The organism is Candidatus Clostridium radicumherbarum, assembly GCF_045310525.1.
Lineage (GTDB): Bacteria > Bacillota > Clostridia > Clostridiales > Clostridiaceae > Clostridium_AT > Clostridium_AT radicumherbarum.
On the sequence record NZ_JBJHZY010000001.1, the window covers coordinates 634,385 to 749,727 of the forward strand.

Annotated in this window: 100 protein-coding genes and 2 other annotated features (2 of these 102 running past the window's edge); of the genes, 79 read left to right on the forward strand and 21 right to left on the reverse strand. The window is 32.7% G+C overall.

Annotation, left to right across the window (positions count from 1 at the left end; all coding sequences use genetic code 11):
• The 9 genes from cobU to ACJDUH_RS03100 form a co-directional block, all read left to right on the forward strand.
• Positions 1 to 35 carry the 3' portion of a bifunctional adenosylcobinamide kinase/adenosylcobinamide-phosphate guanylyltransferase gene (gene cobU, locus ACJDUH_RS03060; RefSeq protein ID WP_406763679.1) on the forward strand. It extends 556 nt beyond the left edge of the window, so only the last 35 of its 591 coding nucleotides appear in the window; its start codon lies off the left edge, out of view; it ends in the stop codon at positions 33 to 35.
• Positions 36 to 161: 126 nt separating this feature from the next.
• Positions 162 to 1,106 (forward strand): ABC transporter substrate-binding protein, encoded by a 945-nt coding sequence (locus tag ACJDUH_RS03065; protein ID WP_406763680.1) that lies wholly within the window; start codon positions 162 to 164, stop codon positions 1,104 to 1,106.
• 26 nt (positions 1,107 to 1,132) lie between these two features.
• On the forward strand, positions 1,133 to 2,185 hold the full coding sequence (locus ACJDUH_RS03070) for a FecCD family ABC transporter permease (RefSeq protein WP_406763681.1): 1,053 nt from the start codon (positions 1,133 to 1,135) through the stop codon (positions 2,183 to 2,185).
• Between the two features lie 3 nt (positions 2,186 to 2,188).
• A complete protein-coding gene (locus tag ACJDUH_RS03075; protein WP_406763682.1) occupies positions 2,189 to 2,965 on the forward strand; it encodes a heme ABC transporter ATP-binding protein in 777 nt (258 codons plus the stop codon).
• Between the two features lie 157 nt (positions 2,966 to 3,122).
• Positions 3,123 to 3,782 (forward strand): ABC transporter ATP-binding protein, encoded by a 660-nt coding sequence (locus ACJDUH_RS03080; protein WP_406763683.1) that lies wholly within the window; start codon positions 3,123 to 3,125, stop codon positions 3,780 to 3,782.
• Between the two features lie 371 nt (positions 3,783 to 4,153).
• Entirely contained in the window at positions 4,154 to 6,445 is a 2,292-nt protein-coding gene (xdhA, locus tag ACJDUH_RS03085) for a xanthine dehydrogenase molybdenum-binding subunit XdhA (RefSeq protein WP_406763684.1), read from the forward strand.
• A gap of 15 nt (positions 6,446 to 6,460) precedes the next feature.
• Complete coding sequence (xdhB, locus tag ACJDUH_RS03090) at positions 6,461 to 7,342, forward strand: xanthine dehydrogenase FAD-binding subunit XdhB (protein ID WP_406763685.1); 882 nt, start codon at positions 6,461 to 6,463, stop codon at positions 7,340 to 7,342.
• Positions 7,335 to 7,814: a xanthine dehydrogenase subunit XdhC gene (xdhC, locus tag ACJDUH_RS03095; RefSeq protein ID WP_406763686.1), complete on the forward strand. Its 480-nt coding sequence runs from the start codon at positions 7,335 to 7,337 to the stop codon at positions 7,812 to 7,814. Before xdhB ends, xdhC begins: the two co-directional genes overlap by 8 nt.
• 159 nt (positions 7,815 to 7,973) lie before the next feature.
• A complete protein-coding gene (locus tag ACJDUH_RS03100; RefSeq protein ID WP_406763687.1) occupies positions 7,974 to 9,362 on the forward strand; it encodes an aldehyde dehydrogenase in 1,389 nt (462 codons plus the stop codon).
• Between the two features lie 97 nt (positions 9,363 to 9,459).
• On the opposite strand, the gene ACJDUH_RS03105 is transcribed toward ACJDUH_RS03100, so the two are convergent.
• Entirely contained in the window at positions 9,460 to 10,818 is a 1,359-nt protein-coding gene (locus ACJDUH_RS03105) for a nucleobase:cation symporter-2 family protein (protein WP_406763688.1), read from the reverse strand.
• Positions 10,819 to 11,322: 504 nt separating this feature from the next.
• Between ACJDUH_RS03105 and ygeW the strand changes: the two genes are divergently transcribed.
• The 28 genes from ygeW to ACJDUH_RS03245 all read left to right on the forward strand — a co-directional run bounded on the left by ygeW (position 11,323) and on the right by ACJDUH_RS03245 (position 45,250).
• Positions 11,323 to 12,519: a knotted carbamoyltransferase YgeW gene (gene ygeW, locus ACJDUH_RS03110; RefSeq protein ID WP_406763689.1), complete on the forward strand. Its 1,197-nt coding sequence runs from the start codon at positions 11,323 to 11,325 to the stop codon at positions 12,517 to 12,519.
• Between the two features lie 90 nt (positions 12,520 to 12,609).
• Entirely contained in the window at positions 12,610 to 15,627 is a 3,018-nt protein-coding gene (gene ygfK, locus ACJDUH_RS03115) for a putative selenate reductase subunit YgfK (protein WP_406763690.1), read from the forward strand.
• A 53-nt stretch (positions 15,628 to 15,680) separates the two neighbouring features.
• Positions 15,681 to 17,009 (forward strand): putative aminohydrolase SsnA, encoded by a 1,329-nt coding sequence (gene ssnA, locus ACJDUH_RS03120; RefSeq protein ID WP_406763691.1) that lies wholly within the window; start codon positions 15,681 to 15,683, stop codon positions 17,007 to 17,009.
• Positions 17,010 to 17,234: 225 nt separating this feature from the next.
• Positions 17,235 to 17,822 carry a TetR/AcrR family transcriptional regulator gene (locus ACJDUH_RS03125; protein ID WP_406763692.1) on the forward strand — a complete coding sequence of 196 codons (588 nt, stop codon included), beginning with the start codon at positions 17,235 to 17,237 and terminating at the stop codon, positions 17,820 to 17,822.
• 15 nt (positions 17,823 to 17,837) lie between these two features.
• Positions 17,838 to 18,590: a selenium cofactor biosynthesis protein YqeC gene (yqeC, locus tag ACJDUH_RS03130; RefSeq protein ID WP_406763693.1), complete on the forward strand. Its 753-nt coding sequence runs from the start codon at positions 17,838 to 17,840 to the stop codon at positions 18,588 to 18,590.
• 46 nt (positions 18,591 to 18,636) lie between these two features.
• Positions 18,637 to 19,440, forward strand: a complete 804-nt coding sequence (gene yqeB, locus ACJDUH_RS03135; RefSeq protein WP_406763694.1) for a selenium-dependent molybdenum cofactor biosynthesis protein YqeB — start codon at positions 18,637 to 18,639, stop codon at positions 19,438 to 19,440.
• Between the two features lie 9 nt (positions 19,441 to 19,449).
• Positions 19,450 to 20,259, forward strand: coding sequence for an XdhC family protein (locus ACJDUH_RS03140; RefSeq protein WP_406763695.1), 810 nt, complete (start codon positions 19,450 to 19,452; stop codon positions 20,257 to 20,259).
• A gap of 1 nt (position 20,260) precedes the next feature.
• A complete protein-coding gene (locus ACJDUH_RS03145; RefSeq protein ID WP_406763696.1) occupies positions 20,261 to 20,752 on the forward strand; it encodes a MogA/MoaB family molybdenum cofactor biosynthesis protein in 492 nt (163 codons plus the stop codon).
• Between the two features lie 55 nt (positions 20,753 to 20,807).
• The gene (locus tag ACJDUH_RS03150) at positions 20,808 to 21,776 is read left to right on the forward strand and encodes a molybdopterin-binding protein (RefSeq protein WP_406763697.1); all 969 of its coding nucleotides are present in this window, start codon (positions 20,808 to 20,810) and stop codon (positions 21,774 to 21,776) included.
• A 93-nt stretch (positions 21,777 to 21,869) separates the two neighbouring features.
• On the forward strand, positions 21,870 to 22,358 hold the full coding sequence (moaC, locus tag ACJDUH_RS03155) for a cyclic pyranopterin monophosphate synthase MoaC (RefSeq protein ID WP_406763698.1): 489 nt from the start codon (positions 21,870 to 21,872) through the stop codon (positions 22,356 to 22,358).
• Between the two features lie 16 nt (positions 22,359 to 22,374).
• Entirely contained in the window at positions 22,375 to 23,343 is a 969-nt protein-coding gene (gene moaA / locus ACJDUH_RS03160) for a GTP 3',8-cyclase MoaA (RefSeq protein ID WP_406765007.1), read from the forward strand.
• 215 nt (positions 23,344 to 23,558) lie between these two features.
• Complete coding sequence (locus tag ACJDUH_RS03165; protein ID WP_406763699.1) at positions 23,559 to 24,881, forward strand: YgeY family selenium metabolism-linked hydrolase; 1,323 nt, start codon at positions 23,559 to 23,561, stop codon at positions 24,879 to 24,881.
• Positions 24,882 to 24,974: 93 nt separating this feature from the next.
• Positions 24,975 to 26,213, forward strand: coding sequence for a threonine synthase (gene thrC, locus ACJDUH_RS03170; RefSeq protein ID WP_406763700.1), 1,239 nt, complete (start codon positions 24,975 to 24,977; stop codon positions 26,211 to 26,213).
• Between the two features lie 62 nt (positions 26,214 to 26,275).
• Positions 26,276 to 27,226, forward strand: coding sequence for a carbamate kinase (arcC, locus tag ACJDUH_RS03175; protein ID WP_406763701.1), 951 nt, complete (start codon positions 26,276 to 26,278; stop codon positions 27,224 to 27,226).
• A gap of 34 nt (positions 27,227 to 27,260) precedes the next feature.
• Entirely contained in the window at positions 27,261 to 28,748 is a 1,488-nt protein-coding gene (locus ACJDUH_RS03180; RefSeq protein WP_406763702.1) for a pyridoxal-phosphate dependent enzyme, read from the forward strand.
• Between the two features lie 449 nt (positions 28,749 to 29,197).
• Positions 29,198 to 30,586 carry a dihydropyrimidinase gene (hydA, locus tag ACJDUH_RS03185; RefSeq protein ID WP_406763703.1) on the forward strand — a complete coding sequence of 463 codons (1,389 nt, stop codon included), beginning with the start codon at positions 29,198 to 29,200 and terminating at the stop codon, positions 30,584 to 30,586.
• Positions 30,587 to 30,591: 5 nt separating this feature from the next.
• Positions 30,592 to 33,204 (forward strand): selenium-dependent xanthine dehydrogenase, encoded by a 2,613-nt coding sequence (gene xdh / locus ACJDUH_RS03190; RefSeq protein WP_406763704.1) that lies wholly within the window; start codon positions 30,592 to 30,594, stop codon positions 33,202 to 33,204.
• A gap of 128 nt (positions 33,205 to 33,332) precedes the next feature.
• Positions 33,333 to 34,616 carry a guanine deaminase gene (gene guaD, locus ACJDUH_RS03195; protein ID WP_406763705.1) on the forward strand — a complete coding sequence of 428 codons (1,284 nt, stop codon included), beginning with the start codon at positions 33,333 to 33,335 and terminating at the stop codon, positions 34,614 to 34,616.
• A gap of 62 nt (positions 34,617 to 34,678) precedes the next feature.
• Positions 34,679 to 36,205 carry an NCS2 family permease gene (locus ACJDUH_RS03200; protein WP_406763706.1) on the forward strand — a complete coding sequence of 509 codons (1,527 nt, stop codon included), beginning with the start codon at positions 34,679 to 34,681 and terminating at the stop codon, positions 36,203 to 36,205.
• Positions 36,206 to 36,394: 189 nt separating this feature from the next.
• Positions 36,395 to 37,933, forward strand: coding sequence for a methyl-accepting chemotaxis protein (locus ACJDUH_RS03205; RefSeq protein ID WP_406763707.1), 1,539 nt, complete (start codon positions 36,395 to 36,397; stop codon positions 37,931 to 37,933).
• A 165-nt stretch (positions 37,934 to 38,098) separates the two neighbouring features.
• Complete coding sequence (locus tag ACJDUH_RS03210; protein ID WP_406763708.1) at positions 38,099 to 38,674, forward strand: TetR/AcrR family transcriptional regulator; 576 nt, start codon at positions 38,099 to 38,101, stop codon at positions 38,672 to 38,674.
• Between the two features lie 227 nt (positions 38,675 to 38,901).
• Positions 38,902 to 40,086, forward strand: a complete 1,185-nt coding sequence (gene dpaL, locus ACJDUH_RS03215; protein WP_406763709.1) for a diaminopropionate ammonia-lyase — start codon at positions 38,902 to 38,904, stop codon at positions 40,084 to 40,086.
• A gap of 240 nt (positions 40,087 to 40,326) precedes the next feature.
• Positions 40,327 to 41,169: an FAD binding domain-containing protein gene (locus tag ACJDUH_RS03220; protein ID WP_406763710.1), complete on the forward strand. Its 843-nt coding sequence runs from the start codon at positions 40,327 to 40,329 to the stop codon at positions 41,167 to 41,169.
• Between the two features lie 38 nt (positions 41,170 to 41,207).
• The gene (locus tag ACJDUH_RS03225; RefSeq protein ID WP_406763711.1) at positions 41,208 to 41,672 is read left to right on the forward strand and encodes a (2Fe-2S)-binding protein; all 465 of its coding nucleotides are present in this window, start codon (positions 41,208 to 41,210) and stop codon (positions 41,670 to 41,672) included.
• Between the two features lie 11 nt (positions 41,673 to 41,683).
• Positions 41,684 to 42,931: a xanthine dehydrogenase family protein molybdopterin-binding subunit gene (locus tag ACJDUH_RS03230; RefSeq protein ID WP_406763712.1), complete on the forward strand. Its 1,248-nt coding sequence runs from the start codon at positions 41,684 to 41,686 to the stop codon at positions 42,929 to 42,931.
• A 29-nt stretch (positions 42,932 to 42,960) separates the two neighbouring features.
• Positions 42,961 to 43,899, forward strand: a complete 939-nt coding sequence (locus ACJDUH_RS03235) for a xanthine dehydrogenase family protein molybdopterin-binding subunit (protein WP_406763713.1) — start codon at positions 42,961 to 42,963, stop codon at positions 43,897 to 43,899.
• Between the two features lie 75 nt (positions 43,900 to 43,974).
• Complete coding sequence (locus ACJDUH_RS03240; RefSeq protein WP_406763714.1) at positions 43,975 to 44,280, forward strand: hypothetical protein; 306 nt, start codon at positions 43,975 to 43,977, stop codon at positions 44,278 to 44,280.
• 16 nt (positions 44,281 to 44,296) lie between these two features.
• Entirely contained in the window at positions 44,297 to 45,250 is a 954-nt protein-coding gene (locus ACJDUH_RS03245) for a substrate-binding domain-containing protein (protein WP_406763715.1), read from the forward strand.
• An 82-nt stretch (positions 45,251 to 45,332) separates the two neighbouring features.
• Here the strand turns inward: ACJDUH_RS03245 and ACJDUH_RS03250 are convergent, their stop codons facing one another.
• The 3 genes from ACJDUH_RS03250 to modA form a co-directional block, all read right to left on the reverse strand.
• A complete protein-coding gene (locus tag ACJDUH_RS03250) occupies positions 45,333 to 46,403 on the reverse strand; it encodes a sulfate/molybdate ABC transporter ATP-binding protein (RefSeq protein ID WP_406763716.1) in 1,071 nt (356 codons plus the stop codon).
• Positions 46,403 to 47,089, reverse strand: coding sequence for a molybdate ABC transporter permease subunit (gene modB / locus ACJDUH_RS03255; protein WP_406763717.1), 687 nt, complete (start codon positions 47,087 to 47,089; stop codon positions 46,403 to 46,405). Before modB ends, ACJDUH_RS03250 begins: the two co-directional genes overlap by 1 nt.
• A gap of 66 nt (positions 47,090 to 47,155) precedes the next feature.
• Complete coding sequence (gene modA, locus ACJDUH_RS03260) at positions 47,156 to 47,977, reverse strand: molybdate ABC transporter substrate-binding protein (RefSeq protein ID WP_406763718.1); 822 nt, start codon at positions 47,975 to 47,977, stop codon at positions 47,156 to 47,158.
• Positions 47,978 to 48,265: 288 nt separating this feature from the next.
• Here modA and ACJDUH_RS03265 point away from each other — a divergent pair, with 288 nt between their 5' ends.
• The 5 genes from ACJDUH_RS03265 (at position 48,266) to ACJDUH_RS03285 (ending at position 53,776) form a co-directional block, all read left to right on the forward strand.
• Positions 48,266 to 49,147, forward strand: coding sequence for a sulfide/dihydroorotate dehydrogenase-like FAD/NAD-binding protein (locus tag ACJDUH_RS03265; protein WP_406763719.1), 882 nt, complete (start codon positions 48,266 to 48,268; stop codon positions 49,145 to 49,147).
• A 15-nt stretch (positions 49,148 to 49,162) separates the two neighbouring features.
• On the forward strand, positions 49,163 to 50,545 hold the full coding sequence (gene gltA, locus ACJDUH_RS03270) for an NADPH-dependent glutamate synthase (protein WP_406763720.1): 1,383 nt from the start codon (positions 49,163 to 49,165) through the stop codon (positions 50,543 to 50,545).
• A gap of 103 nt (positions 50,546 to 50,648) precedes the next feature.
• Positions 50,649 to 52,253 (forward strand): N-acyl-D-amino-acid deacylase family protein, encoded by a 1,605-nt coding sequence (locus tag ACJDUH_RS03275; RefSeq protein WP_406763721.1) that lies wholly within the window; start codon positions 50,649 to 50,651, stop codon positions 52,251 to 52,253.
• Between the two features lie 105 nt (positions 52,254 to 52,358).
• Positions 52,359 to 52,685, forward strand: a complete 327-nt coding sequence (locus tag ACJDUH_RS03280) for a DUF1904 family protein (RefSeq protein ID WP_406763722.1) — start codon at positions 52,359 to 52,361, stop codon at positions 52,683 to 52,685.
• Between the two features lie 338 nt (positions 52,686 to 53,023).
• On the forward strand, positions 53,024 to 53,776 hold the full coding sequence (locus ACJDUH_RS03285; protein ID WP_406763723.1) for a TerC family protein: 753 nt from the start codon (positions 53,024 to 53,026) through the stop codon (positions 53,774 to 53,776).
• Positions 53,777 to 53,949: 173 nt separating this feature from the next.
• On the opposite strand, the gene ACJDUH_RS03290 is transcribed toward ACJDUH_RS03285, so the two are convergent.
• Positions 53,950 to 55,095, reverse strand: coding sequence for a YibE/F family protein (locus tag ACJDUH_RS03290; protein ID WP_406763724.1), 1,146 nt, complete (start codon positions 55,093 to 55,095; stop codon positions 53,950 to 53,952).
• 144 nt (positions 55,096 to 55,239) lie between these two features.
• Between ACJDUH_RS03290 and ACJDUH_RS03295 the strand changes: the two genes are divergently transcribed.
• From ACJDUH_RS03295 to ACJDUH_RS03305, 3 genes are all read left to right on the forward strand, one after another.
• The gene (locus tag ACJDUH_RS03295; RefSeq protein WP_406763725.1) at positions 55,240 to 56,307 is read left to right on the forward strand and encodes a mannose-1-phosphate guanylyltransferase; all 1,068 of its coding nucleotides are present in this window, start codon (positions 55,240 to 55,242) and stop codon (positions 56,305 to 56,307) included.
• A 159-nt stretch (positions 56,308 to 56,466) separates the two neighbouring features.
• A complete protein-coding gene (locus tag ACJDUH_RS03300) occupies positions 56,467 to 57,018 on the forward strand; it encodes a GNAT family N-acetyltransferase (protein WP_406763726.1) in 552 nt (183 codons plus the stop codon).
• Between the two features lie 62 nt (positions 57,019 to 57,080).
• Positions 57,081 to 57,746 (forward strand): YoaK family protein, encoded by a 666-nt coding sequence (locus ACJDUH_RS03305; RefSeq protein WP_406763727.1) that lies wholly within the window; start codon positions 57,081 to 57,083, stop codon positions 57,744 to 57,746.
• Between the two features lie 69 nt (positions 57,747 to 57,815).
• Here ACJDUH_RS03305 and ACJDUH_RS03310 read toward each other — a convergent pair whose 3' ends face one another.
• A complete protein-coding gene (locus ACJDUH_RS03310) occupies positions 57,816 to 58,214 on the reverse strand; it encodes a DUF6465 family protein (RefSeq protein WP_406763728.1) in 399 nt (132 codons plus the stop codon).
• 268 nt (positions 58,215 to 58,482) lie between these two features.
• Positions 58,483 to 58,731, forward strand: a binding site (T-box leader).
• A 100-nt stretch (positions 58,732 to 58,831) separates the two neighbouring features.
• Between ACJDUH_RS03310 and ACJDUH_RS03315 the strand changes: the two genes are divergently transcribed.
• The 5 genes from ACJDUH_RS03315 (at position 58,832) to ACJDUH_RS03335 (ending at position 63,250) form a co-directional block, all read left to right on the forward strand.
• Positions 58,832 to 59,980: a trans-sulfuration enzyme family protein gene (locus ACJDUH_RS03315; protein WP_406763729.1), complete on the forward strand. Its 1,149-nt coding sequence runs from the start codon at positions 58,832 to 58,834 to the stop codon at positions 59,978 to 59,980.
• 38 nt (positions 59,981 to 60,018) lie between these two features.
• Complete coding sequence (locus ACJDUH_RS03320; protein ID WP_406763730.1) at positions 60,019 to 60,837, forward strand: amino acid ABC transporter substrate-binding protein; 819 nt, start codon at positions 60,019 to 60,021, stop codon at positions 60,835 to 60,837.
• Between the two features lie 12 nt (positions 60,838 to 60,849).
• Complete coding sequence (locus ACJDUH_RS03325; RefSeq protein WP_406763731.1) at positions 60,850 to 61,533, forward strand: amino acid ABC transporter permease; 684 nt, start codon at positions 60,850 to 60,852, stop codon at positions 61,531 to 61,533.
• Positions 61,534 to 61,552: 19 nt separating this feature from the next.
• Positions 61,553 to 62,296 carry an amino acid ABC transporter ATP-binding protein gene (locus ACJDUH_RS03330; protein WP_406763732.1) on the forward strand — a complete coding sequence of 248 codons (744 nt, stop codon included), beginning with the start codon at positions 61,553 to 61,555 and terminating at the stop codon, positions 62,294 to 62,296.
• 273 nt (positions 62,297 to 62,569) lie between these two features.
• Positions 62,570 to 63,250: a LysE family translocator gene (locus ACJDUH_RS03335; protein WP_406763733.1), complete on the forward strand. Its 681-nt coding sequence runs from the start codon at positions 62,570 to 62,572 to the stop codon at positions 63,248 to 63,250.
• A 109-nt stretch (positions 63,251 to 63,359) separates the two neighbouring features.
• On the opposite strand, the gene ACJDUH_RS03340 is transcribed toward ACJDUH_RS03335, so the two are convergent.
• From ACJDUH_RS03340 to ACJDUH_RS03350, 3 genes are all read right to left on the reverse strand, one after another.
• Positions 63,360 to 64,073, reverse strand: coding sequence for an SGNH/GDSL hydrolase family protein (locus ACJDUH_RS03340; RefSeq protein WP_406763734.1), 714 nt, complete (start codon positions 64,071 to 64,073; stop codon positions 63,360 to 63,362).
• Positions 64,074 to 64,282: 209 nt separating this feature from the next.
• The gene (queF, locus tag ACJDUH_RS03345; RefSeq protein WP_406763735.1) at positions 64,283 to 64,780 is read right to left on the reverse strand and encodes a preQ(1) synthase; all 498 of its coding nucleotides are present in this window, start codon (positions 64,778 to 64,780) and stop codon (positions 64,283 to 64,285) included.
• A 22-nt stretch (positions 64,781 to 64,802) separates the two neighbouring features.
• Positions 64,803 to 65,297: a QueT transporter family protein gene (locus tag ACJDUH_RS03350; RefSeq protein WP_406763736.1), complete on the reverse strand. Its 495-nt coding sequence runs from the start codon at positions 65,295 to 65,297 to the stop codon at positions 64,803 to 64,805.
• A gap of 356 nt (positions 65,298 to 65,653) precedes the next feature.
• On the opposite strand from ACJDUH_RS03350, the gene larC reads away from it, so the two are divergent.
• From larC to ACJDUH_RS03365, 3 genes are all read left to right on the forward strand, one after another.
• On the forward strand, positions 65,654 to 66,859 hold the full coding sequence (gene larC / locus ACJDUH_RS03355; protein ID WP_406763737.1) for a nickel pincer cofactor biosynthesis protein LarC: 1,206 nt from the start codon (positions 65,654 to 65,656) through the stop codon (positions 66,857 to 66,859).
• A gap of 93 nt (positions 66,860 to 66,952) precedes the next feature.
• Entirely contained in the window at positions 66,953 to 67,699 is a 747-nt protein-coding gene (gene larB / locus ACJDUH_RS03360) for a nickel pincer cofactor biosynthesis protein LarB (protein WP_406763738.1), read from the forward strand.
• A 92-nt stretch (positions 67,700 to 67,791) separates the two neighbouring features.
• The gene (locus tag ACJDUH_RS03365; RefSeq protein ID WP_406763739.1) at positions 67,792 to 69,057 is read left to right on the forward strand and encodes an ABC transporter substrate-binding protein; all 1,266 of its coding nucleotides are present in this window, start codon (positions 67,792 to 67,794) and stop codon (positions 69,055 to 69,057) included.
• A gap of 89 nt (positions 69,058 to 69,146) precedes the next feature.
• Here ACJDUH_RS03365 and ACJDUH_RS03370 read toward each other — a convergent pair whose 3' ends face one another.
• Complete coding sequence (locus tag ACJDUH_RS03370) at positions 69,147 to 70,265, reverse strand: glycosyltransferase family 4 protein (RefSeq protein WP_406763740.1); 1,119 nt, start codon at positions 70,263 to 70,265, stop codon at positions 69,147 to 69,149.
• A 191-nt stretch (positions 70,266 to 70,456) separates the two neighbouring features.
• Between ACJDUH_RS03370 and ACJDUH_RS03375 the strand changes: the two genes are divergently transcribed.
• Genes ACJDUH_RS03375 through ACJDUH_RS03390 form a run of 4 tightly spaced genes read left to right on the forward strand, consistent with a single transcriptional unit; the run spans position 70,457 to position 73,534 of the window.
• A complete protein-coding gene (locus ACJDUH_RS03375; protein ID WP_406763741.1) occupies positions 70,457 to 71,467 on the forward strand; it encodes a CotS family spore coat protein in 1,011 nt (336 codons plus the stop codon).
• 22 nt (positions 71,468 to 71,489) lie between these two features.
• Entirely contained in the window at positions 71,490 to 71,717 is a 228-nt protein-coding gene (locus ACJDUH_RS03380) for a hypothetical protein (protein ID WP_406763742.1), read from the forward strand.
• Between the two features lie 11 nt (positions 71,718 to 71,728).
• Positions 71,729 to 72,496, forward strand: a complete 768-nt coding sequence (locus ACJDUH_RS03385) for a spore coat protein (protein WP_406763743.1) — start codon at positions 71,729 to 71,731, stop codon at positions 72,494 to 72,496.
• 12 nt (positions 72,497 to 72,508) lie between these two features.
• Positions 72,509 to 73,534: a CotS family spore coat protein gene (locus tag ACJDUH_RS03390; protein WP_406763744.1), complete on the forward strand. Its 1,026-nt coding sequence runs from the start codon at positions 72,509 to 72,511 to the stop codon at positions 73,532 to 73,534.
• Positions 73,535 to 73,738: 204 nt separating this feature from the next.
• On the opposite strand, the gene ACJDUH_RS03395 is transcribed toward ACJDUH_RS03390, so the two are convergent.
• Positions 73,739 to 74,419 carry a Crp/Fnr family transcriptional regulator gene (locus ACJDUH_RS03395; RefSeq protein WP_406763745.1) on the reverse strand — a complete coding sequence of 227 codons (681 nt, stop codon included), beginning with the start codon at positions 74,417 to 74,419 and terminating at the stop codon, positions 73,739 to 73,741.
• 150 nt (positions 74,420 to 74,569) lie between these two features.
• Between ACJDUH_RS03395 and ACJDUH_RS03400 the strand changes: the two genes are divergently transcribed.
• Entirely contained in the window at positions 74,570 to 75,361 is a 792-nt protein-coding gene (locus tag ACJDUH_RS03400) for an ATP-binding protein (RefSeq protein WP_406763746.1), read from the forward strand.
• A gap of 50 nt (positions 75,362 to 75,411) precedes the next feature.
• Here the strand turns inward: ACJDUH_RS03400 and ACJDUH_RS03405 are convergent, their stop codons facing one another.
• Positions 75,412 to 76,155, reverse strand: coding sequence for a TIGR03915 family putative DNA repair protein (locus tag ACJDUH_RS03405; protein ID WP_406763747.1), 744 nt, complete (start codon positions 76,153 to 76,155; stop codon positions 75,412 to 75,414).
• 2 nt (positions 76,156 to 76,157) lie between these two features.
• Positions 76,158 to 77,468 carry a putative DNA modification/repair radical SAM protein gene (locus ACJDUH_RS03410; RefSeq protein ID WP_406763748.1) on the reverse strand — a complete coding sequence of 437 codons (1,311 nt, stop codon included), beginning with the start codon at positions 77,466 to 77,468 and terminating at the stop codon, positions 76,158 to 76,160.
• A 359-nt stretch (positions 77,469 to 77,827) separates the two neighbouring features.
• On the opposite strand from ACJDUH_RS03410, the gene ACJDUH_RS03415 reads away from it, so the two are divergent.
• Both ACJDUH_RS03415 and ACJDUH_RS03420 read left to right on the forward strand, forming a co-directional pair.
• Positions 77,828 to 78,604, forward strand: a complete 777-nt coding sequence (locus ACJDUH_RS03415; RefSeq protein WP_406763749.1) for a YdcF family protein — start codon at positions 77,828 to 77,830, stop codon at positions 78,602 to 78,604.
• Positions 78,605 to 78,713: 109 nt separating this feature from the next.
• Positions 78,714 to 80,093: an MATE family efflux transporter gene (locus ACJDUH_RS03420; RefSeq protein WP_406763750.1), complete on the forward strand. Its 1,380-nt coding sequence runs from the start codon at positions 78,714 to 78,716 to the stop codon at positions 80,091 to 80,093.
• Between the two features lie 91 nt (positions 80,094 to 80,184).
• Here the strand turns inward: ACJDUH_RS03420 and ACJDUH_RS03425 are convergent, their stop codons facing one another.
• Complete coding sequence (locus ACJDUH_RS03425; RefSeq protein WP_406763751.1) at positions 80,185 to 81,309, reverse strand: glycosyltransferase family 4 protein; 1,125 nt, start codon at positions 81,307 to 81,309, stop codon at positions 80,185 to 80,187.
• Positions 81,310 to 81,456: 147 nt separating this feature from the next.
• Between ACJDUH_RS03425 and ACJDUH_RS03430 the strand changes: the two genes are divergently transcribed.
• From ACJDUH_RS03430 to pepT, 8 genes are all read left to right on the forward strand, one after another.
• Positions 81,457 to 82,461 (forward strand): CotS family spore coat protein, encoded by a 1,005-nt coding sequence (locus ACJDUH_RS03430; protein WP_406763752.1) that lies wholly within the window; start codon positions 81,457 to 81,459, stop codon positions 82,459 to 82,461.
• A 156-nt stretch (positions 82,462 to 82,617) separates the two neighbouring features.
• Positions 82,618 to 83,478: a sporulation peptidase YabG gene (gene yabG, locus ACJDUH_RS03435; protein WP_406763753.1), complete on the forward strand. Its 861-nt coding sequence runs from the start codon at positions 82,618 to 82,620 to the stop codon at positions 83,476 to 83,478.
• 264 nt (positions 83,479 to 83,742) lie between these two features.
• Positions 83,743 to 83,979 carry a Veg family protein gene (locus tag ACJDUH_RS03440; RefSeq protein ID WP_406763754.1) on the forward strand — a complete coding sequence of 79 codons (237 nt, stop codon included), beginning with the start codon at positions 83,743 to 83,745 and terminating at the stop codon, positions 83,977 to 83,979.
• 442 nt (positions 83,980 to 84,421) lie between these two features.
• Positions 84,422 to 85,987, forward strand: coding sequence for a DUF3794 and LysM peptidoglycan-binding domain-containing protein (locus tag ACJDUH_RS03445; protein ID WP_406763755.1), 1,566 nt, complete (start codon positions 84,422 to 84,424; stop codon positions 85,985 to 85,987).
• A gap of 114 nt (positions 85,988 to 86,101) precedes the next feature.
• A complete protein-coding gene (gene addB, locus ACJDUH_RS03450; RefSeq protein WP_406763756.1) occupies positions 86,102 to 89,542 on the forward strand; it encodes a helicase-exonuclease AddAB subunit AddB in 3,441 nt (1,146 codons plus the stop codon).
• A 1-nt stretch (position 89,543) separates the two neighbouring features.
• On the forward strand, positions 89,544 to 93,326 hold the full coding sequence (addA, locus tag ACJDUH_RS03455; RefSeq protein ID WP_406763757.1) for a helicase-exonuclease AddAB subunit AddA: 3,783 nt from the start codon (positions 89,544 to 89,546) through the stop codon (positions 93,324 to 93,326).
• A gap of 45 nt (positions 93,327 to 93,371) precedes the next feature.
• Complete coding sequence (locus tag ACJDUH_RS03460) at positions 93,372 to 94,322, forward strand: 3'-5' exoribonuclease YhaM family protein (RefSeq protein WP_406763758.1); 951 nt, start codon at positions 93,372 to 93,374, stop codon at positions 94,320 to 94,322.
• A gap of 30 nt (positions 94,323 to 94,352) precedes the next feature.
• Positions 94,353 to 95,570, forward strand: coding sequence for a peptidase T (gene pepT / locus ACJDUH_RS03465; protein WP_406763759.1), 1,218 nt, complete (start codon positions 94,353 to 94,355; stop codon positions 95,568 to 95,570).
• A gap of 32 nt (positions 95,571 to 95,602) precedes the next feature.
• Here the strand turns inward: pepT and ACJDUH_RS03470 are convergent, their stop codons facing one another.
• The 4 genes from ACJDUH_RS03470 to ACJDUH_RS03485 all read right to left on the reverse strand — a co-directional run bounded on the left by ACJDUH_RS03470 (position 95,603) and on the right by ACJDUH_RS03485 (position 98,843).
• Complete coding sequence (locus ACJDUH_RS03470; protein WP_406763760.1) at positions 95,603 to 95,896, reverse strand: DUF7489 domain-containing protein; 294 nt, start codon at positions 95,894 to 95,896, stop codon at positions 95,603 to 95,605.
• Between the two features lie 166 nt (positions 95,897 to 96,062).
• The gene (rbr, locus tag ACJDUH_RS03475) at positions 96,063 to 96,650 is read right to left on the reverse strand and encodes a rubrerythrin (protein WP_406763761.1); all 588 of its coding nucleotides are present in this window, start codon (positions 96,648 to 96,650) and stop codon (positions 96,063 to 96,065) included.
• A 73-nt stretch (positions 96,651 to 96,723) separates the two neighbouring features.
• Positions 96,724 to 97,389: an adenylate kinase gene (locus ACJDUH_RS03480; protein WP_406763762.1), complete on the reverse strand. Its 666-nt coding sequence runs from the start codon at positions 97,387 to 97,389 to the stop codon at positions 96,724 to 96,726.
• Between the two features lie 95 nt (positions 97,390 to 97,484).
• Positions 97,485 to 98,843 (reverse strand): MATE family efflux transporter, encoded by a 1,359-nt coding sequence (locus tag ACJDUH_RS03485; protein ID WP_406763763.1) that lies wholly within the window; start codon positions 98,841 to 98,843, stop codon positions 97,485 to 97,487.
• 263 nt (positions 98,844 to 99,106) lie between these two features.
• On the opposite strand from ACJDUH_RS03485, the gene ACJDUH_RS03490 reads away from it, so the two are divergent.
• The gene (locus ACJDUH_RS03490; protein WP_406763764.1) at positions 99,107 to 99,829 is read left to right on the forward strand and encodes a polysaccharide deacetylase family protein; all 723 of its coding nucleotides are present in this window, start codon (positions 99,107 to 99,109) and stop codon (positions 99,827 to 99,829) included.
• A 35-nt stretch (positions 99,830 to 99,864) separates the two neighbouring features.
• On the opposite strand, the gene ACJDUH_RS03495 is transcribed toward ACJDUH_RS03490, so the two are convergent.
• Complete coding sequence (locus tag ACJDUH_RS03495) at positions 99,865 to 100,731, reverse strand: radical SAM/SPASM domain-containing protein (protein ID WP_406763765.1); 867 nt, start codon at positions 100,729 to 100,731, stop codon at positions 99,865 to 99,867.
• A gap of 114 nt (positions 100,732 to 100,845) precedes the next feature.
• On the opposite strand from ACJDUH_RS03495, the gene ACJDUH_RS03500 reads away from it, so the two are divergent.
• Positions 100,846 to 101,577: a lysoplasmalogenase family protein gene (locus tag ACJDUH_RS03500; protein WP_406763766.1), complete on the forward strand. Its 732-nt coding sequence runs from the start codon at positions 100,846 to 100,848 to the stop codon at positions 101,575 to 101,577.
• A gap of 70 nt (positions 101,578 to 101,647) precedes the next feature.
• Positions 101,648 to 101,854, forward strand: coding sequence for a heavy-metal-associated domain-containing protein (locus ACJDUH_RS03505; RefSeq protein ID WP_406763767.1), 207 nt, complete (start codon positions 101,648 to 101,650; stop codon positions 101,852 to 101,854).
• A gap of 32 nt (positions 101,855 to 101,886) precedes the next feature.
• Here ACJDUH_RS03505 and ACJDUH_RS03510 read toward each other — a convergent pair whose 3' ends face one another.
• Positions 101,887 to 102,687 carry a carbon-nitrogen family hydrolase gene (locus tag ACJDUH_RS03510; protein WP_406763768.1) on the reverse strand — a complete coding sequence of 267 codons (801 nt, stop codon included), beginning with the start codon at positions 102,685 to 102,687 and terminating at the stop codon, positions 101,887 to 101,889.
• Between the two features lie 142 nt (positions 102,688 to 102,829).
• Between ACJDUH_RS03510 and ACJDUH_RS03515 the strand changes: the two genes are divergently transcribed.
• Positions 102,830 to 104,035 carry an exonuclease SbcCD subunit D gene (locus ACJDUH_RS03515; protein ID WP_406763769.1) on the forward strand — a complete coding sequence of 402 codons (1,206 nt, stop codon included), beginning with the start codon at positions 102,830 to 102,832 and terminating at the stop codon, positions 104,033 to 104,035.
• Positions 104,032 to 107,169, forward strand: a complete 3,138-nt coding sequence (locus tag ACJDUH_RS03520; protein ID WP_406763770.1) for an AAA family ATPase — start codon at positions 104,032 to 104,034, stop codon at positions 107,167 to 107,169. The genes ACJDUH_RS03515 and ACJDUH_RS03520 overlap by 4 nt, the downstream gene beginning before the upstream one ends.
• On the opposite strand, the gene ACJDUH_RS03525 is transcribed toward ACJDUH_RS03520, so the two are convergent.
• Positions 107,162 to 108,097 carry an AEC family transporter gene (locus ACJDUH_RS03525; RefSeq protein WP_406763771.1) on the reverse strand — a complete coding sequence of 312 codons (936 nt, stop codon included), beginning with the start codon at positions 108,095 to 108,097 and terminating at the stop codon, positions 107,162 to 107,164. The genes ACJDUH_RS03520 and ACJDUH_RS03525 overlap by 8 nt on opposite strands.
• Before the next feature lie 229 nt (positions 108,098 to 108,326).
• Between ACJDUH_RS03525 and ACJDUH_RS03530 the strand changes: the two genes are divergently transcribed.
• The 6 genes from ACJDUH_RS03530 to ACJDUH_RS03555 form a co-directional block, all read left to right on the forward strand.
• Positions 108,327 to 108,815 (forward strand): thioredoxin family protein, encoded by a 489-nt coding sequence (locus ACJDUH_RS03530; protein ID WP_406763772.1) that lies wholly within the window; start codon positions 108,327 to 108,329, stop codon positions 108,813 to 108,815.
• 104 nt (positions 108,816 to 108,919) lie between these two features.
• Positions 108,920 to 109,225, forward strand: a binding site (T-box leader).
• 88 nt (positions 109,226 to 109,313) lie between these two features.
• Positions 109,314 to 110,603: an aspartate--tRNA(Asn) ligase gene (aspS, locus tag ACJDUH_RS03535; protein ID WP_406763773.1), complete on the forward strand. Its 1,290-nt coding sequence runs from the start codon at positions 109,314 to 109,316 to the stop codon at positions 110,601 to 110,603.
• A 198-nt stretch (positions 110,604 to 110,801) separates the two neighbouring features.
• A complete protein-coding gene (locus ACJDUH_RS03540) occupies positions 110,802 to 111,641 on the forward strand; it encodes a cyanophycinase (RefSeq protein ID WP_406763774.1) in 840 nt (279 codons plus the stop codon).
• Positions 111,622 to 114,237: a cyanophycin synthetase gene (cphA, locus tag ACJDUH_RS03545; RefSeq protein WP_406763775.1), complete on the forward strand. Its 2,616-nt coding sequence runs from the start codon at positions 111,622 to 111,624 to the stop codon at positions 114,235 to 114,237. The genes ACJDUH_RS03540 and cphA overlap by 20 nt, the downstream gene beginning before the upstream one ends.
• Before the next feature lie 124 nt (positions 114,238 to 114,361).
• Complete coding sequence (gene ispE, locus ACJDUH_RS03550; RefSeq protein WP_406763776.1) at positions 114,362 to 115,204, forward strand: 4-(cytidine 5'-diphospho)-2-C-methyl-D-erythritol kinase; 843 nt, start codon at positions 114,362 to 114,364, stop codon at positions 115,202 to 115,204.
• A 119-nt stretch (positions 115,205 to 115,323) separates the two neighbouring features.
• On the forward strand, positions 115,324 to 115,343 hold the 5' portion of the coding sequence (locus ACJDUH_RS03555; protein WP_406763777.1) for a CLC_0170 family protein. The gene runs 172 nt beyond the window's last position; 20 of the gene's 192 nt are visible here — the first part of the coding sequence; its start codon is at positions 115,324 to 115,326; its stop codon lies off the right edge, out of view.

A 115,343-nucleotide genomic window follows, 5' to 3' on the forward strand; every position in this document is an offset into this window, starting at 1 on the left:
TAGTTGTTTGCGGAATTGAAATGAAAATCAAATAGAGTCATTACATTATATTGGTTTGTACGCTATTAAATAAATATTTTTAGCTGCCAACATTTTTACTCTTAGAAAGATATTAATATAAAGAATGGAATAATATAATATTTTGGAGGAATAAAATAGATATGAAAAAAATAACTAGTTTAATAATGATAATAGTATTTTCTATTGCCATAGTTCTTACAGGCTGCAGTGCAAAAAATACAGCTAACACAGCCGCTGATAATACAAAAAAGGAAGTAAGTAATACAAAGTATCCTTTAAAGGTTACAGATGCATTTAAAAGAGAGATTGTTTTAGATAAGGAGCCTGAGAGAATAGTATCAGTTTCACCAAGCATTACTGAGATAATTTACTCTCTTGGAAAAGGAAGTAATTTAGTTGGAAGAACAGATTATGATGATTATCCAGCTGAAGTAACCAAGGTTAATTCAATTGGAAACTTAACAAATCCTAGCGAAGAAAAAATTATAGACTTAAAACCTGATGTTGTATTTGTATCTGACATAACTTCAAAGGACACTGTTAAAAAACTTGAGGATTTAAAAATAAAGGTTATAGTTTATTCCGGAGAACAAAGCTTTGACGGAACTTATAAGAATATTGACAGCATAGCTGAGGTGTTAAATGCAAAAGATAAGGCTAATACAATTATAGATGGTATGAAGGCAAAAGTTAAAGAAGTTGAAGATAAGGTTAAGGATGCTAAAAAACCATCTGTTTATTATGTAGTAGGTTATGGTCAAAGCGGAGACTTTACTTCAGGAAAAGGTACATTTATTGGTCAAATGATAGAACTTGCAGGAGGCACAAATGCTGCTAATGACGTTGAAGGCTGGAATTACAGTGTAGAAAAGCTTGTTAGTAAGAATCCAGATTTAATGATTTGTTCTAAGTTTTTTGATACTAAAAAGGGTATTGAAGCTACTGCAGGGTACAAAGATTTAAAGGCAGTTAAGGAAAATAAATTACTTGAAATAGATGATAACTTAATAAACCGTCAAGGACCTAGACTAGCAGATGGCTTAGAAGCAATGGCAAAATTAATACATCCAGAACTTTTTAAATAAAACAAATAGAAATAGAGGAAAATTAAATGTCTTATGTATACAAAAGGAAAGCTTACGCAAAAATATTTATTTTATCAATTATAGTGCTCACTGCTACTGCTGTTGGCGCTGTTAATTTTGGTGCTGTAGACATTTCTTTCAAGGATACTGCTAGAATTATTTTTAATAAAATTCCATTTTTAAATACCCTTATTTCAACTCATGGAATTAAAGAAAGTTCAAGAATTATTGTTTTAAATTTAAGACTTCCAAGAATTATTCTAGCTACCTTAGTAGGTATGGGTTTATCTGTAGTTGGAGCGACTTACCAGAGCATATTTAAAAATGCAATGGCTGATTCCTATGTGCTTGGAATTTCTTCTGGGGCAGCTTTAGGCGCAGCTCTTTCTATTGCATTTGGAGCAACTGCAAACGCCTTAGGTATGGGACTTACAACTGTAAGTGCATTTCTGGGGGCAATACTCACAGCTTTCTTTGTCTTAAACATAGCAAGGCTTGGAAGTAAGCTCTCAGATGTAACACTTATGCTGGCAGGGGTGTCTATGAACTTCCTGCTTTCCTCTATGATCTCCTTAATTATGATATTTAAGAGAAATGAAATAGAAAAAATCGTTATGTGGACAATGGGAAGTGTTTCAGCAGGAAATTGGAAAAGTATTTATATACTTGCACCTATTGTATTTTTAGGCACAGCAATCATCTGTTTGTTTTTAAAGGATTTAAACATGATGATGCTGGGTGAAGAAAGCGCTCAAAATCTTGGTGTGGAAGTTTATAAGGTAAAAGTCATTTTAATAGCTGTTAGTACTATTATAGTGGGAGCGGTTGTCTCCTTTAGCGGCATAATTGGCTTTGTAGGACTTATAATACCTCATATAGTAAGAATAGCTTTAGGTTCTGATAATAGGGTAGTTGTGCCTTTTTCAGCTTCTATTGGTGCACTATTTTTAATTTTATGCGATACCTTAGCTCGATCCATTGTACCTCCTGCTGAAATACCTGTTGGAATAGTTACATCGATATTTGGTGTTCCCTTCTTCCTTTACTTATTAATGAAAAATAAAAAGAAGGTGTTATAGCTTATGAGTATGTTACAAGTTAAAGATTTAAATTTTAATTTTGGAAAAGAAAATATTCTTGAGCATATCACTTTAAATATTGATAAAGGAAGCTTTTACAGCATTATAGGGCCCAATGGTTCTGGTAAAACTACCTTATTAAGAAATATAAGCAGAGTACTGCATCCTATTAAAAATACAGTTTTCATTAATAAGTCCGATATTTCTAACTTAAGGCAAAAGGAAATTGCAAAGACAATGGCAGTGGTGCCGCAGAATACAAATATTGATTTCGACTTTACAGCACTTGATATAGTTATGATGGGAAGAGCAGCTCATTTAAGAAGATTTGAAACTGAAAATGAAGAAGACTTTAAAAAAGTTAGAGAAGCTATGGAAATCACAAATACCTGGAGCCTTAGAGAAAAAAATATTAATCACTTAAGTGGAGGAGAAAGGCAGAGAGTTATAGTAGCTAGAGCTATTGCTCAAGACACTGAAGTGATTTTACTTGATGAACCAGTTTCTAATTTGGATTTATATCATCAAATTGAGGTAATGAATACTGTTAAGACCTTAGTAGAAGATAGAAACATTATAGTAGTTGCAGTTCTTCATGATTTAAATTTGGCTTCTAATTATAGTGATCATATATTTTTAATGAGCGAGGGAAAGCTTTTTTGTGAAGGTAATTCTGAAGAGGTAATTACAGAAGAAAATATTAAAGATGTATACAAGGTTAAAGTAAGTTTAACTGAAAATCCATTTACTCAAAAGCCTCATATAATTATTTGTAATTAACAAAAGTGATACCAATGGTGTCACTTATTCTTTTATTTAGCTGTGCTAGCATACTTATTTTAAACATATATTATTATTAGATTTAAATATCCTTAAGAAAGACTTGAAATTATTGATAACTAATGGTTATAAAAAAATTTTAAGAGGTGAGGGTATCTTGTTATTATTAAAAGACCTAAATAAGAGCTATAATATGGGAAGTGAAAAGGTTTACGCACTTAGAAATATTAATATTAAGGTTGATGATGGAGAATTCATAGCAGTTATTGGTCCTTCAGGTTCAGGAAAATCTACTTTAATGAATATAATAGGATGTCTAGATACGCCAGATTGTGGAGAATACTATATAAATGAGCAAAATATCACAAAGTTAAGTGACAATAAACTTGCAAAAATAAGAAACCTGAAAATAGGGTTTATATTTCAGTCTTTTAATCTACTGCCAAGGCTTACAGCTTTAGAGAATATTGAACTTCCTCTTATTTATAGAGGCTTAAATAAAAAAGATACAATAGAAAAATCCATGAAAGCAGTTGAAATGGTGGGAATTTCAGATAGAATAGCTCATAGGCCTAATGAAATGTCAGGAGGACAGCAGCAAAGAACTGCAATTGCAAGGGCAATAGCAGGAGAACCTGATATTATATTGGCTGATGAACCTACTGGAAATCTAGACAGCAAGTCAGGGAAAGAAATAATGGATATATTAGTGAATTTAAATAATAAAGGAAAAACAATAATCTTAATAACCCATGATTTATCTATGGCGCAATATGCAGGAAGAATGCTTAAAATTTGTGATGGAGTGATAAATTAATACTTTATTAAATGGATTACTTTTATAACAAGTAGTCCATTTTTGATGTGAATTTATAGGGATGCGCTTACCAAATAAAAATTGTTTAAATATTGACAATTTTTTTTTAATGACATAAAATTAGATTAACTAGTTAATTAGTCTTGTTAGGATTTTCTGAAAACAATTCAAGATAAAAACACTTAAAACCTTTCAATATAATCCATAATACCATTATAATACAGCTTTATTTAATTGATTAAATAGAGTATAATTTAATCAAGAATAGTCTTAATATTTTTTATTATAAAATAATTGTAATCGTTTAAGAAACATAATATTTTTTTAACATAAATATAAATTTATATAAAAATCATTTATGGGGGTGTAACATGAAATATAAAGTAATAGGCAGCAGTGTAAATAGACTGGATGCAGTAGCTAAGGTTACAGGCAAAGCAAAGTACGCAGATGATTTTTTTGAAAGAGATATGCTAGTAGGAAAAGTACTAAGAAGCCCATATGCACATGCCATTGTAAAAAACGTTGATACAAGTAAAGCTATGGCTCTGCCTGGAGTAGAGGCTGTTATTTGGCACAAAGATTTGCCAAAGATTCAGTTTCCAACTGCAGGACACCCATATTCACTAGATCCAGGCCATAGAGATGTTGCAGATAAATTAATACTAACAGATAAAGCTAGATTTGTAGGAGATGCTGTAGCTGCAGTAATTGCAGTTGATGAGCTTACTGCAGAGAAGGCATTAAAGCTAATTGAGGTTGATTACGAGGTATTACCCTTTGTTTTAGACCCTGAAGAGGCAATAATGCCTGGTGCTCCAGTAATACATGAAGAGAGACCTAATAATATAGTTGCTTCCTTTGGGGCTCAATATGGCAACATGGAGGAGGATATTAAAAATTCAGAACATGTTTTTGAGGGAGAATTCCAAACCGCTATTGTACAGCATTGCCATATTGAAAATCAAAGTGCCTATGCCTATGTAGATACAGATGACCGCATAGTTATTGTATCCTCAACACAAATTCCACACATTGTAAGAAGAATAGTAGGACAGGCGCTTGGGCTGCCTTGGGGAAGAATAAGAGTTATTAAGCCATACATTGGTGGTGGATTTGGAAATAAACAGGACGTTATTATTGAGCCTTTAACTGCGGCAATGACCTTGGCTGTAAATGGTAGGCCTGTAAGATTAGCATATACTAGAGAGGAAGTATTCATAGATACAAGAACAAGACATGCTATGAAGTTTAATTTAAAAACAGCAGTTTCAAAAGAAGGAAAACTTTTAGGAATTACAGTTAAAGATATAGTAACACAAGGGGCTTACGCTTCTCATGGCCATTCTATTGCTATGAGTGCTGGAAGTAAATTTAGACCACTATATAATTTTAATTCAGTAGTATTTGACCCTAAAACAATTTATACGAATTTACCAACTGCTGGTGCTATGAGAGGCTACGGAGTGCCCCAAATAATATTTGCATTAGAAAGTCATATTGACGATATAGCAAGGGAATTAAAGATGGATCCTATTGATTTTAGAATGCAAAATTTAATAAGTGTTGGACACGCAGATCCTCTTACAAAGAATGTAGTGAGAACCTTTGGAATACCTGAGTGTATCGAAAAGGGTAAGGAATTAATTAAATGGGATGAAAAGAAGAAGAAATATAAAAATCAAAGTGGAGAAAAGAGAAGAGGAGTAGGTATGGCCTGCTTTAGTTACCTTTCAGGAACTCACCCAGTAGGCCTTGAGCTTGCAGGCTGTAGAATAGTTATGAACCAGGACGGTTCTGTTCAACTTCAAATTGGAGCAACTGAAATAGGACAAGGAAGCGATACTGTATTTGCACAAATGATAGCAGAAGTTCTTGGCATACCAATGGATATGGTTCATGTTATAAGCAGTCAGGATACTGATATTACTCCGTTTGATACAGGTGCTTATGCATCTAGACAATCCTATGTTGCAGGAGCAGCAGTTAAAAAGGCAGCTTTAGAAGTTAAAGATAAGGTACTTTCATTAGCAAAGATAAAAACAGGTATAAATAAAGAAGAACTAGATATAGTAGATGCTAATATAGTAGAAAAGACATTAGGAAGGGTTCTATGTTCCTTAGAAGACATAGCAATGGAATCCTACTACGACAGGGTATATGCAGCTCCTATTACAAGTGATACTTCAGAAAATGTCAGAGTTAATGCCCCAGCTTATGGAGTTTCCTTTGCTGAAGTTGAAGTAGATATGCATACTGGTAAGATAGAAGTGTTAGAAATTTATAATGTACATGATTCTGGGATTATACTAAATCCTAAGCTAGCAGAAGGTCAGGTACATGGTGGTGTCAGCATGTCCTTAGGCTACGCATTATCAGAGCAAATGATATTTGATAAGAAAACAGGAAAAACTTTAAATAACAACCTGTTAGATTATAAGCTACAAACTATTTTAGACACACCTGAAATTGGTACAGCTTTTGTGGAATTAGAAGAACCAACAGGAGGTTTTGGACAAAAATCTCTAGGAGAAAATCCAACAATTTCACCTGCACCGGCTATTAGAAATGCTGTCTTAGATGCTACTGGAGTAGGCTTTAATAAATTACCTATGAATCCACAAGCAGTATATGAAAAATTTAAAGAAGCAGGTTTACTGTAGAAAGGAGTTTTTAGAATGTATGATATAACAAATATTATGGAACCAGAGACAATGCAGGAAGCTCTAAAAATGCTTGACAGTAATCCAAAGCTAAAAATAATTGCTGGTGGAACAGATGTGCTTATACGTTTGCATCATGGCGATATGGAGGAAGCAGAGCTTTTAAGTATAAGAAACATTAAGAGCTTAAAGGACATCACCTTATTAGATGACGGAACTATATCTATAGGGGCCATGGCATCCTTCTCTGATATATTTAGAAGTGAAATTATAAACAAATATATACCAGTGCTTGCTGAAGCAGGGGTATCCATGGGAGGCCCACAAATAAGGAATATGGCAACTATAGGCGGAAATATTTGTAATGGAGCAGTTTCCGCAGACAGTGCTCCTGCTCTCTTTGCCTTAAATGCTGTATTAAAGCTGGATAGTCTTAATGGCACAAGAATTGTTTCTATTAAAGATTTCTATGCTGGTCCAGGTAAAGTAAAGCTATTACCAGGAGAAATATTATCAGCCTTATTAATATCAAAAGACAATTACAACAATATGGGTGGTAATTATATAAAATTCAGCAACAGAAAGGCAATGGATATTGCCATGCTTGGAGTAGCAGTTGTGTGTAATTCTAGCGGTAATAAATTTAATGACTTAAGAATAGCTTTAGGAGTTGCTGCACCTACACCAATTCGATGCACTGAGGCTGAAGTTTATGCTAAGGGTAAGAAAATAAATGAAGAAACTATTAAGGAAATAGGAAATTTAGCATTAAAGTCTTCAAACGCAAGGGATTCCTGGCGTGGTTCAAAGGACTATAGACAGCATTTAATAGTTACCTTAACACAGCGAGCTATAAAAGAATCCATTAAAAGGGCTGGAGGTAGTATAAATGAGTGAAGCTAACATGAAAAAAATAAGTTTGATTGTAAATGATAAACCCTATTCTCTTGAAATTGATATAAAAGAATCACTTTTAGAAGTACTAAGAAATAGACTTCACTTTACTGGTGTTAAGCAAGGCTGCTTAGTAGGTGAGTGTGGAGCTTGTACTGTATTAATTGATGGAACCCCCATTAATTCATGTTCTTATTTAGCAGTTTGGGCTGCAGGAAAGACAATTAAAACTATTGAAGGTGTTTCCTCAAAGGATGGAAAGCTTTCAAAGGTTCAGCAGGCTTTTATTGATGAAGGAGCAATTCAATGCGGCTTTTGTACTCCAGGTCTTGTTCTTACAACAACAGCCCTTGTGGAAAGCGGTAAGGAATATACAGATGAAGAAATAAAGAGGGAAATATCAGGGCATCTATGCAGATGTACTGGTTATCAAAAGATATTTAGTGCAGTTAAAAAGTCTCTAGAAGATAAATAAAATATATTAAATAAATTTAAGAAAGGCTTTGTCAGTTGACAAAGCCTTTTTATTAAAAACAAAATATGATGATAAAAAAGATTCTATATGTTATAATTTCAAAATAATGGGGTAAGTATACGGTTGTCTTATTATTTTATTTAATTATAGAGGTGTATTATGGAAAACACGGATAGTAATAAAGTTTTAAGTATATTAGCAGAGCATAAAGAATTCTTTGAAACTGGAGAAACAAAAAATATAGATTTTAGAATAACACAGCTAAAAAAGCTTAAGGTTGTCATCAAGAATAATGAAGAATTGCTTATGGAAGCATTAAAGAAGGATTTAAATAAGTCTCAATTTGAGTCCTATGCTGCGGAAGTAGGTTATTTGTATGATAGTATAAGTTATTTTATAAGAAATCTTAAAAAATGGGTAAAAGTAAAAAAGGTAAAGACCCCAATAATCCATTTTGGTTCAAAAAGTTATATATATCCTGAACCTTATGGAACAGTACTCGTAATAGGGCCCTTTAATTATCCTTTTCAACTTTTAATGGAACCACTAGTTGGGGCAATCGCTGCAGGAAACTGCGTGGTATTAAAACCCTCAGAATTTACACCAAATGTATCAAAGGTTATAGGGAAGCTTATTAAAGGGAACTTCAATGAAAAATTTATTAGAGTTATTGAAGGGGGAATAGACACCACTTCTGCCCTTATTAATGCTCCTTTTGACTATATTTTCTTTACTGGTAGTGTCAAAGTTGGAAAGATTGTTATGAAGGCAGCAGCCAGAAATCTTATTCCAGTAACTTTGGAGCTTGGTGGAAAAAGCCCCTGCATTGTATATGAAGATGCTAATCTAGATGTTGCTGCCGAAAGAATTACTTGGGGAAAATTTATGAATGTTGGGCAGACTTGTGTGGCTCCAGACTATGTTCTTGTTCATAAAAACATAAAAGAGCAATTTATCAAAAAAATAATAGAAAGAATTAAAGATTTTTATGGGAATGATCCTTTGAATAGTAAGGACTATGGAAGAATCGTCAATGAGAGCCATATGAAGAGATTAATAGACTTAATAGATAAAGATAAAGTGGTCTTAGGCGGCGAATACGATATAAATAAGAGATATATAGCTCCTACTATATTAGATAATGTAACCTTTCAGGATAAGGTTATGGAGGAGGAAATATTTGGTCCAATACTCCCAATTATAGAATACGAAGAAATTAAAGAGGCAATAAAGCTGATCAATAAAAGAGATAAGCCTCTAGCTTTATATTTATTTACTGAGAATAAATTAATTCAGAAAATTGTTATGGAGAATGTTTCCTATGGAGGAGGCTGCATAAATGATACTATGACTCATTTAGTAACTCCCTATTTACCTTTTGGAGGAGTGGGACCTTCAGGATTAGGATCATACCATGGCTATAAGAGTTTTGAAACCTTTTCACATTTGAAGAGCATGCTTAAAAAGAGTACAAAGATAAATATTAATTTTATTTATCCACCTTATAATAAGGATAAGTTAAAGCTTTTAAAAAGGGCAATGAAGTAGATTTAATAAAGCATATAAAATATTTTGATTAAAACAAAAAACCCCATGTTATTAAAAACAATGGGGTTTAAATATTTTTTAAAAGAAGTATTATTAATTACATTATCATTCCTTCAGAATGATTTTCAGCAGGTTTTATACTAGTATCTACTTTTTCCCCGTGGTTTAACCAGGCATTAAGAATTACTGCTAAAACTGATGCTGAAACTATACCACTGCTAAATATTGATTGGAATATTTGAGGGGTATGATTTAATAATGTTGGAACAGCTGTAATACCAAGACCTAAGCCTATGGAGCAAGCAACCACTAACATATTTGAATTTTTATTAAAATCAACAACTGAAAGCATCTTAACTCCAGCTACTGCAACCATAGCAAACATTATTGTAGTAGCTCCGCCAATAACTGGCTGAGGAATTATTGTAGCTAGGGCAGCAAATTTTGGAATTAGTCCAAGTGCAACTAGAATTATACCAGAAGCGACTACAACAAAGCGGCTTGCAACCTTACTAAGCGCTAATAAACCTAGATTTTGATTAAAAGTAGTATAAGGGAAGGAGTTGAATATACCTCCTAAAATAGTAGCAATACCCTCTGCTCTTATTCCTTTAACAATATCTTTTTCAGTTATTTCTTTGTCACAAACTTGTCCGATTCCAAGGAAGGTTCCAGTGGATTCTATCATTACAACCAGCATAACAAATGTCATCATAATTATTGAACCAATATTAAATTGAGGTACACCAAAGCTAAAAGGTTTTACAAAACTAATCCATTTTGCATTTGTAACTACTGAGAAATCAACCATGCCCATAAATGCTGCAACAATAGTACCTAAAATAATACCATTTAAAACAGAAATAGCTTGAAAAAATCCTTTAAAATACTTATTTGATATTAAAACTACTATCATAACAAAAGCAGCAAGTAATAAATTTCTCATACTTCCAAAGTCTTTTGCTCCTGCTCCTCCGCCAATACTTGTTACACCAACATTTATTAAGGAAAGACCAATCATGGTAACAACTGTTCCAGTTACAACAGTAGGGAAGAACTTAAGTATCTTACCATACAGCGGAGCTATAAGAATTACAATAATTGCTGCTACAATTATCGAACCATAGGCCGTTGGCATCCCAAACTTCTGTCCAATAATAATCAGTGGACCAACAGCAGCAAAGGTACATCCTAATATAGCTGGAAGCTTAATACCTATATAAGGCCCAATACCGATAGCTTGAAGTAAAGTTGCTAAACCGCAAGTAAATAGGTCTGCAGCAACTAGCATTGCCAAGTGTTGAGGAGTTAAACCAACAGCTGAACCAATGATTAATGGTACTGCTACTGCACCAGCATACATCGCTAGAACGTGCTGTAATCCTAATGTAGCTAACTGTCCAATAGGCAGTACTTCATTAACTCTGTCTACTTTTTTAGCTTTTTCTTCTGACATTATAATACCTCCCAAAAATATTTTTTATTTTTAACGCTCCAATAGAAGATTTTATGAAGCACTAAATTCAAAAGTAATTAAGTAAAAACAAAAGTAGGTATTTTAAAAGAGAAATGTATTAATGACATTGTCAATCTATTAACATTGACAGCGTTTTCATAAAAGTATTCAAAATATACTGACTAACTGATTAGTTTAATTTTAATATAATATTTTAAATTTGTAAATATTCAAAATATAAAAATTAAGGATTTTTGTAGAAAAAAATATTTATATGTTTGAAAATACAGAAGGTGGTATTAAAAAGGTAATATAAGCAGAATAAGGTAATAAAAAAAATTTTTATTCAAAAGTTTTTTGAATATTGACAAAGAAACACAGTTATAATAAAATTAGATTGACTAATCAATCAAATAGTTATAAATTTCAAAATAATTTGGTTTCATAAACTGAAACTGAAAGTAAAACTTTTTCAAATGAATAAAAAATTAAGGAGTGGGCTAAATGGAAGAAATTAAAGGCTTGATTCAAAAATTAGGAAAATTAGATCACAAAAACATGTACAATAATGACTTTTTACTTACATGGGAAAAAACAGACGATGAAATCCAATCAGTATTCACTGTAGCAGACATACTTCGTAAAATGAGGGAAAATAATATTTCCACAAAGATTTTTGACAGCGGGCTTGGAATTTCAGTTTTCCGCGATAATTCAACTAGGACAAGATTCAGCTTTGCAAGTGCTTGCAATTTATTAGGACTTGAAGTTCAAGATTTAGATGAAGGAAAATCTCAAATTGCCCACGGAGAAACAGTTCGTGAAACAGCAAACATGATCTCCTTTATGGCTGATGTAATCGGTATAAGAGATGATATGTTTATTGGAAAAGGAAATAAATATATGAGAGAAGTTTCTGAAGCTGTTAAGTCAGGAAACGAAGAAGGAGTTTTAGAACAACGTCCAACTCTTGTAAATTTACAATGTGATATAGATCATCCTACTCAAGCAATGGCTGATATGCTGCACATAATTCACCATTTTGGGGGAGTAGAAAATCTTAAAGGAAAGAAGCTTGCTATGACTTGGGCATATTCACCTTCCTATGGTAAGCCACTTTCAGTTCCTCAAGGTATAGTTGGACTAATGACTAGAATGGGTATGGAAGTAACACTTGCTCATCCAGAAGGTTATGATCTTATGCCAGAAGTAGAACAAGTTGCTAGAAAAAATGCAGAGCTAAGCGGTGGGAAATTTGTGAAAACAAATTCTATGGAAGAAGCATTTAAAGATGCTGATATAGTTTATCCAAAGAGCTGGGCTTCCTTTGCTGCTATGGAAAAGAGAACTAATTTATATGGTGAAGGTAAGTTTGATGAAATAAAGGTACTTGAAAAAGAGCTTTTAGCAGAAAATGCAAAGCATAAAGAATGGGAATGCACTGAAGAAATGATGAAGCTTACAAAAGATGGTAAGGCTTTGTACATGCACTGCTTGCCAGCTGATATAACTGGAGTAAGCTGCAAAGAAGGAGAAGTGGAAGCTTCTGTATTTGATAGATATCGTACACCACTATATCAAGAAGCTGGATTTAAACCATATATCATTGCTGCTATGATGTTCTTAAGCAAGGTAAAAAATCCTGTTAATACTTTAGATGGACTTTTAAGTAAAAGTACACCAAGATTTTTTCAAAAATAGACTTTAAATTGCGGAGTGTTCCAACTTCAGTTTTGGAACACTCCAAATCATATTTTTTAAATTAATCCAAATAAAACAAGGAGGTAAATTATGAGCGATAGAATGAGACCGATTTCATTTGCTAAAATGATTAATTGGGTTACAGATGAATTAAAGAGTTCAGAAACAATTTTCGGAATTCATAAAGATAAATTTTATAAAAATAAAACCGGTACCTTTATAAAGCTTTTTGGTGAAAAATTAGCTTCTCCAATTGGACCTGCTGCAGGACCAAATTCTCAGCTTACACAAAACATAGTTGCGTCTTACTTAACCGGTTCACGCTTCATAGAACTAAAGACAGTACAAATTTTAGACGGAGAGGATTTGCCAGTAGCAAAGCCTTGTATACTAGCTGAGGATGAATGCTACAATGTAGAGTGGTCTACTGAATTAAGAGTGCCTGAAGCCTTTGATGAATATGTTAAGGCTTGGTTTATAATTCACCTATTAATGAAGGAACTTAATATAAGTGAAAGAAAAGATTTCATGTTTAACATGAGCGTAGGCTATGATTTAGAAGGTATTAAGTCTCCAAAAATTGATGCCTATATAGAAGGAATGCGTAATGCTGTAAGTACTGAGATATGGAAGGAATGTATGGAAGTACTTTCTTCTAACTTAAATAAATTTAATAATTTTACAAAAGAAGATTTAGAAGGCATTTCACCAGTAATATGTCCATCTATTACGCTTTCAACCCTGCATGGATGTCCTCCAGCTGAAATTGAAAGAATTGCCAACTATTTACTAAAAGAAAAAAATCTTCATACCTTTATAAAAATGAACCCAACACTCCTTGGAGAAAAGTTTGTTAGAGATACCTTTGATGCTATGGGGTATGATTATATAACCTTAAATGGTCATCACTTTGTACATGATCTGCAGTATAATGATGCAATTGAAATGTTAAAGAGATTAAAGGTTACTGCAAAAGAGCTTGGCCTTGAAATAGGAGTAAAGCTCACAAATACTTTACCAACAAAAATAACTAATAAAGAGCTGCCTGGAGAAGAAATGTATATGTCAGGACGTTCTCTATTCCCTCTTTCTATTACTCTAGCTAGTAAATTAGCAAAGGATTTCGACGGGGATTTACAGATTTCTTACTCTGGGGGAGCTGATTTCTTTAATATAGAGAAGATCCTTAATACTGGAATTCAGCCAATTACCTTTGCAACAACTATATTAAAGCCAGGTGGATATGAAAGAATAACTCAAATGACTAAGAAATTAGAATCACTTTTAAAGGGTGAATTTAAAGGAATAGATGTCAAGGAACTTGAAGCTTTAGCAAAGGATGCTGTTATTAATAAGTATCATAAAAAAGAGCTAAGACCTGTAGGAAGCAGAAAGCTTGCTTCAAAGCTGCCAGTTTTTGATTGTGCTATAGCACCATGTACTATAGGATGCCCAATAAATCAGCAAATCCCAGAATATATAGCCTTAGTTGGTGCTAAAAAATACGATGAAGCCTTTAATGTAATTGCAAAAGATAATACTTCACCTGCTATTACAGGTACTATTTGCGATCATAAATGCCAATTTAAATGTACAAGACTTGATTATGATGAATCAGTTCTAATTAGAGACATGAAAAAAATAGCTGTTTTAAATGCAGAGGATAATTTTATAGAAAATATTAAAATAGCTGACCTTAAGAGTGGTAAGAAAGCAGTAGTTATAGGTGCCGGTGCAGCTGGTCTTGCAGCAGCTCTTTTCCTGAGAAGAAATGGGTTGGATGTAACTGTAAAGGAAAAAAGAGAAAAGCCTTATGGAATAGTAGAATATGTAATTCCAGAGTTTAGAATTCCTTCAGACATGATTAAAAAAGATTTTGAACTTGTTAAAAAACAAGGAGTGAAGTTTGAGTTTGGAGCATCTGAGAACTTTAATGTAGAAGAATTAAAGAAGGAATACGACTATGTTATTTTAGCAACTGGAGCTTCTAAGAGAGGGCAATTAAAATTAGAGGAAGGCACAGAAAAGTCAATTAATGCAATAGATTTTCTAGAAAACTACAAGGCTAATAAGGGAAGTGTATCCTTAGGAAAGCATGTTTGCGTTATTGGTGGTGGAGATGTAGCAATGGATTCTTCTCGTGCAGCAAGTAGAGCACCAGGAGTTGAAAGTGTTACCATCGTTTATAGAAGAACTAAGAAGTTTATGCCAGCGGATATAGAAGAACTTGAACTAGCAGCAAAAGATGGAGTTATATTTAAGGAACTTTTATCACCAAAAGCTTTAAAGGATGGTAAATTAATCTGTGATGTAATGGCACTTGGAGAAAGAGATGCCTCCGGTAGAAGAAGCTCAGTTAAAACTGGAGAAACTGTTATATTAGATGCTGATACAGTTATATTTGCAGTTGGTGAACAGGTAGATAGTGATGTGCTTACAAATAACAAAATAGAATTAGACAATAAAGGACATGCAAAGGTTAACTCCTCCTGCGAAACAAATATCAGTAATGTATATGTTATTGGAGATATGAAAAAAGGTCCAGCAACAGTAGTAAAGGCCATAGCTGATGGTAAAGCAGCAGCAAAAGCTATTCTTTCAAAAGAAGGCCTAAGTAATGACTTTGATGATAAGAATGTAGAATTAAGTGAAAAATCTCTTTATGAAAAGAAGGGTATATTAAAAGATCCCGCTCATGATGAAAAAGAATCAGAAAGATGTCTTGCTTGCAATCACATTTGCGAACTTTGCATAGATGTTTGCCCAAATAGAGCGAATATGCTTATAAAGGTTGATAGCAATTTTGAATCTGTGCATCAAATTCTACATTTAGATGGAATGTGTAATGAATGTGGAAACTGTGGTGTTTTCTGTCCTCATAACGGAAATCCTTATAAGGATAAGGTTACCTTATTTTGGTCAGAAGAAGATTTTAAGGACAGCACAAATATAGGTTTCTTAGTACTAGACAAAGCAACTGGCAGCTGCATTGTAAGAACAGAAGATAGAGCAATAGCTCATTACAGCTTTGCAGATGAAACTGAAGTATCAAAGAAGATGGCTTCAATGATTAAGAGTGTAATTAATAATTACAGCTTTATACTATAAGATTATTTTTTATATAAGGTTATGTAATTAATCATTTAAGGGGAGGGAAAGATATGCTGCTTATTGGAAACGGAAAGGTTATAACTAGAGATAACAGTAGACCAATAATAGACAACGGCTGCGTTGCTATTGATGGAAAGAAAATTATAGAAGTAGGAAAGACAAAAGATCTTAAAGAAAAATATACTTCAGCTCGCTTTATTGATGCTAAAGGTAAACTTATTATGCCAGGCTTCATAAATGCTCACATGCATTATTACAGTACCTTTGCTAGAGGCATGGCAAATGATAGCCCAGCTGCTAAAAATTTTGTAGATATATTAAAAGGACTTTGGTGGAGGCTGGATAAAGTATTAACTTTAGATGACGTATATTACAGTGCAGCCGTTCCTATGATTGACCAAATTAAAAATGGTGTTACTACAGCAATTGATCATCATGCCAGCCCTTTTGCAATAAAAGAAAGCTTATTTAAAATTGCAGAAGCAGCAGAGACTTTTGGTATTAGAAGCAACCTTTGTTATGAAACCTCTGATAGAGATGGAGAAAAGATTTCAGAGGAAGGAATTGCGGAAAATGTAGAATTTATTAAGTACTGTAACAAGAAAAATGATGATATGATGAAGGCTACATTTGGGCTTCATGCTTCCATGACAATTTCAGATAAAACCCTAGATAGATGTTTATCTGAAATAAATGGCCTAAATACAGGCTTCCATGTACATTGTGCAGAAGGAATTCAGGATGTAGAGGATTCAAAGGCAAAGTATGGTAAGGGCGTTATAGAAAGATGGTACGATAGAGGTGTGCTTTCAAATAAAACTATAGCAGTTCACTGTATACACATTTCAGAAAAAGAAATGGATATGCTTAAGGAAAAAGATACAATGGTAGTTCATAATCCTGAATCAAATATGGGCAATGCAGTTGGAGCTTCTCCTATACTAGAAATGCATAAGAAAGGAATTTTATTAGGACTAGGAACTGACGCCTATACTAATGATATGATGGAATCCTACAAGGTTGCCAATATAATTCACAAGCACGTGAAGGGAGACTCTACTGTGGCTTGGGGTGAGGTTCCTGATATGCTTTTCAATAGTAACAGAAAAATAGTTGAGAGATTTATAGATGGTAAAGTGGGAATACTACAAGAAGGTGCATTGGCAGATGTAATAGTGGTGGATTATAACCCACCAACACCAATAAATGAAAATAATATAAATGGTCATTTATTATTCGGTATAACTGGAAAGAATGTTGATACTACAATAATAAATGGCAAGGTGCTTATGGAAGATAGAAAGCTTGTTAATATAGACGAAGAAAGAATAATGGCAAAAAGCCGTGAATTAGCTGCTAAAGTTTGGGAGAGATTCTAGACTTTACACTATGTCAAAGCTTGTTTGCTACAATATTCTGAATTGACTAATAAAGTCTTATGATGTATTATTTTATTAGAATATTTAAGCTCTCTGGTAAGTTTAATCACAGTCAAAATTTGCAAGTCTTGACTGTGATTAAATTAAAATTAATACATTTAAAGCATCATCACTGAATAATAAATACAATTACAGAAACTTAAATTTCTGAGGAAAGAGGCTTATATGTCTAAAGATATAGAAAGAAAAATTCTTGATGCTACCTTAGAGACAATTGCAAGGGAAAAAATAAGCGGAACAAGAATGCATTTAATTGCTGAAGAAGCTAATATGAGTCAATCTAATCTACATTATTATTTTCCAACAAAGAACGATTTGATTATTGCACTTATGGATGATCTGCAAAAAAGATTTTCAAGTAAAAGAACTGAATCCATTGATGTGAAGAATAAATCCTTAAATGAAAACATTCATGGAATACTTGAAGAAAAGAAAGATGATATTTTAAATAATAAAAAAGTAGATTATGCTCAATTTGATTTTTGGGTGCAAGGTACTGTGAATCCAGAAATACGAGTTAAATTTCAAAAGACCTTTGAAGAGTGGCGTCAAAATATAAAGGAAGTTTTAAAACACAACAAGGTTCCATCAAATATAGATTCTAAGAACGCTGAAATGCTTCCTTTTATAATTGTATCCTTAATGATGGGAGCATCTATGCAGTATCTCATTGATGAAGGCAAATTTGATTTGGATGAATATTTTTTGGCCTGTGAAAAGCTAGTATTAGACTTTCTAGAAAACATGGCTTAAGGCATGGTGGCTTAAATGAAATTAAGTAAGCTATTAGATATAAAAGTAAATTCTGTTATATCTATTGTTGGAGCTGGGGGTAAAAGTACTTTAATGTACACCTTAGCTCAGGAATTAAGACAAGATTATAAGTGCCTGATTACAACTACAACTAAAATATACCTTCCATATAAAGAGCAATTTGATTATATGGCAGTAGGAATTGAAGAATTTAATAGATTAAAACATAATCCTAATAAGGGGATTTATGTTTATGGAAGTTCAATTAATGATGAAAATAAACTTATTGGAGTAAATCCAGCTGAGTTAGAAATAGATGTACCTAATTTTCAATATTTATTAATAGAAGCAGATGGTTCTAAAAGAAAGTCAATTAAGGGTTGGAATAACACTGAGCCAGTGGTGCTTAACACAACTACCAATACAATTGGAGTAATAAGTATTGAAGCTATAGGAAATAAAATAAATGAAGTTAACGTATTTCGAGTTAAGGAATTTTTAAATATTACCAATGCAGCTGAAAACGATACTATTACTGAAGCTAATATTGTTTCATTAATATTTCATAAATATGGATTATTTAAAAACTCTACAGGTGAAAAAATTTTATTCATAAATAAAGTGGAAAATGAAGAGCAGTGGAAAACAGCCGAAAAACTCATAGATAGAATTCTTAGGGAAAATATGAAACACTTAATAATAGATAAAATTATAGTTGGAAGCTTGTTAGAAAAAAAGTACAAAATATTTAGTAACTATATAAAATAACAAAATTAAAAGAAACATTCTAAACAGTTAAGGTGATGAGTAGGGTATGATTAAGGACTGTGTAATAGTAAGAGGCGGCGGAGACATAGCAACTGGAACTATTCAAAAACTTTATAGAAGCGGGTTTAACGTACTTATTTTAGAAACTAAGAATCCAACTTCTATAAGAAGGACTGTATGCTTTAGCGAAGCTGTTTATGATGGACAATCTACCGTCGAAGGAATAAAAGCTGTTCTTGTTCAAAGCCAGGAGGAAATCTTTAAGGCTTGGGAAAATAGATTTATTCCATTGGTAGTTGATGAAAAAGGGATATATATCGATATAATTAGGCCTGAAATTGTGGTGGATGCAATACTTGCTAAGAAAAATTTAGGAACCAATAGAGCAATGGCTCCTACAACAATTGCATTAGGACCAGGGTTTTATGCTGGTAAAGATGTAGACGTTGTAATAGAAACCATGAGAGGACATAACCTAGGAAGACTGATTTTTGAAGGCCCGGCTATAGAAAATACAGGAATACCTGGAGAAATTGGTGGGCATTCCAAGGAAAGGGTAATTCACAGTAAAGATACAGGAATAATTAAAAACATTAAAACTATTGGTAATGTAGTTAAGGCTAATGAAACTATAGCATATATAGGTGAAACAGAGGTAAAGGCCACCATTGATGGGGTACTAAGGGGTCTTATCAGAGAGGGAAGTTATGTAAATAATGGCTTAAAAATAGCCGACATAGACCCTAGACTTGCTGAACTTGATAATTACAATACAATTTCTGATAAAGCAAGAAACATTGGCGGTGGAGTATTAGAGGCAATATTACTTCTTAAAAATCAGAAGCTTTAGGAGGTTAAGATGGAAGAAAAAATACTATTAGAGATTTATGAGAGTCTTAAAAGGGCAGAAGCTGTTGCAATGGCAGTAATTACTAATGATAACGGTTCAACTCCAAGAGGGAATGGTTCTATTATGGCTATTTGGAAGGATGGCAGAACCTTAGGTTCCATTGGCGGAGGGAAAGTTGAATTTCTAGTTACTGAAAATGCCATAGAATGTATTGAAAAGAAACAAGATTTTAATTTTGAATATAAGCTTAATGATCAAGGTGGACTAGGTATGAAATGCGGTGGAGAAGTTAAAGGCTATATTAGAGTATTTGCTCCAAAGGCTAAGCTTCTAATTGCGGGAGCAGGACATATTTCTGAAAAATTAAATAAAATAGCAAAAGAACTTGATTTTTATACAGTTATTATAGATGACAGAAAAGAATATGCCAATAAAGAGAGATTTCAGGAAGCCGATGAGATAATAGTAGGGGATATAGGTAAAGCTGTTGAAGAATATAGCATTGATAATAATACCTATGTAGTAATAGTTACAAGTGGTTATTCTCAGGATAAGAGTGCATTAAAGGCTTCTGTTTTAAGAGATACAGCCTATATAGGTATGATAGGCAGTACAATGAAGATTAAAACTGTTATGAAAGAGCTATTGGAAGAAGGACTCCCTGAGGAGAGGCTTAAAAGAGTATATGCTCCAATGGGCCTAGATGTATCTTCAAATTTACCAGGAGAAATTGCATTAGGCATTTTAAGTGAAATATTGTTAATGAAAAATAATGGTTCATTAAGTCATAGAAGAGATCTAAAGAAAGTGTGGGATTAATATGTTCACTGTAGGAATAATTACTGCAAGTGATAAGGGCTCTAAAGGCGAAAGAGAAGATATAAGTGGTAAGGTTATTAAGGAATATGTTGAAAAACTTAATTACAAGGTTGTAAGATATGTTGTTTTACCTGATAATCAGGAAGAACTCGAGAGTGAAATGAAATATATGGCCGATGAACTTAATATTAATCTAATTCTTACAACAGGGGGTACAGGCTTTAGCTTAAGAGATGTTACACCTGAAGCTACAAAAAATGTTATCACAAGAGAAGCAAATGGTATTGCAGAAGCTATTAGATATTATAGCCTTCAAATAACACCAAGGGCAATGCTTTCTAGAGCTGTTTCTGGTATAAGAGGACAAAGCTTAATTGTAAATATGCCAGGAAGCCCAAAGGCAGTTAAAGAAGCCTTAGAGTTCATACTTCAAACTGTAGAACATGGACTAGAAATACTTTTAGGAAAAGCGTCCGAATGTGCAAGAAAGTAATTTCAATAAGTAAGGCTCATATAGAGTATTTTAAACAACATGGAGGCATGAACTTATGAAAATTATAGAGGTTCAAGATGCTGTAGGATCAGTTCTTTGCCATGATATAACTAGAATAGTTCCAGGAGAGTTTAAGGGAGTAGCCTTTAAAAAAGGCCATATAGTTAAAGATGAAGACATTCCTGTACTTTTATCTCTTGGTAAGGAACATCTATATGTGTGGGAGGAAAATGAAGGATTGCTGCATGAAAATGAAGCAGCTGAAAGACTAAGGGATTTAACAGCTGGGGAAAATCTTTATTTCGGTGACATAAAAGAGGGAAAAATAGAGTTCTTTGCTTCTTGCAATGGGCTCTTGAAAATAGATATTGAAAACTTACTTAAATTAAACTCCTTAGGGGAAATAATATTATCTACAATCTTTAATAATACTGTAGTGAAAAAAGGTGCCAAGGTGGCTGCTACTAAGATAGTACCACTTACTATTGAAAAGGAAAAAATAGAAAAAGCTGAAGAGATTATTAAAAATAAAATAGTTAAGGTTATACCGATTTATAGTAAAAAGGTTGCAATTGTCACTACGGGAAGTGAAGTATATAAAGGAAGAATTAAAGATGCTTTTGGGCCTGCTCTAAATGAGAAGTTAATGGAATACGGCTGTGAGGTTTTAGGTCAAAGCATTCTTCCAGATGATTTAAATGAAATTGAGGCAGCCATAAACCTATGGATTGATAAAGGTGCAGAAATGGTGCTCTGTACTGGAGGTATGTCTGTAGATGCAGATGATTTAACACCTAAGGCAATTAAAGGTACTGGATCCAAGCTCATAACCTATGGAACTCCGGTACTTCCTGGTGCAATGCTGCTCTTAGCATACAAAGAAAATATTCCTATACTTGGACTTCCGGGGGCTGTTATATATTCTAAAAAGACTGTTTTTGATTTGCTGCTGCCAAGGCTGCTTGCTAATGAAAAGCTTGATTACATGGATATAGCCGCTTATGGACATGGCGGACTCTTATAAACTGAAATAACTGTTTTAGTTAGCAGCTTAACCTAGGAGCTGAGCAATAGATAATTGCTTTGTGCATAATAAGAAGTATAAGGTGGTATAAAAATGGAAAACGTTTTAAGCCATATAGATGAAAACGGAAAAGTAAAAATGGTAGATGTAAGTGATAAAGATGAGACAAATAGAACTGCCATAGCCTGCGGCAAAGTAAAAATGAAAAAAAGTACATTACAATTAATTATAGATGGAAATGTGGAAAAGGGTGACGTACTGGCAGCAGCTAGAATTGCTGGAATAATGGGTAGTAAAAGGACTTCGGAATTAATTCCAATGTGCCACCCTTTAATGATAAATAGCTGCAGTGTAAACTTTAATATAGATGACAAGGAAAATGCCATTTTAATTGAAGCCACCGCTAAAACTACTGGTAAAACCGGAGTGGAAATGGAAGCCTTAACAGCAGTATCTATTGCTGCACTTACTGTTTATGATATGTGCAAAGCCGTAGATAAGGCCATGATAATAGAAGACATCCACTTATTAAAAAAAACAGGCGGGAAAAGCGGAGACTTTAGTTTTAATAATAATCTGTAAGGGGGAGAGCATCATAATTGATAAATGGGGTAGACAAATTGATTACTTAAGAATTTCAGTTACAGACAGATGTAATTTAAGATGTACCTACTGCATGCCAAAAGACGGAATTAAATGTACCCCAAAAGAGGAATTGTTAACATTTGAAGAAATATTCAGGATATCTAAAATTGCTTCTGAAATTGGCATTTCTAAAATTAGAATTACTGGAGGAGAACCTCTTGTAAGGGAAGGCATAATAGATTTTATAGGTAAGCTAAAGTCCTTACCTAAAATAAAGGAAGTATGTATCACAACAAATGGTATCTATTTGGAAGAATATCTTGAGGATTTAATAGCTGCAGGTTTAGATAGGGTAAATATAAGTCTTGACACTATGAAAGAAGATGTATTTAAAGCTATTACTATAAATGGTGATTTGAAAAAGGTTTTAAGAGGTATCGAAAAAAGTCTGGATAAGGGCTTAAAGGTTAAGCTTAATACTGTTATAATACCTGGGCTCAATGACTCAGAAATAATGGACTTCGTAAAACTAACAGAAGAGAAGCCTTTGGATGTAAGATTTATAGAACTGATGCCTATTGGTGAAGGGAAAAAATATGCCTCCATTAAATCAGATGAAATACGGGATATAATAGCTCAAAATAGGAAACTGATACCATGCGGTTTCCATAATAAACTGGATGGCCCGGCAGCTTACTATAAAACAGAAAAAGCCATAGGCAGAATTGGTTTCATAAGTGCAATGAGTCATTCTTTCTGTGAGGAATGTAACAGAATAAGACTTACCTCTCAAGGATTTTTTAAGCAGTGTTTGTTCTTAAATTCTGGAAAGGACCTTAAAAAGCTAATTCGAAATGGAATTACTGAGGTCGAATTAAAAACTATCATGGAAGACATTATCATGAGAAAGCCGCTTAATCATGATTTAATTGACGATAACGTTACTAATGATTCAAAATTTATGAACGAGATCGGAGGTTAATAATAAAGTAAAATTCAAGTAATTATTTAATATATTCTTTAAGGGGGTGATGCAATAAAAGAACAATAAGATTGTTATAAATAAGCTAAATTAAATAACTTAGAAAACCAAATAATCAAAATGATATTATTACTAATTAATTTTGTCATTTTGATAAAAAAAGCAACAGATTTGATTGATTAGTTAGTATAATAATAAAATTGGAGGATTTAAAAATGGCACTAAATATGAACAATAAGGAAATTTTAAAAGCAGCTGAAAGCTACAAACCAGCCATGACAAAATTTTTGAGAGACTTAATAGCAATTCCAGGGGAAAGCTGCGGAGAAGAAGGAGTTATAAAAAGAATTGAAGCTGAAATGAAGGCACTTGGCTTCGACAAAGTTGTTATCGATCCACAGGGAAATGTTCTTGGTTACATGGGAACTGGAGAAACTTTAATTGGATTTGATGCTCACATAGATACTGTAGGTATTGGAAACAGAGCTAATTGGAACTTTGACCCATATGAAGGTTATGAAAATGATATAGAAATAGGTGGAAGAGGAGGATCTGATCAGTTAGGCGGAATAGTTTCATCTGTATACGGTGCTAAAATAATGAAAGACTTAAATCTTTTAAGTGATAAATATACAGCATTAGTAGTAGGATCCGTTCAAGAAGAGGACTGTGATGGTAACTGCTGGTTATATATAATCAATGAAGATAAGGTAAGACCTGAATTTGTTGTAAGTACAGAGCCAACTGACGGAGGTATCTACAGAGGACACAGAGGAAGAATGGAAATCCGTGTTGATGTTAAGGGAGTTTCCTGTCACGGTTCAGCTCCTGAAAGAGGAGACAACGCAATCTACAAAATGGCTGAAATATTACAAAATGTAAGAGACCTTAATACAAATGATGCAGCTGATGCAACTGAAATAAAGGGCCTCGTAAAAATGTTAGATGAAAAGTACAACCCTCAGTATAAAGAAGCTAGATTCTTAGGAAGAGGAACATGTGCAACCTCAGAAATATTCTTTACTTCACCTAGCCGATGCGCAGTAGCTGACTCTTGCTCAATTTCAATAGACCGTCGTATGACAGCAGGGGAAACTTGGGAAAGCTGCTTAGATGAAATTCGTGCACTTCCAGCTGTTAAGAAATACGGTGCAACAGTAAGTATGTACGAATATGAAAGACCAAGCTGGACTGGACTTTCATACCCACAAGAGTGCTACTTCCCAACATGGGTTATTCCTGAAGATCATTCTGTAGTAAAGGCAATGGAAGAAGCTTATAAGGGAATGTATGGAACTACAAGAAGCGGTGCTCCTGCTCAGGATGAAATGAGAAAAGCTCGTCCACTTACTGACAAATGGACATTTTCAACAAATGGTGTTGCTATAATGGGACGTAACGGAATACCATGTATAGGTTTTGGACCTGGTGCAGAAGCTCAGGCACATGCTCCAAATGAAATAACTTGGAAAGAAGACCTAGTTAAATGTGCTGCTGTATACGCTGCACTGCCAACTATTTACACTGCAAATAAGTAATTAAGCATGTGGCACGGTGACGTTTCTTGCGGCACAAATGTGGCACAGGGACGTTTCTCGCCGTTCATAAATATTTAAAAAGGAGGTAAGCAAGTGGAAAAAATTAAACATCTTAAATGTTCAAAATGTGGGGCTACCTTTGGGGAAGAGGTTATGTATCACTGCCCACATTGTGGAACTGAAGGTACACTTGATGTTGTTTTCGATATACCTAAAGTGAAGAAAACCTTAACTAGAGAATATCTTAGAGACAATAAGGATCCTAATGTTTGGAGATATCTGCCTATACTCCCTCTGGAAGGATTAACTGGTGCTGCTCCGTTGCAAATAGGTTCCACACCCTTATATAAGTCTAAAAGATTGGAAGAATTATTAAATATAAAAAATGTGTATGTTAAAGATGAAGGTAGAAATCCTACTGCATCCTTTAAGGATAGGGCATCAGCAATTGGTGTTGCTAAGGCTATTGAGCTTAAAAAAGATGTAATTTGTGCAGCTTCAACTGGAAATGCAGCTTCTTCTGTTTCAGGCTTCGCAGCATGCATGGGTATTGAAAACTATATATTTGTTCCTAAGACCATACCAGAAGGAAAGCTTGCTCAGCTATTAGTATTTGGAAGCAAGGTAATACTTGTTGATGGAGACTATGATACAGCTTTTGATTTTTGCCTAAAGGCAGTAGACTATTTTGGTTGGTACAATAGAAGCTGTGCTATTAATCCTTATTTAGTTGATGGTAAAAAGACTGCTGCTTTTGAAATCTGTGAACAATTGGATTTTAAGGTACCAGATAAGGTAATAATGTCAGTAGGCGACGGCTGCTCTATCTCCGGAGTTTGGAAGGGCTTTAAAGAGTTTTATGAACTAGGAATCATAGACAAGCTTCCTGTAATGGTTTCCGTACAGGCTGAGGGCTCTAATCCAGTAAATAGAACCTATAGAAGAAATTCAAGGGAATTTGATTACATTCCACCAGTTACTATTGCAGACAGCATTTCTGTAGGTATACCAAGAAACGGCTATAAGGCATTAAATGCCCTAAAGGAAAGCAATGGAATAACTGTTGATGTTAGTGATGCTGAAATATTAAATGCTATGACAACTCTTGCAAGACACACAGGTGTATTTGGAGAACCAGCTGGAGTAACAGCATTTGCAGGATTATTGAAGCTAGCAAAAGAAGGCGTAATAGGAAAGGATGAAAGCGTAGCTTTTGTTGTTTCTGGAAGCGGCTTAAAGGATGTAAGATCAGCACAAAAGGCTGTAAGTAGACCTGAGGAAATAAAACCAGATTTAGAGGTACTAATAAATTACTTAAATAAGCAGAAGTAAAAGATGGATGTTAAAGCCCTAAATGGGCTTTAACGGGCAGTTTATGAATGGAGGAATTTAAAATGGGAAAATCAAAGTTAGTTGTTGCTCTAGGCGGAAATGCGCTGCAAGAAGCAGGAACTCCTGCAACAGCTGAAGCACAATTAGAAGTAGTAAAAAAGACTTCAGAATACATCGCTGAATTAAGCTGCAGAGGCTACGAGCTAGCAGTAGTTCACGGAAACGGACCTCAAGTTGGAAGAATAGTACTTGCTTCTGAAGCTGCAGCAAATGTTACACCAGCAATGCCTTTTGATGTTTGTGGTGCAATGAGTCAGGGTTACATTGGCTATCATATTCAGCAAGGCTTAAGAGAAGCCTTAGCTAAAAGAAACAAAAAGGTTCCTGTTGTAACTCTTGTAACACAGGTAGTTGTTGATAAAAATGATTCAGCCTTCAATAATCCAACTAAGCCAATAGGAGCTTTCTACAGTGAGGAAGAAGCTAGAAAACTTGAAGCTGAAAAAGGTTATATAATGAAGGAAGATGCTGGAAGAGGCTGGAGAAGAGTAGTTGCTTCACCAATGCCTAAGAGAATAGTTGAACTTCAATCTGTTAAAGAATTATGGGATACAACTATTTGTGTAACTGCTGGCGGCGGCGGTATTCCAGTTATAGAAAAAGAAGATGGCTCCTTAGAGGGTGTTGCTGCTGTAATTGATAAAGATCTTGCTGCTGAAAGATTAGCTGAAGACGTTGATGCAGACGTGCTTATGATATTAACAGAGGTTGAAAAGGTATCTCTTAACTTTAAGAAGCCTAACCAATTAGACCTTGCACATATTACAGTAAAGGAAGCAGAAAAGTACATTGAAGAAGGACACTTTGCACCTGGTTCAATGCTTCCTAAAGTAAAAGCTGCTGTTATGTTTGCTAAGGCAAATTCAAAGCATAAGGCAATAATAACTTCACTTTACAATGCAGTGGATGCCTTAGAAGGTAAGACTGGAACAGTTATAACTTTAGATAAATAATAATATTTATTAAATATAAAGGGGTGTTTTTTAAGTGCATAACTTAATAGATTTAAAAATCAATGAGGAACAACTTAATAAAACCGTAGAAAGTATTAAAGAAAGGAATATTGTTATTCCTACTTTAGCACAAATGAAGGATCCTAATAAGATACCTGAAAAAGTAAAAGAAAAATTAAAGGATACTGGATTAATGGATATCGATCCTATTAATTTGTTTAGAATATCCTGGAAGAATGAGCCTGTAAAAGAAGGTGGACTCTACAACGAACTGCCAAACTATGTTGAAATTCCTTCTGAAATAACAGGAGTAAAGGCAAGAATTTTTGCAATGGCTGGTAAGTTCTTCCCTATTGGGGCACATAAAGTTGGAGCAAGCTTTGCTTGTTTAGTACCTAGACTTGTAACTGGCCAATTTGATCCAAAGTATCATGAAGCAGTATGGCCTTCAACAGGCAACTACTGCCGCGGCGGCGCGTACAATTCAACCTTACTAGGATGTAAATCCATAGCTATATTACCTGAAAACATGAGTAAGGAACGTTTTGAATGGCTTAGCAAGGTAGCTGGTGAGGTTATAGCAACTCCAGGTTGCGAAAGCAATGTAAAAGAAATATATGACAAGACTTGGGAACTTAGAAGAACTAGAGATAATGTAGTTATATTCAATCAATTTGGAGAATTAGGAAATCACTTATGGCATTATGAAGTAACAGGTAATGCCATGAACGAAATATTCAAGGCTGAAGCTGGTCCAAATGGCAAGGTAGCAGGTGTATGCTTAACTTCTGGTTCTGGCGGAACTTTAGGAAGTGCTGATTTCATTAAGGATCAGTATCCAAATGCTAAATTTGCAGTTGGAGAAGCACTACAATGTCCAACACTTCTTAGCAACGGCTTTGGAGATCATAGAATAGAAGGAATAGGCGATAAGCATGTTCCATGGATTCACAATGTTAGAAATACAGATATGGTTATTGCAATCGATGATAACGATGCGTTAGGCATGTTCAGATTATTTAATGAGCCAGCTGGACAAGAATACCTAAGAAAGCTTGGTATTTCTGAAGAAGTTATTGAAAAGCTAACATGGGTTGGAATCTCAGGTGCAGCTAATATTATTTCCTGTATTAAGTTTGCAAAATACTATGAGCTAACAGAAAATGATATGGTAATGACAGTTCTTACTGACTCTGCTGAAATGTACAAGTCCAGACTTGAAGAAATGGAAGCAGAAAGAGGCAGAAAGTATGAAATGCTTGATGCAGCTATAGATCATAATAAAAATGTTCTAGGAGTAAGAATAGACAGTATGGAAGAACTTACTTATCAAAGTAAAAAGCGTATTCATAATCTTAAGTATTATACTTGGATTGAGCAGCAGATGTATGATTTGGATGAATTAAATGCTCAGTGGTATGACTATGACAATTATTGGGGGAAGCTTCATACAATGGGACCAGAATTAGATAAGCTTATTGAAGAATTTAATGAAAAAACAGGACTCACAAAAGATCTTTAAAATGCGGCACAGGAAGGTTTCTCCTACCGCACATAATTAATAATTTAATTAAAATAAAAATGTAATAAATGATAAATGATAAATGATAAATGATAAACTAATTACCAATTAACAATTAACAATTAACAATAACAATAACAATCAATAATGAAGAATGAAGGATGAAGAATGAGCAATGGCCATTTAGCCAAAGTAACAATTCTTCCTTCATCATTCATTGTTGATCCTTCATGATTTATTCTTATTAGAACAAAATGTGGAGCATATAACTCTAGCAATTTATCATCATGAATCATTTATAATAAGTGGATTATCATATTTTCAATGTAATTATTGTATCTATAATTGTATTGAAAATATGATAAATTAATATATTTTGCATATTGCATCCAAGGTCAAGCTTTATTAATAAAACAACTTATTAATAGGAATTAGGAGGAGTGTATTTAATGGGTATGGTAATTAAAGGCGGTATAATTGTAACAGCGTCGGATATCTATGAAGCGGATATAAGAATTGAAGGAGAAAAGATTGTTTCCATAGGTACTAATCTTGAAAATCAAGGTGACGAGATTTTAAATGCAAAGGGCAGTATTATTATACCAGGTGGTATAGATACTCATACTCATTTTGATTTAGATGTAGGTGTAGTAACGGCAGATAACTTCCTAAGTGGTACTAAAGCAGCATTAATGGGAGGAACTACAACTATATTGGACTATGCTTGCCAAAATAAAGGACAAACCTTAAAAGAAGCACTTAGGGATGAACATAAAAAAGCTGACAACCTTTGCTACTGCGATTATGGAATTCATATGGGTATTACTGATTGGAATGAAAAGGTTTCAAATGAAATGAAAGATATGATTAAAGAAGGAGTTACTTCTTTTAAGTTATATATGGCTTATAAAAAGACTCTACAGGTTGAAGACGGAGTTATATTTAAAGCCTTAAAGAGATGCAAAGAAGTAAATGGACTTATAGGCTTCCACTGTGAAAATGGGGATGTTATTGAAAACTTAGTAAATGAAGCTATTGAGTCAGGTAATACTAGTCCATATTTTCATGCTGCTACAAGACCAGCATTAGTTGAAAATGAAGCTATTACTAGAGTACTTCAGCTTGCAGAACTTGCTGATGCTCCTGTATATGTTGTTCATTTGAGCACTGGAGAAGGACTTAAAACAATTATGGAAGCAAAGAAGAGAGGAGTAAAGGTATATACGGAAACATGCCCTCAATATTTATTACTAGATGATTCATTATATGGTGAGAAAAATAGCGCAAGCTTTGAGGGTGCAAAATATGTAATGTCTCCTCCTCTTAGAAAAAAAGAGGATCAACAAGTTCTATGGAATGGAATTATGTCTCATGAAATTTTAACTATAGGGACAGATCACTGCTCCTTTAATTTTAAAGGACAAAAGGATTTAGGAAAAGATAACTTCAGTAAAATTCCAAATGGCGGACCTGGAGTTGAAAATAGAATGGCTCTTATGTACACCTATGGAGTTATGGAAGATAAAATAAACTTAAATGAAATGGTAGCATTAACTTCCACCAATGCAGCAAAGATATTTGGTTTGTTTCCACAGAAGGGAACCATTGCAGTTGGCTCCGACGCTGACCTAGTAATATGGGAGCCAAATTATAGAACAACAATCACGGCAGCGAAGCAGACTCAAAATGTAGACTATAATCCTTATGAGGGCTTTAAGCAAATGGGAAGGCCTCTACACGTGTTTTTAAGAGGAACTAAGGTGGTTTCTAATGGCAAGTTTAACATGGAGAAACCTGCAGGTAAATATCTATATAGAAAGACATTCATTGGGAGGTAATAGATATGTTTCATGTAAATATTAATGGCAAGGATTATCAATCGGACACTGATAAGGTATTAATGGATTTTTTAAGAGATGATTTAAAGATTACATCAGTTAAGAATGGATGTAAGGAAGGTGCCTGTGGAACTTGCAGCGTAATTGTTGATGGAAAGACAGTTCGTGCCTGCATACAAAGACTTTCAAAATTAGAAGGAAAGAAAATACAAACCATTGAAGGCTTTACTGAAAGAGAAAGAGAAGTATTTGTCTATGCCTTTGCTGCAGCCGGGGCTGTACAATGCGGTTTCTGCATTCCAGGGATGGTTATATGCGGTAAATGCTTAATTGATCAAAATCCTAATCCAACTAGAGAGGATGTAAAACAAGCTATACGTACAAATATATGCCGCTGCACAGGCTATGCTAAAATTGAAGAGGGAATTTTACTTGCTGCAAAAATGCTGAGAGAAAATTTAGAAGTACCAGAGCTTAAACAAACGGGAAAAGTAGGTGAGAGAACCTGCAGGGTAGATGCTCCTAAAAAGACTTTAGGAACGGCAAGATATGCAGATGACTTTGACTTTGATGACATGCTTTATGGCAAAAATGTATTCAGTAAGTTTGCTCGAGCAAAAGTACGCTCTATAGATATAAATGAGGCACTTAAAATGCCGGGAGTTGTTGCAGTATATACTGCTAAGGACATTCCAGGCAAGAGATATATTGGTCACTTAGCTCAAGATTGGCCAGGTATGATTGACGTAGGGGAACAGACGAAATGCATTGGAGATACTCTTGCAATGGTGGTAGCAGAAACAAGAGAACAAGCCGCTGCAGCTGTAAGCCTAGTTAAAGTAGAATACGAAGAGCTAGAACCAATAAAAACACCAAAGGAGGCTGCTGAGAAAGGAGCGCATCAAGTACATGGTGAAGGCTTTATGCTATTTGGAAAGTTTAGAATTCCAGAAAATAATTTATTTGACCATGAAGAGGTAAAACGAGGAGATGCAGAAACTGCACTTGCAAATTCTAAATTTGTAGCAGAAGGTGCTTTCCATTTTCCTCCGACAGAACATGCCTTTATGGAACCGGAAACCGCTATTGGCATTCCAGATGGTGATGGTATAAAGGTTATTACAGGAGGACAAAGTGTTTATGATGAATATCATCAAATTAGTAATTATCTAGGACTTCCAATGGAAAAGGTAAGAATTCAAAGTGCTGTTGTTGGAGGCGGTTTTGGTGGTAAGGAAGATATGAGTGTGCAGCATCAAGCAGCATTATGTTCCTACCTAACAAAAAGACCTGTGAAGGTATCCTTTACTCGTCAAGAAAGCATAAACTACCATCCAAAACGCCACGCCATGGATATATATTGTAAAATCGGATGTGATGAAAATGGTATAATACAAGGAATTAAGGCTAGAATTACTTCTGATACTGGGGCCTATGCTTCACTTGGAGGGCCAGTTCTGCAAAGAGCTTGTACACATGCTGGTGGTCCTTATAACTATCAAAACGTGGATATAGAAGGTAATGCTTATTATACAAACAACCCTCCAGCTGGTGCTTTTCGAGGATTTGGCGTAACACAATCCTGCGCTGCAGTTGAATGTCTTATTAATCAGCTTGCAGAAAAAGCTGGACTTTCAGGATGGGAGTTTCGTTATAGAAATGCCATTAGGCCTGGGCAGGTTCTTCCAAATGGGCAAATAGCAGATAAAGGAACTGCTATGGCAGAGACCTTAGAAGCTGTAAAAGATGATTTCGAAAAATATGAGAGTGATCCAAATTATTATGTGGGAATTGCTTCAGCTATGAAGAATGCAGGTCTTGGAGTAGGCGTTATTGATATTGGACGTTGTAATCTAAAAGTAATAGATGGAAAGGTTCATGCTAAATCCTCAGCTGCAGCTATTGGTCAAGGTGTACAAACTGTACTTTTACAAATGGTATGTGAAACAACACTCTTAAAGCCTGAGGACATAGTAATAGAACATCCTGACACAAAATATACCCCAGACTCTGGAACTACAACAGCTTCTCGTCAAACACTATTTGCAGGAGAAGCAGCACGTAAGTCCTCTAGTGAGTTAAAAGCTGATTTAAATAGAGGATATACATTAAAGGATTTGGAAGGAAAAGAATATATAGGAGAATACGCACCTCAAACTGATCCAATTGGTTCTCCAAAACCTAATCCAGTAAGCCATGTTGCCTATGGATATGCAACACAACTTTTTATAATGGATAAGGAAGGAAAAGTAGTAAAGGTTATTGCAGCTCACGATATAGGAAAAGCCATTAATCCTCTTTCTGCAGAAGGCCAAGTTGAAGGTGGAGTGGCTATGGCTCTAGGATATGCTTTAACTGAAGACTTTCCTCTAAAAAATGGTGTGCCACAGACAAAGCTTGGTACCCTAGGTATATTTAAGGCACCTCAAATGCCAGTGATTGATGTGCGTTTAATTGAAAAAAATACTTCAGATATAGCAGCCTATGGTGCTAAGGGCATTGGTGAAATTGTAGTTGTAATGGGGGCTCCTGCATGTCAAAATGCATACTATAAAAAAGACGGTGTCTTTAGATTAAATTATCCACTTGAAAATACCTATTACCGCAAGAAAAAATAATGAATATACAGAAAATACTAAATTTTGTTGAAATATTCAATATTATAGTATATAATAAAACTAACTGATTAGTTAGTTTTATTTTTTTTGAAATATATCAGGCAGGTTTATTCAAAGGGGGATTTGTAATGAAAAATATGTTTGCTGTTAAAGGCAATATTATTTTTACAAAGGAATTTGGGGTTTACGAGGTTATTGAAAACGGTTTTATAGTAGTTGAAGACAAGTATGTTAAGGGTGTCTATTCTACATTAGGTAAAGAGTATGATAATATCAAAGTCATTGATTACGGAAACTCAATTATAATACCAGGATTTGTTGATATTCATTTACATGCACCACAATTTGCAAATCTGGGTTTAGGACTAGACAAGGAATTAATGCCTTGGCTTGAAACTTATACATTCCCTGAAGAAAGTAAATACTCTGATGTTACCTATGCAAAAAAAGTTTATTCAAGATTAATAAAAGAACTTTGGAAATTTGGGACAACAAGAGCCTGTGTTTTTGCTACAATACACAAGAATTCTACCAAATTGCTAATGGACATGTTTCATGAAAGCGGTTTAGGTGCTTTTGTAGGTAAGGTAAACATGGATAGAAATTCTCCAGATTATTTAGTAGAGACTACAGAAGCTTCACTTTTGGATACAGAAGAAATATTGAAGGAGTATTCCTCTAAATATAGTTTAGTTAAGCCAATAATTACCCCTAGATTTGTTCCAACCTGCAGCACTATGCTGCTTAATGGACTTGGGGCTTTAGCTGAAAAATATAAGACGCCGATACAATCGCACTTATCAGAGAATACTGGAGAAATCAGCTTCGTAAGAGAACTGCATCCAGAAGCTAAAAATTATGCAAGTATTTATGATGAGGCTGGATTATTTGGTAGTACGCAAGCAATAATGGCTCACTGCGTTTTAGTTGACGATAATGAAATAGATCTAATGGCTAAAAACAAGGTTTTTGTTGCACACTGTGCTAACTCAAACTCTAATTTGACAAGCGGGATAGCACCAGTTAGAAAGCTTATTAATAAGGGTATTCCAGTAGGTCTTGCAAGCGACATATCTGGTGGACACAGCATATCAATGATGGATGTTATTGTTAGTAGTGCACAGGTATCAAATTTGAAATATATTGAAAGTGATAGAAATGATAAACCTCTTAATACAGCTGAATTGTTCTACTTAGCTACAAAGGGCAGTGGAAAATTCTTTGGTAAGGTAGGAAGCTTTGAGGAAGGCTATGAATTTGATGCTTTAGTAATTGACGATAGCACACTACCAATCTTTAAGGATTTAAGTATAGAAGAAAGATTACAGAAGTTTATTTACACTGGGGATGACAGAAATATAAAGGAGAGATATGTAGCAGGCGATAATATTAAAGTGCCGAAGTTCTTTTAGCCTAGAATTCCTAAAATTAATGGATTTTAGGAATTTAAATATAATATTTAGGGGGTTATTTTATGAAAACAGACTTAAACGAAAGTCAAAGTTCCTTCTTGGAAAAATTTTTCAAGTTAAAGCATTATGGTACTAACGTAAAAACCGAAATCGTAGCTGGTCTTACTACATTCTTTACTATGGCCTACATTATATTCGTAAATCCGAGTATTTTGAAGCTAGCAGGAACAGCAGACAACCCTTTTAACCCAGCAGGTATCTTCGTTGCAACAATTATATCAGCTGCTGTAGGTACACTTGTTATGGCTCTTTTTGCCAACGTACCTTATGCACTTGCACCAGGTATGGGACTAAACGCATTCTTCACCTTTACTGTTTGTGGCATTATGGGCTTCAGATGGCAGGAAGCTTTGGCAATGGTATTTATTTGTGGTGTTGTAAACATCATCATAACTGTAACAGGTCTTCGTAAAATGATTATTCGTGCATTGCCACCAGTGCTGCAGAAAGCTATAGGTGGTGGTATTGGTCTTTTCATAGCTTATATTGGTATTAAGGATAGTGGTCTTTTAAAATTTACATCTGATCCTGGCACTTACCTTTTCCTAGGTAAAACTCCTGCAGATGCAACTGTAATTGCAAATTCATCTGCTGTTCCAGCACTTGTTAACTTCTCCAATCCGTCAGTACAATTAGCACTATTAGGAGTTATTATAATTGTTGTACTTATGATTTTAAGAGTTAGAACCGCAATTTTAATGGGTATTATATCAATAACTGTTATCTGTTATATTGAAATTTTAAGTGGTGTTAACCCTACAGTATTTGGTTTCCATGCACAAAACGCTCATGACTTTTTCTCATCAGCAAATATTAGTCTAAGTGGTATTGGAAATTCTATCGGGGCAGTTAAAGACACAGCTTTTAAAATGGATTTTACCGGACTATTTGCTAATGGCACTAAAACTCTTCTAGCAATAACTGCTATGGTTGCTTTTATACTTACTGATATTTTTGATGCTCTTGGAACATTTATTGGTACAGGCCGTCGTTCAGGTATATTTGATGCAGAAGATGAAAAGCTTATGCTTGAAGGCAAAGGAATTAAATCACGTTTGGATAAAGCTTTGTTTGCCGATCTTAGTGCAACAATTGTAGGTTCACTTTTCGGAACTTCTAATACTACTACTTATGTTGAAAGCTCAGCAGGTATTGCTGCTGGTGGTAGAACAGGCTTAACCTCAGTTGTAACAGCAATTATGTTTGTTGTATGCCTTATTTTGGCTCCTATAGTTGGTATTATTCCAACAGTAGCAACATCTCCTGCATTAATAGTTGTTGGTATTCTAATGATGTCTTCAGTTGGAGAAATTGATTGGAAGGACTTCAGTGTAGCAGCAGTCGCATTCTTAACAATGGCACTTATGCCATTTACTTATAGTATAACAACTGGTATTGCCTTTGGATTTATAAGCTATGTTTTAATAGCTGTCCTTAAAAAAGAAACAAAGGATGTCCATCCTGTTATTTATTTCTTTACTGCTCTGTTTATTTTGAACTTTATATTGTTGGCTGTTAGAAATATATAAAGAATTATTCAAAGACAGACGTAAAGAACTTCGTTCTATTGTACATGTTTTGGTGGTATTGGTATCTTAAGGCTTATTTTACTACCGCTTAAATAGACAAAGTTCTCAATATTAATTAAGCTGTGGAGGGAATGCATTTAGCATCTCCCTCTATAGTTGTATGCGGAAAAATTAAAAGGGGGGGTTTTCTTGGTAAGATTACTAATACTTATTGTGTCCATTGCAGTTTCTTTTGCTATTACTTTGCTGTTTAATTTAAAAGATACAAATGCCCTAATAGTGTTCGGCATATTAAATTTCATTTTGTCTTTTGTTTCAATGTATATTTATGATAAAAGACCTAATAAAACTAAAACTTTAAATGTAAGTAGTGCAATTCAAGATACTTCTTTTATGGAGGATAAGGAGCTTAGAGATCACTTTAAAAAGATACTTCATAATAGTATTGATTTAAATACTGCTATGATAGGCATTAAAGCAGCATCTACTGAAGGTGGTCATGCAGCTGAGCAAATAGCATCTAGTACTTTAAGTATAGCTCAAGAAAATAGAGAGCAACTGAATATAGCATATGAGACCTTGGAAAATTCTAATAATATAGCAGAAATGATTTTATCTGCATCAGAATATGCAAGTAATGCTAGCAAAGCTTCTCAAAACTCTACAAAATCCTCAGTAGAAGCTGGAACTGCAATAGAAAGATTAGTTAAAAATATGCAGGAAATTGAAAAGACCTCGAAGCAAGCCTCTGATAAAATAAATACCCTATCAGAAAAATCACAGAGAATAGAAAATATAATTTCCTTCATTACCAGTATCGCAAGCCAAACAAACCTTTTATCCTTAAATGCAGCCATTGAAGCAGCAAGAGCTGGAGAACATGGAAAAGGCTTTGCTGTAGTAGCAGATGAAGTTCGTAAATTATCTGAACAATCCAATAAAGCTGCTATAGAAATCAGCGGCATTATTGAAGAAATTAAGAATGATATAAATTCCTCAACTATATCCTTTGAACAGGTTACAGACTATGTTTCAGAAGGAGTGGAGGCTACATATAAAACTGGAAGCTTACTTAAAGAAATGCTGAAAGACTTTAAGGATACTGCAAAACAAACTGAGGAAATGCAAAGCTTATTGCAGAAGGCTGTTAATAATAGCAAAACTGTTCAAAATATTTCAAAGAAAAACAGAGAAATGGCACATACTACAGCAGAAGCAACAGAGCAAATTGCAGCTGCGTCAGAGGAACAAAACAGTTCCTTAGAGGAAATTAATAGCAACATTGAAGTCATCACACAATTATCAGAGGAAACAAAGCAACATATAGCTTCAGCTGTAATGGATAAAATTATGTACAATAAGACAATAGAATTTATGAAAAGAGTTAAAAATAACAAAAATTTCGATGGCTCACTTTCAGCAATGCAGAAGCTGGCAGTTGAATTTGGAGTAGATGAAATAGATTATTCAGACACCAAAGGAGTTTTGATCTGTTCCAATCTTTCTTCTGGTGTTGGATTAGATATCTATGATGTTTTATTAAAATATGAGAACTTTGATTTAGAAAAATATTTATTTAAGGACAAGAATCCTTATTCTGCAAGTGCCTTAAGAATTAGCGCAAATACAGGGCAGTTATTTAAGTATATGATGGTTCCAGACTTTGATGAGAAAATAATTTATCAGGTTGGATTATCCTATGAATCCTTACTTAAACTTTTAAATTAGTACTTAATAAAGTTAATGTATATTATACCAATAATATACATTAACTTTATTAAAGTATATTGATATTTCTAACCACTTATTTTAAAATAGTTATTAAGACTGACCGATTAGTTAACCTAAGGATGATTTAGGACAATATAGAGATATATGGAGAAGGAGTTACTTATGCCAAAGGATATAGAGAAAAAAATATTAGATGCTGCTATGAAAGTAGTAGCTACTGAAAAAATAAGTGGTACAAGAATGCACATTATTGCAAAAGAGGCTGAAATGAGCCAAGCAAATCTGCACTATCATTTCTCATCGAAGAATGATATCATGATGGCTCTGCTAGACAACCTTCAGGAAAGGTTTTCAGAAGACCGTAAAAGTTATATTGATATTGATAATAAAGCTGCAATTGAGAATATAAGAGGTTTTTTTAAGCAAAAGAAAAATGAAATCTTAAATAAAAAAGAATTAGATTATGCACAGTTTGATTATTGGGTACAGGGAACCGTTAATGAAGAAGTAAGGGAAAAGTTTCAAGATACCTTTAATATATGGCGTAAATCTATTAGTGATGTTTTAATAAAGGGAAATACAAAAGGTGAAATCTATTTAAAAAATACAGATATGCTGCCTTATATCATGTTGTCCTTAATGCTAGGCGCATCACTTCAGTATTTAATTGATGAAGGTAAATTTGATTTAGATGAGTATTTTAAGCTATCTGAAAAACTATTATTAGGTGAAAATTAATTTGAAGTCTATTTGGCACTGAATAAGCTTAAACCATGATCAGCTAAGGAAGCATTAAACTTTCAATAGCTAATGTGGTATTAGGGTATTCAGTGTTTTATTTTTATAATTCTGAAAATGATTTATTGACAAAATAGATGTAAATACTTAAAATATAATTAGATTAACTAGTCAATCAAATTTTAAGAATAAAGTGACTAGTTATACAAAATTCGGGGGTGACATTAATGAAATGGGTAGTTAATAAAAATAAAAGTAACAAAATTGAGAAACCAATAATAAATGGAAATACTTTATTTGAGGTTAAAAGCTTTCATGAAAGTATTAAGGAATATGAACAAACACCTCTAGTTAGATTAAAGAAAATGGCTGGATATTTAGGACTAGCTGAGGTTTTTGTTAAAGATGAATCCTTCCGCTTTGGGCTAAATTCTTTTAAGGTGCTTGGTGCATCCTATGCAATAGGGAAGCATTTGGCACAAAAATTAGGAAAAGATATTTTTGAAGTTCCATTTCCAATACTAAAATCAGATGAAATTAGAGAGGAACTTGGAGACTTGACTCTTACAACTACTACAGATGGAAATCACGGCAGAGGGGTTGCTTGGATGGCTAAACAGCTTGGATATAAAGCAGTTGTTTTTATGCCTAAAGGCAGTACTCAAAACAGAGTAAATCATATTGCTGAAATGGGAGCAGACGTAAGCATTACTGATTGGAATTATGATGATACTGTTAGATATACCTCAGAAGTTGCTCAAAAAAATGGCTGGGAAGTAATCCAGGATACAGCTTGGGAAGGCTATGAAGATGTTCCAAAGTGGATTATGCAGGGATATTCTACAATAGCACAAGAAATCATTGAACAGCTCCAAGGAGTAAGACCAACTCATATATTTTTACAAGCTGGTGTAGGAGCTTTTGCTTCTGTAATTGCAAGTATATTTATATCAATATTTAGTAAAAATCCACCTAAAATCATTATAGTAGAACCAGAAAAAGCTGATTGCTTCTATAAGTCAGCACTAGCTGGAAAGGTTGAGCCTGTAACAGGTGAACTTACAACTATAATGGCTGGACTTGCTTGTGGAGAACCTAATCCATTAGGCTGGGAAATATTAAAGGAATGTACTGATGTTTTTGTATCAGTTCCAGATTGGGTAACTGCAAGAGGAATGCGTATTTTAGGAAATCCTTTAAAGGGTGATGCAAGAATAATATCAGGAGAATCAGGTGCAGTAACTGCAGGATTATTATCAGTTATTACTATCGATGAAAAATATAAGGAACTAAAAGAAGTAATTAATTTAACTAGTGATTCTAAAGTATTAGTAATAAATACAGAAGGAAACACAGATACAGAAGTATACAGAAGAATTGTATGGGATGGAGACTACCAAAGCATTCTATAATATTAAAATTAGACCTTTCTCAAAATAATAGATTTTGAGGAAGGTTTTTTACATACAAAGATATATACTATTTATAAATTTTATAATGTTTAGAATATTGACTAAATTACGTTGTTATTATAAAATTAGATTGACTAGTTAATTAGATAATTGCTAGTGATAATAAAGGATACAGACACATAACTTATATTAAGATTATAAAGGCTATTTACAGTTTTTTTAAAGGGGGTAAGAATTAAGGTGCTTAATTTTTTAAAGCCAAATTCTATTGAAGATGCTAAAACTATGCTTAATGAATATACAAATTCAAAGCTTTTAGCAGGGGGCACAGATTTGACACTTGATCTTAAAAGGGAAAAACTTACCATAGAAAATATCATTGACCTAGGTAGGATTTCTGAACTTAAAACAATAACTGAGGATGCTGCTAGTATAACACTTGGCAGTATGGTTACTTTTACAGAAGTTTTAGAAAGCAGTATTATTAAAAATAATTATAATTCTCTTATTGAATGTGCTAAAAATATGGGGTCCCCTCAAATCAGAAACATGGCAACTATAGGTGGAAATATAAGTAATGCAGGCTCTGCTGCAGATGTAGTTCCATGTGTAATAAGCCTGAACGGAATACTTGAAATAGAGTCTATAAATGGGACAAGGCACATAAGCTGTGAAGACTATTTTAAAAATTATAAAACTGAAAAACTAAAGGAAAATGAAATATTAATCGCCATAAAAATTCCTAAAACAAAAGAATTGAGCGGATTTTATAAACTTGGCAAAAGGAATTCCTTAGCCATCGCAAGAGTAAGTGCAGCTTTGAGTTTAAAAATAGAAGAAGATACTATAAAAAATATTTCAATATGCCTAGGTGCTGTTGGAAGATATCCTTTCAGAGCAGTAGAATTTGAAAGACAAGCTTTAGGAAAAGATAAGGAATGGCTAAATACAGAAGAACCGTTAATACTTCTTGAAAACGATGTCTTTGAGAGTATTAAAGGAAGGGCGACAATGCCCTTCAAAAGGGAAGCAATTAAAGGGGTATATAAAGAAGCACTTAGAACAGCACTTGAAAGCAAATAATTATGCTTTTAATAATCCGATTGGGGTGAAAATATATTATGAAGGTAACTATAAAAGTTAATGGAAAAGATTATATCAAGGAAATTGATCCATTACTAAGGTTAATAGATTTTATAAGAGATGAAATTAAGCTAAAGGGTACAAAGGAAGGCTGTGGAGAAGGTGAATGCGGAGCATGTACTGTAATTTTAAACGGTAAAACAGTAAATTCTTGCATTACATTAGCAGCTGCATGTGATGGTGCTGAAATTACTACAATTGAAGGAGTAAGTGAGGATGGCATGCATCCTATTCAGCAGGCCTTTCTAGAGGTTAACGCTGTTCAATGCGGCTATTGTATTCCAGGAATGGTGTTAAGTACAAAGGCCCTACTAGATAAAAACCTTGATGCTGATGATGAGGAAATTAGAGAAGGTATAGCAGGTAATCTATGCAGATGTACGGGATATGAGAAGATAGTAGAAGGTATTAAACTTGCCCAATTAAAGATTAAGAATAGTTAGGGGGGATTTTTTTGAGAGCTGTAGGTGAAGGTTTTATAAGGCCGGATGCCTTTGATAAGGTATTAGGAAAAGCTGTTTATCCTGATGATATAGAATTTGAAGGGATGCTCTATGCTGGAGTTAAAAGAAGCACTATAGCCTATGGAAAGGTGCTTAGCATAAATACAGAAGAAATAAAAAAGCTTCCAGGTGTAGAAGCTGTTATTGATTACAGCATGCTTCCTGGAGCAGATTCTCATGGGGTTATTTTTAAAGACATTCCCATTTTAGTAAAAGATACAGTTAAAAGAGTTGGAGATGCTCTGGTCCTTGTTGTTGCAAAGGATAAACAATCCTTAGCAGCTGCACTTAAAAGTGTTAAGGTTGAATATGAAGAATATAAAGGAATATTTACAATAGAGGATGCCTTAAAAGAAGATGCGTCAATCCTTGGTGACGGCAGTAATATTCTCTATGACATAAAGGTGAAAACCGGAGATGTTGAAGAAGGCTTTAAAGAAGCGGCATACGTTGCTGAAAATTGGTACAGCACACAAATGGTAGAGCATGCCTTCCTTCAACCAGAGGCTTGTGTTGCTAAATATGATGAAACTGGGGTTATGGAAATTTATGTAGCTACTCAGTATCCTCATTATGACAGAGAGGAAGTTTCTAGATGCCTAAAGCTTACAGAGGATAAGGTTAGAATAATTAATACTTCTATAGGAGGAGCCTTTGGAGCAAGAGAGGATATTAATCCTCAGTGCCATGCAGCTGTGGCTGCTTATATTACAAAGAAGCCTATTAAAATAGTTTACTCAAGAGAGGAATCTACAACATCTCATAGTAAACGCCACCCAGTTAAAATGTATTATAAAACTGGAGTAAGATCTGATGGAAAGCTTTGTGCCTTAAAGGCCAGAATATATGGAGATACAGGTGCTTATGCTTCCTGGGGCATGAATATATTAAGAAAATCTGCAATGCATGCCACTGGACCTTATGTTATTCCTAATGTGGATGTAGAAGCTATGGCAATATATACAAATAACCCATTTTGCGGTGCTATGAGAGGTTTTGGTGCTGCACAGGTACCAATAGCCTATGAAGGTCAAATGGATATACTAGCAGAAAAGCTTGGCATGCACCCACTTAAATTTAGACACATGAATGCCTTTGAGGTGGGAAGTGTTACAGCTTCTGGCCAATGTTTAAAAAGCAGTGTAGCATTAAAGAAGTGTATAGAAAAAGTAGCTGAAATAGACGGTATAGATTTGTAAGATATATTAAAGGGAAGGGGGCAGTTAAATTGAAGAGAAGAGGAGTTGGATATGCTTCTGCTTTTTATGGAACTGGTTATGGTAATGGCTTTCCAGATGAATCAAGAGCTACAGCAGTTCTAAATAGTGATGGAAAAATAATAATATATGTTGAAGTATCAGATGTAGGCTCTGGCGGTATAAGTGTTATGTGGCAGATTGCCGTTGAAACCTTAAAGATAAGTGAGGACTTAGTTACAATTAAGTATAATGACACTAACTTAATGCATGATTCAGGAACAGCAGCTGCTAGCAGACAAACCTATAATACTGGTAATGCAGTTTTAAACGCTTCAAGAAAATTAAGGGAAAATATGGAGCTAGCTATTAAAGACAGTTCCATAAAGATAGAAGATACAAGCTTAGGTTTAATTTATTCTGAAATGACAAAGAAGGGAATAGATACAAGAGCTGAGGGGTACTTTAAAGCAACTACTTCACAGGTAAACCTAGAAACGGGACAAGGTAATCCTTATTGGCCTTATAGCTTCGGAACTCAAAAGGTAGTTGTGGAGGTAGATGACGAAACTGGTAAGGTAGATGTAATAGAAGCAGTTGTTGTTAATGATGTAGGTAAGGTTGTAAATCCGGTATTAGCAGAAGGTCAAGCTATCGGGGGCCTAGCTATGGGTATTGGATATGCAATCATGGAAGAGGTTAATGTAAATAAAGGAGAAATTAAAAACAAGAATTTTTCAGATTACATTATACCTACCAGCAAGGATATTCCTAAAGTTAAATCCTATTTCATAGAGGAAATAGAAGAAAGCGGACCTTATGGAGCTAAAGGATTAGGGGAACCTGCTATGATTCCTACGGCACCTGCCATATTAAATGCAATTTATGATGCTGTAGGAGTAAGGATATATGACATGCCTGCAACCTGCGATAAGTTATTACTAGCTATAAAAAATAAAAACAATAAATAATAATGAAAAAAATTTAAAGGTTATGATACAATAGTTTCATAACCTTTATTTTATTAACTTTTATGAGGTAAATATATGTTTAAAATAGAAGATATACTTTCTGGTGATTTTACTTCCTACCCAGAAGAAACTAGAAAAATTATGGAAGAATATACTGAAAAGCTTAGAGAAGCCATTAAAGGTGAGTTAACAAAGGATTTAGCAGACAAAATGCTGAAGGATGTAGATAAAAGTAATGAGACCTTTATGAATATTTTAACCGAGATACTTGACAAGGGCTGTAAGGGTTTTAATAAGATGTCTACTAGAACACTTTTAAATCTTTACTTTGAAAAGAAAAGTAATGAAGACTTTATGAAGCTTTTAGAAAATATTAATTAAATGGAGGCTGCACAATATGTTAGAGGATTCTGCATTAACACCTTTGGAAGTTGCTGAAATACTAAAAATATCTAAGAATACAGTTTATGAGCTAATAAAAAGAGGAGAACTTAAGGGGTATAAAGTAGGCAAAAAAGTAAGAGTTGATTTGAAGGATGTAGAAGAATATAAAAACAGCACAAAAAATTCATCTAAGAATAATTCTATAATCAGTAAAGCAGCTTCCTTTTCAGAAAAAATAAATAATTATAACTCTAATGAAAATATAAGTCTTGTAATAAGCGGACAGGATATAATGCTTGATATTCTTGCAAGATACTTAGAGGGGCATCCCAATGGATGCCAAGCATTAAGATCCTATGAAGGTAGCTACAATGGCCTATATGCACTTTATAATGGTAAAGTTTCTGCAGCTACTGCTCATTTGTGGGATGGGGATACAGGTATTTATAACATACCCTATGTTAAAAGAATGCTCCCTGGTACACCAGCAGTAATAATTCATTTAGCTGAAAGAATGCAGGGCTTTTATGTTGCAAAAGGAAATAGAAAGAACATTATAGGCTGGGAAGATATTTCAAGGCCTGATATTACAATTATAAATAGAGAAAAGGGCAGCGGAGTGAGAATACTTTTAGATGAGAAATTAAGAAAGCTGGGTATTAGTGCTTATGAGGTGAATGGATATACAAGGGAAGCTTCCTCCCACCTTGCCGTAGCAAGTGCTGTATCAAGAGGTGCTGCAGACCTTGGAATAGGCTGCGAAAAAAGCAGCCTCCAGGTAAAGGATATATCTTTTATACCTCTTCAAAGTGAGAGATATGAAATGGTAATTAAAAAAGAAAATTTTATAAAGCCTCATCTTCAAGCTATTTATGAAATTTTAAATTCTTCAGAATTTAAAGCTGAAATAGATGGTATTGGAGGCTATGACATAAAAGATATGGGGAAAATAGTTGCAGAGACATAGAAGAAATCTTAAAATGCCATAAATGTAAAAGTACCAATATGTAAAATATGCTTTTTAAACATGTTTTACATATTGGTACTTTTTACTTTTTTTCATTTATAAATATTATATTACTTTCATCTAAGTGTATTTTCCATGGTTTTGGCATATTTTTAATGTTTTCCCACTTATCTATTGATACTTCCCATACAAGATGATAGTCACTATTTTCTGAGACCTTTTCCTCAAAACTTAAATATACAAATACGCTGAAGGGTGTTTCAGAGGTATACAAGGGCCAGCAGTGAAAATTATTATCAGTCTCACCATTATATAATTGAATAAGGTTTTCCTTAATTCCAACATGAGTAATGCTTTCTTTAATATGATTAGGCACCTTTATGTTAAGACCCCAATCTAAGGCATTTACATAATCAGAGGATATTTTCTTTGCAGTTGAAATATTTTTGTAGCCTAATAGTTTTGCTGCCTCAGCACTAGGAGGCTTTTTAAATATTTCTTTCTTATTACCAATTGCTGCAATTGAGCCTTTAGATATTATCATAATATCCTCACAAAGCTGATAGGCCTCTTCTAAATTATGAGTAACATATAATGTGACTCCTCTGTATCTTGACAGCGTATGGCTCATCTCTCTAAGCATTACGCCTTTTAAATGATTGTCTAATGCTGAGAAAGGCTCGTCTAGAAAAAGTGCTTCAGGGTTTACCGCTAGTGCTCTTGCAATTGCAGCCCTCTGCTGCTGACCTCCAGATATTTCATGAGGATATCTTTTTCTTAAATCTTCAATGTGCAGTAAGCTTAACAGATCATCTGCTATTTTATTTTTTTCCTCTGCAGATTTTTTATATAGTGCATATTTTATATTATTTTCTACTGTCATGTGAGGGAAAAGTGCATAGTTTTGAAAAAGAAAGCCGATATTTCTATCCTTTATTGGAACATTAATGTTATTGTTTGAATCAAATAAGGTTCTGCCATTTAGAATAATTCTGCCTTCATCAGGTGTTATAAGTCCTGCAATACTTTTTAGAGTCATACTTTTGCCAGAACCAGATTCTCCTAGTATACCTAATCTAGAATTCTTACATTCAAAATTAACATTGAGACTAAAATCTGATAAGTTCTTTTTAATATCTACTATAAGTTCCATTAATTTTTAGCTCCTGTATTCATATGTGTTGTTCCATGATTTGACCAATAGTTTGTAGAAAATATAACTGCCAGTGATAATAGGAATATGATTAAAACCCAGTACATTGCAGTTTTCATATCTCCGCCTTCAACTGAAAAGAATATTGCAACAGGTATGGTTTGAGTTTTACCAGGAATATTTCCAGCCATCATAAGGGTAGCACCAAATTCCCCTAGTGCTCTAGCAAAGGAAAGAACTGTTCCAGCTGCTATTCCAGGCCATGCTAGAGGTACTGTGATGGTCCAAAATATTCTCCACTCTGAAATGCCAAGAGTTCTAGCTGCATTACTAATATTTATATCCAGCTGCTGAAAGGCTCCTAAGGTGGTTTTATACATTAATGGAAAAGAAACAACTGTTGCTGCGATAACTGTTGCGGGCCAGGAGAAAATAAGATGTATACCAAGTGAAAATAAAATTTTTCCTATAGGTCCGTTTTTCCCAAATATCAAGAGCAAGAAAAAGCCCAGAACCGTGGGCGGAAGAACCATTGGAAGGGTAAACAGGGCATCAAGAAAAACCTTGAAACTGCCTTTCTTCCTTGACAAAAACCAAGCTGCACAAATACCTAAGAAAAAGGTTATTATGGTAGAAGTTACAGCGGTTTTAAATGATATCCATAAAGGTGAAAGATCAAAATTCAAGGTTTATCCCTCCTGTATTCCTTAAAAGCACAGAACAATTATTAATTGTTCTGCCCCCAGTAGTCCTTATTTGCTGGCTAATTTAAAACCGTATTTTTCAAATACAGCTTTAGCTTTATCGTCACTTAAGAACTTTAAAAAGTCCTTTGCTGCATCAACATTTTTACTATCTTTAATAACTGCTTCTGGATAAACAATTGGAGAATGTGTATCTGAAGAAGCTGTTTCTAGTATCTTAACCTTTGTTGAAATCTTAGCATCAGTTGCATAAACTACGCCTGCATCAGCATTTCCAGTTTCAACCCAGGATAGAACTTCTTTTACATCCTTGCCGTATACAGCCTTTGCTTTAACTTTATCAAGAATGCCTAGCTTTGTAAATACTTCCTCAGCATATTGACCAGCAGGTACACTTTTTGGTTCACCAAGTGCAATTTTCTTTACTTTATCTGAGGTTAAATTCTTAAATGCAGATATAGCTGTACTGTCCTTTGGAACTACTAATACCACATCGTTTAATAACAGGTTTTTCTTAGTGTCTTTTAATAATAAACCCTTGCTATCAAGAGCATCCATCTGTTTAGTTGCGGCCGATAAAAATATATCAACAGCTGCACCTTGTTCAATTTGCTGCTGAAGTGCTCCGGATGCACCATAGTTATAGGTTATATTAATATTAGGATTAGCAGCAGTATATAAGTTTTTAATTTCATCTAGCGAGTTCTTTAAGCTAGATGCTGCGGAAATTGTTAAAGTTACCTTAGCTGATGGCTGTGTCGTATCTGCAGGTGGAGTTTTACTTGTATCAGTATTTTTTCCGCATCCTGAAAGCAAAAGTATTGAGGCTGTAATAAGTGAAGTTGTAATGATTTTTAGCGACTTATTCATATAATCCCCCGATAGTTCATATTAACAAAACAATACAAAACATAATGAAACATTATATTATTATAACGTTTTATATTGTTACGTCTATTTATATTTTCTCATAAATATGATTTTTGTCAACAGTCATAATATTTTGTATTTATCTTTTAAATATAATAAAAATCATTAATATTACGAATGTGAAAAATTATTGAAATATATATTTTTAATTTGATAAAAAATCATTTTAGCATTATTATATAATTAAGAATATTTCGTTTTTTTGATATTAAGGGGGTTATTGTAGAAATGTATAAAATTATTGACAAAAAAGTATTGGCACCCAATATATATTTAATGGATGTACAAGCTGAAAGGCTCTCGAAGTCCGCAATGCCAGGACAATTCTTAATAATTAAAATGCATGAGAAAGGTGAGAGAATACCTCTTACAATTTGTGATTATGATGCCGCTCAGGGAACTGTTACAATAGTATTCCAATCTATGGGAACGTCTACAAAGGAAATGGCTAACTTTGAAATTGGAGATAATTTTTCAGATGTAGTGGGGCCACTAGGACAACCATCTGAAATGGTACATGAAGATTTAAATGAGTTAAGGAATAAAAGTATAATGTTTATTGCAGGTGGAGTTGGAACGGCTCCAGTATATCCTCAGGTTAAATGGCTACATGAAAGGGGCATAAATGCCGATGTTATAGTTGGAAGCAAAAATAAAGAAATGCTTATATTAGAAGATGAAATGAAATCAGTAGCTGGGAACTTATACGTTGGCACAGACGATGGATCCTATGGATTTAAGGGAATGGTTACTGATTTATTAAAGGATTTAGTTGAAAATAAAGGGAAGCATTATGATCTGGTAGTAGCTATAGGGCCTATGATAATGATGAAGTTTGTAGCAAGGCTTACTAAGGAGCTAGGAATTCATACTATTGTTAGCTTAAATCCAATAATGGTTGATGGAACTGGTATGTGCGGGGCCTGCAGAGTAACTGTAGGAGGTAAAACTAAGTTTGCCTGTGTTGATGGGCCAGAGTTTGATGGCCATTTAGTTGACTTTGATGAGGCAATGAGAAGACAAACTATGTATAAAACTGAAGAAGCACAAGCGCAATTTAGAGAAGAACATCATAATAATGGCGGCGGCTGTTGTGGATGTGAGAAATAACGGGGGGATGATACGATGGATAGAATGAAGAAGACACCAATAGCAGAGCAGGATGCAAAAGAAAGAGCAAAAAACTTTAACGAGGTATGCTTAGGATATACAGCTGAAGAAGCTATGCAAGAGGCAAGCAGATGCTTAAATTGTAAGAAACCAATGTGTGTTACTAATTGTCCAGTAACTATAGGGATACCAGAATTTATAATGCATGTTAAAAATGGTGAGTTTGAGGAAGCAGCTAAGGTAATAGCAAAGCAAAGTGCACTTCCAGCTGTATGTGGAAGGGTATGCCCACAAGAAACCCAATGCGAAGGAAAATGCATACTTGGAATTAAAGGTGAGAGTGTTGCTATAGGAAAGCTTGAACGATTTGTAGCAGATTGGTCAAGAGAAAATAATATAGACTTAAGTGAGAGAGAAGAAAGCAAAGGTAAGAAAGTAGCAGTTATAGGAAGCGGACCTGCTGGACTTACCTGTGCTGGAGATCTTGCTAAGCTTGGCTATGAGGTAACCATATTTGAGGCACTGCATGAACCAGGTGGAGTCTTAGTCTATGGGATTCCGGAATTTAGGCTTCCAAAAGACACTGTAGTTAAGCATGAAATTGAAAATGTTAAGAAGCTAGGAGTTACAATAGAAACTAATGTAATAATCGGAAGAACAGTAACAATTGATGAACTCTTAAATGATGAAAAATTTGATGCTGTATTCATTGGCTCAGGTGCCGGACTTCCAAAGTTTATGGGGATTCCTGGGGAAAACTTAAATGGAGTATTTTCAGCTAATGAGTTCTTAACAAGAAATAATCTTATGAAGGCTTTCAAGGAAGAATATGATACTCCTATTAAAGTAGGACAAAAAGTTGCTGTAGTTGGTGGTGGAAACGTGGCTATGGACGCAGCTAGAACTGCACTTAGACTTGGTTCAGAAGTTCATATAGTTTATAGACGCTCTGAGTCTGAGCTTCCAGCTAGAGTTGAAGAAGTTCATCATGCTAAAGAAGAAGGAATAATATTTGACCTTTTAACTAATCCAATAGAAATTCTTGCAGACCAAAAGGGATGGGTTAAAGGTATGAGGTGCATAAAGATGGAACTTGGAGAGCCAGATGCTTCAGGAAGAAGAAAACCTGTTGAGATTAAAGGCTCAGAATATATCATGGATGTTGATACAGTAATAATGTCCTTAGGCACTTCTCCAAATCCTTTAATATCTTCAACAACTAAAGGTTTAGAAGTGGATAAGAGAAAGTGTATTATTGCTGATGAAGAAACTGGCCTGACAACAAGAGAAAAAGTGTATGCTGGCGGAGATGCAGTGACAGGAGCTGCTACAGTTATACTTGCAATGGGAGCAGGTAAGAAGGCAGCTAAGGCTATAGATGAATTCTTAAATGCCTAAAATAATTCATTAATTTCGCAGGGCATAAATAGGGTTTTATTTGCTGATGAAAAGGTTTATGATAGCATTAAGATACTTATAACCCTATGAAAGGATGATGACCTTGATAGACCTTATAATAAGTAATGGAACAATTGTTGATGGTACGGGAAAGCCTTCTTATAAGGCTGATATAGCCATTTCAGAAGGAAAAATAGCAGCTATCTCAGAAAATATGAAGCTTGAAGCTAAAGAAACAATTGATGCAAGTGGATTAATTGTAACTCCCGGTTTTATAGATGTTCATAGTCATAATGACTTGGTACCCTTTATGGGAGATAGTCTAAAGGATTTAAAGCTATATCAGGGAGTCACTACTGAGCTTGTAGGACAATGTGGCCTTGGAGTTGTGCCCATTGTTGAAAATGAAAGCAAAGTTTGGAAGGACTACGTAAGAGGTGTTGTGGGAGATCCTGATATTAAGTGGGCTTTTAAAGATATGCAGAACTATATGGATAAAATAAGTAAGGCAGGACTTAAAAACAACTATGCAGTACTTATTTCCCATGGTGCTATTAGAACTAAAGTTTTAGGCTTTGATAATAGAACACCAAATGAAGCTGAACTTAATAAAATGTGTTCCATACTAAAAGTAGCTATGGAAAGTGGAGCCTATGGTATGTCTATAGGACTACAGTATATGCCAGCTATTTTCAGCAAAAAAGAAGAATTAATAACTATGTGTAAGGTTGTTAGCCATTATGATGGGATTATTATGGTTCATTTAAGAAATCATGATGATTCCATAATAAAGGCATTAGATGAAATTATAGAAATTGCTGAGGCTTCTTCAGTAAGACTTCATATTTCTCATTTAAGGTCTTATGCATCAAAGGTCTTAGGCTGCAGTGCTGAGTCATTAATAGATGTTGTAAATAAGGCTGCTTCTAGAGGCGTAACTATTACCTTTGATGAACACCTTTACCTTTCGGGAAGTACACTTATGACTCAGCTATTGCCTCCTTGGGTAACTAAGGGCGGAACTGAAGCCATGCTTCTTAGGCTTAAGGATAAGGATGTATTAGACAAGCTTAAAGAAGAACTTTTGAGTAGTAAAACCCATTATACAGGTTGGGATAATTACAGTTATATTACAGGTTGGGATGGAGTGCTTATTACTTCATTAAATAAAAAAGAAAATTACAGATATATTGGCAGAACTGTTGGTAACCTCGCAAAAGAATTATCAATACATCCGGTGGATTTCTTAGCTAGACTTTTAATAGAAGAACAAACAGGTGTAGGAATAGTTACCATGAATGTATTTTCCTATGAAGATACAGTAAAGCTAATAAATCATCCCCTTCAAATGGTAGGGTCAGACAGTATACCTGCTGGTGTACCTCATCCACGACTATATGGGAACTTCCCATTGTATATAGGAAAATTTGTAAGAGATAAAAAGGCCTTAAGCTTAGAAGAAGCAATATACAAATGTACACTGCTTCCAGCTAAGACCTTGGGGCTTAAGGAAACTGGAGAGCTTTCCATAAGCAAAAAGGCTGATATTTCAATATTTGATTACAATGAAATAAAAGCCTATGAAGATTACAATAATCCTACAAAGGCACCAAGGGGAATGAAATATGTTATTGTTAATGGCAATATAGTACTTAAAAATGGCGAGGTATGCAGTAAAAGCTATGGTATGGTTCTTAAAAATAACTAATTATAAGAGGAGGTTAAAGCCCTAAATGGGCTTTAACGAGTAGTTTTACGAGGGGGAGCGAGTGGTCTTAAACTACTCAGTGTTTCCGACTAAAGGAGGAATATTATGCCCGCACTAAAATTTAAGGCAATTAACACAGAAAAGCTGCGCAGAATAAGTAAGGAACTAATAGATGAATTAGAAGATCTTCTTCAATGTCCTAGAAGCTACTTTTCCCTGGAAATACCGCAAGTGCTATTCATTATGGATGGTGAGTATGTTGCGGGAAGTCCTGTAGTTGAAGTTGCATGGTTTGATAGGGGACAGGAAGTCCAGGATAAAGCTGCACAAATTATAACTAAGTATGTTAACACTATGGGCTATAAGGATGTAGATGTAATATTTACAAAACTTAAAGAAAATAGATATTATGAAAATGGAGAGCATTTTTAATTTATGAGCAGTTTTTTCTTATATCTATTATATAACTAAGCAGTGTTATTATAACGATATATCACAAAATTTAATATTAATGTTGACTCTATATCAGTAGGGTTGTACAATTAAAATGATCCTTCGTAAAATTAATCTAAATTAAATATAGTAACAGAGGGAGTAACTTCCTGATAAACAGGAATAAAGTCGTCAGTACGGATAATTTTCTTAAAAAGGATTGTCCCGGCTTTATTGGCAAGTCAAAAATTGCTTTGTGAGACTCTGCATTCAGTAACAATACTGTTTGCAGAGTCTTTTTATTTTTATACTATTTAACCTAAAGGAGGTTTAAATAAATGGAAGGGCTTGCAGCATTAGCAGTTTCAATAATTCAAATTAGTTTACTGGACATAACTCTATCTGGGGATAACGTGAGTGTGATAGCTCTGGCGATTCGAAATTTGCCAGAAAAACAAGCTAAGCTTGCCAGTTTAATAGGTGTAGGAGGGGCTGTTGGAGTAAGAGTACTCTTTACTTGCATTATTACTCTAATTATGTCTATAGGATGGATGCCTATTAAATTAGTAGGGGGAATAATACTTATAAAGATTACTTGGGATTTATTAAATTCAAAAGAGGAAGAGGAAAATGTTGAAATAGAAGGCAAGAAAAATTTATGGAGGGCAGTTGGCAGTATAATTATAGCAGACATAAGTATGGGACTTGATAATGTATTGGCAATTGCAGGTGCAGCTCATGGAAACATTTGGCTTGTGGTTTTTGGACTGTGTTTAAGTATTCCTATTATTTTCTTTGGTGCCAAATTTATAGCTAACCTTATGAATAAATATAAAATAATAGTCTATATAGGAGCAGGACTACTTATATATACAGCACTAACAATGATTTTAGAGGATAATTATACAGCAAAATATATTACACAAACTGCATTGAGACTAATACCATCTTTGGCTGGGCTTGCAGTTGTAGCCTTTGGTACATACAAAATAAGAAGAGAAGCAAAAATCAATAAGGTATCTGAAGAAGAAGTTATGGAGAAAAATGAAGAACTTGAATTAGATTCTATCAATAATGTAGTTGCAAAATGAGTTATATAATTCAGTAATATTCTGAATTATATAATTAGTTAAGTGTAAAGTTATGGTATGATATTAATGTATTATTTTTTGTAAGGGTATACAAGCAATTAAAACCAAGTTAATAGAAAAGGCTATATTTAGGTACTTACATTATCTAAATATAGCCTTTTTATCTGAAAATATTATAATTCTTTATCTTTTAGCTTATATTTATTTCTAGTTAAAAAAGCATAGCAAACAGCTGTCAAGGGTATAGAAAAAATTAATCCAATGCTTCCAGATAATGCTTTTAAAACCTCTGAAGCTATAATGTCTTGATTAATTGTCCTAGAAAGGCCAATGTTATTTGAAGAAATAATAAGCATTAAATACATTGCTCCGCCTACATATGCTAAAATTAATGTGTTAGCCATAGAACCCATTATATCCTGTCCTACATTCATCCCGGATTTGATTAAATCCTTCATTCCGATCTCTGGTCTTGCATCTTTTATTTCCTTCATTGAAGAAGCAATAGAAATACTAACATCCATCACCGCTCCTAGGGCACCCATAATTATTGCTGCGAAAAAGAGCCCCTTAATATTAAAATTGCTATTTTGAGAAGCATAAATTAAAGATTGAATTTCTTCATCAGGAAAACCATTAACCTTTATTACCGTATTTGATATAAGTGCAATAGCTCCAGAGGCAAGGAGGCCACCAATTGTCCCTAAAATAGCTGCAGTTGTTTTTTTATTTTTACCACTAATAATTCTTAAATTTATAACAGTTATTAAAATACATATTATTATTGATAGAATAATCGGGTCAACACCTTTTAAAATCAAAGGTATCATAACCTCTAGTACCAATATTCCTGTAATTATTAAAGAAATAACAGATTTAAATCCTTTAAGCCCACCAATTAAAACTAGTAATAGCATAAAAAATAAGGAAAGCCTGTAGATATATTTATATCTAACAATCTCCAGTATATACGATGATGTGATAGTCCCATTTGATGCTTCCGTGAGCTTTAAAAGAACTTCATTGCCAGGTGCAGCAAAATTGCCAGAACTGCTATTTTCATCTTTTATACTTCCTGAATATATGTTTTGTACAGATATTGTTTCGCCTTTATGTTTTCCAGAAATTATTTTCACATCAACATAATCATACCTGTGATTCACATTAGTGCTCTGATTTTTAGAAGAATACTGAATTATTTTGCCATGAACTGCTTCAGGATCCATGTCAATTGATACTATATAAAAAAGTAAAGCGAAAACTACGACTATAATTGAATAACCTACAATATTTTTTTTATGTTTATTAAAATTAATCATTTTATAAGATCAGTCCTTTCTTTTAAGTGAAAATGTTAAAGTTATTTTTCTTAGGATATATTATATATGTTATTGCCCCATTAGTAACCAATAATATTTATTTTACATACTATAACATTGTAACACTATTTGGAGTGATAATTATTGCTATATGCCTTAATTTTAGCAGGAGGAAAAGGACTACGGCTGTACCCCTTATCAAGAGAAAAAAATCCAAAGCAGTTTTTAAAGGTTATTAACAACAAAAGCTTTTTGCGGAATACCGTAGATAGAATCAAGCCTCTTATTAATAAAGAAAATATATATGTTGTTACAAATGAAGAATACTTGGATAAAATTTATGAAGAGCTTCCGGAAGTTTTAAAAGAAAATATTTTTGTGGAGCCTGCAAATAAAGAGACCGCCACCTGCATAGGTTTATCTGCTGTAAAACTTCTTAAAATGGACAAAGATGCTACCATGGTAGTTCTTCCTTCTGATCATTATATTGAAGGGGACAAATTATTTATAGATACTCTATCACAGGCTGTAGAAATTGCTGAACGCAGAAGAGGATTAATAACCATAGGAGTAGCTCCCTCAAGACCTGAAACTGGCTATGGCTATATTGAAATGGGGGAAAGAATATATGGAGATATTGCATCATTTAAGGTTGAGAGATTTACAGAGAAACCCAACATTGAAGTAGCTAAGGACTTTCTCCTTAAAGGCACCTATCTGTGGAACAGCGGCATGTTTGTGTGGAGAGCAGATGTGTTCCTAAGGGAGATGGAAAAATATCTACCTAAAATGTATAGAAACATGATGAATATTTATCAAAGTATTGGCACCGAAAATGAAATTGGAACTATTAAGGAACAATACGAGCTTATAGATGGAATTTCAGTGGATTTTGGAGTTATGCAGAAGACAAGAAAGGCCTATGTTATAAAATGTGAATTTGCCTGGGATGATATAGGTACCTTTGCTTCCATGGGGAGATTTCTTAATATTTTCAGAGGCAATAATGTTTCAGGAACTACCTACATGGAGCAGTGTGAAAATTGTTTCGTTTTTGGTAGAGATAAGCTTATAATTGGTTTTGGAATTAAAGACTTAGTAATAGTTGACGCTGGAGATGTAATACTGGTAATGGATAAAAATAAGGATCAGGAAATAAAACATCTAGTCAATGGACTTAATGATCAGGAAGGCTTATCCGAATTTCTATAAAGTATATAAAATTACAGGTGTTTTAATAAGGCACCTGTTTTTTTGATCAATAAGTACATTTTAAGTAATTAAAATTATTATGAAAATGGAAATGTTAAATTGATAATTAAAAAAATAATTTGTATAATTAAGAAAATAATATTTTTATAGGAGTAGAAGATGGAAACAAATTTATTTCATGAATTAGAAGGCCCAAAAGTCTATTTTAAGCCATTAAATATTGGTGATGCTCAAGAAATACATAATTATGCTTCAAATAAGGAGGTTTCACGGTTTATAGGCTGGAATTTAATGAATACCCTAGAAGATACTACTAAACATATTGAAACAATGTTAAAACGTGAATCAGCAGGTACTCATTTATATGCATCCGTTGCACTAAAAGCAACTCATGAAATTATTGGCACTGCCATGATTTTTAATTTTGACAAAGAAGCAAACCAAGCAGAAATTGGTTATGTATTTCATAAAGACCATTGGGGTAAGGGCTATGGAACAGAGAGCGTTGCATTGATAAGTGATTTCGCTTTTGAATCACTTAAGCTGCACAAACTTCATGCTAATGTAGTTGATGCTAATGTTGGTTCTTCTCGAATATTAGAAAAGAACGGGTATTTGCTGGAAGGAAGATTAAGAGACCACTTTTTTATAGAACATAAATACTATGATGCCATGTTATTCGGTAAAATCAAAATGAAGGATAGCAAATAAGAACTCTAGTATTTTATTTATGATTTGCATATTTAAATGGCAATTGATTGGAGGCACTAGCTATGTTTAGAAGAAAATATGCACAGATGTCTGAATCCTATTTCTTAGGTGCCTTACTTACAATAGTAGGCGGATTTTTAGATGCTCATACATATATTTCACGAGGAAATGTTTTCGCTAATGCGCAAACTGGGAATATTATTTTATGGGGCTTAAATCTAGCTGAAAAGAATTGGGATAAGGCATTTCATTATATGATTCCTATATTGGCATTTGTTTTAGGAGTTTTTATTTCAGAAAAGATTAAAAGTAAATTTAAACAAAATTCTAATATTCATTGGAGACAAATTGTAGTAGGAATAGAAATTATAGTTTTAGCTATTGTTTCATTTATTCCCCCGGGAAATATGAATATTATTGCAAATTCAGCTGTTTCTTTTGTTTGTTCTTTGCAGTACGATAGTTTTCGAAGATTTACAACAACCTTTTGTACTGGCAATCTTCGTATTGCAACAGAGCAGTTATATATATATACACTTACAAAAAATGCTAATGCAAGAACTAAGAGTTTACAAACCTATGGGATTATCTTCTTTTTTATTGTTGGAGTTGTTTTAGGAGCCTTTTTAACAAAAATTTTTATTGAAAAAGCTCTATTATTTAATTGCGCTTTATTAATTGTTATATTTTGCATGATGTTTATTAAAGAAGATAATGTAAAAAAATAAGCCACGAGACCTTGATAGGCCCTCTATCAAGTAGATAGAGGGTAGTTCAGAAACTACCCGTGGCTTTTTTTATATTTCTACAGTGTAAGTTTCATTTTCATTAACTAAGCAATAAACCTTGTTTTCTTCAGGCTTGTAATATAATTTTAAACTTTTAACCTTCAACATCTCTATTTTAGCTTCAAGTTCTGTATATATTTGTTCAAGCATTTTTTCATAGGATACTTGTTTGCCATAAAATTCAACAAACAATTCTGGTTTTAAGGATTTCTTCTTTACTTTTTTCGTTGTTTCTAGTACTATTTTTTCCCCATTGTCAACAATAGTTACAACCTTGTCTTTTAAGTCCTTTGTAGCTTTACTAACATTTTCTTTTGTAATAGTTTTTGATACATCCTGAGCAGCTTTTTTGGCAGCACTTGTAACATCGTCTATTACCTTGTTAATATCCTTTTTTTTACTTACCATTTTTATCCCTCCATATTTTTTATAATGATTATACCATAAATATCCATAATGTTTAGATAAAATTTCTAGAGGCATCGTTTTCAATTTAAAAATTTTTAACTTTTATTTTCTTGTGAAGAGCAAAAGTTTTAAGAATAACAAACTCATAATAAAGTTGTTATATTTTATAAAGGTGCTTCTTAACAATTAATTAATAAAAAAGTTGACAGAAATAGTCGGATTATGTATAATAAGTCCATCGAGATTGTTTCTTAAGTATTATGAAAATAAAAATGCTGTGATAAGAAATAGTAGCATGGGGTAAGCTGACAGAGAAGAATCCTCCTAGCTGAAAGGGATTCTGAGTGTAACTTGTGTGAATGCGTCTTTGAGCACTGCCTCGAACAAAGTAGACGGCAGCGTGTACGCGCGTTAAAGCGTTAAGGTATGTTAGTACCTGATTATGAGATTTCATTACATTTTATTTGTGTTAATGATAATTAGAGTGGAACCGCGGAATATAACTTCTGCCTCTAGGTATTTAGAGGCAGGAGTTTTTTGTTTTTAATCCAGAATTTTCATTTTGATAGTTGCTTAGGAATAAAATCTTTAAATTAATTTAATTTGGAGGTGTTATTTTGAAAATTGAATCACTATTAATTCATGGAGGAATAGATGGGGATGAGCACACTGGTGCTGTTAATGTGCCCATATATCAGACCTCTACTTACAAACAGCCTAAGTTTGGGGTAAACAAGGGATATGAGTATTCTAGAACAGGAAACCCAACAAGAGAAGCTCTAGAAAAGCTAATAGCTGATTTAGAAGAAGGCTACAGAGGCTTTGCATTTGCTTCAGGCATGGCAGCTACAACTGCTGTCTTATCTCTATTAAATGCTGGGGATAAAGTTATAATCCCAAATAATTTATATGGCGGAACCTTTAGGGTGTTGGACAAGGTGTTTAATCACTTTGGTATAACCTACATTATAGTAGATACTTCAAATTTAGAAGAGGTTAAAAACGCAGTAGATGAAGCTGTTAAGGCAATTTTTATTGAGACTCCTACAAATCCTCTTATGGATATAACAGACATAAAAGAAATAGCTAGGATTGCTAAAGAAAATAGTATTTACACTATAGTTGACAATACCTTTATGACGCCTTATCTTCAAAAACCTATTTCTTTAGGCGCTGATATAGTAATTCATAGTTCTACAAAGTATATAGGCGGACATAGTGATGTAGTTTCTGGACTTGTAGTTGTTAGTAATAAGGAATTAGCTGAAAGACTTCATTTTATACAAAATTCCACTGGCGGCGTGCTTGCACCATTTGATTCCTTTTTATTAATTAGAGGTATAAAAACTCTGGCAGTAAGAATGGACAGACACCTTTCAAATGCTAAAATTGTTGCTGAGTTTTTAAAAGACAGAGAGGAAGTAGAGAAGGTTTATTATCCTGGCTTTGTAAGTCATAAAGGTCATGAGATACAAAAAAATCAGGCAAAGGGCTTTGGAGGCATGATTTCCTTTGTACTGAAAGATGGCAATGATTATAAAAAGTTTCTTGAGAGCTTAGAGATGATAACCTTCGGTGAAAGCCTTGGAGGGGTTGAATCCTTAGTGTGCCATCCTGCTTCAATGACACATGGCTCCTTACCATATGATTTAAGACAAAAGGTTGGAATTGTAGATAATTTAATAAGGTTATCTGTGGGCATAGAAAGCTCAGAGGATATAATTAAGGATTTGGAAAATGCATTTAAAAACAGTAGTTTAAAATAAATAATAATTAAAAAAATATAATTTTTGGAGGAATAGCTATGAAAAAGAAAAATTTATTTATAAGCGCAGCATTAGCATTAACAGTGGTTTTAGGTGTTACAGGCTGCACTACAAATACTGGTGGAAATAACGCAGCATCACAAAAAACACCAAGTAATTTATTAGAAACAATTAAAAGTAATGGTAAAATTCGAATAGGTACTGAAGGGACCTATGCTCCCTTTACCTTCCATGATAAAGATGGAAAGTTAACTGGTTTTGATGTAGATATAGCAAATGAGATTGCAGCTCGACTTGGAGTTAAGGCAGAATTTGTTGAGACAAAATGGGATGGAATGTTTGCTGGTCTCGATGCAAAAAGATTTGATGCGGTAATAAATGAAGTTTCAGTTAGACCTGATCGTGAAGCTAAATATGATTTTTCTACTCCTTATATAGTTTCAAGAGCAGTACTTGTTGTAAGAAATGATAATACTGATATTACAAAGTTTGAAGATTTAAAGGGTAAGAAATCTGCACAATCTTTAACAAGTAATCTTGCAGATATAGCTAAAAAATATGGTGCACAAATCGTAACAAGTGATAGCTTTAATCAATCTGTGGACTTATTAACCTCAAAGAGAGTAGATGCTACTATTAATGATAGTTTATCTTACTTAGATCTTAAAAAGCAAAAGCCTGATGCTCCTATTAAGACTGTTGCAGATTACAACAATGCAGAGCAAAGTGCAGTTTTATTTAATAAAGGCAACAAGGAATTAGTGGATGCTGTAAATAAGGCTCTTGCTGATATGAAGGCAGATGGAACCTACTTGAAGATTTCAAATAAATGGTTTGGTACTGACGTTTCAAAATAAAGTGGTGATAAAATGAATTTAGATGAGAATACCTTAAGAATTATAAATATACTAAAAGATTCCTTTTTCCCAATGTTAAAGGCGGGACTGCAGTTTACAGTTCCCCTTACCTTAATATCTTTTATCTTAGGATTAGTTCTTGCACTGCTTACAGCACTAGCAAGATTATCAAGATTTAAGCCCCTTGCATTCATTGCTAGATTTTATGTTTGGATAATAAGAGGAACACCATTATTAGTTCAATTATTTATTATATTTTATGGACTTCCTATGGCTGGAATAACACTTAATGAATTAACAGCTGCGATAATAGGCTTTACTCTAAGTGTAGGAGCATATAATTCTGAAGTTATAAGAGCAGCCATTTTATCTATTCCTAAGGGTCAGTGGGAAGCTGCTTATTCTATTGGTATGACAGATAATCAAGCACTTAGACGAGTAATTTTACCTCAAGCAGCCAGAGTATCAATACCGCCCTTAGCAAATTCTTTTATTAGTTTAGTTAAAGATACCTCACTTGCAGCTACTATTACTGTTGCTGAAATGTTCCAAATAGCGCAGAGGATAACAGCTGCAACCTATGAACCACTTTGGATATATTGTGAAGTAGCAGTAATCTATCTTATATTCTGCACTGTATTATCAGCACTGCAGAATAAATTGGAGAATAGACTGGCACGTTATGTGACAAAGTAGTAGTAAAGGAGAGAAATCTATGATAAATATAAAGAATCTGCATAAAAGCTTTGGAAATAATGAAGTTTTAAAAGGGATAGATTTACAGATAAATAAAGGTGAGACTGCAGTTATAATAGGGCCTTCAGGCTCAGGAAAAACTACACTTCTTCGCTGCATTAACCTATTGGAAATTCCCAGTGAAGGATCCATTTCTATAGGTAAAAATGAACTTGATTTTAATGGAAGCAAGAGGATATCAAATTTTGAGGTAATAGCACTTAGAAAACAGACTGGAATGGTATTTCAAGGCTTTTATCTGTTTCCTCACATGACAGTTATTGAAAATATTATGGAGGGGCAAGTTTCAGTTTTGAAACGATCAAAGAGTGAAGCCCGTGAAAAAGGTCTTAAACTTCTTCAAAAGGTGGGACTTTTAGAGAAAAGTGAATATTATCCTCATGAGCTTTCTGGAGGTCAGCAGCAAAGAGTAGCTATTGCTCGTGCTATGGCTATGGAGCCTGAGGTGCTGTTATTTGATGAACCAACCTCAGCCTTAGATCCAGAGCTTGCTCAGGAAGTGTTAAATGTTATGAAGGAGCTTTCTAAAGAAGGAATGACTATGGTAGTAGTTACCCATAAAATGAGTTTTGCAAGAGATGTTGCACATAAAGTAGTTTTTATGGAACAGGGACAAATTGTTGAAAGCGGAGCCCCTAGTTTCGTATTTGAAAATACCAATAATGAGCGGTTAAAACGCTTTTTAAGCTTGGTTGAGGATTAAAAAAGAATGGTCTATATAATTTTTATTAAAAGAACTCTTAGATTTTTATATCTAAGGGTTTTTTTACATTATATTATGAGCCTAATTATAAATAGAATATTGTATATAATAGTATTAAATAAATTTAACTTTTGTTTTGGAAATAAAAGTGGTAATATAAGAGATATGTGTATTCATAGGAGTTTTAAGGAAATATACTTAGGTTGAATTATTATTTAATTCATCAATCCAATTAAAGAGAAACACTTATAATGTGAATTCGAGGTTGTAATAATGAATATAAATTATGTGTTATTAGTAAGGGCAATATATACAGGATTATTTACTGGAATTGTTATAGCTATTCCAATGGGACCAGCCGGCTTTGAATCTGTACGGTGGACAATTACTAAAGGCCTTAAGTTTGGAGTAGGAGTGGCAGCAGGGTCTTTAATAGCTGATGCTATAGATGTTATGTTAATAAATTTTGGACTCTTAGAGCTAATTGAAACTAATAAGCTTTTAGAAATATTTTTTTGGGAGATTTCAGGAATAATTATATTTTATATAGGTTACAGGGCCTTAAAAAATAGTAAAAAGGACTTAGCTGAAAGAGAAAGAGAAGAAAATACCAGAATCGAAGAGGATATGAAAAAATCTAAAGCAATATTTACTGGTTTTTTAGTTAACATTTCTAATCCTATGACTCACTTTTTCTGGCTTACCTTAAGCAGCACTGTAATAAGAATATGGAGAAGCTACGGCAGATTAGTTTATTTTGTCTTTGCCGTTCTCATGCTTTGTGGTATGTTTTTAAGTCTCTTTGCAATTAATTATTTAGCTTCCCATGGTAAAAAATTTGCTGCACCAAAGGTATCAGGCAAACTTTCATCTGTGTTAAATTATGTGATACTAGCCTTTGGAATTGGCTTTTTCGCAAAAGGAATTTATACCTTAGTTATGTATTTAAAATAATAAAGTAAATCTAATATGAATTTAGCTGCGGCGTATAAATAATTATATATTTTATATGCTGCAGCTTTTTATGTTCTTTTTCATCTATACTTATTGCTTTAAGGATGCCTTAGGAATTTATTAAAAATGAATAATTATTTTCAATATAGGTTAGTATTTTGTCCGCTATGATTTTATGGCCCCTTTCATTTGGATGAATGCCATCCTTACATAAATAGACTGTGTAATTATCTGTATTTAAAAAGCTGCTGCGCACGTCAATAAGATTTGTCTTTGTTTCCTTTGCCAACTTTATTATTGCAGTGTTGTAGCTTTCATGCCAAGAATATATTTTATTTACGCAGCCAAGCCAGGTAAGTATATTTTTAGCATAGGTATCGCTATTCTTGCTAATCCATTTATAATATTTTTCAGGATCTAAGGGCGGCAGGGTCATTAACACAGGAACTATTTTTTTTGTATTTAGATTTTCTATGATATTCTTTAAGGTGCTTTCAAAAACAGCTAAATTTGTATTTGGCTCATGGGAAGTATAAGGACTATTAGCTACTTCTTCCCAGTTAAAATCGCAGTCATTTCCGCCAAATTCTATAATTACAATATCGGGAGTGGTTTTAGTTAGATCCTCGTATAGTCTTTTGGAACCTTTAATTATAGTGCTACCAAATTTCCCTGCATTATATACTACTCCCTTTAATTTTTCTCCTACTATATTGCAAAAGCTATTTTTAATAATTACATATCTGTCCTTATCTTCGTCATAAATAACACCTTTAGAAATGGAATCTCCTAATAAGGTAATATTATATTTTTCTTTAACCATTTTATTCACCATCCTTGCTTATAAAAAATATATAGACAATTATTTTAGCAATATTTATCATGATAGTTATATAACGATATGTAGTTTTGAAAACTATATTACGTTATATTATTATTTTAGTATATATAGTTTAATATATCAAGAGCATATTAAAAAAAATTTTATAAAAAAGAGGCTATCAAATTTATATAATTTGATAGCCAGCATAATTATCTATTATCGATTTTTTCAGGGTACATATCATGGTAGAAAAGTCTTTTTTCTGCAAGCTGAGTCCATTTTGTATTTTCTTTCCCATAATTGCAATATGGATCTATTGAAATTCCACCTCTTGGCGTAAATTTACCCCAAACTTCAATATATCTTGGGTCAAGAAGTTTTATTAAATCTTTCATTATAATATTAATGCAATCCTCATGAAAGTCGCCATGATTCCTAAAACTTAATAGGTAGAGTTTTAATGATTTGCTCTCAACCATAAACTTATCGGGAATATAGGATATATATATTGTTGCAAAATCTGGTTGTCCTGTTTTAGGACATAGACTTGTAAATTCAGGGCAATTAAATTTAACGAAGTAATCATTATCTTGATGCTTATTTATGAAAGTTTCCAATACTGATGGATTATAATCATAATTATACTTTGTACCTTGGTTTCCTAACAGAGTTACTCCTTCTAATTCAATTTCGTTTCTACCAGACATAATTTTACCTCCATGAATGAATTTATCTAAATACCTTTTTGAATCTTTTAATTAATAATATACCAATTATAGATGGAATAATTTGACCAATTGTTATACTAACTGCAAGCACACTATAAGGAAGCTTTAGAAAGAATGAAAGCCAAATTGGTACTACTAATCCTGGAAAAATAATTATTGGAATTGCTATTAGCCATTCATTTAAATTAAATTTTTTAATTAAATAAATACTTGTACTCGTAATTATACCTACTGCTAAACCTCCAAGCATGTCAGGAATACCAAACCCACCCATCAGAATATTGCTAAGCATATTACTTAAGCCTAATGGTAAAATGAGAAAAGGGAAGATATAGCTTAAGGAATATAAAGATGTTGCTAATCTTATTTGGTATTGGCCGAAGGAAAAACTTTGTGTGTAATACATTATAATAATGTATAAAGCCATTACAAGACCAGATAGAGTAAGTTTACGAGTTAGAGTATAATTGCTAGCTAAGTTTTGTTTATTAATCATTAGTTACCTCCTATTTTTAGAAAATAAAAAAGGGCATAACCAGCCCAATAAACAAATAAGCATATTTTTTTACAAAATAAAAAAGGCCTTCTAGACCTTATATTTTCTAAATTAAATACTTAGAATACAATCCTAGTTTTGTTTATAGACAGGATGGTTACGAACTGTCTTTATTTATTTTTCGATTTATTATAGCATCTCAAATATGAAAGTGCAAGTAATAATAAAATGGCTGTGGTTTACTACAGGTGTTATATTTGATAAAATTAAAAATGAATATATGAAAATTTAAATTGAAGATAAATTACTAATTTAATGTAACAGTAGAAATAATAAGAAAGAAATAGGTGAAACAAATGAAAATTCTTTATTATGATTGCTTTTCCGGAATAAGTGGAGATATGAATTTAGGGGCATTAATAGATTTAGGAGTAAATAAGGATTATATTATAAATGAACTTTCTAAACTAAATATATCTGGATATAAAATTGAAGTTTCTATAGATAATAGGAGGGGTATCACAGGAACAAGGGTAGATGTGATACTTGATATTGAAGAAGAACATCATCATCATGAACATAGAAATTTAAAGGATGTAGAGACTATTATTGATAAAAGTTTTTTAAGTGATGATGTTAAAAGCTTAAGTAAAAAAATATTTTTAAAAGTAGCTGCAGCAGAAGCTAAGATTCATGGGAAACCTATAAATGAAGTTCATTTTCATGAAGTAGGTGCCCTTGATTCAATTGTAGATATTGTAGGAGCAGCTATTTGCTTGGATTATTTAAAGATAGATAAGATTCTATCCTCCCCTGTTGAGCTTGGAGGAGGTTTTGTAAAATGCGCTCATGGTATTTTTCCTGTGCCTGCACCTGCCACTACAGAAATATTAAAAAACGTTCCTGTAAAAATGGGAGCTGTAAATTTTGAAACAACAACCCCAACAGGAGCAGCAATTTTAGCAGCTGCCGTCACCGAATTTAATGATAAAAAGGAATTTAAAATTATTAAAATAGCCTATGGTATAGGGCATAGAGATACAGAAATCCCCAATGTTTTAAGAGTATATCTTGGTGAAGTTGTAGCTGAAGATATTCTTAAAAAAGAAGAAAATACTTCAAGAGGAAAAGAAATAGAAGATGCAGTTATGATTGAATGTAACATAGATGATATGAATCCGGAACTTTATGATTTTACAATGGAAAGATTATTCAAAGCTGGAGCTATGGATGTATTTTTAACTCCAATCATAATGAAAAAGGGAAGGCCTGGGATAAAATTAACGGTGCTTTCAAGTGAAGATTTAGAAGCTGAGCTCACTAGTATTATACTGAGAGAAACAACTACACTTGGAGTTAGAAAATATTTAGTTAAGAAAACAATGCTTAAAAGAGAGGGCTCAATTATTAATACTAGATTTGGAGAAATTAGAATAAAAACTTCCTTTTTAAATGGGGAAATCATTAAAGTAAAGCCAGAATATGAGGACTGCAAAAGAATAGCTTATGAGAATAATATACCAATAAGAGTAGTATATGAAGAAGTAAACAACAATTTATAATTTAATTAAGAATGATGAATGATGAATGATAAATGATAATGATGAATGAAAATTATAGTAGTTCATCATTTATCATTAAAAGGAGGTTAAGTCATGAATACTGAAGAATTAAAGAAGTTACTTGAAAATATAAAAAGTGGTAACGTATCAGTTGAGGAAGGTACAGCAAAGCTTAGTGATTTACCTTATAAGGATCTTGGTTTTGCGAAAATAGACAATCATAGAGAATTAAGGGTTGGATATCCTGAAGTAATTTATTGTGAAGGAAAGACTGTAGAGCAGGTTAAGAGTATAGTTGAATTTATGCTTACAAAAAATAATAATATTTTAGGGACAAGAGCAAATGAGGAGATGTATGAGGCAGTTTTAGAAATATGCCCTGAGGCCGAATATAACAAGCTTGGAAGAACAATAACTGTTAAGAAAAAAGATGTGCCACTACCTGATTCATATATAGCAATAGTAACTGCTGGTACTTCAGATATTCCTGTGGCTGAAGAGGCTGCAGTCACTGCAGAAGTTTTAGGTAATAAAGTTCTAAGAGTTTTTGATGTTGGAGTTGCAGGTATTCATAGATTATTTAATAGACTTGACATAATTCAAGGTGCAAAAGTAGTTATTGTTATAGCTGGCATGGAGGGTGCCCTTGCAAGTGTAGTTGGAGGACTTATTGATAAACCTGTAATTGCTGTTCCTACCAGTGTTGGCTATGGAGCTAATTTTGGAGGATTAGCTGCTCTTTTAACAATGTTAAATAGCTGCGCCAGTGGTATAAGTGTTGTTAATATTGATAATGGATTTGGAGCAGGTTACTTGGCCAGTATGATAAATAAGCTTTAGATACATTAAGTACATAAAGTGGTAAATTTTTTAAAATATGTTATACTAATATAGATAAGTAATAAATGTTTTCCTGAAATGAGGAGATATGGATGAATTTTAGAAAACTTACAGCCCTTGTTTTAAGTTTTTCTATGGTCGTTATAAGTGGATGTACGAATTTGAAAAATGAAGATAAAAAGCCTGTTGATAATATACAAGGGAAGATTACGGTTTGGACAGATAAGCAAAATATAAACGAAATAAATCTTTCTATTGGTGGTTTTAAAAAATTGCACGATAAGGCAGTTATTCAAATAGTGGAAGTTAGTGACTCAGATTTAAACAAGAAGCTATCTGATTCAATAAATTTACATTCCGGGATGCCTGATATAATTGTTGTGAAGGATGAAAATGTACAGTTATTTCTAAAGAACTTTTCTGCTGCTTTAGAAGATACTAGTGATGATATTAAAAAGGATAATTATTTGAAATATAAAATTGACAACTTAACGAGAGATAGTAAACTACTGGGTATTCCACTAGATTCTAAACCTGGAGTGCTCATATATAGGAAGGATTTGTTTCTATCTGCAGGGATTAACTCTGAATATATTAAGACATGGCAGGACTTTATTACAGCTGGAAAAAATATTATTAGTAAGGAAAAGGTTCCTATATTGCTACTACCACTAGAGGATGAAGAAACTTATAGGGTTTACTTGAATCAGCTTGGAGGTTCTTATTTTAACAAAACCGGAAAAGCTGTAGTGAATTCAGATACAGCTATAAGAACCTTTAATATATTAAAAAATTTATATGCAGATGGGGGCATTGGAAATACTGAAAGCTTTGCAACTGCATTAGAATTATTTTCTAAGGGTAAGGCAGCTAGTGCAGTAGTGAGCATAGAAGATATAAATAAACTTACTAGTAATCCAGAACTTAAAAATAAATTAGGTATTATGAATTTACCTGCTTTTGAAGAGGGAGGAAACGTGGCTGTCACTACGGGTGGTACTAATTTATGTATTTTAAACTCCAGTTCAAATAAAAGTTTAGCGTTAGAGTTTTCAAAATATGAGGCTGAAAACAGAGATAATATAAAGTCCCTTCTAGAAAAAGGAATGATGTTCCCAGCTTATAATAATTTTTATACTGAAAATTGGTTTTTAAAGACGGATGCTGCTCTAGGCAATATTAAGTTATGGAAGTTATTATCTGATGAAGCAGATGATATTTATACCATAAATTACACTGATAAGTTTAATTCCGTAAGTTCGGCTATTATCCCCGCCCAGCAGTCAATCATATTAAAAGGTGCGGATAGTAAAAGTACGTTGGATGATTTACAAAAAAGACTTGAAATTTTAAAATAAAAAAATCAATGGAAAAGTGAAGTTCACCTACAATGGTTAGTTAAAAAACTAAAATCAGAGGTGAACTTCACTTTTATTACAGTCCATTTTTAATTTTCATAAACTGCTTTATAGGCTTCCAAGGTTTTTTCAGCCGTTTTTAACCAGGAAAAATCTTTAGCTCTAATTAAGGCCTTTTCACTATATTCTTTTTTTAATTCATCATTATTAACAAGCTTTATAATAGCTTCACTTAGCTCACCTTCAACATAAGGGTTTATCAGTATTCCTGCATCCTTTATCACTTCAGGAATTGAGGTTAAATTAGAAGTAATGACAGGGGCACCGCAGCTCATTGCTTCTAAAGGCGGAAGACCAAAACCTTCATACAAAGATGGATAAACAAATACTTCACAGGCACTGTATAATATAGGAAGATGAGCTTCTGGAACAAAACCTGTAAAAATAATTTTAGAGGCAGCATGAAGGTTACAAGAAAACTCATTTAACAATTGACCTTCATCTCGTTTCTCGCCTACAATTACTAAGTTTATATCACTATTAAATTCTTCATATATTTTAGAAAAAGATGTAATTAAGGCCTTTACATTTTTCCTGGCACTAAAGCCTCCTATATACAGTATAAAGGGCTTTGTAATATTATAAACTGATGATAAAAGTTTTTTGCAGTAATCTTTATTTAAGGGCACATATTTACTGTCAGCAGCTAGTGGAGTGACAAAAACCTTTTTCTCATCAATAGGGAAAAATCTCAATATATCTCTTTTAGACCATTCTGAAACTGTTAAAATCCCATCACTCATATCCAAAACCTTTGGAACTTCCTTTAGGAATTTAAGCAGATAGCCTTTTCCTACAGTCTCAGGCATTATATAGGGAATTAAATCATGAATAGTGACTATCCTTTTACAGCTAATATTTTCACTTAAACCTATACCGTTTTGAGGGACATGAAAAATGTCCATTTGCTCATCCTTAAGATTATGAGGAAAGTAATTTTGCTCAAAGAATCTATGATGTTTTTTTGACGCCATTATAACCTTTGTATTATTATTTTGAAATTCAGTATAATTTTCTCCAGACCAATATATATGATAGTAGTTTTCTTTATCTTGTTTTAGCAAATATCTTAATAATTTATCTGTATAAGTACCAATTCCAGTTCCGTTATACCAATTGATACCTCGAGCATCAATTGCAATCCTCATCAAACCCTCTCCCATAAATTGTTTAGTATCTAGATAAAAAAGTATATATATTATAAATATTAATCTCCTATAAAAAGAGTTCCATGTGAAAAAGCTTAATTTTCCTAGAATAAATGAATTAAAAGTAGGTATCACACACTTAAATATAAGCTCATATAATAAAATTAGAATACTATTTTGGAGGAACTTTTTTGGATATAGAAGGACTCAGACGGACTATAGAAACAAGCTATGGGATGAGTATTTATTACATTGAAAAAGTAAAAAATGTTTATAGAATTAGGACAGATGACACTGATTATTGTCTTAAAATGATTAAATACAGCTTTCCTCATTTTTGGTTTATTTTAAATGCCATTAAACATCTGCAAAAGAATGGGTTTGAAAAAGTTCCAGATATTATTTGTAAGTTAGACGGTACTGATTTTATTAGCCTTGATAACTATAATGCCTACTTAACAAAATGGATTAGTGCTAGAGAATGTAATTATGATAATCCCCTTGATGTAGCAAAAGCTTCAATAAAATTAGCAGAGCTTCATGATAAAAGCCAGGGGTTTTGTGTAACTGAAAAGATGCAGCCTAGAGTGTATTGGTATAAATGGGTAGATAATTTTAAAACTAGGAAAGATGAAATATTAGATTTTAAAAAAAGAATTGAAGTTAAAGAAAAGAAAAGTGAGTTTGATTATCTATATTTATCAAAAATGGAAGATGAATTAATAAAAGCAGATAGTTCCATAGAAAATTTACTAAAAAGCTCCTACTTTGAAAAAGTAAAGGAAGATGAGGCTAAAAATGGATTTTGTCATCATGATTACGCCCACCATAATTTACTTATTGAGGATTCAGGAGCTATGAGTATTATTGATTTTGATTACTGCATATTGGACATTAATCTTCATGACTTATCAAGTCTTCTTTTAAGAAAGATGAAAAACGGAAAGTGGGATGTAGGTGAAGCACTTTTTATTCTAGATAACTATAGTAAAGTTAAAGAAATAAATAATAAGGACATTCCCATAATGAGCGCCTTTATGGAATTTCCGCAGGATTATTGGCAGACAGGAATACAATATTATTGGGAAGAACAACCTTGGGGGGAGGACTTTTTTATTAAGAAATTAAAGAAAATCTATGAAGACGAAGAAGAAAAGCAGGATTTTCTAGATGAGTTTTGTGATTTAAGATATAATGCATAAACACTTAAAATTGGAGGATTTTATGGAAAATGAGATTAGGGAAGAAAAAAATAAAGTAGATAACCTTATAGATAGAGATATTGATTTAGATGAATATGACTTAAGGTTAGATGAGCTGAAGAATTCAATTAAGAAGCTTAAGAAACTAAAGAAGAAACATGAAAAATATATTAAGCTCGAAGAAGAAAAGGAAAGTATACTGAGAAAACTTGAAAAAGAAAGTAAAAGTAATAAGCATAGACATAAGTAGAGGTGTTTATATTGATAAGAGATGAGCTTTATAAATCATTTAAAGATTTTCTTTATATAAAAGATATTAAGGTATTAGAAAGTGAGATAAGTGAGTTAAAAACTATAATCAACATAAATGAAGAGGAGCTATTAAATCAGCTTTTTATTATTAGTGAATTTCATAAAAAAACTATGGGGTATAAGGGATATATGGGACTTAGATTAGATAACAAAACAGGAAGTCAGTTAGAACAATATAAAGTTAACACTAAGAGATTAAAAAGATATCTAAAGAATATACGAATAAATTCTGCAAGCAGTGATTTTGAAAGAAAGCTTTTAAAAATAGGTTTTGAATACTTAAAAAGATGTGATAGTTGTATAAGTGAAATAATGAATGCAGGTTATATGGACCTTATTGAAAGAAGTATGAAACGGACAGAAATTTGCATAGTTAATCCTAACTTTAGTAATTTAAGCAAAAATGATAATATTATTGAAATTGGAAGCTTAAATAAATGCAGCTATAATAATGTTGAAATGGATTGCTTTTATCTTTTAAGTAAGTTTAGAAAGAGAAATATAAGTCTTGATTACAAAGCCTTAGTAAAAAAGTTTTGTGAATATGAAGACTTAAACGAAAATAGTTTAAGATTTATTCTAGCTCTTTTATCCTATCCTTCTGAATTCATAAGATGCTCAAATAGATATAGGGAAAAGTCAAAGGACTGGAGTGAAGAAGAATATGGAGAAAGACTTAATACAGCAATATTAAAGGATGGGGAAGTGCTATTTTAGAGAGGTGTTATTATGCTTGAAACAAGATATAGGGATAAAGGCTTTTTATCAAAATATGATCTTTCCATAGAGCTTTTTAATAAGTTTAATTTAAGGGTAAGTGATGTTGTTCCATTAAGAAATGTATATATTATTTCAACAGATAAAGGGGAAAAGGTTTTTAAAAAAATCGATTACTCACTTGAAGATTTGGAATTTATTCAAGATGCCTTAAAGCAAATAAAAAATAATTTCAAAAGAGTTATTGATTTTGATTTAAATAAAGATGGTAAACCCTATACTAGGTGGAATAAGGACATATATTGTGTAATGGACCTAGTACCGGGAAGGGAATGTGATTTTAACAATCTTATTGATTTAAGTATCGCCTCAAAGGGTCTTGGAGAACTTCATAAAGCTGCTGTGTCAGTAAATAAAACTTTTCTTAGGAAAAATGCTGTAGGCAAAATAATAGATACTTTTAAAAGAAAGCTTCTTGAGCTGGAGCTTTTTAATTCAATAGCACAGATGCACGGATATAAAACAGATTTTGACAACATTTTTTTAGATAATTACCTATATTATATTGAACAAATAAAAGAAAGTATAAAGTTTTTAGAGCATTCGCCCTATAAAGAATTGTGCGGGGAAGAAAAAAACATAGTCCTGTGCCATCATGACTTAGCCTATCACAATATAATTATTAATGAAGAAGAGGCTTATTTTATTGATTTTGATTTTGCTGTGGTAGACCTAAAAATTCACGATGTATGCAATCTTATGAATAAGTCCATCAAAAATTTTGCTTTTGATATAGAAAGGGCTGAGTCCATTATAAAAAATTATAACAAAACTAATTCTATCGAAGATAAGGAACTTAAAGTGCTTTATGGGATGCTGCTTTTCCCTGAGGACTTTTACAGCATTTCTAAAGATTATTATACAAGGCGTAAGGATTGGGAAGAAGAAGTCTTTCTTGATAGACTTATTAAAAAGGTATCTTACAAAGAAGAAAGATGTGAGTTTTTAGAAGATTATAAAGAAAAGTTTGCAACCTAACTAAAGTAGCTGGCACAAAATATATATCATAAAAACAGCTGCAATAACTAAAATATACTACATGAGCTGATCACAGCAAAAGAAGCTCTAAGCTCAGAATAGCCATAAAACCAAGTGTTGACCTAAATTCATTACATTCAGACGAACAACACTAAGGCTTTGTGGCTATTCATTCATTAGGAGCTTCTATACTGGGCAGTTTATTTAACATATTTCTAATAATGTGTCCAAGTCCTCTATAGTAATAATGTTCTTGTTAAAATCTATAATACCTTCTTCTTTCATCTTTATAAGTTCTCTTGATAGAGAGGGTCTTTGAACGCCAATTTTATCTGCCCAATCTTTTTTTGTCATTGTAAGTTTTATGCTTAAGGAATTTTGTTCTTTATATTGCAAAATAAGATACTCACAAATTTTTTGCCTTATAGTTTTAAGAGTAACTTCTTTAAGCTTTAAGTTAAGAATCATAGCCTTATTAGAAATAATTCTTAAATATTCACTTAAGAAGCTTTCACTTTTTTGGCATAAGCTTATAACAGAGGCTTTGTTCATTAGTAAGACAGTAGATTTAGTTTTAGATATAGCATTTATAGGCGATGCATTTGAATCTGCAAATATAAGCATTTCTCCAAAGATATCTCCTCTTGTAAATTCAGCAATGGATAGTATTTTACCAGAAGCATCTATTTTCTGAATCTCTACATTGCCTTCAAGTATTAAGTTCAGTGTACTGCAGGTATCTTCCTCTGCTAAAATTACGTCACCTTTTCCATAACTTTCAAGTTTATAAGGTATAGTATTGAAAAGTCTTTTAAAGTCTTCTTCTGAAAAAGTCTTAAACAAAGTTGTATTCTTAATAACAGCTATATAATCTTGTATACTCATAAAATATCATCCTTTAAAATATTGTATAATAATTATAAGGCATAAAAGTGTATTATGGCAAGATAGTGTAACCTTGGTTACCGATTATTTAATATAGATAGTCTATAATTAGATTATAAAAGGAAAAAGAAGTGTTGGAGGGGATTATTAATGGCAGTAAGAAAGATCGTTTCTATAGATGAAAGTAAATGTAATGGTTGTGGACTTTGCATACCAAATTGCGCAGAAGGAGCTCTTGCAATAATTGACGGAAAGGCAAAGCTAATGAAAGAAATATATTGTGATGGCCTAGGTGCCTGTCTGGGACATTGTCCTCAGGATGCTATTACAATAATAGAAAGAGAAGCAGATGATTTTAATGAAGATGCTGTAGAAGAAATGCTTAAGGCTCAAGGTAAAACTTTAAAGAACTCACATAAGGATATAAGCAGTGGGTGTCCAGGAAGTGCTGTAAGGCAATTTGGTCATGCAGAGGCTCATAATCATGAGGGAGGCTGCCCAGGAAGTAGAATGAGAATGATTCAAAGAAAAGAAGTAGTAGAGGATGACAATGTTAAATTAACTTCTAAGCTAAGACAGTGGCCAGTTCAGCTGCAACTTGTACCAGCTTCAGCTCCATATTTAAAGAATGCTGATCTTTTAGTTACCGCTGATTGTGTTCCTTTTGCTTATGCAAATTATCATAATGATTTTCTAAAGGATAAGGCTGTTGTAGTTGGATGTCCTAAGCTTGATGATTCCATGTATTATGCTAAAAAGCTTCAAGATATTATTAGCTTAAATGATTTAGAAAGTATTACAGTACTTAGAATGGAAGTTCCTTGCTGCAGCGGAATTGCTCAAGCAACCAAAATTGGAAGAGATAATTCAGGAATAAACATTCCAATTAAGGTTGTAACTATCAGCATTGAAGGAGAAGTTCTTAGAAAAGAGTATATTTAAATATAGAAAAGGCAATCTTTCATTTAACTTGAGATTGCCTTTTTTAACACTTACTTTTCAAATTCAGTTAAATGCTTCCAGTATCTCTTTGGCATATTTCTCTTTTGATAAGCTGGATTAGTTCTTTCTGCAATTGCAATAGTATTGAAGAAATCCTTCCAAAGACTTTCATAAAGTTCAGGTTCTTCTTTTATTGTTATAGAATCTACATTTTCTGCAGTAAAAGTAGTTAAAATCCACTCCTTTTTATTATAGAATACTGCTATGTTTCTTTTGAGGTCATGGATGATCCACCTTTCATTGGGGAGCCTTTCAGAAAAATGAGGTGCTAATAAACCTATAATATTATGATCAGGCTCAACAGAAGAGTAATACATATTTGTTATAAATTTAAATCTAACAAAGCCGAGCATTCTATGACATTCATTGGTAACCTTATTGCTTATATTATGTATATTTAATACAACATCTTCATGTAAGTGAAGATTAACTTTACCACCTATTTTAAAACCAAGCTTTACATAATTATAGATTAAACTGCAGCAGCCATCTATTTCTGAAAGATAAACATGGTAAATTAACTCTAAAGCTCCAGTAGAAATCTTGTTTTTAATAGCAGTATAAACTTTAGAACTTTTTACTTCATTAGTTTCTATATACTTAGGCTCTGTAAGGAGAGTAGGTTGAAACTTACTTAAAGGGATTATTTCTTCAACTTTTTCTTTCATGTAATAGGCCTCATAAATAGAGGTTAAAAGACCTTCAAAGCTTCCATCAAATATGTAACATATCATAATTAAATCTCTCCTGTAATACTTGAAAATGAATCTTCTGTTTTATATATGGCAGGAACACCTGTAAAAAAAGTTAACTGCTCATACTTAGGATTCTCCAAGTAATTCAAATCAAGCTTTGGAGAAAGCCTCTTTCTTATAAAATCTTCTTTAAAAGCTATATCTCCATAATATTTACCACTACATGTAATGAAATATTGAGCCCGTTTAAGAACTACTCCTAATTTTCTTAAATCGTCAAAGGTCAAATTATGAACCATCCTAGCTGCGGTAATCCTTTTTACAGATCTTACACCAATACCTGGTATTCTAAGAAGGAGTCTTTGAGAGGCAGAATTAATTTCTATAGGAAAATGTGATAAATTACTTAAGGCCCAATCAGTTTTTGGATCAAAATTTATATCTAAGTTTGGCTTATTGGCATTTAACAGTTCTCCTGCCGAAAAGCCATAAAATCTTAAAAGCCAGTCTGCCTGATATAGCCTGTGCTCTCTTAAAAGCGGAGGATTTATTATGGAAGGAAGCTTTGGATTACTGTTTACAGGAACGTAGGCTGAATAATACACCCTTTTAAGATTATAATTATTGTACAAGTTCTCAGACAGCTTCATTATTTTAAAATCTGAATCCTTTGTTGCACCAATTATAAGCTGAGTACTTTGGCCAGCAGGTACAAAGCTTGGAGCATTTTTGAAAAACTTCTTTTCTTCCACATTAGAAATAATCTGGGAATCAATATATGCCATCGGCTTTAATATAGAATAACTGCTTTTTTGTGGAGCTAAAAGCTTTAAACTTTCATTAGAAGGAAGTTCCACATTTACACTTATTCTGTCAACTAGTTCTCCAGCCCTTCTAATAAGCAGCTCATCTGCACCAGGAATAGCCTTTAAATGTATATAACCATTAAAATTATAAGTTTCTCTTAGAAGGGTTACAGTTCTAACCAAAAGTTCCATTGTATAATTAGGATTCTTAAATACGGCGGAGCTTAAAAATAAGCCTTCAATATAATTTCTTTTATAAAAATTTATGGTTAAATCAGCCACTTCTTCAGGGGTAAAGGCGGCTCTAGAAACGTCATTTGATCTTCTGTTAATGCAGTAAGTACAATCAAATATACAATAATTTGTTAAAAGTATTTTAAGAAGAGAAATACACCTTCCATCTGCTGCAAAACTGTGACAGATGCCGCTTTCACTTGCATTTCCTATACCAAAAGCCTTATTTTTTCTGCTGCTTCCGCTGGAGGAACAGGAGACGTCATATTTAGCTGCGCCAGAAAGTATTTTTAATTTTTCATTAAGCTCCATACTTTTCATCCCTTAAAATTAAAGTTATATTATAAATAGTATAGCAAACATGTGTTCGCGTGTAAAGATTATTTTATTTATTAATTTCGGAAAATAAAGTGAAAAGGTAAATTCCAAATGTAAGACTAAATTCTATGAAGATATTTTAAAGTTTCATGTTAAGATAATTATTACATATGTAAAAAAATATGGTAGTATTAGAATAAGCTTCATATAACATTTATATAAATTAAGCTATACATTAAATATCATTTAAGAAATTTAACAATATTAAATAAAGAATTTAAATTATTTTATTATCTATGAGTCCAAACAATTGATAATTTTTTGGTTCAATATAAGGAATACAAGGAGGTAAAATGAAAAAGCTAACATTTAAAAACATAACGGGTATTTTATTGATTTTACTTGGTATCTATAGTATTGTTTACTGCTTTAGTATTATGATTTATAGGGTGAATTTTTCGAAATTTTTCCTGTTACTTGGAGTAGTATTGATAATTATTGGACTGATCATAGTATTCTTTAAGGAAATATATTTACCTCAAAAGTTAAAATTTATACTTAAACCAATTAAAATTTTACTTATTTTTACAATTGTAGTTTTCATTATTATTGAAGGCTTAATAATTTATAATGGATGTAAAAAAGATACTGCGGCTGTGGATTATTTGGTTGTTCTAGGTGCTGGCTTATGGGGAGATACGCCTTCACTTGCACTTCAAGAAAGATTAGACGAAAGTATTAAGTTTATTAAGGAGAATCCCCATATTAAGGTAGTCTTATCCGGTGGTAAAGGTCCTGGAGAAACCATTACAGAAGCAGAAGGCATGAGAAGATACTTAATAAGCAAAGGTATTGATAATAAGCTTTTAATCAAAGAAGAAAAATCAACAAATACAAAAGAAAATATGCAGTTTAGTAAAAGCCTTTTAAAGGAAATTGATGGTAGAGAAAATTTGAGAATTAAAATTGTAACTAACAACTTTCACATGTTTAGAGCAAAGCTTATTGCAAGAAATAGTGGGTTTACAGCTTTCGGACAGCCAGCTGAATTATTTGCACCACTTATTCCTATGTACTATACAAGGGAATGTTTAGCGGTTATTAAAACCTTGATATTTGATTTAAGGTGAATATGAATTTAGGAGATAAGAACTATTTAAACAACTACTTTAAATAGTAAAGCATATTATTCTATTGTATAATTATCTAGTTAAATACTCGGAAGTTAGGAGAGCATCAATGGGGGAAAATACTAGTAAGAAATCCTTGCAGGAAATACGAAAAAAGATTTATTCCATGATCCTGCCAATAACTATAGCAAGTGTGCTAGAAATGGCAACTGGGCTTGTGTCTATGGCTATGATAGGAAGAATTGGAACCAATAGCTCTATTGCAGTAGATGCAATAGGCATTAGCTCTAGAATTACACAAATTGTTTGGGCACTTTTTAAGGGAATAACAACTGGTGCGGCTGTATTTGTAGCTCAGGCCTATGGTGCCAATAATCATAGAAAGCTAAAACAAGTTATAAAACAAACATTAATTTCATCAATATTCTTAGTCATTATTCTTCAGCTAATTATTTATTTTAACTCAAATCAATTATTAGGCATATTTAATCCAAGTGAGCATCTTATGCAAAATGCAGTATTATATTTAAAAACAGTATCCTTTGGATTGCCTTTTCTAACAATAATGCTTGCAGTAGCTGCAAGTCTTCAAGGAATGGGAAATGCGAAAACCCCAATGATAATAGGTTTAATTGTAAATATTATCAATATTATATTAAGTTACTTATTAATATTTGGTCGCTTAGGAATGCCTGCCTTAGGGCTTAAAGGTGCAGCTATTGCTACTGTTTGTGCTCAAATCTGCGGTGCCTTATTAGGTCTTTATGTACTACTAAGTAGTAATGGAGTCTTAAGCTCAGAGATAAATAAGAACTTTTTTAAGGTGGACATAAAGCAAGTTATTGAAATTTATAAGGTAGGTATTCCAGCGTCTATGGAATCAATATTTTGGCAGATAGCTGCAATAATACTTACAAAGTCAATATTAACCTTTGGAGAAACCACCTTTGCGGCACATCAGTTTGGACTTCAGGCTGAATCTATATCCTATGTACCTGCAGCAGGCTTTGGGGTTGCAGCAACCACCTTCATTGGACAGGCCTTAGGTGCGAAAAATAAAGAACAAGGGAAAGCCTACTTAAAAGAGACTCTTAAAGGAGCTATTTTGGTAACTTGCTTTTGCTCTGCAATTTTAGTTTTCTTTCCAAAAATATTAATGTCTATGCTGACACCGAATGCGGAAATTATTAATTTAGGAGCAAAATATTTAATTATAATGGGCTTAGTTCAATTACCTCAGAATATATCTGGTGTTATTAATGGTGCCTTAAGAGGAGCAGGTTATACTAGAATACCTATGTACATAGCTGCAGCAGGTCTTTGGGGGATAAGAGTGCCCTTTACTTTAGCCCTTACTTATATATTTCATCTTTCTATAATAGTAATTTGGATTATTATGGGCTTAGATTTGATTTTTAGATTTTTATTAAGCCTAATTATATATAGAAAGAAAGATATCTATAATAGAGAATTAGTTTTTAAAGAATAAAAAATGCAGGAGGAGATTTTATCTAATCCTGCATTTTTATTATATTATTTTAATTATAAATGGGAGAATAAAATATATTTTAAATTATAATTTAATTATTTATTATCTTATTATAGGCAAGTAAGGTTTTTTCAGCTGTTTTATTCCAGCTTAGTTCTGAGCTTCGTACAAGGCCTTTAATAATAAGGCTATCTCGAAGCTTCTTATTACAAAGTACTTCATACATAGAGCTGCATAGATCATCTACGTTATGTGGATTAATAAATACTGCAGAGTCTCCTAAAACTTCTGGAATAGAAGTAACGTTTGAAGCAATTACAGGTATACCACAAGCCATTGCTTCAACTGGAGGAAGTCCAAAGCCTTCATAAAATGAAGGATAAGCTAGAAGTTTAGCAGCGTTATAAAGGTATGGAAGATGCTCTATTTCAATAAACCCTGGAAAGAGTACCTTATCTTCAAGGCCTAAATCTATTGCCCTTTTTTTATATATACAATAGGATTTACCTTGTTTGCCAGCTATAACAAGCTTTATATCTTGTTTATATTTAGTTACAAGCTTACTGAAGGCTTCAATTAGACCAACTATATTTTTTCTTGGACTGAATCCGCCCACGTATAATATATAATCACCAGTAATTCCATACTGATTTTTAATAATAATACTTGACTGTTCTTTATCTATGGGAAAATATATTTCTTCTGCTGCAAGATAGGTTACGTAAATTTTCTCTCTAGGAAAACTAAAGTAATCTGCAATATCATTTTTAGAATACTCAGAAACAGTAATTATTCCATCACATCTTTTGACAATATCAGGCATTTCATCATTAAAGATCCTTAGATATGTGTCCCCAACAGTTTCAGGCATCTTATAGGGTATAATATCGTGCAAGGTGATAGCAAAAGGTAAAGTCTTTTCTTCTGGTAGCCCAACCCCATTTTGGGGTACATGATAAAGTTCCATATCTTTATCTACAAGTATATTTGGAATATTTACCTCATCCCAAAAGCTATTTTTATTTCCTTCACTTATATTTTTTATATGAAAATTATCATTAAAAAGAATATCACAATTTGAACTCTTAGGCATAAAAAGCAGATATTCATTTATCTTCTCTAATGAATTTAAAGCTGAAAGGAGTTGATAAGTATAGGTGCCGATTCCAGTTCCTCTATACCATTTAGCTGCCCTTCCATCTATTCCTAATTTCATATGAGTTTCCTTTCAAAATGATTATATTTTATTATATTATCAACATGTAAAAAGTGTTAATAATTGAGTAATTAGCCACATATAAATTATATAGAGGCTTTGATTTGTTATATAAATACAAAATGGAGAAGGAGGGCGGTGAGCAAAATGATGAGAGAATTTGAACTTGAGAGGCAGTTTAATATTGAAATTGAAAGCATTAAACCAAATAAGGGAGTTTATTTGCTTAAAACTAATATGGGAATAAAATGTTTAAAGAAAATAAACTATGGCACTCAAAAATTACTTTTTGTTTATGGTGCCAAAGAACACCTTATTGAAAATGGGTTTCCAAGAGTAGATAGATACTGTTTGAATATAGACGGCAATCCTTATGCCCTGGTTAATGAAGATATATATACTCTGTCAGAATGGATAGAAGGACGAGAATGTGACTTTTATAATAAGGATGACTTAGTGATTGCTGCCAAAAACTTAGCATTGATGCATATAGCATCAAAAGGCTTTGATCCACCAGAAAATAGTAAGCTTAAAAGTGATTTAGGCAGATGGCCCCACTTGATGGATAAGAGAATAAAATCCTTTGAAAAAATGAGGGATATGGTTAGGAAAAAGAATAATAAAACTAACTTTGATCTAAATTATATCAAATCTATGGACTTTTATAAAAATTTAGGTAAAAGAGCTATGAAGGTTATGGATAATTCTGACTATATGGAATTATGTATAATTGCAGATGATGAAAAAGGGTTTTGTCATCATGATTATACCTATCACAATATAATAATGGATAATGAAAACAATGTGCATGTTATAGACTTTGATTATTGCAAAAAAGAGATAAGAGTTTATGATCTTTCACTGTTTATAATTAAAGTACTAAAAAGGTTAGATTGGAATATAGAATATGCTCAGCTTATTATTAATGCCTATAATGAAATATACCCATTAAAGGATAATGAATACAGAGTATTATTTGCATTCTTACTATTCCCTCAAAGATATTGGAGGCTTGCTAACAGATATTATTATAATGAGGTAAATTGGGCACAAACTACTTTTAATAATAAAATAGAGGAGCTTATTTTAGAACAGGAAAAGTATATTAATTTTATTGAAGAGTTTAAAGCACTATATGATCAAAAGGATTAATTTGTTAATAAGTGCCGCCCCGCTGTCAAAAGACATATTTCACCATTAGGTTTTTTGGCACCAGGGCGGTATTTTATGTTTTTATTTTATGCAGTGCACAACTACAGTCAGCATCTCATAATATATAGTATTAAGCTATAAAGTGGAGATGAGAGTATGGAAATAGGCGATACAGTGGTTAGAAAATCCTATGGTAAAGATATTACCTTTAAAATAATAGATATTAAAAAAAATGAAAGCGAAATTATTTATACCCTTAAGGGGATTAATTTAAGAGTAATTGCAGATGCCCCTTTAGAAGATCTAGAAGAAGTTTTAGAAAATACCCTTGGTGAAAAAGAAAAAATTTTAAACCGAAAGGTGAATACTTCTATAAAGAACATAATGATTGGCAGATTAGATATAAGCAAGTCCTATAGAAGCCCCAAAATAGCTGTAAATAAGGAATTGACCTTTGGAAGGCCAGGTAAGATACTCCATATTGATGGTGATGCGGAATACCTGGAAGTCTGCCTTAAGGTTTATAAAAAACTGGAGCTTGAAGCAATTGGGACGGTAATAGCCGAGAAAGATCAGCCTACCGAAGTATTGCAGCTAGTAAAAAAAATAAGGCCTGACATAGTAGTTATTACTGGTCATGATGCAATTACTAAAGGAAGTGTGGACTTTTCTGATATAAATAACTATAGAAATTCCAAATTTTTTGTTGATACCGTAAGTGAACTAAGAAATTATGAACCAAACTATGATGATTTAGTCATTTTCGCTGGGGCTTGCCAAAGCCATTATGAGGCAATTTTGGATGCTGGTGCTAATTTTGCCAGCTCGCCATCTAGAGTCCTAATTCACTGCCTAGATCCAGTATTCGTTTGTGAAAAAGTAGCCTATACAAATATTGAAAAGGTGGTATCTATTCAGGAGGCCTTAGAAAATACAATAACAGGAACTAAGGGAATAGGTGGACTGCAAACAAGAGGAAAATATAGAGAGGGTTTTCCTAAATCCTCCTATGCATAAAAAAGATTAAAAATCTTGCATATATCTGTAAATTGCGGAAATAATAATATTGTACTTATGTAATATATTTTCGTAAAATTTACTTTAAGTCATAAGTACGGATGCTATTTAATGTATAGGATCCCAATGACTTGAAGTATTATTTTTTCTGTTTACAGAAATTTAATATTGACAAAACAGATTGTTAACTGCTAAAATATTTAGTTCATTTGACAAGTAATGTGTTTTGCAGTATAATTACAATGTAGAAAGAGGGTGTTTAATGTGGAAAAAAGAAATGTGCTAGCTTCTATAAGAATGGACATTGAAAACCATATTGGCGAACAAGTTACTTTAAGAGCAAATGGCGGTAGAAGAAAGGTTTTAGTCAATAAAGGAACTATTGAAAAAACTTATCCAAACATCTTCGTCATTAGATTAGATCAGGACACCCAAAGGACAGTGACATATAGTTATTCAGATGTTTTGACAAAAACAGTTCAAATAGTGTTTGCAGGATGAGCGGGCTAATTAATTAGTACCGCTTAAATTTTACCTTTTACTTTTTTAACAAATTGTTTTTCTGAGTATATATTTAGTTAATATGTAAGACTTATCATTAAAACATAAAATAAATAGGAAATTGTTTTCCTTCCCCATAGATCTGATATAAGCAGTTGGTTGATCCCCCTTCCAGCTGCTTATATTTTTTATTATAAAATATATAAAAAAAGAAAGATGGTGGGTGCCCATCTTTCAACTATGGTATAAAAGGGTATTGAGAATTTATGAGAGGTTATATGGTCAATAACCAAGTATTATATTATGACAAAACAGATAGCTTGTCAATATAAATGAGGTGGAAAAACAGATAATTTATCATTAAATTATTTTTAATTGTCATATTTTTATTCTATAGCTTATATAAATTAATAGTAGGTATTTTATGGGAGGGATAATTTAAATGGCTATAGACCTTGTTAAGGAAAGCATAGAGTGTGAGCAGCTTCTAGGAGAGAATACTGCTGATACAGTCATAAAAGGAGAATATGTAATTCCTGATACTCATCCAGATGTGTATCAAATATTAACGCTTGATGCTAAGCCAAGCATAGTAACTAAAGAAGTAATGCAGGACAAGATATACCTTGAAGGACAGATACAATATAATGTTCTCTATCTAGCAAAAGAGGACGAAAATAGAAGCGGTGTCCATAATGTTTCCTATACCTCGAAATTTTCAAACAGCATTGAACTTGAAGGTGCAAATAGAGCTATGCCATGTGAAGCAGAATGCTACATAGAGCATATGGAACCAGTTATTATTAATGAAAGAAAGATTGCTGTAGAGGGAATAATCAAATTAAAATCCTCTGTATACAAGAATTATAACTTTGAAATAGTAAAGGACTTAAGAGGACTTACAGATGTGCAGGTATTAAAAGATACAGCTTCATTGGACAAAATTGTAGGCAGTGTGGAAGGCGAAATGGTAGCTAAGTCCCACCTACAGATACCAATGGATAAGCCGCAAATTGGAACTGTTTTAAAGTGTGATGTTAATTTGCATAAGAAAGAAACAAAGTTATTAGAAGGAAAAGTTAACTTATCTACCTTTGCTCGATTTGAGATTCTATATAGGGGAAAGGATGCAGAGGATATTTTCAGTATTCAAGATGATGTCCTTGCAAGTAAAGAAATAGAGCTTGACACTATAAATTCTTTTATGCAGAGTTTTACCGACTTTAATGTTGATGATATGATTTATGATATTAAAGAAGATGACTTAGGAGAGAAAAGAATAGTAGATATTGAAGCATTAATAAAAACTAATACAAAGGTTATGAGTAAAGAGCATATGGATACTATTGAGGACGTTTATTCTCCTTCCATGGTTATGAATATGGAAAAGAAGAATTATGACCTTAATGTTATGCATGGCCATGCCTCAAATGAAGCTATAGTTAAAGGAAATATAGAAATTCCAGAAGATTTTCCAAAGCCTGCTTCAATAGTATTGACCACAGGTAACGTGTGTGTAACAGATAAAAAACTAGTGGAAGATAAGGTTATCGTGGAAGGCCTTTTAAATGTGGAAGTGCTATATCGAACAAATGAAGATGAAAAAGCTGTCTTTGTAATAAAGGATGAGATCCCCTTTACTACTTCAGTTGAAGTCCCTGGAACTAAAATAGATATGCAATGCATGGCTAAGGCAGGTCTTGAGAATATTGAATCTCAAATAGAAGCAAATACAATTGGGGTTAAGGCTATAGTTAGTGTTTATGGAAGAGTAAATTACTTGGCTAATAAAGAGTTTCTTGTTAATGTTATTCCAAACGAGGCAGAAAAGCCAATGAAGAAAGCTAGTATTACAATATATGTTATACAAAACGGGGATAACCTTTGGAAAATAGCAAAGAAATATAATACTACCGTTGATGCTCTTATTCAAATAAATGAGCTTGAAAATTTAGATAGTCTAAAGATTGGTATGAAGCTCATTATTCCAGGAAGAGCCATAATATAAAATTTATAAATCTAGGTTTTAGATATATAATATTATGTTATAATAAAGATAAATTATAATAACCTTCTTTGATAAACAAAGAAGGTTATTTATTTTTAAGTAGAAGGTGAAAAAATGAGTCTACAATTTATTTTTGGCCGGTCAGGATATGGCAAGAGCACCTATTGTCTTAAGAGTATTAAAGAAAGGCTAGCAAGTTTTCCGGAAGATAAAAAATTTATTTACTTAGTTCCAGAGCAATTTACACTGGAAGCAGATAGAAAACTTGTGGAAATAATTGGCGAGAAGGGTTTGCAAAGAATACAGATACTAAGTTTTACAAGACTTGCCTATGTGGTATTAAGTGAAGCTGGTGGAATTACTAGACCTCACATGAATTCTTCAGGTAAAAATATGCTTATATATAAGGTTATTGAAGAAGTAAAAGATGAACTAAATGTGTTATCAAGGGCAAGTAAGCAGACAGGCTTTATAAAAATAATTTCAAATCTAATTACTGAGTTAAAAAGATATAATATTAATCCGGGTATTTTAAGTGAGGCATATATCAAAATACCAGAGGAGAATTTACTTAGTTATAAACTTCAGGATATTAATTCTATATACAGAAGGTTTGAGGCTTATCTCCATAAAAATTATATAGACACAGAAGATCAGCTTTATATGCTCATTGATAAACTAGATGACTATAATAGCCTTAAAAATACGGAAATATGGATAGACGAATTTTCAACTTTCACTCCAGTACAATATAAAGTAATTGAAAAACTCTTAAAAAAGTCAATTGGAGTACATGTAGCCTTAACTACAGATTGCATTATAAGCGGTACCTCAAAGGATAATGTGGATATATTTTCTCCTATAAAAAATTCAGAGGAAAAATTATTAAGGCTTGCTAAACTAAATAATATTTTATATGAAGAACCTGTTAATTTAAATGATAAGGAAGCTGTAAGATTAAAAAGAAATTCAGCCTTAAATCATCTTGAAAAAAATTTCTTTAACTTTCCTTACAGGACTTATCATGAAAATACAGAAAATATAAAAATATTTAAGGGTTTAAGTGTTTATAGTGAAGTTCAAAATACAGCAAGGGAAATAATAAGACTGTGCAGGGATGAAAAGCTTAGATTTAAAGATATTGCTGTAATAACTAGAGATCTTATAAGCTATGAAAAGTTAATAGAAGTAATTTTTTCTGAATTTGATATTCCATATTTTATTGATAGAAGAAGAGATATAAACAGCAATCCATTAATTATATTGCTAAATTCTGTTCTCGAAATATTTACTAAAAACTGGTCCTATGAAGCTATGTTTAGATACTTAAAAACAGGCCTTGTAAATATTGAAAGAGATAGCTTAGATTTAGTTGAAAATTATGTATTGGCCAATGGCATTAAAGGAAAGAAGTGGCTTGAGGATAAATGGCAGTATAGCTTAACTTATACCTATGAAAATTCAGATGAAGAGGAAGAAAAGTTAGAAAAAATAAATGAAATTAAAGATATTATAACTAAACCGCTTATAAATCTCTCTAAAAATATAAAAGGTAAAAAGAATATAAAAGAAATATGTACAGCTTTATATGAATTTTTAAGCGAAATAAAAGCTGGAGAAAAAGTAGAACAGTGGGTCCTGGATTTTAAAGATAAGGGAGAATTGGATACTTCTAATGAATACAGCCAAGTTTGGAATATTGTAATCGACTTTTTAGATCAGATGGTTGAGGTATTAGGAGAAGAAGAGGTAAAGCTTGAAGAATTTGTTAAGTTATTTTCTACTGGGATAGGTGAATTTGAAATAGGCGTCATACCCCCTAGTTTAGATCAGGTTTTAATTGGAGATATTGAAAGAGTTAAAAGCCATGAAGTTTCTGCAGTTTTTATTATAGGGGTAAACGATGGTGTATTTCCAAAAAGCTTAGATGAAGAAGGAATCTTAAATGATAAAGATAGGGAGTTTTTAAGGAATTTAGGAATCGAACTGGCAGAAGATACGAAAGCTAAGGCTTTTGAAGAGCAGTATTTAATATACAAAAGCCTAAGCATTGCGGGAAAATATTTAAATATAAGCTACCCAATTGCGAATTTTGAAGGAAAGAGTCTAAGACCTTCTTTTATAATTTCAAGATTAAAAAAGCTTTTCCCTAAGGTAGTAGAAAAAAGCGATATTGTAAATGAAGATGAAGATTTAGAGAAAATCTCCGGCGAAAATTCAAGCTTTAATGAGCTAATAGCTGCTGTCAGAAATGAAGTTGATGGAAAGGAAGTAAGCTCACTTTGGAAGTATACCTATAATTGGTACATGGAAAAACCAGAGTGGAAAGAAAAATGTGAAAGGGCTTTTTCAGGAATTAATTTTAATAATCAGGTTCAAGAAGTAAGTACTGAAAAAATAAAGAACCTCTATGGGCTGCCCCTTAAACTTAACATCTCCAGGCTAGAAAAATATGTGGAATGTCCTTTTGCGTACTATGTTCAATACGGTTTAAAGGCAAATGATAGAAAAGTTTATGAATTTAGTATGCCGGAACTAGGTACATTTATTCATGAGGTATTAGATGATTTTTCTACCGTACTTGAAAAAGAAAAATTAACTTTCAGAGATATAGATAATAACTGGACAAAGGATGCAGTATCCATACTGGTTGACGAGAAAATAATGGAGAAAACTGGTTTTGTTTTAAACAGCTCTTCAAGATACAAATATATGGCTGTAAGGTTAAAGAGAATATTAACTAGAGCTGTGGATATAATAGCCACCCAAGTGAAAATGAGTTCTTTTAATCAGGTTGGGCATGAAATTGAATTTGGAGTTAAAGGAGATTACCCTCCTATTACTATAAGTTTACCTTCTGGAGATAAGATTGAACTTATTGGCAGAATAGATAGAATTGATGAATTTGAAACTGAAGAGGGCACATATATAAGGATAATAGACTATAAATCTGGTAATAAAAGCTTTAAGCTTACAGATGTTTATTATGGCCTTCAGCTTCAACTTCTGGTTTACTTAGATGCTATATTAGCAAACAAAGAGAAATACTCAGATAAGAAAGTATTCCCCGGGGCTATATTCTACTTTAGAGTCGAGGATCCCATTATAAGTGGAGAGGCTCAGCTTTCAGATGAAATTGTAGAGAAGAAAATATTAAAGGAATTAAAACTTAGAGGGCTTCTACTTAAGGATATGAAGGTCATAAAAGAGATGGACCGAGAGCTTGACAATGGTTATTCTCTAATAATACCTGCACAAATTGTAAAAGGAAATGAGATAGGTGATAAAACCTCAGGAGCTACTTTAGAACAATTTGAGCTTTTACGTAAGTATGTAAGAAAGGTAGTTATTGCTCTTTGTGAAGATATGCTTAATGGGAATATAAGCATTATTCCCTATAAAAAAAAGAAGAATACACCTTGTGAGTATTGTAAGTTTGCGGCAATATGTCAGTTTGATCCAAGTATTAAAGATAATAGATATAAGTATATAGAGGATAAAAATAAGGAAGAGGTTTGGAGGCTTATAGAGACTGAAGTGAAAGGAGTTAAGTAGAATGGGAGATACAAAGTGGACCAAGGAACAAGAACAGGCTATAATTACAAGAAATTGTAACCTCCTAGTTGCTGCGGCTGCAGGCTCAGGTAAAACTGCTGTTTTAGTGGAAAGAATTATAAGAATAATTACTTCTTTGGAAAGACCCGTGGATATTGATAAGCTTTTGGTAGTTACCTTCACTAATGCTGCAGCAGCTGAAATGAGAGAAAGAATAGGAGAAGCAATTAGTAAGGCAATAGATAATAATCCAAATTCAAGTGCTCTCCAAAGGCAGCTTATATTATTAAATAAAGCAAACATTACTACTATGCATTCCTTCTGCTTAAATATTATTAAAAACAACTTTCATAATATAGATTTAGATCCAAACTTTCGAATAGCAGATGGAACAGAAGAAATACTCTTAAAAGGTGAAACCCTGCAGGAGCTTTTTGAAGAATGCTACGAGGAAAGCGAAAATAGTGAAAATAAGGAATTTCTTGATTTAGTAGAAAGCTATGGCGGCGGAAGAGATGATATAAAGCTTCAAGAATTAATATTAAACCTTTATGAGTTTGTTATTAGCAGCCCATGGCCAGAGAACTGGCTTAAAGGTATGTGGTCAGAATTTATGGTAAGTGAGGATTTTGATTTTGGAAGATCAAAATGGGGACAAGTAATTATAGAAAGCATAAAAATTGAGCTGAATGGAATTGCAGCTCTTATTAATAAGTGTATTAATACTCTACATGGAGTTTATGGATTAGAACCCTATGAAGAAACCTTAAGAGAGGATTTGCAGCTTATTTTGAAATTGCTTTCTGCATGTGACAGTACATGGAATAACCTCTATGAAGAGTTTAAAAATAATAAATTTACAACTATTGGAAAACTAAATAAAAAATTAGATTATGATAAGGAGCTCTCTGAAAACATTAAAGCCATTAGGGATAGCAAGATTAAGAAGAGACTAACTGCATTAAGAGACGATATATGTAGATTTAAGCCAGAGCAAATAAGAGAGAATTTAATCAACCTCCATCCATTAATGAAGGAATTGGGAGAGCTTGTAATTAAGTTCATGGATAAATACAAATTTAAAAAGAGAGAGAGAGGCATCCTGGATTTTAGTGACTTAGAGCATTTTGCTTTAAGTATATTAACTGAGGTTAATGATAATGGTGAAAGAATCCCCTCAGAGACTGCAGTGAAGCTTAGAGACAATTTTGATGAAGTATTAGTAGATGAATATCAAGACAGCAATATGGTACAAGAAGTAATAATAAATATGGTATCAAAAAAGTATTCAGAAAGCCCAAATGTGTTTATGGTAGGAGATATAAAGCAGAGCATTTATAGATTTAGGCAGGCTGAACCTAAGCTTTTTTTAGGCAAATACGAAAGCTATTCCTTAAATGAAGGCTCTATGGAAAGGCTAATTAAGCTTTTTAAAAATTTTAGAAGCCGCAGCGAAATTATAAATGGCGTAAATTATATCTTTAAATGTGTGATGTCTAAAGTTGTAGGTGAGCTTGAGTATAACGAAGATGAGGCGCTTAACTTAGGTGCTAGCTATAAGCTGCCAGAGAATGAAGATACTATTGTTGGAGGCCCTTTAGAGCTTCATTTAATTGAAAAAGTTGAAGCAAAGCAAGATGATGATGAAGAAGACGAGGCTTACGAAGGTGAGTTTTCAAAGGATGATGCTCAGGAGGAGAATATAGATAATATTCAGCTAGAAGCCAGGGTTACAGCTAGGCGTATAAAGGAATTAATGGAAGCTAAAAATGGAAAAACATTTAAGGTTTTCGATAAAAACATTGCTTCTTACAGAAACTTGGAATATAGGGACATTGTAATTCTTATGAGAGCAACCAAAGAATATGCCCCTGTTTTTGTGCAGGAACTTGGAAATCAGGGTATACCAGTATATGCGGACGCTGGTGGAGGTTATTTCGAAACTATTGAAATCAAAACTATAATGTCGCTGCTTCAAATAATTGATAATCCATTACAGGATATACCCATTCTGGCGGTACTTAGATCCCCAATTTTTTCTTTTACTCCTGAAGAATTAATAGACATCAGGTTAGTAGACAAGAAAATACCTTATTACGAGGCTATTAAATTATGCAGTGAGAGTACTGAAAATTTAGAAATGAAAACAAAGCTTTTATCTTTTTTAAATTCTTTTAAAATATGGAGAGAAAAATCCCTGCATATGCCCATAGATGAGCTTATTTGGTATTTATGCAGTAATACAGGTTATTTTGCTTATGCAGGAGCCATGCCTCAAGGAGCTCAGAGACAGGCAAACTTAAGAATTTTATTTGAAAGAGCAAGGCAGTTTGAACAAACAAGTTACAAGGGACTCTTTAATTTTGTAAACTTTATTAACAGGCTTAAAAGCAGCAGTGGGGATATGGGCAGTGCAAAAATATTAGGAGAAAATGAAAATGTTGTTCGAATAATGAGTATTCATAAGAGCAAGGGACTTGAATTTCCGGTAGTTATACTTTCAGGAACAGGAAAAAACTTTAATCTCATGGACCTTAACAAGAATATTTTATTTCATGAAAGTCTAGGCATAGGACCAGAATATGTTGATGCTGTACGAAGAATATCTTATCCTACTATGCTTAAGCTTGCCTTAAAGAGAAAAATTAAGTTAGAAACCCTTTCAGAAGAAATGCGTATTTTATACGTTGCCTTTACAAGGGCAAAAGAAAAGCTAATTATAACTGGAACAGTAAAAGATATAAAGGAAAGCTGCAAGAAATGGTGTGAAGCTATTGAAGATGAAGATGAAAAGATCCCCGAGTATTCAATATTTAAAGGGAAAAATTATCTAGATTGGATTGGACCAGCTGTTGCAAAGCATGTAGATGGTGAGTTAATAAGGAATATTTCAGATATAGGGGCCTTTAGTGAAGATAATATAAATGCTGATGCATCAAATTGGTTTGTAAAAACCTGGACTAAAAAAGATGTTATTCTAGAAGAAAGTGATTTAACTTATAGTAATATAGATGTTAATTTATTTGAAAAGTTCAGTAAAGATAGTAAGGAAAGTAAATTAAAAGAGGAAGTAGAAAGAAGGCTAAGCTGGAAGTATTTACAGAAAGAGGCTTCTAAAATACCTGCCAAATTAACTGTAACAGAGCTTAAAAGATCTCAAAATCAACTGTTTTCAGATGAAAATACTGCAAATATATTTACTACAAGACTTTTAAAGAAGCCCATGTTCTTAGAAGAAACAAAAGGTCTTTCTGGTGCAGAAAAAGGAACTATTATGCATTTTGTAATGCAGCATTTAGATTTTAAGAGAGTTAATTCTTATGAGGATGTAAAAGAGCAGCTTTTAGAAATGGTTCAAAAGGAACTATTAACAAAAGAACATGCCATGTCAGTAAGTGTGAAAAAGATTACTAGCTTTTTCAGTTCAGAAATAGGAAAGAGAATGCTTGCGCTTAAAAATATGGAAAAGAACATAAAAAGAGAAACTCCATTCTTAATGAAGCTTAAGGCTTCTGAGGTTATGGAGAATATACCACAAGAAGTTTACGAGGATGAAGTTATTATTTTACAGGGAGTTATTGATGTTTACTTTTTGGAAGAGGATGGTATAGTATTATTAGACTATAAAACTGATTTTGCAACTGAAGAAAACATGATGGATATAAAAAATAGATATGAGAGTCAGCTCCATTACTACACTGAAGCACTTGAAAGAATGACGGGACTTCCTGTAAAAGAAAAATATATTTATCTTTTCAGCAATGGAGGGATAATACAATATTAGTTGATAAGGGAAATATTAATAAAATAATTAATTAAGGAGAGATAAATGGAATTTAAGAAGATTAATGAAATTAATGCGGGCGAAAAGATAGAGGGTTTTTTTCTACTAAAATCAATAGATCTTAAAACTTCTTCTAATAATAAAAAGTACTTAGATTTAAACTTATGCGACAAAACAGGTGAGATGAATGCAAAACTATGGGAATACGAAGAAGGGGACGAAACAAAGTTTTCTTCAAGCAGCCTTGTAAAGGTTAGAGGCAGCGTAAGCCTTTGGAATAATACTCTTCAGTTAAAAATAGAAAAAATGAGGGAGAGCAATAATCAAGATAATGTTAATTTAGAAGATTTCGTACCTGTGGCACCGCTTCAAGCGGATTTTATGTATGATGAAATACTTAAATATGCTAACAATATGACAAATATATCTATTAAAAATATAGTTATAGCAATATTACAGGAAAAACAAAGCAAGCTGATGCACTATCCAGCAGCTAAAAAAAATCATCATGCGATTAAATCAGGACTTTTATTTCATGTGCTTACAATGCTTCATGCTGGGGAAAAGCTTTGTGAGATATATTCCTTTTTAAATAGGGATTTACTTTATGCCGGTATAATGCTTCATGACATAGCTAAGCTTGAAGAAATGGAAGCTAACGAGCTTGGCATAGTTAGTGAATATACTGTAGAAGGACAGCTCTTAGGACATATTACCCAGGGAATAAAAAAGATAGAACTTGTAGCTGAGGCTGTAGGAGCAGATAAAGAGTCTACAATGCTATTACAGCATATGATATTATCTCATCATTATGAACCAGAATATGGAAGTCCTGTAAAACCTATGTTTCCTGAAGCAGAACTTCTTCATCATCTTGACATAATAGATGCTAGGATGTATGATATGAAAAGGGTTACAGGTGAAGTGGAAGCTGGGAGCTTCTCAGAGAAGGTATATTCACTTGATAACAGAAAGATATATAAACCTTCAATTTAACAAAATTTTTATCTTAAAGGAGGACAAAATATGTCTAGTGTAGTTGAAAGATTAATAAAATACGTAAAGTTTGACACAAAGGCAGATGAAAATTCAAGCACTGTACCAAGTACAGCTGGTCAATTAGTACTAGCAAAGGAGCTTGGTAAAGAATTAGGGGAACTAGGGTTAATTGATATATCCGTTGATTCAAATGGTTATGTTATGGCAACTCTGCCAGCTAATACTGATAAAAAGGTTCCTGTTATGGGTTTCTTAGCACATATGGACACAAGTCCAGATATGAGCGGAACAAATGTTAATCCAAAGTTTATTGAAAATTATGATGGAAAAGATATAAAACTTAATGATGAGGTAACCCTTTCTACAGAAGATTTTCCAGAACTTAAAGATTACATAGGAGAAACTTTAATAACAACAGATGGTACTACTCTTCTTGGAGCTGACGATAAGGCAGGAATAGCAGAGATACTTACAGCAGTTGAATATCTTGTAAATCATCCAGAAGTACCTCATGGAACTATTAAAATAGGCTTTACACCTGATGAAGAAGTAGGACGTGGACCAGATCACTTTGATGTTGAAAAATTCAATGCTGATTTTGCCTATACAATGGATGGTGGAGCAGTTGGTGAACTTGAATATGAAAACTTCAATGCTGCTGCAGCAAAGGTTACTATAAGCGGAAGAAATGTTCATCCTGGTTATGCAAAAAATAAGATGGTTAATTCAATGCTTATAGCAAATGAATTTATTTCTATGATGCCAGAAGATGAAACACCACAGGCAACTGAAGGCTACGAGGGCTTTTATCATCTAAATAATATGGAAGGTAATGTAGAAAAATCAGTACTAAACTATATTATTAGAGATTTTGACATGGATTCTTTTGAAAATAGAAAAAAGTTTATTAAAGATGCAGCTGAGAAATTAAACAAGAAATATGGCAGCAGAGTTACTATTGAAATAAGAGATCAGTACAGAAACATGAAAGAAAAAATAGAGCCTGTTAAATATGTAGTTGACAATGCCATAAAAGCTATGGAAGCAGTTAACGTTAAGCCGCTTGTTAGACCAATAAGAGGAGGAACTGACGGAGCTCAACTTTCATTTAAGGGACTTCCTACTCCTAATATTTTCGCAGGTGGACTAAATTTCCATGGTAAGTACGAATATGTTCCTGTATCTTCAATGGAAAAGGCCGTTGAAGTAATATTGAAGCTAGTAGAATTAAATGTAAATAGGTAAAAATAAAGGAGCGTTTAAGACGCTCCTTTGTATTAAATAAATTTTGATGGATAATAATTCCCTTTTTCTTTAGTAACCCTGTCACCAACATTAATATTTACATAAACGGTTTCATCAACGTCAAATGTCAATTTCTCACCATCATCCTTAGTTACATAGAGGATATAAACGCTGCTGTGATAGCCTTTGTAGAAATAATCTGAGATTGCTTTATTTTCTATGGTTCCGGCCCAAGTGCAATTTTTCTTTCGAAGCTCTGTGTAATAAGTTAAAAATGTGAAAAATACCACTAAAATAAGAATTAATAAGAAACTAAAAGAATGCATTTAGATACCCCCTTCTTTATATTTTTAGTACTGTTAATGGGGTAAACTCATAAGTTTTTATATGATTGACAGCTTTCCCATACATTAATTATAACATAACGTTGTTTAATAATGTAACTTAATATTTAAAGTATAGTAAATATTAGATTTCAAGTAAAATTTACTGTTATGGAATATAATCGTAAGCTATTTGAAACCAGCCTTGTGGATATTTACAAGCTGGACATACTTTAGGGGCTTCAAGACCTTCAAATATAAAACCGCAGTTCATGCATTTCCAATATTGATTATTATTCTTTTTATACAATGCACCATTCTTTAAAGCATTCATAAGATCTAAATATCTTTTTTCGTGCCAGGTTTCTATTGCTACTATTTTATTTAATGCAAATTCAATATCAGCAAAACCTTCTTCTTTAGCGATAGTAGAAAATTGAGGGTACAAGGTGCCCCATTCTGCTTTTTCTCCTTCTGCTGCATATTGAAGGTTTTGCTCCGTATTTCCTAGTCCAATAGGGTAATCTGCATCAACCTTGATGTCGGTTTTGCCCAATCCTTGAGTTAAGAAATCAAAGAAAATTTTAGCATGTGCTCTTTCTTCATCTGCTGTTTCTCTAAATATTTCTGCTATATATTGATGTCCTTCATCTTCTGCAACCTTGGCATATATGGTATACCTATTTCTTGCTTGTGATTCACCAGCGAAAGCCTTTGATAGGTTTTCTGCTGTTTTAGTACCCTGTAAACTTCTCATATTTCACGCCTCCCAAAATATTATTCAACGAATAATATTATTAACAATATTTACATGAAATATGTATTATTATTTAAGCTCCTTTTTTAGATGTATTACTTGCCAACAAATTATTAACCACCTTGAAAACACTATCAATGGCAAGAGTGCCATCAATTGCTGTTAAAAGGTTTTTGTCTCTATAAAAATCTATTAGAGGCATAGTTTCTCTTTCGTAAAGTTCTAATCTATTACTAATTGTCTCCTCAGTATCATCCGCTCTTTGAATTAGCGCACTGCCGCAGTTGTCGCAGATATTATTAATATGAGGTGGATTAAGGTTAATATGATAACAAGCACCGCAGCCTGAGCAGATACGTCTGCCGGTTCCCCTTTCAATAATTACCTCTTTAGGTACTTCAAACAAAATAACATTATCAATTGATTTGTTATCTGATTCTAGTAATTTCTGAAAGGCTTCAGCCTGCTTTAAAGTTCGAGGAAACCCATCTAATAAATAGCATTTTCTGCAATCTATTTCCATTAGTCTGTCATAAACAATTCTTAGGGTTAGCTCATCTGGCACCAGCATGCCCCTATCCATATATGACTTAGCCTCCATTCCAAGTGAGGTGTTTTCTCTTATGTTTTTTCTAAAAATATCCCCAGTTGAAATATGGGGAATATTGAATTTTTCAGATAAAAGCTTTGCCTGAGTTCCTTTTCCTGCTCCAGGTGGCCCAATTAGTATAACTCTCATAGAAAAAACCTCCATTTAATATATGATATTTGATAATTGTGCTACACTATATAATTTATTTTATATAATATTATATGAAAAATCAATATATTAATCTACAAATTTTGTAAATTGCAATTTAATTTTTTAAATCTCTTTTCAAACATTAAAAACATTAAAAGACCATCTATACACCATTGAAGGTTTGTTATCCACCAAACATAAACAACTGGTAATTTATTAAGATATATAAAATAAAACATTAGCGGCAGTCTGATAAACCAGCTAGTGATAAAGGATATATAAAATGGCGACTTTGTATCACCTGACCCTTTCATGGCAGCAGCAAATATAAGTGATAAACCTATAAAAGGCTGCTCTACTGCAGCTACCCTTAAACACTGTGTACCATAAATAACTACTTTCGTTTGAGTTTTCCCCACAAAAAAGCTTATTAAAAATTCAGGAATAACTAAATAGGAAATAGAACAAATAATCATTGAAATGGCACCAAAAACAGCACATAAATAAGCATATTTTTTTGCTGTTTTATATTTTCTTTCTCCCACCTTGATGCCCACCAGGGTGGTTGCTGCTACAGAAAAACCATAACCAAGCATAAAGGATATATTTTCAACTGTGGTAGCAAGTTGATTTGAAGCAAAGGCTACTGTGCCATTATGCATTATTATAAAAAGAGATAATAGTCTGCTGATGTTAAAGGAGGCATCTTCTAAAGAGGTGGGGATGCATAAGGCTAAAAACTCTTTTAATTTATGTATTGAAATAAATAGCATATATTTTATTCTAATTTTAATTTTGGATTTTTGAATAATGTATGTAAGTAAAAATAAAAAACCGAAGACTTGAGCATAATTATAAGCAATACCTGAACCTATTATGCCAAGTTCCCTAAAGCCAAGTCTTCCAAAGATAAAAAGCCAATCAAAAGACAAATTTATTATCAGTACAATAAGTGCAGTATATAGAGGTATTATAGTATTTCCATAACCTCTTAATATGCCGCTTAAAATACCAGAAAGCATTTTAAAAAATAACCCTACACTAATAACTCTAATATAAATATTTCCTAAGGCAATTACATCAGAATTTGCACCTGCGAAATTTAATATACTTAAGCTAAACTTAAATAACATAAAACTCACTATAATAGAAACAAAAAAGCCTAAGCAAAAACCTATGGCTGCATATTCTTCGGCGGCCTTAATGTTTCTTTCTCCAAGCATTCTTGCAATAAAAGAAGTTACAGCTACTGCTATGCCTACATCTATAATTATACCGCTAATAGAATAAATAATTTCTGAACTTAAACCAACTGTGCTAACGGCTATGTGACCACCATATATAGAAACCATTGCTGTGTCTAACAATAATATAACCATATAAAGAAGCATTTCAGCGATAACAGGCAAAGAAATAGAAAATACTTCATTAATTTCTTTATTATTAAGCATATTCACCTCATTTAAAGGGTTTTAATTGTGAAACTTAACTTATTAATGCCATAAAATAGGCATCTTTAAGCCTTTTTAGGACATGTATAAGTTATTAGTTGAACTTAAAACCCTATAACCTTGCTTAAGTTTATTTTATGCTTTAATTATTAAACAAAGAATATATAAAAAATAAAAATTATTTTTTAGGGTAACCTATAAAAATAGTAAAAATTAATATACATTATATTTATTAGTATTAAGGAACTGAGGTGAATACTTAAATGAGAAAACATAAGAAGATCTTAATATCCTTAGGAGTTCTGCTTTTATGTTCACTAGAAACAGCTAAAGTAAAAGCAGAGGAGATATATAAAATTAATGAAGAAGAAAAAAGTATCTATCTTACCTTTGATGACGGACCTAGTTTCATTGTTACTAATAAGATTTTAGATATCTTAAAGGAAAAAGGAGTTAAGGCTACATTTTTTGTAGTTGGAAGCAAAATACAAGGCAGAGAAGATATTTTAAAAAGAATAGACACCGAAGGACATTCTATTGGGCTGCATACTTTTACTCATGTATATAAAAAAATATACTCAAGTCATGATAACTTTATAAATGAAATGGATGAAACTCAAAAAGAAGTAAACAGGGTTTTAGGCTATAGCCCAAAAGCAATAAGATTTCCTACAGGAAGCAAGCCGCATTTAAACAGTGTACTTTTAGAAAAGCTTCATAATAAAAATTATAAGATATATGATTGGAATGCATGTCTTTCAGATGGAATAAATTATAATACTCCAACTGATAGATTAGTAAGAGAGGCACATAATATTGTAGGTAAAGGGAATTCTAGAATATTTCTGCTGCTGCATTGTGATCAGACAAATAAGAATACGGCAAAAGCACTGCCATTTATTATAGATTATTATAAGGATTTAGGTTATCAATTTAAAACTATTACAGAAGATACTTCTGAATATTACTTTAGATTTAAGAAATGAGCCCTAGGTTATCCTAAGGCTTCTTTTGATATAAGTTAATTATTAAATCTCCTTCTATAATCACAATTCTTACACAAATCTTCAATTACATGCCTATTAGAAAAACTCTCATATAAAGCTGCTGCTCTGGAACCTTCTATAATATCCTTAAAACTTGTAATGTGAATATTGCCTAAGTTTATAACCCCTTCACCATCAAGGCAGCAAGGTATAACTGTTCCATCTACAAGTATTGCTGTTTGATCTCTAAGGCCATAGCAGAAGCCAGTAGTGTCGCTTCTAACTAAATCCTTTTGAGGCCAATTAAACCTAGAAGCTGCATTTAAATATACATTTTCTAAGAGCTTAACTCCTCTGCTTTCCATAAGCTTTTCCTCAATTTTATAATTCAAATCAAAAGCTGTTTCAATTATATTAAGAATATGTCTGTTCTTTTCAAGGCTCTTAATATCTTCATCTAAATTCCATAATCTATAGGAGACTATAATGTTATTCTTAACAGCCTCCAAGGTAAAGGATATAATAGAGTTAAGATAACTTTCTAATGTAAAATCTGTTTCATTTGCGTCAAAGCTATGAAGAGAAAAGTTTATTTGTCTTAGGGCTTTCTTATTAATTATTTTACATATAACTTTATCAATTAAAGTCCCATTTGTAGTTAGATTTACCTTAAACCCGTAGGCCTCTGATATTTCAAGAAATTCATCTATTTTAGGATGCAAAAGAGGCTCTCCTTTTACATGTAAATAAATAAAATCTGAATAGGGTTTAATGTCAATTAATATTTTCTCAAAGGTTTCAAGGCTCATAAACTCTGGTTTTCTCTTAGTTACTGGACAAAAATCACAGCTTAAGTTGCATACATTTGTAATTTCTATATAAATTTTCTTAAACTTCTTCATGCTTATCTCCTTAAGGCTTATACTTATATATATGGTAGTATTATAGCAGAGAATAATTAATAAAGGAAAGGAATACAATTACAAAAGAATCTAAATTGTTTAGGTGGCGCAATTATGGTTAGAGTAAGTAAAAAACTCTCAGTGAGAATATTAATAGCTATACAAATATTTATTTTTCTAATATTTCTATATACTGATATTCATTTAATAAATAGGAATAATCAAATTTCTGTAAAATTAAAATTTATTACAATCTTACTTTGTTTTATAATTACGCTATTAATTGGGAAGGATTCTTATAACAAAAGAGATAGATTTCTTGTACAACTAGCTAGATTTTTTACAGTTATAGCAGATTATTTTCTTTTAATAAAAGAGGATTTTAAATTAGGTATTATATGCTTTTGCATTGTGCAAATAACATACATAATAAGACATAGCTTAATGGAAAAGAAGGTATATAAAAACCTATTTTTTCTAATCTTCTTTTTATTAATTTCTATATTTACTTTAGCTGTAATTAATATTAATAACTTTGACAGAAAACTTTTAGCTTTAGGTCTTATATATGCAGTTTTTCTTCTTACTAGCGTTTACTGCGGCGTTAGTACCTTAAAAAGAGGAAAGTTTCCTAAAGAAGGAGCTTTACTAATTTCTATTGGAATAATATTATTTCTTTTTTGTGATATAAATGTAGGATTATTTAATATAGTTGGCTATATAGGATTAGCTAAATACGAAAAATTAACTGGCTTTTTTATCTGGTTTTTTTACTTCCCTTCCCAGCTGCTTCTATCCCTTAGCGGCTTTAAAATACAATTTCTAAAAGCTTTATTTAAAGATTAGATTTAAGGCAGGGATAAAAAAACTATTTTCTTTCAATACTATTATAGTATAAAAAGAAAGGGGATATGTCATGAAAACTGTTCATTATAATATTTCAGGAATGGCAAGCCGTAAAAATAAGGCGCAGGTTTTAAATGCCTTAGATAAAATAAAAGGCGTTCAAGAAGTAGCTGTAGATGTGGCAAGAGGTACTATCGAAGTTCAATATAATGAGCCAGCAGATCCAGCTGCCATAATGGGATGTATTGAAAATACAGGGTTTAAAATTCAGCAGTAAAAAAATGAGACAAAATAGCTTTGTTTTACAGGCTATTTTGCCTCACTACATTTTTTTGCAGTAATATCTTTATATAATTCTTCTCGTCTATCTCTTTTTATTGGAAAGTGGTCTCTAAAGCGTAAAACCTCATTTATGTCTATTTCTGCTATTAACAGCTCTTCTTTGTCGTCTGCCACGGCTATAATATTTCCAATTGGATCTATAATAAGTGAGTCTCCATAATATTCATAGCCATTTATGCGGCCCATAACATTAACACCAGCGATGTAACATTGATTTTCTATTGCCCTTGCCTTTAAAAGGGTAATCCAATTATCCCTGCGGGATTTTGGCCAATTAGCAGCTACTGTAATTAAGTGGCACTCTTTAGAGGCTATTTGAAAAATCTCTGGGAATCTTAAATCGTAGCAAATAAAAGGTGATACCATAAAGTCTCTAATATGAGTATATAATATAGAATTACCACCTACATAATACTTATCTTCAAAGCTATAGGAAAATGGATGTATTTTAGCATAGCTTAGTATTTCTTTATTATCTGGAGAAACTATTGTAAATCTATTTTCACATTTCTCATTAACTCTTACTACATGGCCAAAACCAATATAAAGCCCGTAATTTAGGGCCTTATCTTTAAACCAATTTATAGTTTCATTATTATCTTCAGCAATTTCTTTAGTATTCATTGAAAAACCAGTGAGAGTCATCTCAGGGAATATAATTAAATCACAGGACTTATCTTTAGCACCTTTTATAAAGCTCCAGCACTTTTCTTTATTTTTTTCTTTATTTTCAAATTCAACTCTCATTTGAGCTAGGGCAATCTTCATTACACACCTCCAAGATTATCATACTCTACTTATATTATATCAATTTATATGGAAAATTTATATCACTTTCATTTCCGCTTAAAAGGATTTATGCTATAAATAGCGAACATATAATCTATAATGGATATGGAGAGTGAGCATTATGAAAATAATTCACACAGGGGATTGGCATATAGGAAAGATCGTTAATGAGTTTAGTATGATAGAAGATCAAAAATTTGTTTTAAAAGAATTGATTGAAGTAGTAAAGGAAGAAAAGCCAGATGCATTAGTAATTTCAGGGGATCTATATGATAGAAGTATACCTCCGGTAGAAGCGGTTGAGCTTTTAAATGATGTGCTAAGCAAGATATTACTAGAACTTAAGGTACCAGTATTAGCTATAGCAGGTAACCATGATAGCTCTGAAAGGCTTTCTTTTGCAAGTGAGATACTAAGCAAAAATGGCTTATACATTGCTGGATTATTTGATGAGAATATAAAAACAGTAACCATAGAGAAGGAAGATGAAAAATTAAATTTCTTTTTACTGCCTTATGCTGACCCAAAGGAAATAAAGCATATATATCAGGATGAAGAAATTCAAACTCATGATGATGCAATGAGAAAAGTCGTGAAAATTATTAATAAAAAGTTAAATAAGGATGAGAATAATATTCTAGTTGCCCATGGATACGTAACCTTCATGAGTGAGGTAGCTTTAGATGGGTCAAATAATGAAGAAAATAAAAGAGCTGGCCTTGAAATTTCTAGTTCTGAAAGACCACTTAGCATAGGAGGAACAGATTTAATAAATGGAAGGCATTTTAACGCCTTTAATTATACTGCCCTTGGACATCTACATGGCCCACAAAAGGTTGGCAGTGACAAAATGCGATATTCTGGCTCTATATTAAAATACTCCTTCTCAGAAGTAAATCATAAAAAAGGTGTAGTTGTTGTAGAAATAAATAAAGCTGGTGAGGTTACTGCACTGCATAAGGAGCTTAAACCTAGAAGAGATATGAGAATTATAAAAGGGCCTATTAATAAACTAATTAATCCAGAGGTTTATAGGAATGACAATGTGGAAGATTATATCTACGCTATTTTAACTGACGAGGAAGAGTTAATTGACCCTATAACTAAACTAAGAGCAGTGTATCCAAATATTATGGGACTGCATAGAGAAGAAGGCAGAGAAAAGGAAGAAAGTAAAACCTCTGCAGCTACAGGCTTTCAAAATAAATCTAAGAGTAAGTTATTTGAAGAGTTTTATGAATCAATAACAGGGAGAAAGCTAACGGAAAATAAACTAAGTTTAATAACAGAAATTATTGAGGATGCTGATAAGGAGCTGAACAAATGAGACCAATTAAATTAATCTTAAGTGCCTTTGGCCCCTATTCTGGGACGCAGGTGATTGATTTCACTAAACTTAAGGATAAAAATATATTCTTAATTACCGGGCCTACAGGTGCAGGGAAAACAACTATTTTTGATGCAATAAGTTTTGCGCTATTTGGAGAGGCTTCAGGAAGCAGCAGAGATAAGGATAGCCTCAGAAGCGACTTTGCCTCCATAGAAAGGCCCACCTTTGTGGAGCTGGAATTTGAACTTAGGGGAAAGAGATATACAGTAATAAGATATCCTCAGCAGGAAAGAAAGAAGCAAAAGGGGGAAGGAACTGTATTTAAAACTTCAGAAGCCTCCCTTATTACTCCAGAAGGGGAGATTATAACTAAGACAAATGCAGTAGATGAAAAAATTAATAATATTATGGGAATTAATAAAAATCAATTTAGACAAATTATTATGCTTCCGCAAGGAGAATTTAGAAAGCTCCTTGAAGCTGAAAGCAAGGATAGGGAAGTAATCTTTAGAAAAATCTTTGGAACTGAGATTTTTCAGTTAATTCAACAAAAACTTGATAATCTGCAAAAAGATTTTTATAAAAAAATAAAAGATGAGGAAACAAAGAGGGCAGTTCACATAAAAAATATTGATCCTGGCATGGGTGAGGACTTAATAAAATTAGTTAATGCTGATTACTTAAATATAATTGAAATAATTAATAAAACTAAGGAGCTTATTTCACTTGATAATGAGGAAGATAGAAAATTAAATGAAAGCATAAAGCTCATAAAACAAGAAGAGATTAATTTTCAGCAAAAGATAAATAAAGGAGAGGAAATAAATAACAAATTAAAAGAAAAGCAGGAAGCCTTTAATTCTTTTATGCTTCTTAGCTCTGAAGAAAAGGATTATAAGCGAAAGGAAGTAAACTTAGCTAAAGCAAGAAAGGCAGCTCAAATTAGTTTAGTGGAAAACACCTTGTTAGATAGAGAAAATAATTTAAATATAAGAGAGAATGATTACAAAATATCAGAAAACAATTTAAAGGAAGCTCAGAAAAAGGCTGCAGTATTAGAAGAGAAACTAAAGCTTGAGGAAGACAAACAGAAGGATAGAGCAAATATTAGTGAAGAGATAGTAAAGCTTAAAGATAGGGAAACAAAGGTTAGAGATTATGAAATAAAGTGTTTTAATATAATTAATATAAGAAAAGAATTAGCTATAAAGGAAAGCACTTTAGACAAATTCAAACAGGAATTAAATAGAAATAAGCTGGATTTAGAAAGCTTGAACAAAAGTTTATTAGAAATTAGTAATAGTGAAATAGAAAAGGCAGAAAGCTTAAAATTAGTAGATGAAAAAATGGTGGTATTGGATAAACTTAGGGACCTTAGGAATAAAATAAATGAATTCTTATCAAGTGAGATAAGGCACATAGCTGAAGCAGAAAGCTATAATAACTTTGAAGCAAAATTTTTAAAATACAAGGATAATTTTGAAACCATGCAGGATAGGTTTCTTAAGGCTCAAGCAGGTATTTTGGCAAAAGACCTTAAGGAAGGCAAAGAATGTCCAGTTTGCGGTTCTACTCTACATCCAAGGCCAGCATTACTTATTTCAGAGGTTCCTTCTTCTGAAGATTTAAAAGAAGCTAAAAGTACTTATGAGAGTAAACAGCAGGAAAAAAATGAAAGGCTTAAAAAGCTTGCTAACCTTTATGGAAAACTTGAGTCCAGCCAAAAAGAATTAAATGAAACTAAGGAGAATTTAATAAATATTTTTCCTAAGAATATATTTGAATTTACAAATGAGGAAATAAAGAAAGAAATAAATGATAAAGGACCAAAGCTTAACATTGAAATTGAAAAGCTAGAAAATAAAATTATAGAATTAAAGAGCAAAATTGATAAAAAGTCAAAAACTGAAGATAGTATTGCAAAGCTTATAGAAAGTATTAAGCTTAGAGAGGAAAAACTTCCAGAGCTGGAGGAGGGGTACAAACTTTTATTTGTAAAAGCAACTAGTGAACAGGAGCTTATAACTAATCTAGAAAAAGAAATTCCTGCAGAGCTTCGTTCCAGCAAAAAATTAATTATGAAGGTTGAGGAATTAAAATTACAATTAGAAAGCTTAGAAAAGTCCTATAAAGAGGCTCAAGAAAGGCTTAATGAAGCGATAAATTTATATCATTCATGTAAAGCTGATATGGAAGGAAAAGCAAGTAACATAAAGCTAGCTTATGAAGAAGTATCAAAATGGAAAAAAGCACTTAATGAGAAACTGCTGGAATTTGATTTTTCCTCCTATGAGGATTATAAAGAAAATAAGCTTATAGATAAGGAAATAGATCTATTAGAAAATGATATAAATAGTTTTTATAAAAAGTTGCAGTCTGCAGGTGATGTATATAAAAATTATGAAAAGGTATGTGAAGCTCTTATGGAGATTGATGTTAATTCCTTGAAGGAAGCCTTTACAGAGCTTACCGAAAAGGAAAGTAACATAGCAGATGCTGAAAAGAAAATATATTCAAGAATTAAGAATAATAAAGGCGCTCTAAAAGAAATTGAAGAAATAACAAATAATATAAGCAAAGATGAAGAAAGATGCAGCATAATAAGTGATGTCTCAAGAACTGCCAATGGCTTTAATGAGGAGAGAATAACCTTCGAAAGATATGTACTTGCTGCATATTTCGATGAAATAGTTTCTGCAGCTAATACTAGACTTAATAAAATGGCTGGAGGAAGATTTATTCTTAAAAGAAAAGAAGAAAAAGGAAAGGGAACTAAACAAGAAGGTCTTGAATTAGAAGTCTTTGATAACTATACTGGTAAGTCCCGTCATGTAAAAACTCTCTCGGGAGGTGAAAGCTTTAAGGCTTCCTTGGCACTAGCCTTAGGCCTGGCAGATGTAGTTCAAGCACATGCGGGAGGAATAAGTCTAGATACTATGTTTGTAGATGAAGGCTTTGGAACCTTAGATCCAGAGTCCTTAGATAGTGCTATTGAGTGCCTTATAGACCTACAAAAGGGTGGCAGATTAGTTGGAGTAATATCCCATGTCCCTGAATTGAAGGAAAGAATAGATGTCAGACTAGAAATTACCCCAGCTAAAGAAGGAAGCAAAGCTGAATTCATTATATAAGTACTCTGTAAATTGGTATAAAAATCAGGCTTAAAATAGTTGTAATGGCAATCATAACTGCAGCATATTCATAATCGGCACCATATTCCTTTGTGACTATAGCTGCATTTGCCATTACAGGAAGTGCTGCTTGGATTGTAAAAACATCTTTCATTATAAGCGGAGCAGAAAAGAGAAGCGCAAAGCCATAGGTAACTAAAGGAGAAACGAAAAATCTTCCTAATATTATAAACAGCATATCTTTATCAAATTTAAAATTTTTAAAACTAATTGAGCTGATAACTATTCCAATAAATAACATGGATAATGGTGTGGTTAAGTTTCCTAGATACTTACAGCTGTCAATTATAAATTTTGGCAGGTGAATATTTAAAATTATAAGTATTAAAGCAGAAATAAAGCCAATTAGTGGAGGTGTAAGTATTCTTTTTAGTGTTTCTTTGTTAAAAAGAGACTCTTTCTTAGCCCCTCCATCCTTACTTATTAAATTTACACCTAAAGTCCAGAATATTGTTGTATTGGAAAAGTAATAGTATAACACATAAGGAACACTTTGTTCTCCAAAAAGAGCAAGGTTTACTGGAAGACCAATAAAAATAGTATTTGAAAGAAAGAACATGCATTGAAAGGTACCTCTTCTTTCTGGTGCTACTTTTAAAACCTTTGTAAAAACAGTGCTTAATAGAAAACACACAATCATTGAAACAAAAGGTATAATAATACCCTTGCCTGCATGAGTTATATTTTCCTTTGTGAAATTTTCCAGCATATTTGAAAGCATAAGTGCAGGTAATGAAAGATTAACTACAATCTTTGAAAAAAGTTTAGAGTCTTCTTCCTTAAACCAGCCTTTTAAGGCTAGAATATAGCCAATGCTTATCATTAGTAAAATACTTAAAATACTCTGCATTGCATTTAATAAAACCATGTTAGTTACCCCTTAACAATTAAGTAAGAAATTTATAAAGATTTCCTTATTATACGTTGCGTCCACATTCATTATGTCATAGTTTAAGGCTTATTGTACAGTAAAAATAAGGAACTAATTTAAAGCTTCATTTATTGAAAGTAGTTAAATTAGACAAAAAAATATTGATTAATTATCTCTATTGTAATACATTTTATATATAGAAATTAAGTTACAGGGAGTGATAAAAATGATAGAATTATCAAAAGGTATGGATTTTAAAGGTTATCTTAATAAAAATTCAAAAGAGGAAAGTGAAAGACTTGTTAATAATTTAGATAAAATTGAGCTTTCAAAAGAAGTCTACGACGCTGCAAAGGAAATTAAGGAAAATGTAAATGTTGTGGTCTTTTCTGAAGGCTACTGTCCTGATTGCATAGCTACTCTTCCTTTTATAAAGAGATTAAGTGAGGTAAATGATAAGATTAAAGTATTTTATTACGGCTTAAAGGGCAACGAGAAGCTTTTAGAAGAATATACTGGAACCTCTAGAATACCTACAATAATGAGTTTTACGGAAAATATGGAACCAAAGGGAGCATACATAGAAGTTCCTGCAGAACTTTCTGAAAAAATGGCTAGACTTTCAAATGATAAACAAAAGGAACTTGTAACAGAATACAGACAGGGTAAATATAACGATCTTATTGAAAAAGAGCTAATAGGGATTTTAAAGTAAATTTTAAAATAGTATTATAAAAATAAATAAGTTTTATAAATATTTTCGTAAAGAATAATTGACAATTAGTATGTCAGATGATAGAATATTTAAAAAATAACAATAAAACAATGATGATAGGAAAAGTAGTTTACCAAATCTCTAAAGCGAGCTGGTGTGGGTGAAAGACCAGCAGAGGAAGTATAATGAAGGACATCCTTGAGTTGATTATCTGAAAATCCAATGGATTACTAGGGTAAAACGGAATTCCACCGTTAAAAGGATTAAAGCGAATCTATTTAATGATTAAGCAGGATGGTACCGTGGGTATTTGCACTCACTCCTACATGGAGTGGGTGCTTTTTAATATTCAATTCTGCCTATAATTATAGATTAAGAAGGGTGGCACCGCGGATTTATTCGTCCCTAAGCATTATGCTTGGGGACTTTTTTTATTTCTTCTTGGCCAAGAGCAATAAAAAAATAACAGTTTAAAAAAACTGAAAGGAAGGATTAAAAATGGAAAGAATCTTAGTGAAGGAATTAAGAAATTATGATGATAAAGTAATTATGATCTCTGGTTGGGTTCATAGAATAAGAAGGTTAGGAAAACTTGCTTTTATTATTGTTAGAGATAGAACTGGAATAGTTCAATGTGTTATTGATACTAAAAACATTGATATTAAAGGCTTAAAATTAGAAAGTGTTGTAGAGATAACAGGAGTGGTACAAAAGAAAATCGGAATAGATGAAGATGTAGAACTTTGGACACATTCCTTAGTGATTTATTCTGGGGTCAATGAAGACTTGCCAATTGAAATAAATAAGGAAAATTTAGAAATAAATATTGATACTATTTTAAATTATAGAGTTCTGGCTTTAAGAAATTTAAAAATAAATGCAATATTTAAGGTTCAGGCTGTTTTAGCGCAAGCCTTTCAAGGATATCTAGAAGGGGAAGACTTTACCCAAGTTTTTAGTCCGAAAATTGTATCAGAAGGTACAGAAGGAGGAACTGAGCTTTTTGAAATAAAATATTTTGAGAAGAAGGCTTATCTTGCACAAAGTCCACAATTTTATAAGCAAATGCTTGTAGGTTCAGGATTTGAGAGAGTTTTTGAAATAGGACATGTTTATCGCGCTGAAGAGCATAACACTATTAGACACTTAAATGAATATGTGAGCCTTGACTTAGAAATGGGTTTTATTAAGGATGAAAGAGATATTATGAATTTAGAAGGAAAGCTTCTTAAATTTATGTTCAATTCTGTAAAAGAAAAGTGTGGAAAAGAACTTGAACTATTACAGGTTAATATTCCTGAGATAGCTGATGAAATTCCTTCCATGAGACTATCTGATGCAATTGAAATACTTAAAAAATTCTATGGAAGAACTGACTTATTACATGATTTAGACCCTGAGGGAGAAAAGCAAATTTGTGAGTATGCAAAGAAATATCTAAATAGTGAGTTTCTATTTCTAACTTACTATCCACGTAGTAAAAGGCCAATGTATGCCATGCCGGCTGAAGAAAACTTAACTCACAGCTTTGACCTTTTATTTAGGGGCCTGGAGATAACCACTGGAGGGCAAAGAATTCATAATTATGAACAGCTTAAAGATAGTATTGCTTCAAGAGGATTAAAGGTAGAGAGCTTTAAGGATTATCTTCAAGTTTTTAAGTTTGGAATGCCGCCACATGGTGGCCTGGCCATCGGTTTAGAAAGGCTTACAGCACAGCTTTTAGGTTTTAAAAATATTAGAGAGGTTACATTATTTCCTAGAGATAGGGATAGAATTAGACCTTAATAGGTAATAAATTAAGATTTTAAATCAATGAGAATGGTGTATCCAATATTTACATATTGGATATATCTTTTTATTTTTTTGCATATTTTTTATAAAAAAATGCAAAATAAATGGGTAATGTAAAAAATAAATAATATGAATAATGTGTGAAGTTGTGGAAAGAATAACAGATACATGTGATTAGGGAAGTGGTTATGCTTGGATGAAGTTATAAAAGGCAATCTAATAATAATCGGAGGAGCTGAAGATAAAAAAGGCGGAAAAAACATTTTAAAGGAAGTTTGCAGCAAGATTGATAAGGAAAATGATGAATTAGTTATTGCTACCATCGCAACACAATTTCCAAAGGAAGTAGGAGCAGAATACAGAAACATCTTTGAAAGTCTTGGAGTAACTAATATTAATATCCTGGATATACAAGATAGAAAAGATGCTTGTGAAAGACAGAATATTGATATTATGCAAAAGGCATCCCTAGTTTTTTTCACTGGTGGTGATCAGCTTCGTATTACCAGCCTATTAGGTGGTACCCCTTTATTTAAGGTAATACATGAAAGACATGAAGATGGATGTGTATTCGTTGGCACCTCTGCAGGAGCATCTGTAATGAGTGACACAATGATTATTACTGGCACGGATGAAGAGGCACCTAAAAAATGTACATTAAAAATGGCTCCAGGTCTTGGACTTTTAAAAAATGTTGTTATTGACCAGCATTTTTCGCAAAGAGGAAGAACAGGAAGAATTTTAGTTTCTATCGCAGAAAATCCTGAAAGTTTAGGTATAGGTATAGATGAAGATACTGCTATTATGGTAAGCAGCAAAGGTGAATTCCAAGTTATAGGCTCTGGAGCAGTATATGTTTTCGATGGAAGTTCAATTACCTATACTAATGCCTCAGAACAATACCCTGATGAAATTTTATCCATGTTTGATATAAAAATGCATGTTCTTAAAAATGGCGATAAATATATCATAAATACAAAACAGCCTATTAAGGAGGAAATACAGCGTAAAAATGAAAATAGCAGACGTTAACATTTTTGAAGGGAGAAATATATATTCTCATAAAAAATGTATAAGAATGGATTTAGACTTAGAAGGCTATTGTGAGATTCCTAGCAATAAAATTGAAGGTTTTAATGAAGGCTTGCTTAAGCTGCTTCCTGAGCTTTTCGCTCATAGATGCGGAATTGACGAAGAAGGAGGCTTTGTAAAGAGACTTTGTGAAGGAACCTATTTAGCTCATATATGTGAACATTGCATTATTGCTCTTCAAAATAAAATTGGATTAGATGTGGTTTATGGCAAGGCAAGAGAAATAGAAAAGGATAATTATTATGTAATTTATCAATATGAATATAAAAATACAGCCATAGAGGCTGGTAAAATAGCTGTAGATATGATTAATTCACTAATTAAGGGAAATGACTTTAACTTTGATTTTAGACTTCAAGCCTTGACAGATATCCTTTCAAAAGAACAATTAGGGCCAAGTACCTTAGCAATTTGTGATGAGGCAAGAAAATTAGGAATACCTGTACTTAGGTTAGGAGAAAAAAGCATGTTTCAACTTGGATATGGTAAGTACAGTAAAATGTTGGAGGCAACTATTTGTGATGAAACTAGTGGTATTGCCATTGATATAGCTTGCGATAAGCTTCTTACTAAAGAAATTTTGCTCAATCAATGTATTCCTGTAGCTAGAGGAGGTAAAGTTGAAAATACTTTAGATTTGCTCCTAAAAGCAGATATTATAGGTTATCCAATAGTTGTTAAACCCAGATTTGGAAATCAAGGTAAGGGCGTTTTTGTTAATATTAGAAATGAGAAGCAGGCATTAGAAGCCTATAACTTACTAAGTAAAGATTATGAAGATATAATGATCGAAAAACACATTACTGGCAGGGATTATAGAGCATGCGTTGTTGATGGAAAAGTTGTGGCTGTAGCTGAAAGGATTCCACCATTCATTATTGGAGACGGAATTAGTAACATAAGAAAACTTATTAATGAGATAAATCAGGACGAAAGAAGAGGTATCGGCCATGAAAAACCACTAACAAAAATCAAGATAGATGACGCGCTTATTAGCTATATCTCCAAAGAGAATTATCAATTGGGCTCGGTATTAGAAATAGGCAAAAAGCTTGTTCTCAGGGAAAATGCCAATCTTTCAACTGGCGGTAATTCAATTGATTGTACAGATCTAATATGTGAAGAGAATATTGATATATGTAATAGGGTAGCTCAGGCCATTGGATTAAATATTTGCGGCATAGATTTATGCTGTAAGGATATTAGCATACCTCTTACAATGGAAGATGCTGTAATAGAGGTTAATGCAGCGCCTGGAATCAGGATGCATCATTATCCATGTAATGGTCAGGGAAAGAATGTTGCTAAAGCAATAGTTGAAATGATGTTTAAGAATAATGACAGGAGTATTCCTATAATTTCTATTACAGGAACAAATGGGAAGACCACTACAACAAGATTAATTGCACATACACTTTCACTTATGGGAAGCAGAGTTGGTATGACCACTACTGGTGGAATATATATAAACAATAAATGTATATATAAAGGTGATACCACAGGTTACACAAGTGCAATGACGCTTTTAACGAACAAGGAAATTGATGTTGCTGTTTTAGAAACCGCCAGAGGTGGCATCATAAGAAAAGGGCTAGCTTATGATTTGGCAGATGTTGCTGTAATTACAAATATTACTGAAGATCATTTAGGCATTGATGAAATCAATACGCTTGAAGATTTGGCCTATGTTAAATCCCTTGTAGGAGAGGCTGTTAAAGAAAATGGATATGTTATTCTAAATGCAGATGATGAAGTAAGCAAAACTATAGTAAATAGAATGAAAAGTAATATTATTTTTATATCAAAAGATAAAGATAATGTACTTTTAAGAGAGAATATTTCAAAAGGCGGTTATGGAGTATATACACATAATGGATATATATATGTAGAAAAGGATGATAATGCTGTCCCTTTAATAAAAGTAAACAAAATTAATATAACTATAAATGGAAAACTGAAGTATAACATTGAAAACTCAATGTGCGCCTGCGCAGCGCTTATTGGATTAAAAGTAAATTATTCTACTATTCGGAAGGGTTTATCCACCTTTTATTGTAATGAAGAACAGAATCCTGGAAGATTCAACATGTATTCTGTTAATGGTGCTACAGTTATTCTTGATTACGGACATAATATAGAAGGCTACAAGGCTGTACTAGAGGGAATAAAAGCAATAAAGCATAATAGGCTTGTTGGAGTAATTGGAGTACCTGGTGATAGACTTGACAGTAACGTTCTTCAGGTAGGAAATATTTCAGGCAACTATTTTGATTTCATATACATAAAAGAAGACATGGATAAAAGAGGAAGGAGAAATGGCGAAATCGCTAAGCTCCTTGAGAAGGGAGTTTTAAGCTCCGAGTTTAATCATAAAAATTTAGAAACTATTCTTGATGAAGTAGAGGCATTAGAAAAAGCTATTGATAAATCAAAACCTGGAGATATTATTATTATCTTCTTTGAAAAATATGAACCATTATTAAATTTAGTAAAAGAAAGAATAAATATAATAGAAAAACAGGAAAGTGCAAATTAAATTATTTTAGAATAAAGCTAGAAAATACCTAGCTTTATTTTTTTTATTATATTATACTAAATAAGAAAAATGAAGTGGGTTATCAAAATAGGACCTAAGTATTAAATTGGAAGGAAGAATATAAATGCTTATAAAGGCTTATGCTAAAATTAATTTATCCTTAGATGTTATAGGCAAAAGAGAGGATGGATATCATTTATTAGCAATGCTTATGCAGACAATTGATCTTTATGATATTATTAATATTAATAAGGCTTCTAAAGGAATAAGTTTGTCATCTAATAAGTCCTATCTTCCAAATGATGATAGAAATCTCTGTTATAAAGCAGCAAAACTGTTTATAGAAAAATATGAAATAAAAGAAGGAATTGACATCTATATTAAGAAGAATATTCCTGTAGCAGCAGGACTTGCCGGTGGCAGCACCGATGCCGCAGCCGTACTAAAAGCAATGAATGATATTTTTGAGGTTAATGTAAGTAATGAGGAACTAATGGAGCTAGCATTAAAAATAGGAGCGGATGTACCATACTGCATTATAGGGGGAACTGCTCTTTGTGAGGGTATAGGAGAAAAAGTTAAAAAGCTTAATAGTTTTAAAGACCATATACTCGTTGTAATTAAACCTCCTTTTGGGGTTTCTACTAAAGAGGTATATCAAAATTTAGATACAAGTAAAATATATAAACATCCAGATACTAAGCATCTTATAAATGCCATAGAAGAGGATGATTTGAATTATATTAGCAAAAATATGAAAAATGTTTTAGAAAATGTAACTTTAAGAAAGCATAATATATTAAAGGATATAAAAAATAGTATGTTAAAATATGGAGCATTAGGAGCAATGATGAGCGGAAGTGGCCCTACCATATTTGCATTCTTTGAAGATATGCTTAAAGCTCAATATTGTTTTGAAAAATTAAAACTAAAATATAGTGAAGTATACATTACTAGAACAATATAATTATTAGTTAGACAGGTTATAATCTCTTTTTAAGAGGTTATGCCTGTCTTTTTTATATGCATATTTTGGCTTATATATGAGAAAAATATGTCAGTAATAAAGAATACTGGAGGCAGACTATGCTTATTGTTGGTTTATT

Bases quoted from the DNA above. Each gene is read 5' to 3' on its own strand.
- ACJDUH_RS03065 (WP_406763680.1), top strand. From the start codon at position 162: ATGAAAAAAATAACTAGTTTAATAATGATAATAGTATTTTCTATTGCC.
- ACJDUH_RS03070 (WP_406763681.1), top strand. From the start codon at position 1,133: ATGTCTTATGTATACAAAAGGAAAGCTTACGCAAAAATATTTATTTTA.
- ACJDUH_RS03075 (WP_406763682.1), top strand. From the start codon at position 2,189: ATGAGTATGTTACAAGTTAAAGATTTAAATTTTAATTTTGGAAAAGAA.
- xdhA (WP_406763684.1), top strand. From the start codon at position 4,154: ATGAAATATAAAGTAATAGGCAGCAGTGTAAATAGACTGGATGCAGTA.
- xdhB (WP_406763685.1), top strand. From the start codon at position 6,461: ATGTATGATATAACAAATATTATGGAACCAGAGACAATGCAGGAAGCT.
- xdhC (WP_406763686.1), top strand. From the start codon at position 7,335: ATGAGTGAAGCTAACATGAAAAAAATAAGTTTGATTGTAAATGATAAA.
- ACJDUH_RS03100 (WP_406763687.1), top strand. From the start codon at position 7,974: ATGGAAAACACGGATAGTAATAAAGTTTTAAGTATATTAGCAGAGCAT.
- ACJDUH_RS03105 (WP_406763688.1), bottom strand. From the start codon at position 10,818: ATGTCAGAAGAAAAAGCTAAAAAAGTAGACAGAGTTAATGAAGTACTG.
- ygeW (WP_406763689.1), top strand. From the start codon at position 11,323: ATGGAAGAAATTAAAGGCTTGATTCAAAAATTAGGAAAATTAGATCAC.
- ygfK (WP_406763690.1), top strand. From the start codon at position 12,610: ATGAGCGATAGAATGAGACCGATTTCATTTGCTAAAATGATTAATTGG.
- ssnA (WP_406763691.1), top strand. From the start codon at position 15,681: ATGCTGCTTATTGGAAACGGAAAGGTTATAACTAGAGATAACAGTAGA.
- ACJDUH_RS03125 (WP_406763692.1), top strand. From the start codon at position 17,235: ATGTCTAAAGATATAGAAAGAAAAATTCTTGATGCTACCTTAGAGACA.
- yqeC (WP_406763693.1), top strand. From the start codon at position 17,838: ATGAAATTAAGTAAGCTATTAGATATAAAAGTAAATTCTGTTATATCT.
- yqeB (WP_406763694.1), top strand. From the start codon at position 18,637: ATGATTAAGGACTGTGTAATAGTAAGAGGCGGCGGAGACATAGCAACT.
- ACJDUH_RS03140 (WP_406763695.1), top strand. From the start codon at position 19,450: ATGGAAGAAAAAATACTATTAGAGATTTATGAGAGTCTTAAAAGGGCA.
- ACJDUH_RS03145 (WP_406763696.1), top strand. From the start codon at position 20,261: ATGTTCACTGTAGGAATAATTACTGCAAGTGATAAGGGCTCTAAAGGC.
- ACJDUH_RS03150 (WP_406763697.1), top strand. From the start codon at position 20,808: ATGAAAATTATAGAGGTTCAAGATGCTGTAGGATCAGTTCTTTGCCAT.
- moaC (WP_406763698.1), top strand. From the start codon at position 21,870: ATGGAAAACGTTTTAAGCCATATAGATGAAAACGGAAAAGTAAAAATG.
- ACJDUH_RS03165 (WP_406763699.1), top strand. From the start codon at position 23,559: ATGGCACTAAATATGAACAATAAGGAAATTTTAAAAGCAGCTGAAAGC.
- arcC (WP_406763701.1), top strand. From the start codon at position 26,276: ATGGGAAAATCAAAGTTAGTTGTTGCTCTAGGCGGAAATGCGCTGCAA.
- hydA (WP_406763703.1), top strand. From the start codon at position 29,198: ATGGGTATGGTAATTAAAGGCGGTATAATTGTAACAGCGTCGGATATC.
- xdh (WP_406763704.1), top strand. From the start codon at position 30,592: ATGTTTCATGTAAATATTAATGGCAAGGATTATCAATCGGACACTGAT.
- guaD (WP_406763705.1), top strand. From the start codon at position 33,333: ATGAAAAATATGTTTGCTGTTAAAGGCAATATTATTTTTACAAAGGAA.
- ACJDUH_RS03200 (WP_406763706.1), top strand. From the start codon at position 34,679: ATGAAAACAGACTTAAACGAAAGTCAAAGTTCCTTCTTGGAAAAATTT.
- ACJDUH_RS03210 (WP_406763708.1), top strand. From the start codon at position 38,099: ATGCCAAAGGATATAGAGAAAAAAATATTAGATGCTGCTATGAAAGTA.
- dpaL (WP_406763709.1), top strand. From the start codon at position 38,902: ATGAAATGGGTAGTTAATAAAAATAAAAGTAACAAAATTGAGAAACCA.
- ACJDUH_RS03225 (WP_406763711.1), top strand. From the start codon at position 41,208: ATGAAGGTAACTATAAAAGTTAATGGAAAAGATTATATCAAGGAAATT.
- ACJDUH_RS03240 (WP_406763714.1), top strand. From the start codon at position 43,975: ATGTTTAAAATAGAAGATATACTTTCTGGTGATTTTACTTCCTACCCA.
- ACJDUH_RS03245 (WP_406763715.1), top strand. From the start codon at position 44,297: ATGTTAGAGGATTCTGCATTAACACCTTTGGAAGTTGCTGAAATACTA.
- ACJDUH_RS03250 (WP_406763716.1), bottom strand. From the start codon at position 46,403: ATGGAACTTATAGTAGATATTAAAAAGAACTTATCAGATTTTAGTCTC.
- modA (WP_406763718.1), bottom strand. From the start codon at position 47,977: ATGAATAAGTCGCTAAAAATCATTACAACTTCACTTATTACAGCCTCA.
- ACJDUH_RS03265 (WP_406763719.1), top strand. From the start codon at position 48,266: ATGTATAAAATTATTGACAAAAAAGTATTGGCACCCAATATATATTTA.
- gltA (WP_406763720.1), top strand. From the start codon at position 49,163: ATGGATAGAATGAAGAAGACACCAATAGCAGAGCAGGATGCAAAAGAA.
- ACJDUH_RS03280 (WP_406763722.1), top strand. From the start codon at position 52,359: ATGCCCGCACTAAAATTTAAGGCAATTAACACAGAAAAGCTGCGCAGA.
- ACJDUH_RS03285 (WP_406763723.1), top strand. From the start codon at position 53,024: ATGGAAGGGCTTGCAGCATTAGCAGTTTCAATAATTCAAATTAGTTTA.
- ACJDUH_RS03290 (WP_406763724.1), bottom strand. From the start codon at position 55,095: ATGATTAATTTTAATAAACATAAAAAAAATATTGTAGGTTATTCAATT.
- ACJDUH_RS03300 (WP_406763726.1), top strand. From the start codon at position 56,467: ATGGAAACAAATTTATTTCATGAATTAGAAGGCCCAAAAGTCTATTTT.
- ACJDUH_RS03305 (WP_406763727.1), top strand. From the start codon at position 57,081: ATGTTTAGAAGAAAATATGCACAGATGTCTGAATCCTATTTCTTAGGT.
- ACJDUH_RS03310 (WP_406763728.1), bottom strand. From the start codon at position 58,214: ATGGTAAGTAAAAAAAAGGATATTAACAAGGTAATAGACGATGTTACA.
- ACJDUH_RS03320 (WP_406763730.1), top strand. From the start codon at position 60,019: ATGAAAAAGAAAAATTTATTTATAAGCGCAGCATTAGCATTAACAGTG.
- ACJDUH_RS03325 (WP_406763731.1), top strand. From the start codon at position 60,850: ATGAATTTAGATGAGAATACCTTAAGAATTATAAATATACTAAAAGAT.
- ACJDUH_RS03330 (WP_406763732.1), top strand. From the start codon at position 61,553: ATGATAAATATAAAGAATCTGCATAAAAGCTTTGGAAATAATGAAGTT.
- ACJDUH_RS03335 (WP_406763733.1), top strand. From the start codon at position 62,570: ATGAATATAAATTATGTGTTATTAGTAAGGGCAATATATACAGGATTA.
- ACJDUH_RS03340 (WP_406763734.1), bottom strand. From the start codon at position 64,073: ATGGTTAAAGAAAAATATAATATTACCTTATTAGGAGATTCCATTTCT.
- queF (WP_406763735.1), bottom strand. From the start codon at position 64,780: ATGTCTGGTAGAAACGAAATTGAATTAGAAGGAGTAACTCTGTTAGGA.
- ACJDUH_RS03350 (WP_406763736.1), bottom strand. From the start codon at position 65,297: ATGATTAATAAACAAAACTTAGCTAGCAATTATACTCTAACTCGTAAA.
- larC (WP_406763737.1), top strand. From the start codon at position 65,654: ATGAAAATTCTTTATTATGATTGCTTTTCCGGAATAAGTGGAGATATG.
- larB (WP_406763738.1), top strand. From the start codon at position 66,953: ATGAATACTGAAGAATTAAAGAAGTTACTTGAAAATATAAAAAGTGGT.
- ACJDUH_RS03365 (WP_406763739.1), top strand. From the start codon at position 67,792: ATGAATTTTAGAAAACTTACAGCCCTTGTTTTAAGTTTTTCTATGGTC.
- ACJDUH_RS03370 (WP_406763740.1), bottom strand. From the start codon at position 70,265: ATGAGGATTGCAATTGATGCTCGAGGTATCAATTGGTATAACGGAACT.
- ACJDUH_RS03380 (WP_406763742.1), top strand. From the start codon at position 71,490: ATGGAAAATGAGATTAGGGAAGAAAAAAATAAAGTAGATAACCTTATA.
- ACJDUH_RS03390 (WP_406763744.1), top strand. From the start codon at position 72,509: ATGCTTGAAACAAGATATAGGGATAAAGGCTTTTTATCAAAATATGAT.
- ACJDUH_RS03395 (WP_406763745.1), bottom strand. From the start codon at position 74,419: ATGAGTATACAAGATTATATAGCTGTTATTAAGAATACAACTTTGTTT.
- ACJDUH_RS03400 (WP_406763746.1), top strand. From the start codon at position 74,570: ATGGCAGTAAGAAAGATCGTTTCTATAGATGAAAGTAAATGTAATGGT.
- ACJDUH_RS03405 (WP_406763747.1), bottom strand. From the start codon at position 76,155: ATGATATGTTACATATTTGATGGAAGCTTTGAAGGTCTTTTAACCTCT.
- ACJDUH_RS03410 (WP_406763748.1), bottom strand. From the start codon at position 77,468: ATGGAGCTTAATGAAAAATTAAAAATACTTTCTGGCGCAGCTAAATAT.
- ACJDUH_RS03415 (WP_406763749.1), top strand. From the start codon at position 77,828: ATGAAAAAGCTAACATTTAAAAACATAACGGGTATTTTATTGATTTTA.
- ACJDUH_RS03420 (WP_406763750.1), top strand. From the start codon at position 78,714: ATGGGGGAAAATACTAGTAAGAAATCCTTGCAGGAAATACGAAAAAAG.
- ACJDUH_RS03425 (WP_406763751.1), bottom strand. From the start codon at position 81,309: ATGAAATTAGGAATAGATGGAAGGGCAGCTAAATGGTATAGAGGAACT.
- ACJDUH_RS03430 (WP_406763752.1), top strand. From the start codon at position 81,457: ATGATGAGAGAATTTGAACTTGAGAGGCAGTTTAATATTGAAATTGAA.
- yabG (WP_406763753.1), top strand. From the start codon at position 82,618: ATGGAAATAGGCGATACAGTGGTTAGAAAATCCTATGGTAAAGATATT.
- ACJDUH_RS03445 (WP_406763755.1), top strand. From the start codon at position 84,422: ATGGCTATAGACCTTGTTAAGGAAAGCATAGAGTGTGAGCAGCTTCTA.
- addB (WP_406763756.1), top strand. From the start codon at position 86,102: ATGAGTCTACAATTTATTTTTGGCCGGTCAGGATATGGCAAGAGCACC.
- addA (WP_406763757.1), top strand. From the start codon at position 89,544: ATGGGAGATACAAAGTGGACCAAGGAACAAGAACAGGCTATAATTACA.
- ACJDUH_RS03460 (WP_406763758.1), top strand. From the start codon at position 93,372: ATGGAATTTAAGAAGATTAATGAAATTAATGCGGGCGAAAAGATAGAG.
- pepT (WP_406763759.1), top strand. From the start codon at position 94,353: ATGTCTAGTGTAGTTGAAAGATTAATAAAATACGTAAAGTTTGACACA.
- ACJDUH_RS03470 (WP_406763760.1), bottom strand. From the start codon at position 95,896: ATGCATTCTTTTAGTTTCTTATTAATTCTTATTTTAGTGGTATTTTTC.
- rbr (WP_406763761.1), bottom strand. From the start codon at position 96,650: ATGAGAAGTTTACAGGGTACTAAAACAGCAGAAAACCTATCAAAGGCT.
- ACJDUH_RS03480 (WP_406763762.1), bottom strand. From the start codon at position 97,389: ATGAGAGTTATACTAATTGGGCCACCTGGAGCAGGAAAAGGAACTCAG.
- ACJDUH_RS03485 (WP_406763763.1), bottom strand. From the start codon at position 98,843: ATGCTTAATAATAAAGAAATTAATGAAGTATTTTCTATTTCTTTGCCT.
- ACJDUH_RS03490 (WP_406763764.1), top strand. From the start codon at position 99,107: ATGAGAAAACATAAGAAGATCTTAATATCCTTAGGAGTTCTGCTTTTA.
- ACJDUH_RS03495 (WP_406763765.1), bottom strand. From the start codon at position 100,731: ATGAAGAAGTTTAAGAAAATTTATATAGAAATTACAAATGTATGCAAC.
- ACJDUH_RS03500 (WP_406763766.1), top strand. From the start codon at position 100,846: ATGGTTAGAGTAAGTAAAAAACTCTCAGTGAGAATATTAATAGCTATA.
- ACJDUH_RS03505 (WP_406763767.1), top strand. From the start codon at position 101,648: ATGAAAACTGTTCATTATAATATTTCAGGAATGGCAAGCCGTAAAAAT.
- ACJDUH_RS03510 (WP_406763768.1), bottom strand. From the start codon at position 102,687: ATGAAGATTGCCCTAGCTCAAATGAGAGTTGAATTTGAAAATAAAGAA.
- ACJDUH_RS03515 (WP_406763769.1), top strand. From the start codon at position 102,830: ATGAAAATAATTCACACAGGGGATTGGCATATAGGAAAGATCGTTAAT.
- ACJDUH_RS03520 (WP_406763770.1), top strand. From the start codon at position 104,032: ATGAGACCAATTAAATTAATCTTAAGTGCCTTTGGCCCCTATTCTGGG.
- ACJDUH_RS03525 (WP_406763771.1), bottom strand. From the start codon at position 108,097: ATGGTTTTATTAAATGCAATGCAGAGTATTTTAAGTATTTTACTAATG.
- ACJDUH_RS03530 (WP_406763772.1), top strand. From the start codon at position 108,327: ATGATAGAATTATCAAAAGGTATGGATTTTAAAGGTTATCTTAATAAA.
- aspS (WP_406763773.1), top strand. From the start codon at position 109,314: ATGGAAAGAATCTTAGTGAAGGAATTAAGAAATTATGATGATAAAGTA.
- cphA (WP_406763775.1), top strand. From the start codon at position 111,622: ATGAAAATAGCAGACGTTAACATTTTTGAAGGGAGAAATATATATTCT.
- ispE (WP_406763776.1), top strand. From the start codon at position 114,362: ATGCTTATAAAGGCTTATGCTAAAATTAATTTATCCTTAGATGTTATA.